Annotated in this window: 105 protein-coding genes and 1 other RNA gene; 18 read left to right on the top strand and 88 right to left on the bottom strand. The window is 34.4% G+C overall.

Annotation, left to right across the window (positions count from 1 at the left end):
• The first annotated feature begins 257 nt into the window (after window positions 1–257).
• Window positions 258–686 carry a GNAT family N-acetyltransferase gene (locus tag ACNDLV_RS06615; RefSeq protein WP_006586741.1) on the top strand — a complete coding sequence of 143 codons (429 nt, stop codon included), beginning with the start codon at window positions 258–260 and terminating at the stop codon, window positions 684–686.
• A gap of 46 nt (window positions 687–732) precedes the next feature.
• On the opposite strand, the gene rnhB is transcribed toward ACNDLV_RS06615, so the two are convergent.
• The 6 genes from rnhB to ACNDLV_RS06645 form a co-directional block, all read right to left on the bottom strand.
• On the bottom strand, window positions 733–1,491 hold the full coding sequence (gene rnhB, locus ACNDLV_RS06620) for a ribonuclease HII (protein ID WP_006586742.1): 759 nt from the start codon (window positions 1,489–1,491) through the stop codon (window positions 733–735).
• A complete protein-coding gene (gene ylqF / locus ACNDLV_RS06625; RefSeq protein ID WP_006587319.1) occupies window positions 1,488–2,330 on the bottom strand; it encodes a ribosome biogenesis GTPase YlqF in 843 nt (280 codons plus the stop codon). Before ylqF ends, rnhB begins: the two co-directional genes overlap by 4 nt.
• A gap of 119 nt (window positions 2,331–2,449) precedes the next feature.
• Window positions 2,450–3,340 (bottom strand): cation:proton antiporter domain-containing protein, encoded by an 891-nt coding sequence (locus tag ACNDLV_RS06630; protein ID WP_308444501.1) that lies wholly within the window; start codon window positions 3,338–3,340, stop codon window positions 2,450–2,452.
• A complete protein-coding gene (locus ACNDLV_RS06635) occupies window positions 3,295–4,044 on the bottom strand; it encodes a cation:proton antiporter domain-containing protein (RefSeq protein WP_034530257.1) in 750 nt (249 codons plus the stop codon). Before ACNDLV_RS06635 ends, ACNDLV_RS06630 begins: the two co-directional genes overlap by 46 nt.
• Window positions 4,045–4,090: 46 nt before the next feature.
• Window positions 4,091–4,315 carry a YozE family protein gene (locus tag ACNDLV_RS06640; RefSeq protein WP_006584767.1) on the bottom strand — a complete coding sequence of 75 codons (225 nt, stop codon included), beginning with the start codon at window positions 4,313–4,315 and terminating at the stop codon, window positions 4,091–4,093.
• A 107-nt stretch (window positions 4,316–4,422) separates the two neighbouring features.
• Entirely contained in the window at window positions 4,423–5,265 is an 843-nt protein-coding gene (locus tag ACNDLV_RS06645; RefSeq protein WP_006586746.1) for a DegV family protein, read from the bottom strand.
• 148 nt (window positions 5,266–5,413) lie between these two features.
• Here ACNDLV_RS06645 and trhA point away from each other — a divergent pair, with 148 nt between their 5' ends.
• A complete protein-coding gene (gene trhA / locus ACNDLV_RS06650; RefSeq protein WP_006586747.1) occupies window positions 5,414–6,079 on the top strand; it encodes a PAQR family membrane homeostasis protein TrhA in 666 nt (221 codons plus the stop codon).
• A 63-nt stretch (window positions 6,080–6,142) separates the two neighbouring features.
• Here trhA and ACNDLV_RS06655 read toward each other — a convergent pair whose 3' ends face one another.
• Window positions 6,143–6,625: a type III toxin-antitoxin system ToxN/AbiQ family toxin gene (locus ACNDLV_RS06655; RefSeq protein WP_006586748.1), complete on the bottom strand. Its 483-nt coding sequence runs from the start codon at window positions 6,623–6,625 to the stop codon at window positions 6,143–6,145.
• 223 nt (window positions 6,626–6,848) lie between these two features.
• Window positions 6,849–8,039, bottom strand: a complete 1,191-nt coding sequence (locus ACNDLV_RS06660) for a CCA tRNA nucleotidyltransferase (RefSeq protein ID WP_006586749.1) — start codon at window positions 8,037–8,039, stop codon at window positions 6,849–6,851.
• A gap of 85 nt (window positions 8,040–8,124) precedes the next feature.
• Between ACNDLV_RS06660 and ACNDLV_RS06665 the strand changes: the two genes are divergently transcribed.
• On the top strand, window positions 8,125–9,030 hold the full coding sequence (locus ACNDLV_RS06665; RefSeq protein ID WP_006586750.1) for a YitT family protein: 906 nt from the start codon (window positions 8,125–8,127) through the stop codon (window positions 9,028–9,030).
• A gap of 1,049 nt (window positions 9,031–10,079) precedes the next feature.
• Here the strand turns inward: ACNDLV_RS06665 and ACNDLV_RS06670 are convergent.
• The 4 genes from ACNDLV_RS06670 to ACNDLV_RS06685 all read right to left on the bottom strand — a co-directional run bounded on the left by ACNDLV_RS06670 (window position 10,080) and on the right by ACNDLV_RS06685 (window position 17,005).
• Entirely contained in the window at window positions 10,080–11,450 is a 1,371-nt protein-coding gene (locus tag ACNDLV_RS06670) for an FAD-dependent oxidoreductase (protein ID WP_006586751.1), read from the bottom strand.
• A gap of 232 nt (window positions 11,451–11,682) precedes the next feature.
• Complete coding sequence (locus ACNDLV_RS06675) at window positions 11,683–12,744, bottom strand: hypothetical protein (RefSeq protein WP_006586752.1); 1,062 nt, start codon at window positions 12,742–12,744, stop codon at window positions 11,683–11,685.
• A 37-nt stretch (window positions 12,745–12,781) separates the two neighbouring features.
• Window positions 12,782–16,369, bottom strand: coding sequence for an LPXTG cell wall anchor domain-containing protein (locus ACNDLV_RS06680; RefSeq protein WP_006587321.1), 3,588 nt, complete (start codon window positions 16,367–16,369; stop codon window positions 12,782–12,784).
• Window positions 16,370–16,567: 198 nt separating this feature from the next.
• Window positions 16,568–17,005: an SLAP domain-containing protein gene (locus ACNDLV_RS06685; protein ID WP_006587322.1), complete on the bottom strand. Its 438-nt coding sequence runs from the start codon at window positions 17,003–17,005 to the stop codon at window positions 16,568–16,570.
• A 13-nt stretch (window positions 17,006–17,018) separates the two neighbouring features.
• Here ACNDLV_RS06685 and ACNDLV_RS06690 point away from each other — a divergent pair, with 13 nt between their 5' ends.
• Window positions 17,019–17,198: a hypothetical protein gene (locus tag ACNDLV_RS06690; protein ID WP_034530260.1), complete on the top strand. Its 180-nt coding sequence runs from the start codon at window positions 17,019–17,021 to the stop codon at window positions 17,196–17,198.
• A gap of 28 nt (window positions 17,199–17,226) precedes the next feature.
• Here the strand turns inward: ACNDLV_RS06690 and ACNDLV_RS06695 are convergent, their stop codons facing one another.
• From ACNDLV_RS06695 to ACNDLV_RS06730, 8 genes are all read right to left on the bottom strand, one after another.
• Window positions 17,227–18,498: an SLAP domain-containing protein gene (locus tag ACNDLV_RS06695; RefSeq protein ID WP_006587323.1), complete on the bottom strand. Its 1,272-nt coding sequence runs from the start codon at window positions 18,496–18,498 to the stop codon at window positions 17,227–17,229.
• A gap of 48 nt (window positions 18,499–18,546) precedes the next feature.
• Window positions 18,547–19,248 carry a YSIRK-type signal peptide-containing protein gene (locus tag ACNDLV_RS06700; RefSeq protein WP_006587324.1) on the bottom strand — a complete coding sequence of 234 codons (702 nt, stop codon included), beginning with the start codon at window positions 19,246–19,248 and terminating at the stop codon, window positions 18,547–18,549.
• Window positions 19,249–19,573: 325 nt separating this feature from the next.
• Entirely contained in the window at window positions 19,574–20,764 is a 1,191-nt protein-coding gene (gene coaBC, locus ACNDLV_RS06705) for a bifunctional phosphopantothenoylcysteine decarboxylase/phosphopantothenate--cysteine ligase CoaBC (RefSeq protein ID WP_006587325.1), read from the bottom strand.
• On the bottom strand, window positions 20,752–21,996 hold the full coding sequence (locus ACNDLV_RS06710; RefSeq protein ID WP_006586756.1) for a metallophosphoesterase: 1,245 nt from the start codon (window positions 21,994–21,996) through the stop codon (window positions 20,752–20,754). Before ACNDLV_RS06710 ends, coaBC begins: the two co-directional genes overlap by 13 nt.
• Before the next feature lie 19 nt (window positions 21,997–22,015).
• Window positions 22,016–23,143: a THUMP domain-containing class I SAM-dependent RNA methyltransferase gene (locus ACNDLV_RS06715; protein WP_006586757.1), complete on the bottom strand. Its 1,128-nt coding sequence runs from the start codon at window positions 23,141–23,143 to the stop codon at window positions 22,016–22,018.
• Window positions 23,144–23,215: 72 nt separating this feature from the next.
• An RNA gene (gene rnpB / locus ACNDLV_RS06720) (RNase P RNA component class B) lies at window positions 23,216–23,587 on the bottom strand.
• A gap of 27 nt (window positions 23,588–23,614) precedes the next feature.
• Entirely contained in the window at window positions 23,615–24,040 is a 426-nt protein-coding gene (locus tag ACNDLV_RS06725; protein WP_006586758.1) for a cell division regulator GpsB, read from the bottom strand.
• Window positions 24,041–24,139: 99 nt separating this feature from the next.
• Window positions 24,140–24,706 (bottom strand): SLOG family protein, encoded by a 567-nt coding sequence (locus ACNDLV_RS06730; RefSeq protein ID WP_006586759.1) that lies wholly within the window; start codon window positions 24,704–24,706, stop codon window positions 24,140–24,142.
• Between the two features lie 163 nt (window positions 24,707–24,869).
• Here ACNDLV_RS06730 and recU point away from each other — a divergent pair, with 163 nt between their 5' ends.
• Window positions 24,870–25,490 (top strand): Holliday junction resolvase RecU, encoded by a 621-nt coding sequence (gene recU, locus ACNDLV_RS06735; protein ID WP_006586760.1) that lies wholly within the window; start codon window positions 24,870–24,872, stop codon window positions 25,488–25,490.
• The gene (locus tag ACNDLV_RS06740; protein ID WP_006586761.1) at window positions 25,491–27,827 is read left to right on the top strand and encodes a transglycosylase domain-containing protein; all 2,337 of its coding nucleotides are present in this window, start codon (window positions 25,491–25,493) and stop codon (window positions 27,825–27,827) included.
• 195 nt (window positions 27,828–28,022) lie between these two features.
• Here ACNDLV_RS06740 and ACNDLV_RS06745 read toward each other — a convergent pair whose 3' ends face one another.
• The 8 genes from ACNDLV_RS06745 to ACNDLV_RS06780 all read right to left on the bottom strand — a co-directional run bounded on the left by ACNDLV_RS06745 (window position 28,023) and on the right by ACNDLV_RS06780 (window position 41,954).
• A complete protein-coding gene (locus ACNDLV_RS06745) occupies window positions 28,023–28,832 on the bottom strand; it encodes an AAC(3) family N-acetyltransferase (protein WP_006586762.1) in 810 nt (269 codons plus the stop codon).
• Window positions 28,833–28,845: 13 nt separating this feature from the next.
• Window positions 28,846–29,499: an endonuclease III gene (gene nth / locus ACNDLV_RS06750; RefSeq protein ID WP_006587326.1), complete on the bottom strand. Its 654-nt coding sequence runs from the start codon at window positions 29,497–29,499 to the stop codon at window positions 28,846–28,848.
• Window positions 29,499–30,134: a DnaD domain protein gene (locus ACNDLV_RS06755; protein ID WP_006586764.1), complete on the bottom strand. Its 636-nt coding sequence runs from the start codon at window positions 30,132–30,134 to the stop codon at window positions 29,499–29,501. The genes nth and ACNDLV_RS06755 overlap by 1 nt, the downstream gene beginning before the upstream one ends.
• A 67-nt stretch (window positions 30,135–30,201) precedes the next feature.
• Complete coding sequence (asnS, locus tag ACNDLV_RS06760) at window positions 30,202–31,500, bottom strand: asparagine--tRNA ligase (protein WP_006586765.1); 1,299 nt, start codon at window positions 31,498–31,500, stop codon at window positions 30,202–30,204.
• Window positions 31,501–31,577: 77 nt separating this feature from the next.
• Window positions 31,578–32,069 (bottom strand): hypothetical protein, encoded by a 492-nt coding sequence (locus ACNDLV_RS06765; protein WP_006587327.1) that lies wholly within the window; start codon window positions 32,067–32,069, stop codon window positions 31,578–31,580.
• On the bottom strand, window positions 32,053–34,863 hold the full coding sequence (locus ACNDLV_RS06770; RefSeq protein ID WP_006586767.1) for a helicase C-terminal domain-containing protein: 2,811 nt from the start codon (window positions 34,861–34,863) through the stop codon (window positions 32,053–32,055). Before ACNDLV_RS06770 ends, ACNDLV_RS06765 begins: the two co-directional genes overlap by 17 nt.
• Window positions 34,864–34,945: 82 nt before the next feature.
• On the bottom strand, window positions 34,946–38,506 hold the full coding sequence (gene addA / locus ACNDLV_RS06775; protein WP_006586768.1) for a helicase-exonuclease AddAB subunit AddA: 3,561 nt from the start codon (window positions 38,504–38,506) through the stop codon (window positions 34,946–34,948).
• Window positions 38,499–41,954, bottom strand: coding sequence for a PD-(D/E)XK nuclease family protein (locus tag ACNDLV_RS06780; protein WP_006586769.1), 3,456 nt, complete (start codon window positions 41,952–41,954; stop codon window positions 38,499–38,501). The genes addA and ACNDLV_RS06780 overlap by 8 nt, the downstream gene beginning before the upstream one ends.
• 56 nt (window positions 41,955–42,010) lie before the next feature.
• On the opposite strand from ACNDLV_RS06780, the gene mvk reads away from it, so the two are divergent.
• From mvk to fni, 4 genes are read left to right on the top strand one after another with little or no spacing between them, the layout of a single operon-like run.
• A complete protein-coding gene (gene mvk, locus ACNDLV_RS06785) occupies window positions 42,011–42,925 on the top strand; it encodes a mevalonate kinase (RefSeq protein WP_006587328.1) in 915 nt (304 codons plus the stop codon).
• Entirely contained in the window at window positions 42,925–43,887 is a 963-nt protein-coding gene (gene mvaD / locus ACNDLV_RS06790; RefSeq protein ID WP_006586771.1) for a diphosphomevalonate decarboxylase, read from the top strand. Before mvk ends, mvaD begins: the two co-directional genes overlap by 1 nt.
• Before the next feature lie 38 nt (window positions 43,888–43,925).
• On the top strand, window positions 43,926–45,014 hold the full coding sequence (locus ACNDLV_RS06795) for a phosphomevalonate kinase (protein WP_006587329.1): 1,089 nt from the start codon (window positions 43,926–43,928) through the stop codon (window positions 45,012–45,014).
• Window positions 45,014–46,036 carry a type 2 isopentenyl-diphosphate Delta-isomerase gene (fni, locus tag ACNDLV_RS06800; RefSeq protein WP_006586773.1) on the top strand — a complete coding sequence of 341 codons (1,023 nt, stop codon included), beginning with the start codon at window positions 45,014–45,016 and terminating at the stop codon, window positions 46,034–46,036. Before ACNDLV_RS06795 ends, fni begins: the two co-directional genes overlap by 1 nt.
• Window positions 46,037–46,504: 468 nt before the next feature.
• On the opposite strand, the gene ACNDLV_RS06805 is transcribed toward fni, so the two are convergent.
• Together ACNDLV_RS06805 and ACNDLV_RS06810 are read right to left on the bottom strand one after the other, a co-directional pair.
• Window positions 46,505–47,890 carry an RsmB/NOP family class I SAM-dependent RNA methyltransferase gene (locus ACNDLV_RS06805; protein WP_006587330.1) on the bottom strand — a complete coding sequence of 462 codons (1,386 nt, stop codon included), beginning with the start codon at window positions 47,888–47,890 and terminating at the stop codon, window positions 46,505–46,507.
• A gap of 949 nt (window positions 47,891–48,839) precedes the next feature.
• A complete protein-coding gene (locus ACNDLV_RS06810; protein ID WP_006586775.1) occupies window positions 48,840–49,562 on the bottom strand; it encodes a hypothetical protein in 723 nt (240 codons plus the stop codon).
• A gap of 86 nt (window positions 49,563–49,648) precedes the next feature.
• On the opposite strand from ACNDLV_RS06810, the gene lepB reads away from it, so the two are divergent.
• Window positions 49,649–50,227 carry a signal peptidase I gene (gene lepB / locus ACNDLV_RS06815; protein ID WP_006586776.1) on the top strand — a complete coding sequence of 193 codons (579 nt, stop codon included), beginning with the start codon at window positions 49,649–49,651 and terminating at the stop codon, window positions 50,225–50,227.
• Between the two features lie 70 nt (window positions 50,228–50,297).
• Window positions 50,298–50,483 (top strand): LBP_cg2779 family protein, encoded by a 186-nt coding sequence (locus ACNDLV_RS06820; RefSeq protein WP_006586777.1) that lies wholly within the window; start codon window positions 50,298–50,300, stop codon window positions 50,481–50,483.
• 49 nt (window positions 50,484–50,532) lie between these two features.
• Here ACNDLV_RS06820 and ACNDLV_RS06825 read toward each other — a convergent pair whose 3' ends face one another.
• The 20 genes from ACNDLV_RS06825 to rpsU form a co-directional block, all read right to left on the bottom strand.
• Window positions 50,533–51,219, bottom strand: a complete 687-nt coding sequence (locus ACNDLV_RS06825) for a CPBP family intramembrane glutamic endopeptidase (protein ID WP_006586778.1) — start codon at window positions 51,217–51,219, stop codon at window positions 50,533–50,535.
• Window positions 51,220–51,279: 60 nt separating this feature from the next.
• On the bottom strand, window positions 51,280–52,038 hold the full coding sequence (locus tag ACNDLV_RS06830; protein ID WP_006586779.1) for a hypothetical protein: 759 nt from the start codon (window positions 52,036–52,038) through the stop codon (window positions 51,280–51,282).
• Window positions 52,039–52,052: 14 nt separating this feature from the next.
• A complete protein-coding gene (locus tag ACNDLV_RS06835; RefSeq protein ID WP_022091166.1) occupies window positions 52,053–52,850 on the bottom strand; it encodes a hypothetical protein in 798 nt (265 codons plus the stop codon).
• Window positions 52,851–52,864: 14 nt separating this feature from the next.
• Window positions 52,865–53,677: a hypothetical protein gene (locus ACNDLV_RS06840; protein ID WP_006586781.1), complete on the bottom strand. Its 813-nt coding sequence runs from the start codon at window positions 53,675–53,677 to the stop codon at window positions 52,865–52,867.
• Window positions 53,678–54,379, bottom strand: a complete 702-nt coding sequence (locus tag ACNDLV_RS06845; RefSeq protein WP_006586782.1) for an ABC transporter ATP-binding protein — start codon at window positions 54,377–54,379, stop codon at window positions 53,678–53,680. It lies immediately after the preceding gene.
• The gene (locus ACNDLV_RS06850; RefSeq protein ID WP_006586783.1) at window positions 54,379–54,747 is read right to left on the bottom strand and encodes a GntR family transcriptional regulator; all 369 of its coding nucleotides are present in this window, start codon (window positions 54,745–54,747) and stop codon (window positions 54,379–54,381) included. Before ACNDLV_RS06850 ends, ACNDLV_RS06845 begins: the two co-directional genes overlap by 1 nt.
• Window positions 54,748–55,040: 293 nt before the next feature.
• Window positions 55,041–56,279 (bottom strand): peptidase T, encoded by a 1,239-nt coding sequence (gene pepT / locus ACNDLV_RS06855; protein WP_006586784.1) that lies wholly within the window; start codon window positions 56,277–56,279, stop codon window positions 55,041–55,043.
• Window positions 56,280–56,295: 16 nt separating this feature from the next.
• The gene (locus ACNDLV_RS06860) at window positions 56,296–57,093 is read right to left on the bottom strand and encodes a Nif3-like dinuclear metal center hexameric protein (RefSeq protein ID WP_006586785.1); all 798 of its coding nucleotides are present in this window, start codon (window positions 57,091–57,093) and stop codon (window positions 56,296–56,298) included.
• Window positions 57,086–57,775: a tRNA (adenine(22)-N(1))-methyltransferase gene (locus ACNDLV_RS06865; protein ID WP_006586786.1), complete on the bottom strand. Its 690-nt coding sequence runs from the start codon at window positions 57,773–57,775 to the stop codon at window positions 57,086–57,088. Before ACNDLV_RS06865 ends, ACNDLV_RS06860 begins: the two co-directional genes overlap by 8 nt.
• Before the next feature lie 103 nt (window positions 57,776–57,878).
• The gene (gene rpoD / locus ACNDLV_RS06870; protein WP_006586787.1) at window positions 57,879–58,973 is read right to left on the bottom strand and encodes an RNA polymerase sigma factor RpoD; all 1,095 of its coding nucleotides are present in this window, start codon (window positions 58,971–58,973) and stop codon (window positions 57,879–57,881) included.
• Between the two features lie 12 nt (window positions 58,974–58,985).
• Window positions 58,986–60,773, bottom strand: a complete 1,788-nt coding sequence (gene dnaG / locus ACNDLV_RS06875; protein ID WP_022091167.1) for a DNA primase — start codon at window positions 60,771–60,773, stop codon at window positions 58,986–58,988.
• A 51-nt stretch (window positions 60,774–60,824) separates the two neighbouring features.
• The gene (glyS, locus tag ACNDLV_RS06880) at window positions 60,825–62,891 is read right to left on the bottom strand and encodes a glycine--tRNA ligase subunit beta (RefSeq protein ID WP_006586789.1); all 2,067 of its coding nucleotides are present in this window, start codon (window positions 62,889–62,891) and stop codon (window positions 60,825–60,827) included.
• Window positions 62,884–63,801 (bottom strand): glycine--tRNA ligase subunit alpha, encoded by a 918-nt coding sequence (gene glyQ / locus ACNDLV_RS06885; RefSeq protein WP_006584805.1) that lies wholly within the window; start codon window positions 63,799–63,801, stop codon window positions 62,884–62,886. The genes glyS and glyQ overlap by 8 nt, the downstream gene beginning before the upstream one ends.
• A 243-nt stretch (window positions 63,802–64,044) precedes the next feature.
• Window positions 64,045–64,800: a DNA repair protein RecO gene (recO, locus tag ACNDLV_RS06890; RefSeq protein ID WP_006586790.1), complete on the bottom strand. Its 756-nt coding sequence runs from the start codon at window positions 64,798–64,800 to the stop codon at window positions 64,045–64,047.
• Window positions 64,800–65,708, bottom strand: coding sequence for a GTPase Era (gene era / locus ACNDLV_RS06895; protein ID WP_006586791.1), 909 nt, complete (start codon window positions 65,706–65,708; stop codon window positions 64,800–64,802). Before era ends, recO begins: the two co-directional genes overlap by 1 nt.
• On the bottom strand, window positions 65,692–66,114 hold the full coding sequence (gene cdd / locus ACNDLV_RS06900; RefSeq protein ID WP_006586792.1) for a cytidine deaminase: 423 nt from the start codon (window positions 66,112–66,114) through the stop codon (window positions 65,692–65,694). The genes era and cdd overlap by 17 nt, the downstream gene beginning before the upstream one ends.
• Window positions 66,114–66,638 (bottom strand): rRNA maturation RNase YbeY, encoded by a 525-nt coding sequence (ybeY, locus tag ACNDLV_RS06905; RefSeq protein ID WP_006586793.1) that lies wholly within the window; start codon window positions 66,636–66,638, stop codon window positions 66,114–66,116. The genes cdd and ybeY overlap by 1 nt, the downstream gene beginning before the upstream one ends.
• Window positions 66,638–67,591 carry a PhoH family protein gene (locus tag ACNDLV_RS06910; RefSeq protein WP_006586794.1) on the bottom strand — a complete coding sequence of 318 codons (954 nt, stop codon included), beginning with the start codon at window positions 67,589–67,591 and terminating at the stop codon, window positions 66,638–66,640. Before ACNDLV_RS06910 ends, ybeY begins: the two co-directional genes overlap by 1 nt.
• A gap of 20 nt (window positions 67,592–67,611) precedes the next feature.
• Window positions 67,612–68,073: a GatB/YqeY domain-containing protein gene (locus ACNDLV_RS06915; protein WP_006586795.1), complete on the bottom strand. Its 462-nt coding sequence runs from the start codon at window positions 68,071–68,073 to the stop codon at window positions 67,612–67,614.
• 70 nt (window positions 68,074–68,143) lie between these two features.
• Window positions 68,144–68,320 carry a 30S ribosomal protein S21 gene (rpsU, locus tag ACNDLV_RS06920; protein ID WP_002880182.1) on the bottom strand — a complete coding sequence of 59 codons (177 nt, stop codon included), beginning with the start codon at window positions 68,318–68,320 and terminating at the stop codon, window positions 68,144–68,146.
• A gap of 145 nt (window positions 68,321–68,465) precedes the next feature.
• Between rpsU and ACNDLV_RS06925 the strand changes: the two genes are divergently transcribed.
• Window positions 68,466–69,290, top strand: a complete 825-nt coding sequence (locus ACNDLV_RS06925; RefSeq protein ID WP_006584812.1) for a pyruvate, water dikinase regulatory protein — start codon at window positions 68,466–68,468, stop codon at window positions 69,288–69,290.
• 50 nt (window positions 69,291–69,340) lie between these two features.
• On the opposite strand, the gene ACNDLV_RS06930 is transcribed toward ACNDLV_RS06925, so the two are convergent.
• From ACNDLV_RS06930 to prmA, 15 genes are all read right to left on the bottom strand, one after another.
• Window positions 69,341–70,219 carry a YitT family protein gene (locus tag ACNDLV_RS06930; protein ID WP_006586796.1) on the bottom strand — a complete coding sequence of 293 codons (879 nt, stop codon included), beginning with the start codon at window positions 70,217–70,219 and terminating at the stop codon, window positions 69,341–69,343.
• A 77-nt stretch (window positions 70,220–70,296) separates the two neighbouring features.
• A complete protein-coding gene (gene msrA, locus ACNDLV_RS06935) occupies window positions 70,297–70,827 on the bottom strand; it encodes a peptide-methionine (S)-S-oxide reductase MsrA (RefSeq protein ID WP_006586797.1) in 531 nt (176 codons plus the stop codon).
• The gene (gene msrB / locus ACNDLV_RS06940) at window positions 70,827–71,267 is read right to left on the bottom strand and encodes a peptide-methionine (R)-S-oxide reductase MsrB (RefSeq protein ID WP_006586798.1); all 441 of its coding nucleotides are present in this window, start codon (window positions 71,265–71,267) and stop codon (window positions 70,827–70,829) included. The genes msrA and msrB overlap by 1 nt, the downstream gene beginning before the upstream one ends.
• Window positions 71,268–71,586: 319 nt before the next feature.
• Entirely contained in the window at window positions 71,587–71,925 is a 339-nt protein-coding gene (locus ACNDLV_RS06945) for a type II toxin-antitoxin system PemK/MazF family toxin (protein WP_006586800.1), read from the bottom strand.
• Complete coding sequence (gene mazE / locus ACNDLV_RS06950) at window positions 71,919–72,167, bottom strand: type II toxin-antitoxin system PemI/MazE family antitoxin (RefSeq protein WP_006586801.1); 249 nt, start codon at window positions 72,165–72,167, stop codon at window positions 71,919–71,921. Before mazE ends, ACNDLV_RS06945 begins: the two co-directional genes overlap by 7 nt.
• Window positions 72,168–72,409: 242 nt before the next feature.
• Window positions 72,410–72,595 (bottom strand): hypothetical protein, encoded by a 186-nt coding sequence (locus ACNDLV_RS06955; protein ID WP_006586802.1) that lies wholly within the window; start codon window positions 72,593–72,595, stop codon window positions 72,410–72,412.
• A gap of 345 nt (window positions 72,596–72,940) precedes the next feature.
• On the bottom strand, window positions 72,941–74,527 hold the full coding sequence (locus tag ACNDLV_RS06960) for an ATP-binding cassette domain-containing protein (RefSeq protein ID WP_006586803.1): 1,587 nt from the start codon (window positions 74,525–74,527) through the stop codon (window positions 72,941–72,943).
• Window positions 74,528–74,676: 149 nt separating this feature from the next.
• Entirely contained in the window at window positions 74,677–75,009 is a 333-nt protein-coding gene (locus ACNDLV_RS06965) for a type II toxin-antitoxin system PemK/MazF family toxin (protein WP_006586804.1), read from the bottom strand.
• Window positions 75,009–75,275 (bottom strand): AbrB/MazE/SpoVT family DNA-binding domain-containing protein, encoded by a 267-nt coding sequence (locus ACNDLV_RS06970; protein WP_006587336.1) that lies wholly within the window; start codon window positions 75,273–75,275, stop codon window positions 75,009–75,011. Before ACNDLV_RS06970 ends, ACNDLV_RS06965 begins: the two co-directional genes overlap by 1 nt.
• A gap of 184 nt (window positions 75,276–75,459) precedes the next feature.
• Window positions 75,460–77,292: an aspartate--tRNA ligase gene (aspS, locus tag ACNDLV_RS06975; RefSeq protein WP_006586806.1), complete on the bottom strand. Its 1,833-nt coding sequence runs from the start codon at window positions 77,290–77,292 to the stop codon at window positions 75,460–75,462.
• Between the two features lie 17 nt (window positions 77,293–77,309).
• The gene (gene hisS, locus ACNDLV_RS06980) at window positions 77,310–78,590 is read right to left on the bottom strand and encodes a histidine--tRNA ligase (RefSeq protein WP_006586807.1); all 1,281 of its coding nucleotides are present in this window, start codon (window positions 78,588–78,590) and stop codon (window positions 77,310–77,312) included.
• Between the two features lie 266 nt (window positions 78,591–78,856).
• A complete protein-coding gene (gene dtd / locus ACNDLV_RS06985) occupies window positions 78,857–79,297 on the bottom strand; it encodes a D-aminoacyl-tRNA deacylase (RefSeq protein ID WP_006586808.1) in 441 nt (146 codons plus the stop codon).
• Window positions 79,297–81,531 (bottom strand): RelA/SpoT family protein, encoded by a 2,235-nt coding sequence (locus ACNDLV_RS06990; RefSeq protein WP_022091169.1) that lies wholly within the window; start codon window positions 81,529–81,531, stop codon window positions 79,297–79,299. The genes dtd and ACNDLV_RS06990 overlap by 1 nt, the downstream gene beginning before the upstream one ends.
• A gap of 21 nt (window positions 81,532–81,552) precedes the next feature.
• Window positions 81,553–81,927, bottom strand: a complete 375-nt coding sequence (locus ACNDLV_RS06995) for a hypothetical protein (protein ID WP_006586810.1) — start codon at window positions 81,925–81,927, stop codon at window positions 81,553–81,555.
• Window positions 81,928–81,971: 44 nt separating this feature from the next.
• A complete protein-coding gene (prmA, locus tag ACNDLV_RS07000; protein WP_006587338.1) occupies window positions 81,972–82,916 on the bottom strand; it encodes a 50S ribosomal protein L11 methyltransferase in 945 nt (314 codons plus the stop codon).
• 65 nt (window positions 82,917–82,981) lie between these two features.
• Between prmA and ybaK the strand changes: the two genes are divergently transcribed.
• A complete protein-coding gene (gene ybaK / locus ACNDLV_RS07005; RefSeq protein WP_006587339.1) occupies window positions 82,982–83,488 on the top strand; it encodes a Cys-tRNA(Pro) deacylase in 507 nt (168 codons plus the stop codon).
• A gap of 75 nt (window positions 83,489–83,563) precedes the next feature.
• Here ybaK and ACNDLV_RS07010 read toward each other — a convergent pair whose 3' ends face one another.
• From ACNDLV_RS07010 to citC, 6 genes are all read right to left on the bottom strand, one after another.
• The gene (locus ACNDLV_RS07010) at window positions 83,564–84,922 is read right to left on the bottom strand and encodes a threonine/serine exporter family protein (RefSeq protein WP_498883017.1); all 1,359 of its coding nucleotides are present in this window, start codon (window positions 84,920–84,922) and stop codon (window positions 83,564–83,566) included.
• Window positions 84,922–85,740 (bottom strand): triphosphoribosyl-dephospho-CoA synthase CitG, encoded by an 819-nt coding sequence (gene citG / locus ACNDLV_RS07015; protein ID WP_006587340.1) that lies wholly within the window; start codon window positions 85,738–85,740, stop codon window positions 84,922–84,924. The genes ACNDLV_RS07010 and citG overlap by 1 nt, the downstream gene beginning before the upstream one ends.
• 173 nt (window positions 85,741–85,913) lie before the next feature.
• Window positions 85,914–87,452: a citrate lyase subunit alpha gene (gene citF, locus ACNDLV_RS07020; RefSeq protein WP_006586815.1), complete on the bottom strand. Its 1,539-nt coding sequence runs from the start codon at window positions 87,450–87,452 to the stop codon at window positions 85,914–85,916.
• Entirely contained in the window at window positions 87,442–88,356 is a 915-nt protein-coding gene (gene citE, locus ACNDLV_RS07025; RefSeq protein WP_006586816.1) for a citrate (pro-3S)-lyase subunit beta, read from the bottom strand. Before citE ends, citF begins: the two co-directional genes overlap by 11 nt.
• The gene (gene citD, locus ACNDLV_RS07030) at window positions 88,357–88,650 is read right to left on the bottom strand and encodes a citrate lyase acyl carrier protein (protein ID WP_006586817.1); all 294 of its coding nucleotides are present in this window, start codon (window positions 88,648–88,650) and stop codon (window positions 88,357–88,359) included.
• Complete coding sequence (gene citC / locus ACNDLV_RS07035; protein ID WP_006586818.1) at window positions 88,640–89,695, bottom strand: [citrate (pro-3S)-lyase] ligase; 1,056 nt, start codon at window positions 89,693–89,695, stop codon at window positions 88,640–88,642. The genes citD and citC overlap by 11 nt, the downstream gene beginning before the upstream one ends.
• Window positions 89,696–89,888: 193 nt before the next feature.
• Here citC and ACNDLV_RS07040 point away from each other — a divergent pair, with 193 nt between their 5' ends.
• Complete coding sequence (locus ACNDLV_RS07040) at window positions 89,889–90,842, top strand: sugar-binding transcriptional regulator (protein WP_006586819.1); 954 nt, start codon at window positions 89,889–89,891, stop codon at window positions 90,840–90,842.
• On the opposite strand, the gene ACNDLV_RS07045 is transcribed toward ACNDLV_RS07040, so the two are convergent.
• The 12 genes from ACNDLV_RS07045 to ACNDLV_RS07100 form a co-directional block, all read right to left on the bottom strand.
• A complete protein-coding gene (locus ACNDLV_RS07045; protein WP_006586820.1) occupies window positions 90,843–91,634 on the bottom strand; it encodes an alpha/beta fold hydrolase in 792 nt (263 codons plus the stop codon).
• Window positions 91,635–91,680: 46 nt separating this feature from the next.
• The gene (locus ACNDLV_RS07050; RefSeq protein WP_006586821.1) at window positions 91,681–92,604 is read right to left on the bottom strand and encodes an L-lactate dehydrogenase; all 924 of its coding nucleotides are present in this window, start codon (window positions 92,602–92,604) and stop codon (window positions 91,681–91,683) included.
• A 28-nt stretch (window positions 92,605–92,632) separates the two neighbouring features.
• Window positions 92,633–93,769 carry an Ldh family oxidoreductase gene (locus ACNDLV_RS07055; protein ID WP_006586822.1) on the bottom strand — a complete coding sequence of 379 codons (1,137 nt, stop codon included), beginning with the start codon at window positions 93,767–93,769 and terminating at the stop codon, window positions 92,633–92,635.
• Between the two features lie 97 nt (window positions 93,770–93,866).
• Complete coding sequence (citX, locus tag ACNDLV_RS07060; protein ID WP_006586823.1) at window positions 93,867–94,406, bottom strand: citrate lyase holo-[acyl-carrier protein] synthase; 540 nt, start codon at window positions 94,404–94,406, stop codon at window positions 93,867–93,869.
• A 50-nt stretch (window positions 94,407–94,456) separates the two neighbouring features.
• Window positions 94,457–95,650: a D-alanyl-D-alanine carboxypeptidase family protein gene (locus ACNDLV_RS07065; protein WP_006586824.1), complete on the bottom strand. Its 1,194-nt coding sequence runs from the start codon at window positions 95,648–95,650 to the stop codon at window positions 94,457–94,459.
• A gap of 116 nt (window positions 95,651–95,766) precedes the next feature.
• A complete protein-coding gene (locus ACNDLV_RS07070; protein ID WP_006587342.1) occupies window positions 95,767–97,221 on the bottom strand; it encodes a DASS family sodium-coupled anion symporter in 1,455 nt (484 codons plus the stop codon).
• A gap of 274 nt (window positions 97,222–97,495) precedes the next feature.
• On the bottom strand, window positions 97,496–98,917 hold the full coding sequence (locus tag ACNDLV_RS07075) for a DASS family sodium-coupled anion symporter (RefSeq protein WP_022091174.1): 1,422 nt from the start codon (window positions 98,915–98,917) through the stop codon (window positions 97,496–97,498).
• 169 nt (window positions 98,918–99,086) lie between these two features.
• Window positions 99,087–100,478, bottom strand: a complete 1,392-nt coding sequence (locus ACNDLV_RS07080) for a flavocytochrome c (RefSeq protein ID WP_006586827.1) — start codon at window positions 100,476–100,478, stop codon at window positions 99,087–99,089.
• A 17-nt stretch (window positions 100,479–100,495) separates the two neighbouring features.
• On the bottom strand, window positions 100,496–101,899 hold the full coding sequence (locus ACNDLV_RS07085; protein ID WP_006586828.1) for a class II fumarate hydratase: 1,404 nt from the start codon (window positions 101,897–101,899) through the stop codon (window positions 100,496–100,498).
• A 171-nt stretch (window positions 101,900–102,070) separates the two neighbouring features.
• Complete coding sequence (locus tag ACNDLV_RS07090) at window positions 102,071–102,772, bottom strand: methionine ABC transporter permease (RefSeq protein WP_006586829.1); 702 nt, start codon at window positions 102,770–102,772, stop codon at window positions 102,071–102,073.
• Window positions 102,765–103,823, bottom strand: coding sequence for a methionine ABC transporter ATP-binding protein (locus tag ACNDLV_RS07095; protein WP_006587345.1), 1,059 nt, complete (start codon window positions 103,821–103,823; stop codon window positions 102,765–102,767). The genes ACNDLV_RS07090 and ACNDLV_RS07095 overlap by 8 nt, the downstream gene beginning before the upstream one ends.
• A gap of 9 nt (window positions 103,824–103,832) precedes the next feature.
• Window positions 103,833–104,684, bottom strand: coding sequence for a MetQ/NlpA family ABC transporter substrate-binding protein (locus tag ACNDLV_RS07100; RefSeq protein WP_006586831.1), 852 nt, complete (start codon window positions 104,682–104,684; stop codon window positions 103,833–103,835).
• Between the two features lie 392 nt (window positions 104,685–105,076).
• Between ACNDLV_RS07100 and mscL the strand changes: the two genes are divergently transcribed.
• The 3 genes from mscL to ACNDLV_RS07115 all read left to right on the top strand — a co-directional run bounded on the left by mscL (window position 105,077) and on the right by ACNDLV_RS07115 (window position 107,007).
• Window positions 105,077–105,442 carry a large-conductance mechanosensitive channel protein MscL gene (gene mscL / locus ACNDLV_RS07105; RefSeq protein ID WP_006586832.1) on the top strand — a complete coding sequence of 122 codons (366 nt, stop codon included), beginning with the start codon at window positions 105,077–105,079 and terminating at the stop codon, window positions 105,440–105,442.
• A 114-nt stretch (window positions 105,443–105,556) separates the two neighbouring features.
• Window positions 105,557–106,144 carry a sunset domain-containing protein gene (locus ACNDLV_RS07110; protein ID WP_006586833.1) on the top strand — a complete coding sequence of 196 codons (588 nt, stop codon included), beginning with the start codon at window positions 105,557–105,559 and terminating at the stop codon, window positions 106,142–106,144.
• Window positions 106,144–107,007, top strand: a complete 864-nt coding sequence (locus tag ACNDLV_RS07115) for a DNA/RNA non-specific endonuclease (protein ID WP_006586834.1) — start codon at window positions 106,144–106,146, stop codon at window positions 107,005–107,007. Before ACNDLV_RS07110 ends, ACNDLV_RS07115 begins: the two co-directional genes overlap by 1 nt.
• A 49-nt stretch (window positions 107,008–107,056) precedes the next feature.
• Here ACNDLV_RS07115 and ACNDLV_RS07120 read toward each other — a convergent pair whose 3' ends face one another.
• The 5 genes from ACNDLV_RS07120 to ACNDLV_RS07140 form a co-directional block, all read right to left on the bottom strand.
• On the bottom strand, window positions 107,057–107,203 hold the full coding sequence (locus ACNDLV_RS07120) for a hypothetical protein (protein ID WP_022091177.1): 147 nt from the start codon (window positions 107,201–107,203) through the stop codon (window positions 107,057–107,059).
• Between the two features lie 136 nt (window positions 107,204–107,339).
• The gene (locus ACNDLV_RS07125) at window positions 107,340–108,269 is read right to left on the bottom strand and encodes a glycosyltransferase family 2 protein (RefSeq protein WP_498883023.1); all 930 of its coding nucleotides are present in this window, start codon (window positions 108,267–108,269) and stop codon (window positions 107,340–107,342) included.
• A 109-nt stretch (window positions 108,270–108,378) separates the two neighbouring features.
• Window positions 108,379–108,795 carry a GtrA family protein gene (locus ACNDLV_RS07130; RefSeq protein ID WP_006586837.1) on the bottom strand — a complete coding sequence of 139 codons (417 nt, stop codon included), beginning with the start codon at window positions 108,793–108,795 and terminating at the stop codon, window positions 108,379–108,381.
• A gap of 8 nt (window positions 108,796–108,803) precedes the next feature.
• Entirely contained in the window at window positions 108,804–109,307 is a 504-nt protein-coding gene (locus ACNDLV_RS07135) for a dihydrofolate reductase (protein ID WP_006586838.1), read from the bottom strand.
• A 9-nt stretch (window positions 109,308–109,316) separates the two neighbouring features.
• A complete protein-coding gene (locus ACNDLV_RS07140) occupies window positions 109,317–110,273 on the bottom strand; it encodes a thymidylate synthase (RefSeq protein ID WP_498883025.1) in 957 nt (318 codons plus the stop codon).
• Window positions 110,274–110,506: the final 233 nt, after the last annotated feature.

Consider the following 110,506-nt stretch of genomic DNA (forward strand, 5'->3'; position numbering starts at 1 on the left):
AAAAATTTGACAGTTTCTAAAGGCGAATCGGTTAATTGCTTTCAAGCAATATTATATCATCTTTTATTAAAAATTATTATTATTCGCACTAAGAAATATTATAATTAATTTCACTTTAATCAAAATTGAAAGCTTTTACATCTTTGATATAATATTTATCTTGTTTTATAAAATAATCATACATAATGTTATTTGGTTGATTTATTAATTTTATTCCAATTAAAATAATATTATAATTAAAAATCATGAGGTAAACTATGAAAATTCAAACCACTAAAGATATTAGATCAACTCTTTATCAACAAATTTTAGACTTACGAAAAGAAGTTTTTATAAAAGAACAACATGTTCCTGCTAATTTAGAACTTAAAGATGAACAGGGACCTATTTATTATGGTGGCTTAATAAATAATAACCTTGTTTGTTGCGCTCGTGTTAAAGAAGAACACGATAAAACATGGCATATCCAAAGAGTAGCAACTAAAGCAACTTTTCGTGGCCAAGGACTTAATTCACAACTAATCAAAAGAATTGAAAATGATGCCCAGGCTAAAGGGATTTCTACTCTAATTTTAGGAGCCCAAGATCAAGCACAAGGTTTTTATCTAAAACTGGGCTTTAAAGTTGTTGGGGATGCTTTTATTGATGCAGGTATAAGTCATCATATGATGCAAAAGAAAATATAATTTAACATAATTTTTGAAATGTAAAAAGGAGCAAATCGCTCCTTTTTTATTTATTAAAATCATACTCACTAACAGGTGAAAAACTACGTCTATGAATTGGAGTTGCACCAAATTCTTTAAGTGCGGCAATATGTTTTGCTGTCCCATAACCAGCATTATGCTCAAAATCATATTGAGGATAGACCTTGGCGTAATCATTCATTAATTCATCCCTAAAAACCTTGGCAATAATTGATGCAGCCGCAATCGAATTAGATTTACTATCGCCTTTAATTAGTTCAATTTGTTTAATATCAACTGGTACATTCATTGCATCTACAAGCAATAAATCAGGCTTAATAGCTAAGTTATTTACTGCTTGAGCCATTGCCACACGATCAGCTTCGTAAATGTTGATTCTATCAATCAATTCAGGACTACCAACTCCAATTCCGACTGCAACTGCTTTATCCAAAATTTGGGGATAAAGTTCTAACCTCTTTTTGGGACTTAATTTTTTAGAGTCATTAACTTCAACTAAATCAAAGCTATCATCTAAAATAACAGCAGCTGTTACAACGGGGCCAGCAAGTGGCCCACGTCCTACTTCATCAACACCAGCAACAATTGAACCAGCTTTCCAAGCCTTTTGCTCATACTGGAAACGATTCATAAAAGCTGCCTTGGCTTTTGCAAGTTTTGCAAGTCGTTTATTGTAGCTTTCAAGGAGTTTTTGAACGCCTTTGCGCTCATCCTTTTGCAAAAGTGCCAGTGTTTCTGAATCAACCTCACCTTGTAATATTTCTTTTATTTCTTTAATACTCATGCTTCAACTTTTTCTAAATTAATTCTACCTAGTCGGCCTTTACGTAACTGATTAAGCAAGAATAAGCTCATCTTTTCATAATCATCTCGCATACCATATTTTTCTGTCATTGCGAGTAATAGCTCAGGCAATGGTAAATCATTTACACTTTGTTCAGATAAACGACTAAATTTTACCAAGCTCTTAAAATAATTTTCTTTCAAGTATTCCATTACAAATAATGCAACATCATCCGCATGAAACACACTTTCTTTAATTGAGCCAAGAGCAGCTAGCCTAAAGCCAACAGCTTGATCTTCAAATTTTGGCCAAAGAATACCAGGTGTATCAAGAATTTGTACACTTTCACTTGTTTTAAGCCAACTTTGCCCTTTGGTTACACCTGGACGATCACCAACAATAGCGACATTTCTACCAACTAAGCGATTAATGATTGTTGATTTACCACAGTTAGGAATTCCAACTAAGCAAATTCTAATGGTAGGATTGCTGGCCCCTTTAGCTTCCAGCTTATCAATCCGATCTTTAGCTGCTAACTTAATCAACTTAAATAAAGGAGCCATATTGGTATTGTGTTGAGCATCTAGCTTGAGGACGAACTTTCCGTCACTTTTTAACTTAGCTTCCCATTTATTAATTTCATTAGGGTCAGCTAAATCAGCTTTATTTAAGATAATAATATGGGGCTTATCCCCTACTATGTCACTAATTAAAGGATTTCTTGATGAAGCAGGAATTCTTGCATCAACTACTTCTACAATCACATCAAGTAAACTTAACTTATCTTCTAATTGAACCCGTGCCTTGTTCATGTGGCCAGGATACCATTGAATTGCCATGTAAAAAATCCTTTCATTTTTATAATTTTATACCTGAAAAAGGGCGTCAGTATTTATAATACCATGATTTGTTGTTGCAGCTAACACTTTCTTTTAACAAAAAAGCACCTAATGGTGCTTTAATCTTCCTTTGATCCCAAAAATAAAATTTCAGCCATCAAAGTCTCACGATATAATTTTAAAAAACCTTCACGATATTTTTGTTCACTCTGGGCAATCTGACCTAAATAATTGCGCTCTAGTCGAAAGGCATAGCGATAAACTTCATCTCGAAATTCTCGATCATGTGGCTTCAAATCTGGTCGACGCACGGTCGTATTCATTTCTTTCAAGAAATCCTTCATTGATACCTCATCTAATTGGGCCTTTAGGTCATATAACAACTGCCTACGCAAAGGTTCAGGTAAATAAATTTTGTCCAGTTCAAGCATAGCATACTCAACCATATTTTTTCTAACTTTGCGCATTTCCTTAATTTGGTCAAGATCCGCTACTTTTTTTGGCAATAAGAACCTAAAAACAAAGGTCGGAACAACCATACTTAAAATAATTAAAGTAGAACTTGCCAATAAAGCAAAATGAATATCAGATAACTTAATAGTTTCCTCAGTTAAAGTATAAGCGAGGGCAAAAGTAACAGCACCATGAATTCCTCCCAAACTAAAAGTCCAAGCTCGCTTTTGATTGTGCCTAAATTCTGTTAAAAAAGTATAGAAGTATCGAACCAAGACATTAATTACATATAAAAATGCCCCAACTAAAATTGCCATAATTGTTTGTGCATTAAAAATATCTTCTTCTAAGAGTCTAATCAATACTAGCCCTAAAATTACAAAGACAGAGCCATTCAAAACATCTGTAAAAATATTGCTTAATTGATTTCCAACAAAAACCATTTGCGGATTGGTCAACTTACTTCTCTGGTGTTCTGCATTATGGACTAACCCCGCAACAACAACTGTAATTACACCTGATACATGGATTTCTTCAGCAAAAAATACAACAAAAATGGTGTCATCAAATAAGCTATTTGAACAGGTGTATTCAGAGAGAAATTACTATTATCTAAACTACTAGATTGCATAGTTTTTTGTCTAATCATTGCTAATAGTAAAGAACTAATAATTCCTAAAACAATACCACCTACAACAGAAATGAATAATTGACCAACAGATTCAATAATTACCAAATTCTTATTAACATACCAACTGACCATCATGGCTAGTAAAATCAAACCAGATGCATCATTAAATAACGATTCATTTCTAAGATAATAGGCAACTTTTCTTGGAACCTTTAGACCATGTGTAACACTTTCACCAGCCGTGGCATCAGTAGGGGTAGCAATTGCAGCAAGTAAAAAACAAAAGGCCATACTCATGCCAGTTAAGTAATACAAACTAAAGCCAGCTACTAATTCAATTATTACAATCATGACTACTGTCAAGCCAACTATTGATTTCCAAAATCTCTTAACATAATAAAGCTGTGTATTTTGTCCTTCAAAAAACAGTAATGGTGCAACAATAAGCTCCATAAAAACTTCAGATTGAAAATCTTCCACTAAATTATTTAATAAAGGCACTAACCCTAGTATCATTCCAAAAAACAAAGCCACATAATTGACTGAGATTTTGTGGAAATATGCTTTTTGAAAAACCATCGCCAAATTAGTTGTAAACAAAATCACTAAGGTTGAAATTAAAATATCCACGTATCATCACCTTCTAAAATAAAAAAGCCAGGAGAATATCCTGGCCTTACATATTATCTTTATACAATTCATATGCTCGATCAAAAATTGTCATACTTGGTAAATATGAAGCATTTAATTCCAAATAATCAGACAATTTTTCATAATCCTGCTCTTGTTTTGGAAATTGTTGATCGTGTTGTGCATTATTAGCAAATTCAGCAATTTCATCATGTGAATCAGGATTTCTTTGTGTCATTAAGAATCGATAAAAACTTTCTCGATAAGCCATGTTAGCTCCTTTATTTAATTAAATAATATGTTGATTTAATATTACTATAAATATAATTGGTTATCAAAAAACTGCAAATTACCAAAGTAATTGCAGCTAAATTTAATTTATTCTGAATAAAACATTACTGCGTAAGCTCCATGCCCAGCGTGAGTTATAATAATCGGACTAGTTTCTTGAATTAAAATATCCATGTCTGGATTAATTTCTTTAAGCTCATTAGCTAATTCTTCCATATCATCTGGTGTATCAACGTAGGAAATACCAAGATGTTTAACATTAGGAGTATTTTTTACCAATTCAATCAAATCTTGATTAAATTTCTTAGTAAACTTCTTTCCTCTTCCCTTTGCTTTTATATTTAAGACATTAGTAGTCATTTCAAGGAAAAGCCTAATATTAAGCAAAGTAGCTACTCTTCCGGCTAAAGCACCAAGGCGCCCACCTTTAATAATATTAGTTAAATCAGGCACCATCATTTCAAGATGCATTTGATCTTGCATTTGTTTAAGACGTGCAATAATTTCATCGAGTCCTTTATCAGCTTGGGCCATTTTAGCAGCTTCTAAAACTTCAAAGCCCATTGCCCGGTCAGTATAACCTGAATCAAAAATTGTTACATCAAAATCTACTAATTCACTAGCTTGTCGAGCAGCATCAACTGTACCGCTCAAGCATTTAGCCATAAAAATCCCCAAAACTTGACTACCATCTGCAGCAAGCTTCTTAAATTCATCTACAAAGCGTCCAATTGCTGGTTGACTAGTTTTAGGTAATTCATTTGCACTATCCATTTTTTGGATAAAGTCTTTTCGAGTAATATCTTCGCCATCAACATATGTCTTATCATCAATCGTAATTGAAAGAGGTACGACAGTAATATCATATTTTTCAATTTCTTCTGGACTTAATTGTACTGATGAATCAGTAATAACTTTAATTTTTGGCAAAACCTTCGCCTTCCCATCCTTTTGGCTTTAACATATCTTGTATTTTTCTTTGGTATACTATAATGTAAGAAATACAGGTAAGCATATGTTTACTACAAGTAAATCAAAAATTCTTTAATATAGTAATAATGAATAAAAAGGACAAACAATGAATTTTAAAAAAATTTGGCAAAAACCGCAACATCAACCAAAAGTTATACCACTTTTGGATAATATATTTTCAGCAATAACTCATGGCATTGGATTTGGTTTAGCAGTTACTGCTCTTGTATTATTAATCATTCGAGCAGCATCAACACATTCACCTTTAAGAGTTGTTACCTTTAGTATTTATGGCGCTAGTTTGGTTTTTTTATATTTATTTTCAACGCTCTATCATTCCTTAATTTATACTAAGGCTAGAAAAGTATTTCAGATTTTTGATCATTCTTCAATATTTCTTTCAATTGCAGGCTGTTATACTCCATATTCTTTAGTTGCAATTGGTGGTATTAAGGGGTGGTTAATTTTTGGCATAATTTGGGGAATTACAGTTTTTGGAATTTTATATTACATACTAGCAAAAAACAAAAATAGCATCATTGAAGTTATTATGTATATTGCAATGGGCTGGCTGGTAATTTTTTCAGCTCCGCAGTTATACAGTTATCTTGGAACAACTGGTTTTTGGTTACTAGTTGCTGGCGGAATAAGTTACACAATTGGAGCACTCTTTTATTCAATGATCGGTGTACCAATGATGCACACAGTTTGGCATTTATTTGTTTTAGCTGGTTCTATTTTGATGTTCTTTTCAGTATTATTTTATGTTTAATAAGTTAATAGCTGGTAAACTTCATTCTTTGAATGATGATTACCAGCTTTTTTGATTTAGATATTAAAACCCTTTACAAAATTCTTCTAATCGTAAAAAGTCAGGACACAATTTTTGTAAATTTATATGTTTCTCTTTTTCCGTTGTAATTAATCTATATAAAATGTGTGAATTATGAATAATTTTATCTTCATATTTATTAATTATTCTCCATTGATTATAAAGTAAGTACCTGTATTTTTCATTTTCATCATCAAAAATAATTTCTTGATACAGTCCTTTTTTCACTGGAAGCATATTATTAATATTCAATACCCCTAAGAACTTATTATTGTGTTGTATTTTAAAAAAAGTTAAATTATTTTTCATGTATTTATGTTTAGGCTTAGGAGACCCCATAGGTATAAAATATTTTTGAGAATTTTCTTGAACTATGATTCCAACATATGGTCTCTGATTATTACCATGATTGATTTTTATATTTTTATCAATTTTTGATAATTGGCATAAATAGTCAGAATCAATTTTATAAAATTTTAGGCTCATAATTCTTCCCCCCCTTTTATAAAAATACGCATAAAAAAAGATTGCCTAATAGGCAACCCTTCTCTCTTTTAATTCTCACTTAGAGCTGAGATACACTCCTCTTTTAATTCTCACTTAGAGCTGAGATACACTCCTCTTTTAATTCTCACTTAGAGCTGAGATACACTCCTCTTTACATATTTATTCTACTAAATTTTAAAAATTATAGCAAATATATAACTTGTTATTCTGCAATAAAATTCTTAATTGCTTCTTCTTCATTAGCTACTTTGCCATCAACAACAGCTTCGGTAATTTTCGCTAACATCTCTCCTAAACTTGGACCCGGCTTAATTCCCCACTCAATTAAGGTAGATCCATCAATGACAAGCTCTTTATTATTTTTAATAGGTAGAGCAACATAACGGTCTATCATTGCTTCACTATTGACTGGCTGCCCCAAAATTCTAGCTACATCACAAGCAGACATAACTGTATCTTGTCCTGCAAGGAATAGTTCATAATCAGACGGACTGTGATCTGATAATAAGTCAAAGAAAAATACAATTTCTTCAACATTCCGAGCCATCTGATTGGAATTCTTCCAATCTCTCATAAATGCAGGAATTTGTTCATTTGGCAACTTCAATAAAATTGCAATAATTGCCCAAACACTCGCTTCAGTTGATGGCGAAAAAGTTAAACTTGGGAAAACTGATAGTTGCTCTTTTTTTCCGCGAAAATCTGGTACTTCTTCGCTTAGTTGTGTATCTAAAAAGACCTGAAATGCACTTCTAGCATGTGGTCCCACACACATCTTAACGAATTCTTCTCGAATACGTTCAACAGAAATCTTACTTAATAATTCATGATGGTCACAAATTGCTTGTCTAGTCTTTTCTTCTAGAGAGAACTTCAACTGACTCATGAATCGAACTGCCCGCATCATTCGTAAAGCATCTTCATTAAAACGCTTTTCTGGATCTCCTACAGCTTTAATCAGACCCTGATTTAAATCATCTAATCCATTAAACAAGTCATGAATATTGCCATATTCATCCATTGCCAAGGCATTAATGGTAAAATCACGTCGTTTCAAATCTTCTTCTAGATTTTGAACAAATTCGACATGATCAGGACGTCGATAATCCTGATAGCCTGATTCTGTTCTAAAAGTCGTAATTTCATAACTATCATCATTGTATAAAACAGTTACAGTGCCATGTTGTATACCAGTATCAATACTTCTCTCAAAAAGTTGCTTAACTTCTTCTGGATATGCACTAGTTGCAATATCAACATCGTGAATGTGACGATTCAGTAACAAATCTCGAACACTTCCACCAACAAAGTAAGCCTCATAGCCAGCTTGTGTTAAAGTTTGCACAACTGGCAAGGCTTTCATAAATATTTCAGGTAAAGAATTAATTTTCATATCTTAAAATCATCATTTCTCATTTTAATTTTGTTATCAAAGTTTGTTAAAATAAAAAGTGCAATACATTACGGAGGGTATCATAATGAAAGTAACTAATCTCAAATTTAAAATTACGCCTAGTTTTATCATTGAACTTATAATGATTGCACTTGGCTCCGCCATCTATGGACTAAGCATTAATATGATTAGTATTCCCAATCAGTTAACTGATGGAGGTTTAAGTGGTATTTCCTTATTACTATTCCATTGGTGGAAAGTAAACCTAGGATTCAGCACACTTATTTTAAACATCCCTTTAATTCTAATTGGTTTTCGCTTTTTAGGCAAAAAACTCATGATTGAAACTTTATGGGGGACAATTTGCTTATCCTTTTTCTTAAATTTTTGGCGTCTAATACCTATTATAAACCAATTGAATTTAGAGCACGACCTATTATTGGCAGCAATTTCCGCTGGACTACTTTCTGGTCTAGGATTAGGAATTGTCTTTCGGTATAATGGCACAACTGGTGGCTCTGATATAATCGCTCGTATTTTACAACAAGAAAAAGATATTAAAAGCGGAAAAACATTTTTCATAATTGACGTAATCGTGCTAGTTCTTTCACTTTCATATATTGATATTCGCCATATTATGTACACTTTAATTGCCAGTTATATTGCTACTACTTTGATAGATATCGTGCAACAAGGTGGTAACAAGGCAAAAGCGGTCTTTATTATATCTGATAAATATGAAGAAATTGCGAAGATGATTGATTTAGAGTTAGATCGTGGCTATAGCTTTTTAAATGGTGAAGGGGGCTATGATCGCAGTCAAAAACATATTATCTACTGCATTGTTGCCAATTATGAAATTCAAGCAGTTAAGGCAATTGTTTTAAGAGAAGATCCTAAAGCATTTATGACAATTTTTGATGCTAATGAAGCTTTAGGAGAAGGAATGAGCTATAACCGAAAGAAGCGAAACTTTTTTATCAGGCGATAGAATTAAATAAAGAGGATGTTGAAAAACACCCTCTTTTATTTTTGGAAACTAAATATTCCAAAATAAAAAGTATTTTGATATTATTATTCTAGATTTTGGTATAAAGCTAATACCAAGATTTAGTAACTTTAGCGGCTACACACCCCTCACACAACTTAAAAGTTACGGAGGTGAGAGCCATGCTAAATTGGATAGACTGGAGTTGTAAAGCTAATTGATTTTAGCTTATGCTATCGCAATAAGCCTTGTCTTAAATGCCTGTGGCATCTTTGCCATTCGTTTAGCAATCGCTTATGTGATAACAAAAAAAGCTAATCATAAAGATTAGCTAAACAACCTAGTCGTTCAAAGTTACGATTGAGGTCAATGAGGTAAGAGCTCATCGGCCTCTTTTCATTTACAGATTATACACTAAAAAGTTTGGTATTCCAAATATTTTTAAATCTTATGTATTCTTATTCACTGCTTGTTATATTTTTTCATAATTATAACTCAAGAGATACTAACTGTCTTTTTATACATTACAGTTAGATATTTTCTAAATACTTTAGATAATTATATTCTTGCATAAACATATGCTTAATACGATTTCTGACTAGGAAGATATTTATCTACTCTGCCAAAGATTGCCAAGCATTTTCCCTTATAGAAATGTATTCCAAAATAAAAAGTATTTTGATATTATTATTCTAGATTTTGGTATAAAGCTAATACCAAAATTTAGTAACTTTAGCGGCTACACACCCCTCACACAACTTAAAAGTTACGGAGGTGAGAGTCATGCTAAATTGGATAGACTGGAGTTGTAAAGCTAGTTGATTTTAGCTTATGCTATCGCAATAAGTCTTGTCTTAAATGCTTGTGGCATCTTTGCCATTCGTTTAGCAATCGCTTATGAGATAACAAAAAAAGCTAATCATAAAGATTAGCTAACAAAACCAGTCGTTCAAAGTTACGATTGAAGTGGGCGAGGTCGCATCTCGCTCACTTCTTTTCATTTACAGATTATACACTAAAAAGTTTGATATTCCAAACCTTTTCTTTTTGGATTATCTATCAAAGCGCTTATATTCCAAAGCATCTTTCGCAGCTAGGTTCAACAAATTCCATTGTCGGTCATAACTTGGTGAGAAGAAAAAGTCTTGTTCAACTAAGTCTTCAAGAGTTAACTTTTGTCTAATAGCCAAACTTAAAACATTTGTTAGTGGAACTTGCGCTGGCCCACCTAAAACACCACCACCTAAAATTTGATGACTTGCTTTATTATAAATTAAGTAAGTCAAAACTTTAGTATTATGATCTTCAGGAATATAAGCTGGTCTAATTCTATCCTTATAAATACTAATTTTGGCATCAATTTTCAAGAAATTCATTGCTCGTAAATTAAGCCCAGTAATTGCTGCATGAGCATCGAAAACTTCAAGCACTTGAGCACCTACTAAACCAGGAAATGGTCTGCTTGGCTTAGCTTCAAACAAATGATCAACTAAGTATTGAGCTTCATGCCGTGCAGCAACTGCAGATGGATTAGGTGCATATGTATTAGCCGGAATTGAAAATGGCCAGATTGCATCACCAATTGCATAAACATCAGCTGCACTAGTTCTAAAGTAATCATCTACTTGAATATAGCCCATCTTGTTTAATTCAATTGCACCATCTAAGTAGTCAGTCGCAGGTTTTATGCCAGCCGCAATAATAACCAAATCTGCCGCAACTTCACCTTTATCAGTTACCACTTTGCTTACCTGACCATTTTCACCAGTAAAACTTTCAACCTTAGTTTCCATCATTAAATTGACATGATGTTTTTCCATTTCAGAAGCAAAAACGTTAGTAAATTCCTCTGGAAGATAATTTTCAAGTGGGCGTTTCCCTGCATCAATCAAGGTAACATTCTTGCCATACTTTTCCATTACTTCAACAGCATTAATACCATTGCCTGCACCAATTACAACTACATTCTTAATATTAGGATTATTTTTAGCTGCATCAATTTTTTGAGCAGCTTCATAACCTCGCATCAAATAAATATTTGCTAGATCATTACCCGGAACTGGAAGATTGGCTGCATTTACACCAGACGAAATTATTAGCTTATCATAGTGGACCTGTTCTAATTCACCATTTTTTATATTTTTAACAGTAATTTGTTTAGATTGGGGATTTACTTCCACTACTTCATGACCTGAAACTACTTTTCCTCCCCTTGCTTCTAAATCTTCAGGAGCAAAATTTCGTACATCGTTGATTCCTGTTGTTTTCTGCTCTAAGAACAACTTCATCCCACATGACATAAATGAAACAAAGTCCCCTGCTTCATAAATAGTTACATCTAAGCCTTGATACTTATCTAATAGTTCAATTGCTGCTTCATGGCCACCATGAGATGCGCCAATAATTACAATTTTTTCTTGCATAAATACAACCTCCTAATTCAGTTGCTTAAAATCTACCCGTAATTCACTACTATTCGAATTACAATTCAAGTTTAGGACTTTGAAGTTTTTATACCAAAGAATCTGCTTATAAAATTGCAACAAATTATTTGGTTGTATTTTGCTGCTTATTATGCATTTATTAAGCTAGTTGATTAGCTCTTATGAAATAACAAAAAAGATTGGAAGTACGAACTTCCAATCTTTTCACTTATTAATACCAAGTAGTATTATCTACGATCTTCTTGGTGTTATCTGCAATATTTTTAGCACTATCCTTAAGTTGTGAAGTGTTTCTAGCAGTAACCATTGAAGCAATTGCATTAGCCATTTGAATCATGTTAGATTTCTTTTGTAATTGAACCATTTCTTGTTGTCTTTGAGCTAACAATTGTTGGTTTTGTAAGTTTTCTCTTTGAGCAGCTAATGAATCATCTAATTGTTGCTTCATAACCATTTGATCGTTCAAAACATTGTCGCGATATGCATCTTCCTTGAAGACTTTAACCATTTCTTTAATATTTTCAGCTTCGTGATTTTTCAAAATACTAATAAAGTGAGCAACAGAATCTAATGAATAATAATCAACTGGATACCAAGAAGCTGTCTTTTCTTGCATTTCATTCTTAATTGCAGTAATTTCTGTTGAAAGAATTGCACATTGTTGATCAATCTTAGCATTGCGAGCTCGAGCAGCTTGATTATGGTCTTCATCTTGTGCAGTCAACTTAGCATTTTCTGAGGCAACTTTACTATTGTAATTATTGCAATATAGATAAACAACAATAAGTCCAACAAAATGCCCCAAAATAGCTACTACCCAAATTAAAACATTGGGATAAGAAAAGAATAATGCAAATTCAAATAAAAAATCAAAAATCAAAAAGCCAATTTTAGTCTTTTTAAATTTGTTTTTATATTTATCTTGAAGTAGAACTAGTGGTATTCCAATTGATACAGCACCTATTACTATTCCCCAAAATACACCGCTCCAAGTAGTTTTCGGATTAACCATTGGATAAACAAATGAAGTAAAAACATAACCAAAAAAGAGACAAACCAAAAATACTTGCATCAACTTTCCCATGTCCGAAGTAATCTCTTCAGTTGTAATTTTTTTCTTTAAATTACTTTGTTGTAATTCAATCCGATCCTTTTCTAAGTTCATAACATTAGTAACTCGATCATTTATCTTATTTAAATAATCTTGAACTTGAAAAAGACCATTTAGCAAATCATTTCCTTCAGGTAAAACATTTCCTTTATTCATATCCATTGCATATATCTCCCTAATGATTGTTATTCCCCAAAAATTAATTCTTCTTGCGTTTAAATCCTACAAACATACCTAAACCAGCTAAGATTGAACCCATAGCAGCAAGAACATTTTCGTTATCGCCAGTTTGTGGTAATTGCTTACCATAGTGTTCTTCAACACGTGATTTAATTGGCATCTTAACAGTTCTTTGTGTTAAAGCAGCTGAAGTTAATTTATCAGTTGAAACAGCAACCTTCTTTTGACTGGTTATAACTTCTTGAGCAGGTGCAATTACGACTGGCTTAACTTCTGGAGCCTTAATATCTGCTGGTTCTTCTGTTGCTTTAACTTCTTCTGACTTCTTTGCATCTTCTGATGACTTAGTGTCGTCTGACTTCTTGCTATCTTCTGATGGCTTAGTGTCGTCTGACTTCTTTGCATCTTCTGAAGGCTTAGCTTCTTCTGACTTCTTGCTATCTTCTGATGGCTTAGCTTCTTCTGACTTCTTGCTATCTTCTGAAGGCTTAGCTTCTTCTGACTTCTTGCTGTCTTCTGATGGCTTAGTGTCGTCTGACTTCTTGCTGTCTTCTGATGACTTAGTGTCGTCTGACTTCTTGCTATCTTCTGATGGCTTAGCTTCTTCTGACTTCTTGCTATCTTCTGATGGCTTAGCTTCTTCAGCTTTCTTAGCTTCTTCTGACTTCTTTGCTTCAGTAAGTTTAGCTTGAGCTTCGGCTAAAACTTGTTTAGCAGCAGCTAAATCAGCTTGAGCTTTTTCTAAAGCCTTTTGAGCATCTTGATTGTTAACAGTTGCAATAGCATATGCATCGTGAACACTCTTATTGCTTTCAAGGCGAGCCTTAGCGTCACTAACAGCCTTATTAACCGCATTGATTTGAGCATTCATATTGTCAATTGTAGCTTGAGCTTTAGCAACAACTTTCTTATTAGCTGTCAAAGCTGTATCTGCCTGTTCAAAGAATTGTCTTGCTGCATTTAAAGCAAATCCCGTTATTGCTGAAGCTTGAATAGAAGCTTGATGTGCATCTTGTGCCTCTTTTAAAGCCACTTTGTCTTGTGCATGCTTTGCGTCGTAGTTAGCTAAGGCAGTCTTGGCATCATTTAGCGTGCGACTAGCATCAGCTAATTTAGCGTTAGCAGCGGTTAAAGCGGCGTTTGCAGTAGCCATTTCGTCATTTGCATGATCTAAAGTCTTTTGAGCAGTAGTTAAGGCAGTTTGTGCATCAGCTTGAGCTTTGCTTGCTTTTTGAGCTTGCGTTTGAGCTGACTTTGCATTAGTTTCACTTTCAGCAGCAGTCTTTTCAGCTTCTGACAAAGTGCGTGCAGCGTCATTGGCAGTTGTTACAGCGCCACTTAAACTTCTTTGAGCATTGTCTAAAACAGTTTGTGCAGCAGTTAAATGGTCGCCAGCTTCACTTTGACTAGCCTTAGCAGCATTTAAGTTATCATTAGCAGTCTCCATTGCAGATTTTGCAGCGTTTGTAGCTTGATCAGCATTAGCCTTATCATCGCTAGACTTTTGAGCAACGGCTTGAGCAGCGGTTAAGGCACTAGTTAAGGCTTTCATCTTATCGTTAGCAACTGTTAATTGAGCATTAAGATCAGTTACCTTGGCTGTTTCATTATTGATATCTTCATTAGCAGCGGCGGCGTCACGTTTAGCTTGAGCCTTATCAATTGGTGAAACAAGCTTAGCTTGGAACATTTCTGGATGTTCTAAGTAGCTGTTAGGAGCTGTAATAACGTGCGTAGAAACTTCAGCAGTACCAAGATTGTTAAAGCTTATACCGAAATATTCAGAATTAGCATGATCAGTTTGATAAAGAACACCAAGTAAATCAGACATATGATGCCATTCATCGGGTGTCATGACTAACTCTAAAATATTATAGTAGACATAAGATTTAAGTGAATCCATGCTTATATTATAATTACCTGTGAATACCCACTGTCCGTCTTCATACTTATTGTATTTCTCATATTCATCATCTGATAAAGGATAAAAATTACCTTGTTCATCAGACTTAGGTTGATCACCAAGATACCAATTAGTCATATCTTCATAATATTGGCCACCATCTTTAAATCCGTATTGCCCCATAACAGAAGTGATAACTGGAACATCATGACCTTTGTCGTCAGAAATAATACGGTGATCAGCGGTATAACCAGCTGCAATTTTATCAGCAGCTTCCATAAAGGTTTCACTGACAGTCACTGGCTTAGAGCCAACTTGAGCACGAACTTGGTTAAGTAAATCAGCTGCAAATTGTGCAAGTTCAAGTTTTTGTTCGTGAGTCAAGTTCATCACATTAACAATGCGCAACTTGTCATAGTCATTCGACTTGTAATCATTCATATTACGAGAAATATGAATAGCTGGTACCATGTCAGACTTGAATTGATCACTATTCACTGCCTTAACAGCATATGCCAGTGGGTCATCGCTAGCTTGGGCTAATTGAGTGTACTTCTTAATAACATTAACTTGTTCATCAGACAAAGTTAAGGTATTTTCAAAGTAGCGACTTGCTTCGTAGTAACGCATCTTAGCAGTTTCTAAGTCGGTTTTAGCTGCTTGAAGCTTAGATTGTAAATCGTTAACGGCAGCTTGGGCATTATCAAAATTTGTTTGAGCAGTGGCCACAGCATCATTTGCTTCAGCTAATTTCTTAGCAGCGTCACTAGCGCGATTTGTAGCTTCTTCAGCTGCTTTTTGAGCATCATCAAAAGCTTGTTGAGCAGCACTTACAGCGTCATCCTTAGCAGTCTTGTCAGACTTAGCTTGATCAAGTGCAGCTTGGGCAGTTTGAGTGCCAGCTTGAGCAGTTTTGACAGCAGCTTGCGCCTTGTCATTTTCTGCTTGAGCGGTGGCTACTGCAGCTTTAGCACTAGCAAGTTTAGCTTCAGCATCTTTTTGAGCTTGATTTGACTTTTCAAGTTCAGCATTTGCTTCGTTCACCTTAGTTTGAGCAGCATCCACACCTGCTTGAGCTTGGGAAACAGCTTGCTTTTTAGTGTTGACAACGCCAGTTGCCTCTTCAGCAGCTTTTTGAGCAGCATCAGCAGTTTCTTGAGCCTTGTCAGCTTTTTCTTGGTAACTCGTATCATAAGCTGCTTGCTTACTTCTCAAGTTAGCCCATGTTTTATCAAATTGAGCATTTGCTTTGTCGTCTTCTGCTTGAGCTTTATTAAGTCGTTCCTTGAGCTCATCAGCATTTTGAGTTAATTCAGGAGTTTTAGCAGATTCAGCTGCTTTTGTTTCTTCTGCCTTAGCTAATTCACTCTTAGCTGAAGTAATCTTATCAGGTGCTTCTTTAATAGTTGCATTATCTTCAGCGTCTTGCTTGTTAGCTTCATCATTAGCAGCTTTTGCTTTTTCAAGAGCTGCAGCAGTTTGGTTAGCCTTGTCGACGGCTGTATCTGCGCTTGCTTGAGCAAGTTTTTCATTAGCTTGTGCTAAGTTGACATTAGCAGTAGCTGTATCAACAGATGAGGTAGACTTAGTTTGAGTTTCATTATTATCAGTAGTTTTCACATCAGCTTTTACAGTAGTGGTTTTAGAAGCCATAAGTAGAGCTACTGCAATAGTTGCTGAAGTAATCAATTTATTTGTCTTCATAATATTTCCTCCAAAAGAATTGATAAACTATTTTCCCCTAATAGTTAAATTTAAATACTTTGCACTATGTGAGCCTTGTTGGCAAGAAAAGGCCTAGAACCAGAACTCCATTCCAGTTGAAGACCTTTTCTACGTTTAAAGAAAGAATAAGTATATAAGTTTTTGTAGTTTGAAAAATGTAAGATATTTGGGCATCAATTATTTAATAAGATTTAAATAACTAGCAGGTGCCCATTGTTGATCGGTACCTAAACGATAGTAAGTTCTACCGTTAATGGTCTTTCTGGCAAATACTTTCCAGTTACTATTAGTTGAAATGTATTTGCCAGTGTAATTGCCTTCACCATCAAGTAAGGCAATCATCCAGCCTGGATTGTTGTTAATTACTGGGGCGTGGGCAATTCCTGAAATAGCTTCTTCTGTACTTGAAGGAGTTTCACTCTTAGTTGGAGCTACTGTTTTGGCAGTTTCGCTTGCCTTGAATTGTAAGAATCTTTCTGGAACCCATTGCTTGTCAGTACCCAAACGGTAGTATGTTGTACCGTTAATAGTCTTCTTAGCATATACTTTCCAGTTACTGTTGGTTGGGATGTACTTACCAGTGTAGTTGCCTTCACCATCAAGTAATGCAATCATCCAACCAGGGTTATTGTTAATTACTGGGGCGTATGCAACACCTGATACTGCTTCTTCTTTAGCTGCAGTGGTTTGGGTTGCTGGTGTTTCTTTGCTTTCAGTCTTTGTAGGAGTTGTTGACTTAGCAGATTCAGTTAATTTAACTTCTAAGAACTTACCTGGAACCCATTGTTTATCTGTACCTAAACGGTAGTAATCTTCACCATTAACAGTCTTCTTAGCTAATACCTTCCAGTTACTGTGGTTGGGATGTATTTGCCAGTGTAATTGCCTTCGCCATCAAGTAACGCAATCATCCAGCCAGCGTTGTTGTTAATTACAGGAGCATATGCAACACCTGATACTGCTTCTTCTTTACTATCCTTAGTTTGAGTTGCAGTTTCCTTTGCTGGTGTTTCTTTAGTTTCTGTCTTTGCAGGAGTTTCAGTCTTAACTGGTTGAGCTGACTTTACAGTTACGAACTTAGCTGGAACCCATTGCTTATCTGTACCTAAGCGGTAGTAATCTTCACCATTCATTGTCTTCTTAGCGAAGATCTTCCAGTTGGAATCAGTTGAGATGAATTGACCAGTGTAGTTGCCTTCGCCATCTAATAAAGCAATCTTCCACCCACGATTGTTGTTAATTACTGGGGCGTATACTACACCAGTGTATGCGACTTCTTTGCTGTCCTTAGTTTGTGATGCAGCTTCTTTTGCAGGAGTTTCTTTAGTTTCTGTTTTGGCAGGAGTTTCAGTCTTGGCTTGATCAGCTGACTTTACTGTTACATAATCAGCTGAAATCCATTGTTTGTCTGTCCCTAGGCGGTAGTAGACTTCACCATCAATAGTCTTCTTTGCTAAAATCTTCCAATTAGAATTAGTAGCAATATTCTTACCAGTATAATTTCCTTCACCATCTACCAATGGAAGTTTCCAAAAAGGATTAAAGGCAAATTCCGGAACATATGCAATACCAGCAAAGGATTCTTCTTTAGAAATCTTTTTAGGTTTTTCAGGCTGATTTTCTTTAGCTTCTGTCTTTTTGTGGTCTTTTTTCTCTACTACCATTCCACCAGATTGGTGCAAAGTAACTACACCATCCGCACTGATTGCAGCCCCTTTTCCTCCAGTACGATTGGATTCATTTGAAATTGGCATATGAGTTGAAATAGGAATCTTTAGCCCCTCATCTTGAGCAGTAAGAAACATAGGTAAAAGATAATGTTCATTAATTACATCAACAACAGATCCTGAAATAGATTTTGCATCCTTATCAACGTAAATTTTTAGTGGCTTAGTGATAGGTGTTTTATCATTTTCATCAACAAACTTAACAGTTATAAGTTTTTTATTTTTAAGCTCATCACTCGACATTTTTGAAGCAGTTAATTCTGCAGAATCAGTTTTACCAAAAATTGACGTTTCTAAAACATGTTTGTTTTCTGGGCTGTCATCAAGATTATAACCTAGATAATTTAGATATGTTTTAAGGTAATTTATACCGTATATCATTCCTGGTTCTGTACCAAAATCTTTTAAAGCAATTTCTTCTTTTGTACTTCAATCTGACGAGTTACTATAAAAAACAAATTGCCCAGAATCCTTATCTTTAACAAAAACAGCCATAAAATGATAACCCTTAGGTAAATCATCGGGTCCTGGATATTCTTCAGATTCTGAAGACTTTTCGTCCTTAGCTTCAGTTGATGAGCTCTCCTTGCTCTTATCACTTGTAGCTTTGGCTGCGCTAGAACTAGTTGATTCACTTGCAGATGTCTTGCTTTCACTTGCACTAGTTGAAGTACTTGAGCTAGTAGAGGTTTCCTTGTCTGCTTTAGCTGTTGAAGTGTCTGCCTTAGTTGTTGTGGCTTTTGCCATTTCAGCTTTCACTACATCAACAGCTTTGTTCAATTCATCAAGCTTTGTGTTAACGACGTTAATGTCGCTCCCCTTAACAGCAGCTTCAGCATCTGTGATTGCCTTATCTAATCCTGCTTGCTTCTTTTGTTCATCTGTTACCTTCAAAGCTTTTGCTGAATCTAATGCAGCTTGCAACTTAGTCTTTGCGTCGCTAAGCTTGGCATCAGAACTTGCTTGCGTAGTAGCTGCTTCACTTGTTTCAGCAGCATGAACTTGACTACTTACCCCTGTGCTCATGAATGCAACCGTTGCTAGCAATACAGAAGCGGCCCCAATGCTTAACTTCCGAATACTGAAACGTTGGCATTCTTTTACACTTTGTTCAATATGTTTATGTGCCATAATTTATTCTCCTCCAAGAATAACAATTTCAATCTACCTAGTAGACAAGGCCTATTTTACCCCCCCGAAAATATTTCAAGTATATATATAAATTATTTTAAAATTATATACGCACATGCCCGCAATATATTTTCACAATATATATTAAAGATTATTTATATATCAGCAATTCTAATTGATTTCAATTTGTGATAATAATTATTTTTTGAATGAATGCGTTTTTTTGCAGCTATTAATATATTGTTATTTTTATTATATTTTTTTAAATAAAAACCCTGAAATTCATATCTGAATTTCAGGGTTCATATTATTTTTACTAATTACGTTATTTCATCTTTTCACTAATTAAGCTTACTAATCTTTTAGCAATTTCTTTTTTGGTCATTTCTGGCCAACTAACTGGTTCAAGGCCCTTTTGTAAGATATATACTTGATTTTTATCACTTCCAAAAACACCAGTACTTACATCATTAGCTACAATCATATCAACATGTTTACGCTCTAGCTTTGTTTGCGCATTAACTAATAAATTCTCTGTTTCAGCCGCAAAACCTACAACAATTTGTCGGTCTTTCTTCTTCCCCATTGTTTTTAAAATATCTGGAGTTTGCGTCAGCTCAAGTATTAAGTTTGTTTGACCTGGTTTTTTCTTAATTTTTTGATTGAAATTATTTTTAATCTTATAGTCAGCTGGAGCGGCTGCCATTACCAAACAATCACACGCATCAAATAGCTGCTCTACTTGATTCAGCATATCTTCAGTTGAACTTACTTGGTGGATTTTTATTAATTCATTATTGGGAACAGCTATATCAATATTTCCAACAACCAAGTCAACTTGTGCACCTGCTTTGGCAAATTCGTCTGCAATTGCAATGCCCATCTTACCACTAGAACGATTTCCCAAGTAGCGGACTGGATCAACAGCTTCTCTTGTTCCCCCTGCTGTGACGATTACTCGTTTACCTTGCAAGGTGTTTGGGGTAGACAAGCTATCACAAACAAACTTGGTAATTTCATCTGGTTCTGGCATTCTTCCTCTGCCCTGATAGCCTTCAGCGAGCATCCCCACCTTAGGCTCTAAAATTACCACACCATCAGCTTTAAGTTGCGTTAGATTACGCTTTACCGCCGGATTAGCCAACATATGACTATTCATAGCTGGGACCACAATTTTAGGACAGTTACTTGCTAAAATAGTCGTACTAGCTGCGTCATCAGCTAGCCCCCAAGCCATCTTAGCCAAAAAATCAGCTGTCGCAGGCACAACGAGTGCTAATTCACTCCAATCAGCCAATTCAATATGAGGTATTTTGGCTTCATTCTCTTTTCCCCACAAATCATCAAGCACTTCTTCTTTAGTTAAGGCTGCTAATGTTTGGCTACTTACAAATTTTTCTGCATTTTTTGTCATTACCACTCGAACTTGATGTCCAAGCTTTTGTAAATTTCTTACGACTGATACTGCTTTATATGTTGCAATACCACCTGTTAAGTAAACTGCTATTCTAGCCATTTATTCTTCCAATTTATCTTTAAATTCCAATTATCACTATCAACAATCAATGAATCAATATAGCCCTTTAATTTAGGTCTTACCTCGATAGAACGTCGGTATTCCTCAGAATTGATAATCTGTTCCTTACTCATTCCACCTTTACCGACAAAATAATCCCAGTGCATATCTCCTAAGAATCTAGCTATTTTTGCTTTTTCTTCATCAGCCAATTCCATATTATCCAAATACCGTAAATGGTAGCGATTGTTTTGCTCGAACAAATCCCATAGATATTGCCGATAATTATTTAAATGACCATGCTTTTCAGCTGGAGCCAAATAATCGTCCATATTAAAGCTGTATCTCTTATAACATAATTGCTTATCATTCAAGCTGATTTCTCCATAGCCTTGATCTGTTGAACTAAAGCAAGATGTAACTACTTCATAAGCTGAACAATCTGGAGCCTTTTTGATACTTTGCGCATGAATGTGGCCAGAAAAGACCGCCTGCACATTGTATTTATTAAATAGCCTTTTTACCTGACTAGCATTATCTAAAACAAAATTGTGATAAATAACTGCATTGTGCCGATATAAGTTATGGTGCATGAAAAACAACACATGTTGATGATTAGATTCTGCTTCAATGATTTGCCCTTCAATAAAGGCTAATTCTTCATCATCAATTCGACCATGCGTATGAGGATGGGTTAATGAATACTCCATCGGATAAATATTAGAATCTGCTAAAATCAATCGATAATTCGGACTCAAATTAACACTATATGCTAAAGAACTACCATCTTCCCTAGCCGCATAGCGATAACTACTATCATAAAAAATTTCCTTAAAATCCTGCGGACTAACTTGGTCTGTCCGATATTGAACATCATCTTTAAATTTACGTGCCCAACCATCATAAATATCATGATTTCCAGGCAAGACTAGCAATTTAATTCCATGCCGCCTTAAAGGCGCAAAGATTTCCGCAAAGCGCTGCATTGAAAGACGCTCACCATTAAATGTAATATCACCAGTTACGACCACGACATCTGGTTTTTCTTTTAGAACCTTTCTAGTAAAAGCAAGCAAGGCCTTTTGCTGATAATGTAAGTCTTTACCTACACTGGTATTTTGCATTTTTTGAAAAGCCCAGCCCTTATCATGAAGTTCATTAGCTATCAAATGTGTATCACTAATTACCCAGATTTTAGGATTTTCTTTTTGCGTCAGAAGATTCTTTAGCATTTCCCATCACACTTCATTCTTATCGTTTATTTGCCCAGAACTGGTAGAAATCTACTCGTAAGTTACCGTTAAACAACTTACGTTTTTTAGTAGCTTTTTGACCAAAATATTTTTCAAAATCAGGATCACTAGTTAAATAATACTGGCTAAAGTCTTTATAGCTTCCCAAGACTTGCCCCATTTCTTCATATAACTTGTGAGCTCCATCTCGATCTTTTAGTCTCTTACCATATGGAGGGTTCGAAATAATAATACCGTTTTCAAGGTCAGTCTTAAAGTCCTTGACTGCAACTTGTTTAAATTTAATATCTTGCAAAACCCCTGCATTATGAGCATTTAACTTAGCATACTCCAAAACACTTTGATCAATATCACTAGCCCAGATTGTACTTTCTAGCGGTTTAATTTGTGCTTGAGCTTGCTCTACGCCAGCTTGGTGCAACTTCTTATCAAACCAATCAAAGCCATCAAAACTAAACTCACGCTTCATTCCAGGGGCAATATTTTTGGCAAGCAAGGCTGCCTCAATTGGCAAAGTACCAGAACCACACATTGGATCAACTAAGGGGTGTGTACCATTAAATGGGGTTAATTCTAGTAATCCTGCTGCAAAAGTTTCTTTTAAAGGCGCTCCACCATGTTCAACACGGTAGCCCCTCTTAAATAAACTTGCCCCTGTTGTATCAAGCGACAAGCGGGCAACATCTTTATAAATATGAATATCAAGCGGGAAGGCATTTCCTGTTTCTGGTAAAAAGCCACGACGATGATACTGCTTCACCATCTTGTCAACGATAGCCTTTTTTACAATTGATTGAACATCAGGTTCTGAATGTAACTTACTTCTTACAGCCCGGCCTTGAACAGGAAAAGCTGCATCAACTGGCAAAAGAAGCGCCCAATCATAGTCATAAACTTCATCATAAAGCTGCTCAAAACTAACTGCTTTAAATTCTTTAAGTAAAATTTTTACACGGTCTGCACTTCTCAACCAAAGGTTAGTTTTAACAATATCCTCTTGTCCACCTTCAAAAAAGACCCGACCATTTTCATTGCGTGTCTGATAACCTAATTTTTGTAATTCTTTACTTACAGTGCTTTCAAAACCAGCACCCATTGTTGCATAGAGAGTATATTTTTCTGTCATAGTATCTTTCTAATTCTTAATTTTTCCAATAAAAAAAGTTGAGTCCCTAAAGACTCAACTAGCTTTGCAAACTTCTATAAGCCACGTTCTGTTCCAGTAATAGTTAGCCACACTATTACTTTCAGCAACCATCTATCTTCATGTCGCCATGATCTCGCCTTTAGTTCAATTTCTTAGACGAAGACGCCCCTACCAAATTTGGGTTGCCCGCTCGCAGGGTTTACCTCGTTCCACCAAGCTAGTTTCCCAGCTTGCTACGTCACTGTGGCACTTTCAAGGATATTCACACATAGCCAAAAGGCCTTAGCGTTTTTTCCGCCATAATAATATCTAACATATTATCCTCCAGCTTATTGGGCTGAATACGATCACTACAAGCATCGCAGCTTGTGCGGGCGTGGACTTTCCTCAGCTAACCAAAGTTAACCGCGATTGCTCAAAATTTGCATCGAATTTTATTATACCAAAAGCTTATTGATTTTGCATACCAAATACGCGTTGTTCTAAATTATATACTTTACGTTCTAATGTAGAAACACGTTGAATAAGCTCCATGTTGGTACTAATTTCATTAGTTGGGACTTGATTTTGGACTGGACTAGCCTTAAAGCCTGAAGGGGTATAAGTTTTAACATCATCAGCTGGAGCAGGTGCTACAGTTTGAGTTGCTACTTCAGCTCCCTCTTTAGCTGTCCGTTGACTTTCAAGCAATTCTCTTTGAAGCTTGCCAATCTTACCATACAAATCTTCAATAATACTATTGTAAGTTTCATAATCAGAAATAATTTGATCTAAGAATTTATCAACTTCTTCTTGATCGTAACCTTTCATCTTATGAGCAAACTGCTTTTTAAGAATATCTTGCGATGAAAGTTTAATATCTTTTAAATCTGCCATTTTCTGACAACTCCTTTATCTTGTTTTATTTTAGCAAAAAAAACAAAAATAGAAAAATTTATCCTGACTTGCTTAGCGTATTTTTAATATTTAGTTTTTTTAATTGAAATAATCAGGTCTATGGGCTTCGGCATATTCATTAGCTGCATCTTCTAATGAATAAAAATCAATTAAATCCAAGTCGTAATCTCGCTTTTGTTGGTATTTCTGAATTAATTCAAAATCATACTTCGACTTACCAGGATGCTCTGGATCATAAATCATGATGGCACTATCTGTATGTTGAACCATAAAATTTTGATAATTTCGCAATTGAACAGGACTTTGATAAGGAGAATTGGAGGTTGATCCAAAAAAATCGACCTGCTCTTTTAATGATAGAAAATGATTTTGATTATCTTCATTCCAGCGATTGGAAAATTCTTGATATGGAACCATCATTGAGACATTAACTGGATAATCTTTCTGCAATTCAATCGTTGCTTCCAAGGCCCATTGTTCAACACCAAGTTGTGCACCTGAAATAACCCAATCAAGTTCACCATTTTCAAGCAAAGACCGTAGATGATTTTTTAAACAATATTTAATAACTTTGATTTTGGGATCTTTTTGATTGAATACTCCAAGCTCATAACTTCGATAACCAGTTATCCAAACACGTTTCATATCAACTCACCTTTCTAAAAATAATATATCTCACTTTGATAATTTTGGGCTATTGAAAAGCGTTTATTTTATAGATAAATAGTTATTTAACTATATTAAATCCCACTTTATGCGTATCTTTTTACTATTTTTGCTATAATCATATTCAGGGAGTGAAGAAAAGTTGGTAAAATATCCTTCCGGCTCTTCTGCTCGACTTAATGGTCAGGACTTCCACCGACCGAAGCAGACAAAGAGAGCCAAAAAAGAAATCAGTTTCTCTGATCGAGGGATGACTTTAGAAGAACAAATCAATGAATCCAATAAATATTATCTTGAAAAGAATCTTTGTGTAGTTCATAAAAAGCCTACCCCTATCCAAATTGTTAAAGTAGATTATCCTAAACGCTCTAAAGCAGTAATCCGCGAAGCTTATTTTAGACAAGCTTCCACTACTGATTATAATGGAGTTTACAAGGGTTACTATTTAGATTTTGAAGCAAAAGAGACGAAAAATCATCGCTCTTTTCCTTTAAAGAATTTTCATGACCACCAAATAATTCATCTTTCACGTTGTCTTAAACAAAATGGTATTTGTTTTACAATTATCCGTTTTTCAAGTTTGGGACGGTATTTTATTGTTCCAGCTAGTTTTGTAATCAACGCATATAAAGATCCCGACAAAAGTAGTATCACTTTACAAGAGATAGAAACTGTTTCATACGAAATCCAATCAGGCTTTCGCCCTACTCTCCCTTATTTGGAAGCCGTAGATAAATTTATTGCAGATAGGAGCAAAAGCTAAATGGCAGAGAATAATCATCGTTCAGCAAACAATACTGCACCTAAGAATTCTCGAATGGCTAACTTACATCATGATAATAGCAAACCTAAGAGACGCCTCTGGCTACAAATTCTTAAGTGGTTTTCAATTGTTGTTTTGCTGATACTCGTTTCTGGCGTCGGTTTATTTGCCTATTACGCCAAAGACGCTCCATCAATTAGTCAAGATCAACTACAAAGCGGTGGTTCAAGTAGTTTCTATACTAGTGATGGTAAATTTCTTCTTTCATTAGGTTCAGAAAAAAGAACCTATGTTAAGAATTCTGATATTCCTCAAACTTTGAAAGATGCAGTAGTATCTGTAGAAGATAAAAGATTTTATCAAGAAAATTTAGGAATTGATCCAATCAGAATCTTGGGTTCAATCGTTTCCAACGCAAAATCAAGTGGTATCGCAGCTGGTGGTTCAAGTATTACTCAGCAATTAGTTAAGTTAACTGTTTTCTCCACTGCTGCTTCACAAAGAACTTTGAAACGAAAAGCACAAGAAGCTTGGCTAGCAATCAAGGTTGAACACGATTATACCAAGAATCAGATTTTGGAATACTACATTAATAAGGTATACATGAACTATGGTGTATATGGCATGGGAACAGCTGCTGATTATTACTATGGCAAGTCTTTAAAAGACCTCGACCTAGCACAAACAGCCTTAATTGCTGGTATGCCTAATGCCCCTGTTGCTTACGATCCTTATACCTATCCAAAAGCTGCTAAATATCGTCGTGATATTGTTTTAAATGCAATGTATGCTAATGGCAAAATCACCAAAGCACAACTAAAAGCTGCTAAGGCTGAATCAATTACCCAAGGCCTTAAAACGCAACAAACTAGTTCAGAATCATCGATTAGAAAAATTGATGATCCATATATTAAGGAAGCAATTACTGAAGTTAAATCCAAGGGCTACGATCCTTATAATGACAATTTGAAGATTACCTTAAATATTGATCAAGATGCTCAAAATAAACTTTATGAACTAGCTAATGGTTCAACAATTCCATTTTCATCAAGTAAAATGCAAGTAGGTGCAACCATTATTAATCCAAGCAATGGTCATGTAGTAGCCATAATTGGTGGACGCAATTTACCATCAGTTCAACTAGGGCTAGACCGGGCTGTTCAAACTGGTCGATCAACTGGTTCTTCAATTAAACCCGTTTTAGACTATGCTCCAGCAATTGAATACCTTAACTGGTCTACCGCCCACTACCTTGAAGATACTAAGTATGTATATCCTGGAACTAACATTCAACTTTATGACTGGGATAACAAATATATGGGTAAAATGACAATGCGGTATGCCCTAGAACAATCAAGAAATGTTCCAGCTGTTAAGACTTTAGCTAAGGTTGGTATGAAGAAAGCTTCATTATTTGCAAGAAAGATGAACATTTCTGTTGGGTCAAATCAAGGTCTTTCAGTAGCGATTGGGGCAAACGCATCATCACTACAAATGGCTGGTGCATATGCAGCCTTTGCTAATGAAGGAGTATATTACAAGCCACAATTTGTCTCTCAAATTGAAACAGCTGATGGCGTAGTTCATTCATACTCATCAACTGGAACTCGCGTTATGAAGAAGTCAACAGCCTACATGATTACTGATATGCTTAAAGGTGTATTAACTGAAGGCTCTGGGACAAATGCTAGAACTGGACTTTATGAAGCTGGTAAGACTGGTACTGTTAAGTACTCCGATGATGAACTGGTAAAATATCCTTCATATGCAAGCACCCCTAAAGATGCCTGGTTTGTTGGTTACACTAAGAAATACTCAATTGGGGTTTGGACTGGTTACGACAATTTGAGTGATGGTACTATTACCGGACAAGGACAATATGCTTCACAATATCTCTATAAGTATATGATGAAATACTTAATGAGTGATAAAGAAAACAGCAATTGGACTAAACCAAGTAATGTTGTTCGAAAGCGGATTGTTAAAGGTTCTGACCCACTTGAAGTTACTTCTTCAAAAAGTAATTCAACCTCTGAGTTATTCTTACGTGGTCATACTCCAGATGGCTCAAACGATGATTCAGATGAAAGTTCTTCGTCAACTTCATCATCTAGTTCTTCAAAAGATAATGAAGTAGTTACAAATAGAAGCAGTAGTAGTTCATCATCCAGTTCTTCATCTAGTCAAGGACGTGAAGATGGCTCAACTTCTAATTCAAGTAGTAGTCAAGCAAGTAGTGGTGGTAACCCTAATAATAATCAAGGTACAACTACTAATAATCAAACGAATAATAACAATACTGCTGGCCAAGGACAAAATAACGGTGGCAATAATTAAATATTGATATTATTCATACATAGTAAAATACACTAAGGATTAATTCCGATATTGAATCGGAGTTAATCCTTTTTGTTTTGTCTTGTCTTCATTCTTTCAACGTTATAGTTATAATAGATATTAATTTTATCCTGTTTTGATAATTTAGACATAAAAAAACCCGAAGTTCGTGTCAGAAATTCGAGGTTTATACTATTATTTATTTTGTAAATCTTTTTTTCGATAATAAATTTGTGCGCTGTCAACTAATTGGCGCATTTGAATAATTCGCACAAAACCTTTATAAATTTGGATTTTAACGATTGCTTCTGGATAATGTTCTTCAAAATAAGTGCCAAATTCATTGAAGTCATCATATTTATCAAGCTCATCTACATTTTTAAAAGTTATCCATTCACTCTCGCCTTTTTCGTTCTTAACAGGAGCAGTTTCTTCTAACAATGGACGATCAATCGTAGAATCTGCCAAATGCAAAGCAGTGCAACTTTCAAAATCTGTACCCAGCATGATTACTTTGGCATCTAGCTTGTACAAATCACCGAGCGGACTATCCCAATCAAATGGCATGTCGTATTTGCGATTGCGACAAATATGGTCTGCATCCCTGCCCCAAGCACACATCGAATATAAAGGATGATTAGTTCTCTTAACACCATCACTAGTTCTAAAGTACTCCGGTGTTTTGCCAATATAATGAATTGGCGTTTCCTTCTTATCAAATGGTAGCATATTTTCCTTAATTATCATTTGTGCTTGTTCTGTAGCTGGTGGTTCTCCCCATTCAGCAGGATCACTTAAATCTGCAGTTTGGGCAGCCATCACAATATTTCCTTCAGAAAATATATCCTTCAGTGCCTCAACAATTATTCGTTCACCACCTGGAATATATCCAAAAGCACTTAAAGATGTATGCACAATGCAGCTATCAGTTTTTGCTACGTGTGGTATAAGCAAATTTTTTATATCCTGCATACTGGTAACAGTATCAATAATTTTTTCAGTCATATCTTACCTTTTACTATTTCAAATAATTATAAGGATTAGGATCTTTCGCCCGTGCTGGCATTGTATATCTACCAAAGAAAATCATTGCATGATGAGTTTTTATCCATTGCTCTTTAGGCAAAATTTCTTCTAACCTTTTTTCAATTTCATGTGGCTTAGCATTTTCAGGGACGATCTTGAATTTTTTAGATATCCTTGCAACATGTGTATCCACTGCAATTGCAGGTACACCATACGCCTCTGCTAAAACAACATTAGCTGTTTTCTCTCCTACTCCTGGTAGAGTCATTAACAACTTCTTGTCCTTAGGGACTTCCCCATCAAAATTCTCAACCAAGATTTGCGCCATTTCTTTTAAATGCTTTGCTTTTGAACGAAAGAGGCCAATTTTGCTAATATCAGCTTCTAAGTCTTTAATATCCGCCTGGGCCATATCTGCAGGTGTGGGATAATCACTAAATAGTTTTGGAGTTACACGATTTACCATTTTGTCAGTTGTTTGCGCACTAATAGCCACCGCACAAACTAAATGGAAAACATTATCCCAATTTAATTCGCCCTTAGCATCTGGATACATTGCTAAAATTCGATTTAAAACTTTCAAAGCTTCTTCGTCATTTAATAGTTGTTCATCGTGACTAACTTGTTTATTTTTTGCAGTAGTCATCATCTATCTCCCAAATATGTAGTTACATCACTAGGGGTTTTTAATCCCATCTTTTGCCAATTTAATAATATTCGATCAACATATTTAAAATTATATACTTGACTTAAAATAGCTTCTCTAAGAGCTAATTTAATGACTTCCGGATCATAATGGTCAACAGTTAACCAAGCCGAGATTTCTTCACGTTCAATTGGACTCAACAATCTTCCAAATTCAATTTCAAATTGACGAGCCAATTCATTAACTGGATTAGTAGAAGTGTTAATTTCTTGTTTATTTATATTGGCTTTAGTTTCAACATAGTGATCTTGTAAATACTGGTCTAATTTTATATAAAGTGGTTCTAGGCTATATTCATTATTAATCAGACCTTGCTTGTCTCGATTTTGAACTAGTTCAAGATAACCATTTTCAAGCAAATTTTGCAAAATAGTCGAAACTGTTCCGGCAGTCATATTTGTACGAGCCGCAATTTCATTCTCATTAGGTAAATAATTTTTGGCTTGAGCAAAGCCCTCTAGCTGAACAATAACTAAAAAGGCACTATCTGATAAACCTAATTTTGAATATGATGCTAGCAAGGCATTAGTCAAAGTTGTAAAGCCAAAGGATCGATAATTAAAAAATGACTTCATTACATCCTACTTTCATAACTAGCTAAAAAAAGTTGAACTAAATAGTTCAACTTTTTTAGTGATAATATTAAGGTTCCATTCTGTTAATCATTCTTGGGAATGGAATTGCTTCACGTAAGTGATCCAAGTGACAAATCCAAGTAATTGCTCTTTCGAATCCTAAACCAAATCCTGAGTGTGGAACACTACCATATCTACGTAAGTCAAGGTACCATTCATAATTATCAAGGTTTAAACCTGCTTCTTCAATTTGAGCCTTGAGGACGTCAAAGTTTTCTTCACGTTCACTACCACCCACGATTTCACCATAACCTTCAGGAGCAAGCATATCAGCACATAAGTATTCCTTAGGATTTTCTGGGTCCTTCTTCATGTAGAATGGCTTAATTGAAGTTGGATAATTCATAATAAAGACTGGACGATCAAATTGTTCTGAAATGTAAGCTTCATCAGGTGCACCAAAGTCATCGCCCCACTTAAAGTCACGACCAGCATCTTGTAACATCTTTACTGCATCATCGTACTTAAGACGAGTGTAGTTACCTTCAGCTGCTGGACGAAGTTTTTCAACATCACGTCCCAAAATATTAAGTTCATATTCGCAATTTTCGATTACACGCTTAACAAGGTATGAAATGTATCTTTCTTGAACATCTAAGGATTCATCTTGGTGTGTCCAAGCCATTTCAGGTTCAATCATCCAGAATTCAGTCAAGTGACGACGAGTCTTAGACTTTTCAGCTCTAAATGTCGGACCAAAAGTAAATACTTTACCAAATGCTTCAGCACCTACTTCAGCATATAATTGTCCAGACTGTGAAAGATAAGCATCATTATCAAAGTATTCGATATGGAATAATTCAGTTGTTCCTTCTGGAGCTGAATTCATCAAAATAGGTGCATCAAACTTGATAAAGCCTTCTTTTTTGAAGAAGTCGTAGGTAGCGTTAATCATTTCGTTACGGATTTGCATAATAGCAAAAGGACGACGGCTTCTTAACCATAAATGACGGTGGTCAAGTAAGAAATCAATACCATGTTCCTTGTTACCAATTGGGTAATCTTCAGTATTTGATACTAATTCAAGGTCACTAATCTTGATTTCATAACCAAAGTGTGAACGTTCATCTTCATTAATCACACCAGTAATATAAAAACTTGCTTCCTGACGCAATGACTTAGCTAAATCAAATTTTTCTTCACTAACGTCCTTTTTTAAAAGAACACCTTGGAAAAAGGCTGTACCATCACGTAATTGCAAGAACATAATCTTACCGCTTGAACGTTTATCAGTAAGCCAAACATGCATCTTGACTTCCTTGCCAACATATTCAGGCGCTTGTTTAATTGAAATTAAATCTGTCATAAAATTAACCCCACCTTAGAATTGTACTAAATAAATCATACCAAAGCTTTAATGATTTATCTATATTATTAACAATATTATACGTTATCTATAAATGATAATTCTTTTCCTGTTCTAAATGAATAAATTGCATATCCATATTTACCATTATACTTGCGGTATGCAATTTCCCAAACAGCTTCATTATTATACCATCCCAAATTAAGACCATTAGCCTTGGTATCAGAATGCTGCTTACTAAATTTTTTAGTTACTTGACTTGCACTATAGCCTTTTTTAGCTAAGAGATAGTGGCCCTTTTTTTGTTTAGTTAGGTAAATATAATAAGCAGTCTTGCCTTTAGCAGTTTGTCCTTTAACAGCATAAGAATTAACACCCCGATTTAAATGATAATAAGCTGTTACCTTTTTTATTGCAGTATATTTTACTGCCCGGTTGGCAGCCTGAACTTTTCCTGCTGCTTGGCCATGTGCTGCTAATCCCAAAACAGTATAAAAAGCAATTATCAAAACTACTACTGCAGCTACTGCCGCAAAAACATATTTCCAAATTCTATTTCCCAGATACATTATCCTTATCGTATCCTTTTCTGATATTTTCTTCTAGTTCATCTAAATTTACTTGCACCAGTTGAACTGGCAAACTCTTTAAAAATTCCGGTCCATAATTACTGGTCCAGATTCTTTGATCAAGCAAGGCAAAAATGCCGCTATCTTTGGGACTTCTAATAAGCCGCCCCATCCCTTGTTTAAGTCGTAAAATAGCCCTTGGTAAACTATCTTCATTAAAAACATCTATTCCCTGTCTAGCCAAGTTAGTCTGTCTTAATTTCACTTCAATTTGATCTGGAGATTCAAATGGCAACTTAGTAGCAATTACTAAGTTGACTTTTGTCTGACCGAAATCAACACCTTCCCAAAAACTATTAGCTCCTAAAATAATGGCCCTTTTAGCTACATTAAATCGCTTGACAATCTTTTCGTTAGAACCAGTCACACCTTGAGCTAATAGCTCAAAATCTTTAAATTCTGGTCGTGTAACAATTGCTGAATACACATCAGAGATTGCTTCGAGATTAGTAAATAAGACTAATACTTTATCTTGCTTCCTAATAGAATTAAGTAAAAGCGGTGCCACAAAATCGCCATATGATTCATCTGATGGATATGATGGAGCAGCTGGATCAGTTAAAGATAAGGCTAATACTTGCTTTTCTAACTTAAAATTATAGTTACTATAAACTTCAGCACAATCTACTTTAGTTAAACTTAGATTTTTCTTACTAAATGAAAAGTCACCATTATTGGACAAGGTTGCTGAAATAAAGACTATTTTTTTGAAACCAGAATAAATTTTTTCAAGTTCAAACTTGGAATCTAGTAGCATCCAGTTTAAGTTAGTAGCTAGCGAATCTGCTGGATTAGTTACATCAAGTACCAATCCACAATTACTAAACTGCTCATGATCATTGAGCAAATCACTTAATAAATAAGCTTGTTCAGAATAATAATCAAGCAAATCAACCTGCTCCGATAATTCATTTAACCTTGCTTCTTCTCTTGGTAAAAAACTGTCACTAATTTGATATAAAACTCCTAACAATCGATTAACAATTGTCCGAATTTCCTCAATTTTATTTTGCAAATTAGTCAATAACTGAAGAAACTTATCTAAATCAGTAAATGCTTCTGACTCAACTGCTACTTGTAAATGTCCATTAGGAAGGATTTTCCTAGCAATAGCATTGTCTTTTTTGTCATATAAATAAACTTGCAAATCATTTATTGCATGAACAACATCCCCAATTACTCCATCTGCTTTAGTTGCAAGATCGGTAATAACCGGACTATTTTTGTAATCTTGAGCAATATTGTCTTCACCAAATAAGATAATATTCCTTAAATGGCTAAGCATCCCCCAAAAAGATTCAAATTGTAGACTGTTGTTACGAGAATTCATCACAATGTCACTAAAGCGATGAGCTTCATCAACAATCAAATAAGGATTTTGTCCCCAAATTGAATCTTGATAATGGTTCGCTAAATAGGCTTGATTTGTTATTAAAATATCAGCTTGTTCTTGACGATAGCGGGCTAGATTCCAAAAATCATATGGTGCAAAAACTGTTCCTACACGAGCATCACCTGGATGCTGAACTTGTGCAAAATATGGTGCAGCAAAGTTCGTTGTATGCAATTCATCTAAATCACCTGTCGAAGTTTCAGTTAACCAAATCAAGATTTTCATTTTCAAAATTAAAGTTTCTTGATTGTCAGTTTTCTGTTTTAGGCTTTGTTCAAACCCATCCAAATCAAGATAATGTCTAGAAGCCTTGACCACTTGACTACTTAAATCTAATCCAGAGACTTGCAAAGCAAGGGGCAAGTCTTTTTCAATTAGTTGGTTTTGCAAAATCATAGTTGGCGTAGCAATTACTAATTTTTGCCCGCGATATAGATTATAAAAACAGCTAAAGAGATAACTAAATGATTTCCCTGTCCCACTTGGTGCTTCAACCAAAATTGCCTTACGCTCGTTATTAAAGAATGCATGCAACTTATTAATTAAATTAACTTGAGCTGGCCGAAATTCTATTTTTCCCTTAAATAAACGCTTTTTTTCTTCATCAGTTTTAGGAAAAATCGCTTTTTTTGCTGTTTCAGAATGTAGTAAATGTTCTTGCTTTTTTAACACTAATGAGTGAATTTGTAAGTATTTTTTAGAAAGTGGCCTTTTTTCTTGCCTTGTAAATTCACTGATTTCTTTAAAAATAAACTGTGTATCGCGCAATAATCCCTTACTTAAACTAGTTAGAGTATTTAAGGTTGATTGTGGTAAGCTTTCTAACTTATCAAGAATTTTCAATAATAAACTAGCTGTTGCATAGGCATCAGAATCAGCTTGATGTGGATTGGTATGTTTTAAATTAAGAGAATGGGTTAAATCACTCAAACGATATGATGGCAAAGTTGGAAAGGCAATTTTGGATAATTCAACCGTGTCAATTGCCCGATTACGTAACTTGGGAAAACCATTAGCTGCTAATTCCGCATTTAAAAATGGTAAGTCAAAGTTGATATTATGCGCTACAAAAACTGTGTCTTGCAAAATATCTTCAATCTGAGTCGCAAAATTTTTAAACACTGGCTGATTAACAACATCAGCTGGTTTAATACCAGTTAGATTTTGGACTGCTTGTGGAATATCAGCTTTAGGGTTAATCAAGAAAGAATAAGTCTTAATTATTTGTCGGTTTTTGATAATCGCACAGCCAAATTGAATAATACGATCTTGGCCACGTCTTGTTCCTGTCGTTTCTAAATCAACAACAGCAAAAACCTGATCAGAAAGTGCCTGACTCACCCTGATCGACTCCTTTCATTAAATTTGATCAAAAATCTACTTATTTATATTACCATTTATCGCTTTTAATTCACCATTAAATCTAATCAACTTCTACAATCTCTTGTGCATCTAGCAAAATTAAATATTTACTTTTGACTTTTTCTTTTCCTAGTTGGTTAAGCGCCCGTTCATATAGTCTTAATTGCCCAGTATATTTATCTTTTATTTTGGCTATTGATTGAGCAAGCTGGTTTTTATTTACATAATCTGTTTTATAGTCAAATAATATAATTCCATCATCATCAAGATAATAACCGTCAATTGTCCCATGAACTAAAATTTTAGCGTTAGGATCCGAAAACGGCTTAAAAACATCCGCTGCTGGTAACAAACTTGAAAATGATACTTCACGTTTTAACTTAGTTGGATCATTCCAAAACTTCTTTGCAAAATTGCTATTTACGAACCAAGAAATTTCAGTAATTGGCAGATGTGGGACTATTTTAGGATTTAATTTCCCTGATTGAACAAGTTTTTCAATTTCTGCTTCCACGCTAGTCTTTCCTTGATAATCGAAAAATTGCAAGATTAAGTGCATGGCCGTTCCGATTTCTGCCCCAGTAAATCCATCTTCAAATAAAAAGCCCGGTCTAGTATCAATATCTTGCAAATAGCGGTTAGCAGACTTGATAAATCGTGAATTTGCTAATTCATCATCAATTGGATCATTAAAAGCTTTTTTCAATTCACTAACTGATTGGTATGCTGTGGTGGTGGTGGCATCTTGAAATGGATATGTAGCTTCAAAAAGTTTTTTTACATTTTTAACGATGAATTCACTTACTTTACCCTCTTCATTAACATCTTGTTTTTCAACAAGTTCGACAGCTTCCGCATCCCCTGTCACTACCAAAAAATCTTGTTTGCTTTCCACTTCTGGTCGCAAATCAGTAACCTGGTTAATAAATTGTCTGTTTAAAGCAAGCTGTGGTAAAAGTAAATCTGCTGGCTTTTGTGCTGCCAATTCACTGGTTAATGTTAATGAACCATCATTAGCTAAACTAGCCCCCATATTTTCTGTATCTTTAGAGAATTCTTTAAAATTGGTCACTAAAATTAGTTTCTGTCTTGCTCTAGTCACTGCAACATACATAATTCTAGCTTCTTCTTCAAGTAACTGCTTTTGTTTAGTTACATTGCCCATAGCTTTAACTAAAGAATCAATTCGCCAATCGGACCGGACAACGGTAATTCCGCAACTATCACCACTAATTATATAATTACCTGACAAGTCACTTTTTTGGAATTGATGTTCTAATCCCAAATAAAAAACAATTGGAAATTCTAGCCCTTTAGAAGCATGAATTGTCATTAATTGAACACTATTTTCTGCTTCTTTACTAAGCAAAGGTTGTGCTAAATCTTTTTGATTTTTGCGCATTCGATTAATAAAGTTAATAAACTGATAAAGTCCTTTGAAGCCAGCACTTTCATAAGAATTTGCTCTTTCATAAAGGTTTTCTAAGTTAATTCGCCTTTGCTTACCATTAGGTAAACTAGTTACTATTTCTAACAAACTTGTTCGAGCATAAATACTCCAAATAGTTTCACTAATTCGATGATTAAGGGCAAAATCACGCAAGTCAGCAAGTTGATTCAAGAAGTCCTTGATTCTTTTACTCAATTCATCATTTTCAGAAACATAATTAATCAAAGCAGAATAAAAACTCGTATTAGGGGATTTTATTCGAATTTTAGCAAGGTCTGTCTCTTTAAAGTTAAAAATAGGCGATCGAAGAACCGCAGCTAATGGAATATCTTGATCGGGATTATCTACAATTTTTAAGTAGTTCATAATGATAGTCAATTCAAAAGTTTGGAAATAATTGGCTACATCTGAAACAAACAAAGGAATATTATTTTGCGCAAATTGTTTTAGCAAATCTAAATTTTGGCTACGACTTCGAGTTAAGATTGCGATATCAGAAAACTCAATTGGCCGCTTTAAGCCAGTTTTGACATCAAACACCTCAAAACCTTCATCTATTAACTGCTTAATTCGGTTAATTACAAGTTGAATTTGATTACTTTCTTCACTACCTTCACTTTTATCATAAAAAAGCAATTCACTTGCAGTAGGCAAATCATCAGGATAATAACTTGCTCCAAATTTCAGTTGTCCCTCACTTTGATAATCTATTCCACCAAAATCTGGTGTCAATAGCGGATTGAAAAGCTTGTTGACTAGCTTAGTAACGGGCTTGGTCGAACGGAAATTATCCGCCAAAACAATTCGCTCAGCTGCTTCTTCTTTAGCAAAAGCTCGATACTTATTAAGAAATAAGCTTGGATCTGCTTGTCGAAATCCATAAATTGACTGCTTAACATCCCCGACCATAAATAAGTTATTATGCTCACATTTCATTAATTGAATAATGCGCTCTTGCAATTTATTAATATCTTGATACTCATCAACTAAAATTTCTGTAAATTTATTTTGATAAAATTGTCTAGCTAAATGACCAGCTGTTGTATCACTAGTCAAAATTTGATAAGCCAGCTGCTCCATATCACTATAATCAAGCAAGTTTTGCTTTCGCTTCAATGAATTAAAGCTAGCAATTAATTCTTTTTCAGCCAAACAAACTGCTTTAATAATTGAACTAGATTGTTTCATTACAGCAGTTTGTTCTTCATTATCCGCAACAAAAAAGGCTGCAAATAATGATTTAATCTGATCTTTTAGTTCAGCTCTGGTTTGGCTTAAACTTGCATATCGATCAAGTAGGTCTTCATCCCACTTAGAACTTTTTCGAGGATTTTCAGTAAATTGACAATTCTGTAAACTAGCCCTAATTTGATCAAAAGTATCACTTTCTAAACTAGCCTCAACTCGAGTCAATCTTTTACTAAAACCAGAAAAATCTTTTATGATTTTTTCTAATTCAGTTGCTTCATTGAATGGATCAGACAAAATCTTATCCACTTTATTTGACATTTCCAGCAAAATTTTAGACAAGTATGGCTTTATGGCCTTCACAAAAAAGGGGGCCTCACTTAAATCATCAGCAAATTCATAATCCTTAGCAAGTCCATCAAGCCATAAATCATAATCTGGGCGTGCCATTGCATAATTATACAAATCAAGCAGCAATTCTCTGGCCCCATTTGCATCCCGATCTCCAGCAAAATTATCATAAAAAACTCGATATGGATTATCTGGACTAGCAAAGGCCTTTTTTTCAAGCTCACGTAAAGCCTTTTCTTTTAATAAGGCGGCTTGAGTTTCATCAGTTAAAACTGAAAAACTAGGATCAAGGCCAATTACATAATAAAAGCGATGTACTACATCTAAACAAAAAGAGTCAATTGTTGAAATATTGGCAACTTCTGCTCGCAAAAGTTCCCGCTTTAGCTTACGACTATTATTTTTAGCAATTTCATCGTTTAAAACTCGCTTGATTCGCTCCTTCATTTCATTTGCGGCCGCTTTTGTAAAAGTAATAACTAATAAATTATCTAAACTAGTACCATTTTTTATTAGCTTGATTACTCTTTCAGCCAGAACCATTGTTTTACCTGAACCAGCTGATGCTGAAACCAGAATATCCTTTCCTCGTGTATTAATGGCGGCTTCTTGCTCTTTTGTATAATTAACCATTATCTTCTTCCTTTTCTAGTATTTCCTTAATGTATTGCATAAAACTCGCCTTATCTAAACTACTAATTTTGCGATAATTGTTTTCGGCAAGTTTTGCATCAAAAAAGAAAATATCTTGATAATTAGAATATTTTAGCCCATTTTCTTGTCCATATTGATATGGATTAAGAGCCAGATCACCTGTTAAAATCGCCTTACCAGCTTTTTTAATCAAATATTCGTTATAACGTAAAACTAACTTTAATTCATCTTCCGTAAAATGGCGATCCCTTGGTAAAGTTAGCCCGCCACGTGCCTTTGAGCGTACTGACTTATATAGTTTGGAACTAACTTTAGGCTCTTTTAGTTCAGGGTCAGCTGTCAAAATGTAATCTTCATTATTTACAAGTAATCCTGAATAAACTAATCGTTGCTTTGCCTGTGCTAACGCCTTTTTAGGTAATAAATTGGCATCAAGTTGATCTGGCTTATTCAATCTTTCAACTTGCTTGGTAATTGTTTGGTAAAAGGCCCCCAATAAGTCAAGTGAATCATTTCCGAAAAAGCTAGCATTTTTTGCTAAAACATCAAGATAGGAAACCATTTGTAAACTAATTCCACTTGCAAACAGCGCCAAATCAAAGTTTTTACTTGAAGACTTATAATCAATTACTTGGCCTAATAGCTCATTTTTGTATGGAGCTAAATCAACCCGGTCAATTTTTCCTCGTAAGTCTATTTCTCTTGTCTGATCTAACTTAAATTTTAATCCAGCCAACTTATTTCCACTACCAAAAGCTAATTCAGAATATGCTGGTCTAAATGGTGTTTGCGCCATGCGCTTTTTCCAATTAAAGGCTACTGTATTAACTGTCTTATCCAAACTAGTAAATAAATATTGATTAAATGGATCGGATAATAATTGTTCATAACTACCCTCTTGGTGAATTTGATTTCTAACTTCAGTTAAGGCTGCTAGAACTTGCTCATCAGACAAAGCAGCTAAATCATATTGATGAGCTTGCGCATATTTAACTAAATAATCAAAGGTTTGGTGGAAATAATTTCCTGCTTGAATTACATCAAGTTCATTTTCTGCTCTTGGCTTTAATCGCAAACCATAATTAAAGAAATATTCCAAGGAGTTTTGGTAGTAGGTTTCAAGTTGAGACACAGATGAGGTTAATTTCAATCCATATAATTCTTTTGCTAGCTTCTGCCCCAAATTAACAGGTTGATTATTGAAATTACGACCTTGAATTAGCTGCGTGTATTTTTGTGGAGCATAATTCTTAGCTAAATCTAAAAGTGTATTTTGATAAGATGGTAACAAACTAGTTAAGTACCCTAAACTAGCACTAGCATTAGTTGTAAAACTTAAAATATCGCTAGCATCTTCTTTAGGTAAATCTGCTTGTTCTAACTCTCTAGCTCCTAATTTTTGCAATTTTGTGTAATAAGTTGATGGCTCTATTGATTCATTAGCTGTGTTTAAAAATGGATATGAAATATATACCCAATTGCTTGCTAGTGTTAGGCAGGCTCCAAATTGATAATCTTGATCTAAATTAGCTAATTCTTGGCGATCTTCTAATGCATTATCACCATCAGCACTGCTAATCTGCGCTAAATTTTCACTTGTTAAAAAGCCAGGGGTATTGCTAATTTGAGGTAAATTATTGCTACTTGCACCAATAATAAAAACATTTTTATAATTTTTTGCTTGAACCATTCCCATTTCAGATAAAGAAACTGCATCAAGACTAGCAGGAATTTGTGCAAAGTTAGCTTCTTTAAACCCTGAAATCAAAATTCTTAAAAAGTCACTAGCTGAAAACTGATCCTCAGGCTTATTTATTAACAAAAAGTCATTTAACAAGTTAAGCAATAAATCCCATATCTGCTTTGGTTCTTGACTTGCCTGCAAATCATTCTTATCAACAGCCTGTTTACGCCATGATTCTAAGCGCTTAGTTAGCCCAATCTTTACTAAGAAGTCAAAAAAGAACTTAACTCCTGCCTTAACTTCTTCTGCCTTCTTAAATTGTTCTATAAAATTATTTAGCTCTTTAAATACTACTTGACGAAGTTTTTCCAATCGCTCTACTTCATTATTTCTTTTATCAAGAGCAATAATTGGTCGTTTTATCTTTACAAAACTAGTTAATGGTCGATTCCACAAATAATAATTAATTCCATGTGCTAATGCAAAATTTTCTAACTCATCAACATCACGCAAAAAAGCCGCTTCATCTTGATAAAAAGATGGAATAAATAATCTTGTCTTGAGTAAAGAAAATAAACTTGCCGATTCAAAACCTGTTTCAAGGAAAGTTTGCAAACTTTCAATAAAGATAACTAAGGGATGATATTTCATTTCTTTTTGTAAATCATTGAAAAATGGAATACCATTTTGACGCAAAATTGGGGTTAAATAAGTTTCATATTCGTGTAAATTAGGTGCTAAAACTAAAAAGTCCTGATACCTAAACTTATTCAAACTTACTTGCTGATATATTGTTCGAGCCACAAAATATGCTTCATCATAACGAGAATCAGCCTTAATTAGTTGGACATTGGGCTTATTTTGTTCATCATAGTCTAAATCACCTGTCCAATAATGATCTAGTCGCTGCTTGGCAGTTAAATCTTTCACTGGACTTGCATACTGCTCATAAGTAAAACTTAATCGTCTTTGTAATTTCTTGATAGTTTTTTGAACAACATAGTCATAATCCCCTGCTTCAGGACTGGCTTTAATGGTTCCATCTTCAGTAGCAAAAGCCAGAACAACTTGTTTAGCCTTTTGGGCAAAAAGTTCAATAGCTACTTGCTCCGTGCCATTAAACTGTGAAAAATCCACAAAATAAAAACTACAATCCTTTAGTCGATTACTGCCAGCAAGGAAAATATTCATTTCCGTCAAGAAATCTTGTTTGGTAATAAAACGATCAACAATTGCTTCATCAAAAGCCGTTTTGATAATTGCTAAATCATGTAATTTATTTTTAGTTTCTTCATCAGTGACATGGCTTTGTGCATCAAGCAAGTCAAAGTCACTACTACTTACTTCATTAATCGACTGGTAAATCTGCTTAATAAGCCCCGAATTTTGAGAAAATTGGTTAAATAAAACTAATTCATTCTTTTTTTCTGTTACTATTTTTTCCAAAAGCATGCTACTAGCAGCTTCATCAATAACAGGTTTTAACACTTCCGGACGATCTTGCAAAAAGAACCAAGCCAAACGAGAAAAAGACAGAATGTGTAAATTCTTAACAGAAGCTTCAGATTTACGACGTAAACCTGCTAATTTAGTTATTGCTTCAATTTCTGTGGTAAACTTAATATGATTAGGAACGATAATAAAAGTTTCCAATTCTGGATTTTGCTCGTAATTGTTTACAGCTTCAGCCAGAATTTTTTCATGTAGTGGGTCACTTTGACGCCCAGTTAAAATTTTTAACATTGTTCAAACTCCTTATGGTCTTAATTTTACCATAAGCATTTATTGGAGGAATTCTTTTGCAAACAAGTTATTTAGCCCATGGTAAAGTAATTTTGATTGGTGAGCATTCAGTAGTTTATGGTTATAATGCTTTAAGTATGCCTATTCAAAGTTTAAATATTAAAACTACTGTCAGTGAAAATAATGATAACTATCACTATATGGATACTGATCGTTATCATGGAGATTTTTTCAAGGCACCAGCTGAATATGCCGGACTTAAATATATTTTGCAATATTTTTTAAATCTTAAACCATCCAGCCCTTATTTAAAGATCAGTTATCGAGGCTTAATTCCAATTGAGCGTGGTTTAGGTTCTAGTGCTACTGTATCGCTTGGAACAACTAAGGCTTTAAATGAGTTTTTCAAGCTTAAGTTAAGTGATAAAGAAATTATGGCAATTACTAATCATGCCGAAACTATTAATCACGGAAAGGCATCAGGACTTGATAGTGCTACTGTTAACTCTGACTATTTAGTATTTTTCAATAAAAAAACCGGCGTTCAAATATTGAAGCAAAAATTAAATGCGACTTTGCTAATTATGGATACTGGAGATTTAGGTAATACTAAAGAGGCTGTAGAACTAGTAAAAAATGAAGTCACTAGCTCAAAAAAGCAAGCTAATAATTTAGAAAATTTAGGCAACTTAACTGACCAAGTTAAGCAAGCCTGGATAAGTCAAGATGCTAAACAAGTTGGCCAAGCATTTACAAAAGCTCAAAAATATCTAGCAGAACTCAAAGTTTCAACTCCTAAAATTGACCACTTGTGTCAACTAGCTATTGATACTGGAGCTTACGGTGCCAAACTATCTGGTGGAGGTTTAGGAGGAATAGTTATTGCTCTTTGCCCTAATCAAGAACTGGCTCAAACAATTGCCAATAAATGTCACAAGTTAATAAGTAATTACTGGATTGAGGAAATTTAATGAAGAATACCGCACGCGCACATACAAATATTGCTTTAATTAAATATTGGGGTAAAAAAGATGCTGATTTACGTTTACCATTAATGTCGAGCATCTCAATGACTTTAGATGCCTTTTATACAGATACTAGTCTATTGATTGACACAGAAGATAAAAAATTCATTTTAAATGGCCAAGAAGTAACTGGCCCTGCAGCTAATCGTGTTTTTGATTATGTTGAGCGTCTGCAAAAACTCTTCAATGTTGCTGGTAATTTTCATGTTATCAGTGACAATCACGTACCTACTGCCGCTGGACTAGCCTCTTCGAGTTCTGCTTTTGCTGCCTTAGCGGCTAGTTTTGTAAAAGCTTATAATTTATCAATCTCTCCAAAGGGGCTTTCAATTTTAGCACGTTTAGGCTCAGGAAGTGCAACCAGATCAATATATGGTGGATTTGTCAAATGGAATAAAGGGACTAACAGCGCAAATTCATTTGCTGAAGTAATTGATGAAAAACCACAAATGGATTTAAAATTGCTTGCTGTTGAAATCAGCGAAGCTGAAAAAAAGCTTTCATCAACTAAAGGCATGAAACTAGCCCAAACTTCCCCATTCTTTAAACCATGGATAGCACGCAATGATGAAGAAATTGCTCAAATGGAAGCTGCAATTAAAAGCAATGATTTTACCAAATTGGGCCAACTTGCTGAACTTAGTGCTAGTGAAATGCACGCCATAAACTTAGCCGCTCAACCTGGTTTTACATATTTTGCAAACGAAACTTTAGAAATTATTAAACTAATTCAAGAACTTCGTAACAAGGGGCTTGAATGCTACTACACAATTGATGCTGGGCCTAATGTTAAAATCCTTTGTCAGAAAAATTCTTGCTCTAATATAAAAAAATATGTTAAAAATATCTTACCTAATGTTAAAATAGTCGAAGCTGGTTTTGGACCAGGAATCACATATTTAGATTAAATTCAAAAATTAATTTATAAAGATTCGAGGAAGATAATTTGATTACAGAAAAAGCACCTGGCAAGCTTTATATTGCTGGTGAATATGCTGTTTTAGAACAAAATTGTCCAGCGATTATCGTCGCCCTTAATCAATTTGTACGTGTATCTATTTCAGCTGCAGTTGGGAATACTGGAATAATTCATTCTAAGCAATATTCACAAGATTCAATTCATTGGCGCCGTCAAGGTAATAAAATGGTAATTGATAATCGTGATAACCCCTTTGAATATATCTTGGCTGCAATTCGCTTTACTGAACAATACTTACTTGAAAATGGAATTTCACTTAAAGTATATGATTTGCATGTTAATTCAGATTTAGATAGCAAAGATGGTCGTAAATATGGGTTAGGATCTTCAGCTGCTGTTACTGTAGCAACTGTTAAAGCAATTTTGGCCTTTTATGGAATTGAACGTAAGCACGACTTAGTTTATAAGTTAGCCGCAATTAGTCACTACTCCGTTCAAGGAAATGGCTCAGCTGGCGATATTGCCGCAAGCGTTTATGGTGGATGGTTAGCTTATCAAACATTTGACAAAAAATGGCTTAAACGTGGACTAACAACTAAAAAACTCAGCGAAGTTCTAAGTGAGGCATGGCCTGGTTTACAAGTTCAATTATTAACTCCACCTGCTGGAATGGAATTAGTCATTGGTTGGAGCCAAAAACCAGCATCAACTTCTCGTCTAGTTGATGAAACGAATGCTCAAAAAGAGAATTTTCAAAGAGAATATGAAGCATTTTTAGCAAATTCACGTCAATGTGTTCTAAAAATGATTGCTGGTTTTAAAGAACAAAATATCAATCTTATCCAGGAACAAATTCGTGTGAACAGAAAATTGCTAGCTCATTTTGCAAAATTAAATCATATTGCAATTGAAATTCCGCGTTTAACAGAATTAATTGAAATTGCTGAGAAATTAGGCTTTGCTGCCAAAACTTCTGGTGCTGGAAACGGTGATTGTGGAATTGTTATTACCAATCATAGTGGGAAAATTTCCGATCTAAAAGCAGCTTGGCGAAAAGTTGGTATTTTGCCACTTGATTTTCGAGTTCATGTTTTAAAGCAAACTAAGGAAAAATAATGTCAAATCACTCAAAAAGAAAAGAAGAACATTTAGCTTTAGCTAAAAAATATTTCACCATAAAAGACAATGATTTTGATCGTATTGAATTGGTACGCCCTGCCCTTCCAGAAAGCCGGGTTTCATCAGCCGCAATTGCTTGTGAGATTTTAGGTAAAAAGGTCAAGGCGCCTTTTTATATCAACGCAATGACAGGCGGATCTGAAAAATCAAAAGAAATTAATCGAGCAATTGGTAAGGCAAGTAGAATTGGACAAATCCCCTTTGCTACTGGGTCAAGCAGCATCTTGGCAAAAGAGAAAGATCAACTTGCTAGTTTCTATGTTGCAAGAGAAGAAAATCCTGATGGGCTATTTTTTGCCAATGTTAATCCAAATACGCCCGCTAATACAGCTAAAAATATTGTACAAGAATTACAAGCTGACGCTCTTCAAATTCATATAAATACTGTTCAAGAATTAGCAATGCCTGAGGGAGATCGGGACTTTGTTTGGATTGATAAATTAAAAGCAATCAGAGATGTCGTCGATGTCCCTGTAATTATTAAAGAGGTTGGCTTTGGATTTGATAAAGCAAGCATTGAATTACTACAAAAGAATAATTTTAACCTTATAGATCTTGGTGGCGCTGGTGGAACTAACTTTGCTCAAATTGAAAATGCTCGCTCAAGTCATCCGCTCCCCTATTTAGATGAGCTAGGCCTGTCAACTGTTAAATCAGCACTTATCGCAGAAGAATGTGGCATTGACTTCTTTGCCTCGGGAGGTATAAGGAATGCTTTAGATATTTTGAAATGTCTTGTTTTGGGTGCCAAATCTGTTGGTATTGCCAACTTATTCTTGCAGGCCTATGAAAATAGTGGCGAAGACGGATTGGTTGAAACGGTATTACGTTTCGAAGATGAACTAGCTGGTCTATTTGCTCTCTTTGGAATTAATAATGTAAACGAAGCTAAAAAGATAAAATATGCTTTAACTAAGGGGTTATGGAAAGAATTGATTCAAATCATTGTTGATGATTAAATAGCGGCTGGAATATAAAAGAAAAGAGGTAAAAAATGATTACTTTATATTTTATGTCAGTTGATTTATTAGAAGATAATTCAACTGAATGGGTATATAAAATTACTACAGATTATCAAGAAGGACATTAACAAAAGTAATTTTGATGCAAAACTTACTTCTTTTGAAAAAACTAGCAAGGCTGTTAATGTTAAAAAAGAAACATTGGAATACGAAATTTACTATAGAATTGTTAAATTGATGAAAACTAAGCCGGGGATAAAAAAATACTATTGGCTGCATTCAACTAAGAAAATGGAACCGTTAGTATGATATTGCCCTAAGAACAAAATGTTTTATAAAAAAGAAAAAATGTTGATATATCAAGGTTTTATATAACCAAGATTATCAACATTTTTTGTATTACTGTATTTTTCTCTAGGAAGTTATATGTTTATTCTTACTACTTTACATAATTTAAAGTATGTCTTAAATTCTCAACCCTTTAGGATAAAAATTTTTAACTACTTGCCCTGTTACTTTACCAAAACTGAAAATTTTATCTTGATAACTAATTAATACAAAGCCTTTTAACTTCGCCTCTGTCCGTACTGTTTCTCCATGCAAATATTTCTCAAATTCAGCTTGATTCTGTAACTCAACAACTTTTTCTTGTCGCACTTGTCCTAAATATTGTGCCAATTGCTGACTAGGTTCAAAACGACCTTTTTTCAAAACTCCTAGTTCCAACCCATTGTTTAATACTTTTATTTGAGAAACATCCTCAACAGCTGGAATATATACATGATCCTTACTTTTAACTGCTTTACTAAAGTCAAAATTATTCGGTAAATTAAAATCGGCCAGTAATTCTTGTACTAATTCTTTTTCCGCCTTTGTAAAGACTTCTAATCTCTTATTAGCTTTTTTTCCTCTTTTTTTACTTTTCTGCTTAGAGTTAGTAACTGCTTCTTCATTATTAATCTCAGGCAAGATAAACTTGGCCAAAAATTGCCCTTCACCTATCTCATCTTCTGGCCAAAATCTTCTTGCATACTCAATTCCATCAAGATTTTCTCCCCAAGCAGGGACTCCTTGGCTAGCCACACTAACTTTAGTTTCAACCAATTTGAAGCCTAATTCATTAACCAAATAAGCACAAATTTCTTCATCTTCTTCTGGTGCATATGTACAAGTTGAATATAAAAGACTACCACCTGGTTTTAACATTTTAACTGCTTCATTTAAAATTTCCTTTTGCCGATTGCTACATTCAAGAACATATTCTTGACTCCAATAAGTTACTGCATCATGATTTTTTCTGAACATCCCTTCACCACTACATGGTGCATCAACTAAAATCGCATCAAAAAAGCGGGGGAATTTTTGGGCTAGATGACTGGTATCTTCATTAGTAACTAAGCAATTGTCAGCTCCCCAACGTTCGATATTTTCTCGTAAGTTCTTTGCTCGACTAGTTGAAATTTCATTGGCAACTAATAAGCCTTTATTTTTTAAAGCGGATAATAAAGCAGTTGATTTTCCACCTGGAGCTGCACAAAGATCTAAAACCTTCTGACCAGGCTTAACACCAAGTGCTTCAGCTGGATACATTGCCGAAGGATCTTGAGAATACACATAACCACTAACCCACTCAATATCTCGACCACTTATTTCCCCATAATAAGCATCTGCTACCCCATCAACAGGTTTAGATAAATCATAACTTACTTCTTGGTAATCAGCCTTTAATGGGTTCAAACGAAAGGCCTTCTTAGGTTCTGCTTCAAGTGCAGTAAAAAAGCTATCAGCTTTTTTAGCCAATAGTTTTTGATATTTATCTTTAAATTCTTTAGGTAAAACTAATTTATCCAATTTTTCCTTTCTGTTCAAGAAAAATACAACCAACATATATATCACAACATTTAATGTCATCATTAATACAAATAAAATTATCAAATAACTCAAACTAGTAAAATATAATCGCCAAGTTAAAAAGAAATATGCTGCCAAGCCCATAAGAATATTAATAAAAACAAATCTTCCCAACTTACTTGCAATAAAATACTTTTTCAATGGTCGTTCAATTTTATCCATTTGACTATGAATGTGATTAATAATCGCACAAGCACCCGCAACTAATCCTGCAAATAGCACTATGATTCCTAATAAAATCGAAAAAGCCATTGCTCGAATGAAGTGAGTCCTACGGTGAGTAGAAACTAATTCTGAAAAAGTTACTTGTCCATTCAGATATTTACTTACGCCCTGAACCACTCTGTTAGATGGAGTATCAATAATAATATCAAAATTATTAAGACGTGCTTTGGAATTGCCTTGATTAATTCCAGTGGTCAAATAATATTTGGTTTGAATATTATCACTAACTTCTTTTAAAGTCCCTACTACAGAAATATAACGGTTATTTAAGACAATATATTTATTATCCTGTGTATTCAAAAGTTGAATATTAGAAGTTGGCGATACAATACCAAAGCTTACTACCCCTTCGAATTCTTCTGGATTAAAATAACGTCCCTTAGCAACTGGTAATAATTCATTTTGATAGTTTGACCAAATTAATACTTGATCTTGATCATATTTATTATTCAGTTCTAAAGTTATCTTTTCATTAGGATACTTTTTAGTAAGGTATTTCAAAAGTGTCCTAATCTCAACTTTGCTATTAGTTTTTAAGTTTCTAGAATAGCTTGATAGCCCACTAGCAGTTAAAACTTGATCTGCACTTATACTTTGAATATTTGAAACTAACACTCCTGCTACTAAAAAACAAGCAAATAAAAAAATCCCTAAAAATATCTTCTTAATCTTCATCTATCTCAAAAAATCTTTCCTCAATAAAGTCAAAGCTTGAAAAACTAGCATTAACTGAAGCTAATTCTGGCTTTTTAATAAATGATACTGTTTGCCAAAATTCTTCTGAATTCGTTACCCCAAATTCTTCACCGACAAACAACAACTTGGGTCTATGCTCTAGCTTTTTCCATACTTTTATTAAATCAATATCAGCATGACCAAAATTAGGCGCCCAAGAGCAAATAATTAAATCACAATTTTGATATTTGATTATCGCTGAACTTGCGTCTAAGTTCTCGACTGGATAAAACAAATCTCCACCTGTTTTGGAAGTTTTAGACCATACCAAATTATCACTAGCATAGACTTTTACTCCTGCCATACTTAAAGCTTTAGACCACGCTGCATTGCCAGCCATAACTTCAACTGCACTAGTTATATTATACTTTTCTTTGATTATTCGTGCTGTCTGGACATTGGGCAAAGACCACAATCCATAATGTAAAGATAAATATTGCCGAAAGCTATTAAGTAAATTATTAGCTACTTGTATTTTTTTAGCTGCACTTTTTTGCGCGGTAATAGGACCTAAATTCATAATTTGGCAGTTAGGCACTTCTTTTTTATCTAATACTGAACAAACACGTTTAACTTCACAAACTTCTTGATGAAGCCTTGGAATATTCAATTCATTATCTATTTTAATTAATTTTGTTAAAAAATCAGTCATATTTCCTTATCCTTAATAGGATTTTACCATTCAATCAGGTTAAAATCAGTTATAATTGAAAATAGATTAATAAAGGAGACGTTTTAATGGGAAAAAATATATCGAATAAAGCGGCTGAAAACGAAAGCTTAGGTAAATGGCTACTTCAAGTTTTTGTTATGGCTGCAATTTTGTTGGGGATTTATTACTTAATCTTTAGTTTTGTATTATCAAATGAAACTGTATCAGGTCCATCAATGCAACCAACATTTGAAAATGGTGACCGAATTATTGCTTTGCGTCATACCAGTTTAAAACGTGGTGATATTGTCATTTTAAATGCTCCCGATGAACCAGGAGCATTATATATTAAGCGTATTGTGGGAATGCCTGGTGACAGTATTACTTACAAAAATGATCAACTATACTTAAATGGGAAGAAATATTCCGAACCATACTTAACTGAAGGTAAAAAGCTTTACTCAGGTGGGCAACTTTATACAGAAAACTTTAGTTTAAAGAGTAAATTTGGTGTTAATAAAGTTCCAAGTGGTGAATACTTCGTAATGGGTGATCACCGTAATGTTTCGAAAGACTCCCGATACTTCGGCTTTGTAAAACGAAGCGCAATTGTCGGCAAGGTGATTTTCCGGTATTGGCCATTAACCAAGTGGTCTACCTTTTAATAAGGCCTTATTTCAACTACAATAGATGTAGAGATAAATAGTGGATTTATTTTAAAGGAGCCAAGCTAATATGAACCAAGAAGAACTTTCAGATGTAATTATAACTTACCAAGTAAAACATCACGTTAATGATACTGAGTTAGCCTTTGCTAGCCATCTTTCAGTAGAAAAAATTCATGCTATGAAAACTGGTGATGGATCATTTACAGGTGAAGAAATTAATCAAATCTTGGAATATATTCAGAGTCAAGATTAATCAAATTAAAAGAGTAGCACTTAAATAAAAAAGTGCTACTCTTTTTTGTTTAATGCATCCCAAAGATTAATGGTAATGCAGCAATAGTATTATTAAGCATATGAGTTACAAATGAATATCTTAAATCTTTGGTATTTAAATATGTTGTCGCTAAAATTGCCCCCATTACCCAATAAGTAATGATATGAATTGAGAAATTTGGATCATGCAACCAAGCAAAGAATAGACCATTGATTACAATCCCTAACCAGTAATTCAACTTATTTTCTTTAGTAAAAGCAATATTGAAAAATTGACCACGTAAGATTATTTCTTCAAACATTGGTGCTAAGAAAATAATAAAGACAATAAAATGCCAATCCGTTCCCTTTGCTAATTGATCAATTGCTTTTTGATTAGCAGAATTGGATGAAGAGGATAAAAACATATTTATTAAAACTTGGGCAGCAATCATTACCACAAAAGCTAAACCACTATATCCTAATTTTGACCACTTAAAATGTGGCTTCTCATTGAAATGCCATTCATTCTCTTGCTCTAACTGTTTTTTATAGATATGATACACGAGCATCACTAACGCAATGGTTGCCACATAGAGTACAAAATGATATTTTCCAATCATTTCTTTGTTACTATTTAATGATTTGGGAATGACATATGAACTCATTAACAATTCATATAATAAAAATGAAACTATAAAAAGACCTATTTTTTTCAAATATGAAATAATCTTCACTAAATTTCCTCCTTTTCATGTGAATGTTTTTAGTATAATACATTTTTTTAGACTATACTTTTATTCTGCCTTACTTTCACCAATTCGATTGAATAATGGTTGAACAATTAACCACAGAATTACAGATGTAATTATCATAAAAATTGTTCCTGCTTCTTCTGTTGTACCAACATTAAAAAACATAAAGTTAAAACCGTTAATAGCAATTATTAACCCAATTATAACAAGAATTATTTCAATAATATTTTCAAAAATTTTGTTTCCAGAAAAAGGTAATAGAGAAATAATTCCATATTTACAGATTTCAACTAATGCAGTGAATAAAAGCCATGCTAAACAAAAGAATGTCAAAAATACTAAATCATTGAGAAATTCAAATTTTGCATCAAAAAGTAATCTTAAACCATTTAAGACCTGGTTACTTGCCCATAAATAAGATACAACATAAGAAATAAAAGTTAACAATAATTGCCCAATAAATAGATAGGCACAAGCTAGCAATGTACTCAACCACTGTGCAGTAAATATTTTGGTACTTGATAAAGGAACCAATTGCCAAGTTTGCTTTCTTAAATCTTTAGCAAAGTAATATATACACCATACAAAAAAGAGTAAATCAAATTTATAAAGTGTTGATGAAAAACTCATAACTAGTGGTAGACCTTTATCTTCAGGAACAAGTGAAAAATCTACGAAGCTCCAAGCTCTACCTGTAATTAAAAATACAGCTAAAATTAAGCTTATTAAAAAATACCCCAATAAGGTGATTTTGGCTTGATTTTTTTTAGTCTGAAAAAGAGAATCCGTTAAAGCTAACACCTTAGCTCCCTCCTTTATACAGCCTTGGCTTCAAAGAATTTTTGATAAATCCAAGTATCAACAATAGACCCTATTAATACAAAAATTCCAGTTTCTGCAACACTGAGCCACAATACCAATAAATTGACTTGTCGATCAATAATGCCCTTTTCGAAAACATTTGAAAAAGTATTAATAAAGTATGTAAGAATTGCGTAAAGCACTATTGCGAAAATAAAACGTAATAAGCCAACTAATTTCTTACTCTTAAAGCCCGGCAACAAATTAACAATTGTTTTTGAAGAAAAGCTCAAGAAATTAATCATCAAAGAAAAACTAATTAATCCTAAAGCTATTAATAAAGCTATGCCCAATCCATATAGAGCAATTTCACCAATAGGTAGCTGTCCTAGGGTTTTACCTACCGAAATATCTTTTAATTCTGGCTTACTTGCCGCAAATGCTACTGATATTAAAATTGCGCAAGTTCCTAAATCAAGTAATGCCATATAAAAAAGTGTTACATAAGTTGTCAAAATATTAGCTAAAAAGAATTTTTTAGAACTAATTGGCAAAAGTTGCCATGTTTGTGACTCATACATTTTTATTTCATCAATAAATAAAATGCACCAACTAATTAACAACGCAAAGAAACTTGTAGTTAAAGCAATAACTTCATAGCTAACAAAAATTGATTGAAATTCTTTTGCATTTACCAAATACAAATATGTTCCAATTGCCATAATCGCTGCTAATTGAATCAGGTAAATCATTAAAATCTTTTTAGCTTTTTTTGCTTGAAGTAGCTTAAATACTGTACTAAAACTCGTCATTTTATCCTCCATTTCTAATTAGCCTTGGCTTCAAAGAATCTCTTTAAAAGATATAAGTTGACTGCTGTAATGACTAAAATAAACAATAAAGAAATTCCATTACTTGTCCATAAAGCACTTAATCCAGAACTTGATAAAGCTGCCAAAGGATTATCCTTTATTTTTAAAAGTGATTCAAAGGCAAAACTAGAAACATTACCAATAATCAAATAACCAATTATTCCAATAATTATTCGAACTAAATTTACTAAGTTCTTACTCTTAAATCCTGGTAATAAATTGACAATCACTTGCGATACCATTACTAAAAAGATAATTATTACCATGAAACTAATTGCTGATAGTACAAATAAACATCCTAATGAAATCATGTAGACTGCCATTTGCCCTAATACAGAAGTTGATGTAGGGTTATTAAGAGCTTTCGATATTTCAGAAAAATTTATTGGATAAGAAACTGCAAATGCTCCCAAAATTAGCCCAAAATTTATAACTTGAAATACTAAAAATAATGCTATTGCTAAATAAGTAGTTAATTGATTTGTTAAATATAACTTAATTGACGAAACTGGCATTAGTTGCCAAGTTTGACTTTTATAGCTTTTTATTTCTTTATTGAGCAAATAAAAGTATAAAAACAAACCAGCTAAAACAAGTGTGATAGCTTCAGCTAAAAACGCACTTTCATAAGGTAGCCTAACACTATTAGAAAATTGAAAGTATAGTCCAATTGCAATCATTCCAACTAATTGCACTAAATATATCCAACTTGCAATTTTTAACTTAGGTAGCTGCATTACCTTAAATAACTTACTAAAAGAGGTCATTTATTCTTCCCCCTCATAAAAGGCTTGGTAGAAGGATTCAATACTGGTATTCTCACTTCTAATTTGATCAGCACTTTGATGAGTTAAAATTCTGTTATCTTTCAAAATAATAACTTCATCAAGCAAAGTTGCAATTTCATTAACAAAATGGTCAGAAATCAAAATAGTAGCATTGTCATCTTTCCACAAAATAATAGAATTAATAATCTTCTTTCTTGCCATTGGGTCAATTCCTGAAAATGGTTCATCTAAAAGATACAAATCTGCTTTTCTAGCAAATGTTAAAGCAATTACCAACTTTTCACGCATCCCCCGTGAAAGTTGACCTAAACGCATATCAGGTGATAACTTCATGAATTCACGTAATTTAGTAAATTCTTCTAAATCAAAATCAGAATAAATAGTTTCATAAAACTTAATTACATGTTTAATTTTGGTTGAATCTGAAAAACCAGTTAGTTTATCTGTAAATGCTAATTTAGCTTTTTTCTCTGCTTCACCACTTTTTCCTGCCACTTTAATACTACCGGACCAATTCTTGGCAACGCCAGCAATGCAACGCATTAAAGTAGTCTTACCTGCACCATTTTCTCCTAACAAGGCAACAATTTTTCCTTGGGCGAGATCTAAATTAATATTATCCAGAATTACTTTTTGATTTTTCTTGTAAGTTAAATTTTGAATTTCTAATGCTTTGTTCATTACTTTTCTCCTAAACTCTCTAAATATTCTGATAGTGTTGGAACAAGTTCGTCATTCTTGATGCCTAAACGATGCATGTTTTCGACAAAATCATCTAATTCTCGCGTTAATAACTCTTTTTTGGTCTTTTCTAAAAGAGCAGTATCTTCAGTAACAAAATTACCTTCTCCACGTTTGGTAAATAAAATCCCCTGATTATTCATCTCTTGCAATGCTCTTTGAACTGTATTGACGTTAACCGTTAAATCAACAGCTAGCTGTCTAACAGATGGAATTCTTTGACCAGCTGGTAATTCTCCTTGCACTATGAGCCGATATAAATATTGCTCAATTTGAATATAAATAGGCACATTGTCTTTAAATTCCATATTCTCACCTCATTTATTGTGTTAGTCGTGTAATACACTATTATGTTATCTTAACTTATACTTTTTTGCAAGTAGATAGTTTTTATGTTTCACAATTTTTCATTTATTGATATTTTCCAAAAAAATAAGCCAACAAATACCTATATATCAGTATTTATCAGCTATATTTTTTATTAATTAGTATTAGTGCATAACTTTTTCTTAATTTTTTATTATCAAAGAAGCTTTATATATCAATAATAAAAAATTATTCATTAAAGCAAAGTAAAAATATTTATATTAATTTTGTTTCACTACTTGCTTCTTTCTGCGTGTAATTCTGCCATTTTAACCATTACATCGACAGCTTTCCACATAGATTCAAGCACAGTATATTCAAAGCGACCATGCATGTTTTCTTCACCAGCAAATAAGTTTGGACAAGGAAGCCCCATGTAAGTTAATTGAGAACCATCAGTACCACCACGTACTGGATCTTCATTGATTGTCAAGCCTTCAGCCTTGTAAGCATCACGAGCCAAATCTACAACTTCCATGTGCTTCTTAAGTTCATCAGCCATGTTGTAGTATTGGTCCCACATCTTGAGCTTAAGACGTTCTTCGCCAAATTCATCGTTCATTTTCTTTACAATTGATTTAACCAAGTTCTTACGAGCTTCAAGGCCATCACGTTCAAAGTCACGAATAATGTAGTCAAGGTGAGCATTATCAACGGTACCTTGGAAGTTCATCAAGTGGTAGAATCCTTCTCTACCTTCAGTTTGTTCTGGGACTTCATTTTGTGGCAATGAGTTTTGGAAGTTAATACCAACTTGAATAGCATTAATCATTTGGCCTTTAGCAACAGCTGGGTGAACATTAACTCCTTGAATGTCGAGTCCAAATTGTGCAGCTGAAAAAGTACCCCAGTCAAGTTTACCAGGTGCTTCACCATCAACAGTGTAAGCAAAATCAGCTCCAAAATCTTCAACATCAAAGTGTCCAGCACCAGTACCGATTTCTTCATCTGGAGTAAAGCCTAAGCGAATACGACCGTGCTTAATTTCAGGATGAGCAAGCAGATATTCAGCAAATGTTACTAATTCACTAACACCACACTTGTCATCCCCACCAAGTAAGGTATCACCTGAGGCAGAAATAATAGTTTGACCTTTATATTTCTTCATATTAGGGAAAACTGCTGGATCTAAGTAAAATTCACTATCACCTAATTGAATCTTACTTTCTCCATCATAGTTTTCTGTGATTTGAGGTTTAATGTTTTCACTATTAAAATCAGCTGTATCACAGTGTGCTAAAAAGCCCATAACTGGCATATCGTAGTCAACATTTGATGGAATTTCAGCAATTAAAACACCAGCTTTTTCATTATAATGAATGTCTGATAGGCCTAGTTCTTCCAAATCTTTCTTGATAACCATTTGGAAATCAACTTCACGTTGAGTTGATGGGAAACGGTCAGCGTGTTCATCAGAACGAGAATTGATTTTTACATATTTCAAAAAACGTGGTAGTAAATTTGGATATTCCATAATTATTTCTTCTTTCTTACATTAAATCTTGGAATGGATCAGTTGATTCTTGGGAGATTACAATCTCAACTGGCCAATTTTCACTAGCCTTGAAATCATCAAGCACTTCAGCACATTTTGTCTTGAAAAGACTTTCGGTGTAGTGACCAGGGTCAACTACTGTTAAACCACTAGAAATCATATCATGACCAACGTGGTAGTAGACGTCCCCAGTGATATATGCATCTAAGTTATCTTTCAGAGCATCACGCCAGAACTTGCCACCATCACCACATACAAAACCAACTGTTGATATTATTTTATCATTATTAGCTGTGATTAGGCGAACAAAGTCAACATTCATTTGCTTTTTGGTGTAATAAGCAAAATCAATTGCTTTCATCGGTTTGGGTAGTTTCCCCTTTCGGCCAACTGCAATCCCATCATCATCAATTGCAAAAGGCTCAATATTAGTTAAACCTAATTCCTCTGCTTGCCAATCACTTGAACCATTTTCGGCCTTATCTGAATTAGTATGGATAGAATAAACGGTAATTCCGTGAGCAATAATTTTTCCATACATTGCATTTTGTGGATCACTGAAGTCTAAATTTCTAGCAGGTCTAAACATTACTGGGTGGTGAGAAATAATTAAATCGACACCTTTTTTTATTGCTTCGTCAACCACATTTGGGCGCACATCAAGTGTAGTCATAATTTTAGTAACTTCTGCATCAACTGAGCCAATTTGAAGTCCAACAGGATCTCCGCTGCTCGCAATATTTTCAGGAAAACGTTCATTTAATTTAGCAATTATATCTTTAACTTTAGTCATTTTCTAGCTCTCCTTCAATAAACTTAATTCTTTGTTCAACTTCAGAAATGCGGGCCATATCTTTATTTTTAGCCTTATTTAAATTGAGTAACAATTGCTTTTGATAAGCTAGTTGATTAGTCCATTTTTTTGTAAAAACAGCAGTTTTTTCCTTTAACAAAAATGGACCAAAGAGAAGTTCCTTATCAGTTAGTGAATGTTTGCTAGTAGTTAATGTAGCTTTAATCAATTCATAGATATGCCCAGCTGTATCAATTATCTCTTCTTGAATAATCTGGTAATTATTTTCCATTAACCATTTTCTAACACGTGGTTCACCAATATTTGGTTCCAAGATTAAAGTAGGATATAAGTTTCCATTTACTTTAGCTGTTTCAAGCAAATCAGACATTAACTTTCCACCCATTCCAGCGATAACAACTGTCTGGATATTGTCTTCTGGTCTTAACGTTTCTAAACCACTACCAAGTCTTGTTTCTATATTTTTACTTAAACCTGCTGCAAGAATGTCAGTTTTGGCATTATCTAGTGGCCCTTCAGCAACATCTGAAGCAATTGCAAAGTCAATTTTCCCTGATTTAACCAAATCAATTGGTAAGTATGCATGATCCGTTCCTATATCAGCTAAACGTGTATTTTCGTCTACCATTGCCGCCAAATGGGCAAGTCTTGTTTCAAGCATGCTATCCCTCCTATTAATTGATTGTATCAAAAAAGCTCTTGCTAATGGGGAAATAATATTAAGTAAAAAAAACAGATAGCAAATGCTATCTGTTATTTCTTTATTAATCTAAGAAATCCTTTAATTGGTTTGATCTACTTGGGTGACGTAATTTACGTAAAGCCTTTGCTTCAATCTGACGAATACGTTCACGAGTAACTCCAAACACCTTACCAACTTCTTCCAAGGTTCTAGTCCGGCCATCATCTAAACCGAAACGTAAGCGAAGAACGTTTTCTTCACGATCAGTTAATGTATCAAGTACTTCTTCAAGTTGTTCCTTAAGCATTTCATATGAAGCATGTTGTTCAGGACTAGTTGCATCCTTATCTTCAATAAAGTCACCTAAGTGTGAATCGTCTTCTTCACCAATTGGTGTTTCAAGAGAAACTGGTTCTTGGGCAATCTTTAAGATATCACGTACCTTATCTGTTCCCATGTCCATTTCTGCACCAATTTCTTCAGGCGTTGGTTCACGTCCTAAATCTTGTAAAAGTTGACGTTGAATTCTGATTAACTTGTTAATTGTTTCAACCATGTGAACTGGAATTCTAATTGTTCTAGCCTGGTCTGCAATTGCACGTGTAATTGCTTGACGAATCCACCAAGTAGCATAAGTTGAAAACTTGAAACCAAGCTTATAGTTAAACTTGTCAACAGCCTTCATTAACCCCATATTACCTTCTTGGATTAAGTCTAGGAATTGCATTCCACGACCAACATAACGTTTAGCAATTGAAACAACTAATCTCAAGTTAGCTTCTGCAAGTTCTTGCTTTGCTTCTTCATCACCATCTTGAATTCTCTTAGCAAGAGCAATTTCTTCATCAGCATTCAAAAGAGGAACCCGACCAATTTCCTTTAAGTACATTCTAACTGGGTCATTCATTCGCACACTTGCAGGTGCAGATAAATCTTTAAGTTCTTCTTTTTCAACATCTTTCTGCTTCTTTAAGGCTAAGTTTGATGGTTCACCGTTTGCATCAACGATACTGATTCCATTATCTTCGAATTCTTGAACCAGTTGGTCAACAGCCTTGCCCTCAAGCTTGTATGGCTTGATTAACTTTTCAGTAAAGTCGGTTTCAGTAATCTCTTTACTCTTTTTGACTTCTTTGACAAGTTCTTTAACTTTTTTGTCTAAAGTCATATCTGCCATTAATAAGCCTCCCTAATTGTTATTGCGTTTTGCATTAATAATCATTTCTAAAGTTTTAAGCACTTGATCTTCATCTTGTCTACGTTGAGCATCCTGCAATTGCATTTGCAAATTGCTAATTTTCCGTTGAGTGTCAAGCTTTTTGAGTGATGCCAACAATCCATCGACTTCTTCTTTAGAAAAGTCTTCAGGCATTGTCATCATTTCCATGTTATCTATTATACCCTTTAAATCATCAGGAATAAAATCATAGAAACTGTTAATTGTAGCATTATCATGTGTTTCTTCAAAATCAAGCCAAGATTCAGCCAATTTGGCATAGCTTTCATCTGGAAAGAGAAAATGTAAGTCCAGCAAATAATTTCTAACCTTTTCAGAGTGAACAAATAAATAAAACAGTCTAACAAGAGCTGGATTAGCATTATGCAGTGTTGCTACTTGAGTCTTACTTTGTTCTTCAGGTTCAAAATCATATTGTTTTTTTCTTCTTTCAGCTACTCGAAGTTTGCGTCCTTCTCTCAGCAAACTCACTTTCAATGAGTCTTCTGAAACACCTACCTTTTTGGCAAGCTTAGTAACATAAAGATCCCGTTCAACAGGATTATTGAGCGGTGCAATCAATTTAACTGCTTCATCTAAATAAGCTAATTTTTCACGATCATTTGAAAAATTATACTTTAATTCCAACCGTTTTAAGAAAAAGTCAGTTGGCGTAATCGCACCTTTAACTTCATCTTGGTAGCGCTCAGGGCCATATTTTTTTACATATTCGTCTGGATCAAGCCCTTCTGGCAAGGAAACTACGCCAACTTGAAAGCCACCAACTGTTTCAAACATATGACTTGCTCTCTCAATTGCGTGCTGTCCAGGCTCATCACCATCATAGTTAATAATGATATTGCGACTAATACGTTTAAGTAAATATACCTGATCATCAGTCAAGCTAGTTCCCATCGAAGCAATCCCTGTCTTAATCCCAGCCTTATAGGCTGCAATTACATCCATATATCCTTCATATAAAACAAGGTGCTTTTCAGTTCGCGCTGCCTTTTTAGCTTCTTTTAAGTGAAATAGGACCTTAGATTTATTAAAAATTTCAGTTTCCGGACTATTTAAGTATTTCGCTAATTCTTTATTATTAGAAATTCTTCGTCCAGAAAAACCGACTATATACCCTACTTCATCTGCTAAAGGAAACATCAATCGATCACGAAAACGATCAAATAATTGTCCATTTTCATTTTGAGAAAAGAGCCCGCTTTTAGCAAGCACTGTATCATCGTATCCTTTACCACGTAAAAAAGTTAATAATAGATGATCACTATTTGGTGCATATCCGATTTGGAAGTGTTCAAGTAAATCTTCAGATAATTCACGCTCTTTAGCATAATTTAGAGCTCGCTCACCTGCTTTACTAGTTAGTAATACTTGATGAAAAAAATCACAGGCATCTTGATGAACTTTTTTCAAAGGACTTAATGGCTTCATCTCAGATTGATAGCCACTTGGCATTGCTAAATTGGCCATTTTTGCTACTTCAGCCACTGCTTCTGGAAAGCTTAAGCCTTCCTTATACTGCATAAAACTAAAGACATTACCACCCTTACCACATCCAAAGCACTTAAAAAACTGCTTATCTTCACTAACAGTAAATGATGGGGTCTTTTCTTGATGAAAAGGACAAAGGCCTACGTAGTCTTTGCCCCTTTTTTCAAGTGATACATACTGACTTATTACGTCAACAATATTGATACTATTTCGTACCTCATTGATAAAATCTTCTGGGATGCGTCCTGCCAATTGTATCACCTCTTTCAATAGACACTTGTCTTTATTTTATAACAAAGCATTTTATTTAATAACTAACTTGCTTAATGCACCTAAACGAGTAGCTAATTCATTGATTTGGCTTAATTGTGCCAAGCGATTATTTTTAACTGCTTCATCTTTAGCCATAATCATATTTACTTCAAAGTATCTGTCAATTACTTTTTGCATTGAAACAAATGCTTCATACAATTCTGTAAAGTTATCAATTGCTTGCAAGTTTTGACTAGCTAAATATAATTCGTTTTCTGAATTATCTTCAAATAAATCGCTCTTAACTACACTATCGCCTTTATATTTAGCCTTCTTCAAAATATTTTCGATTCGAATTAAACTTTCAACTACAGGCTTAAATTCTGGTGAATCGTGATGTGCTTGCAATACTTTAGCTGCTGCTAAAATTCGACTTGGATCCTTTTGACTAGAATGAAGAACTGCATCAATTACATCATACTTGTAATTATTTGTTTGCAAAAATTGTTTAATTCTATCACGAATGAAGAGTGAAATTTCTTCATCTTCTTGGCCAGTCTTAGGCATCTTAGCCTTTGTCTTACCATCAAGCAATTCAACCATTTCTGGCAAAGCCTTATCAATTGCTAGTGACCAATTTTGGTTAAGTAAAATTCTAACGATTCCATATGCATATCTTCTAAGAGCATATGGATCATTTGATGATGTTGGAATCATACCAGCAGCGAAGAAAGTAATAATATTATCAAATTTATCTGCAACTGACAATAATGCACCAACTTCACTAGTTGGTAATTCGCCTTCTGCAGTAAGAGGCATATAGTGTTCCTTAATTGCAAGAGCAACATCTTTATTTTCACCAGCAAGCTCTGCATAGTGCATCCCCATTACCCCTTGAAGTTCAGCAAACTCACCAACCATTTGAGTAACTAAATCAAATTTATAAAGTTCACTAGCACGATCAAAGTTCTTAATAACTCCATCACTTAATCCAAATTTCTTGGCCAAGTATTCACCAATGATACGTACACGTACTAATTTCTCAGCCATTGAACCAATTTTATCGTGGAATGAAACTTTATCAAGTCTTGAAACAAAATGACTAAGTGGGTATTTCTTATCTTCATCATAGAAGAACTTAGCATCATCTAAACGAGCAACTAATACCTTTTCATTTCCGCTAATAACATTTTCAAGGAATTCTTTATTACCATTACGAACTGAAATGAAGTGGTTAATTAATTTGCCATCTTGATCATAAACTTCAAAGTATCTTTGATTATCTTTCATAGATGTAATCAAAACTTCATCTGGAATATTTAAGTAACTTTCATCAAAGCTACCTGCAAATACAGTTGGATATTCAACCAAGTTCGTTACTTCTTCCAATAAGCTGGCATCAAGCTTAACTTTCCAATTGTTTTCAGCAACTAATTGATCAATTTGGTTAACAATCATTGTCTTGCGTTCAGCAGCATCGGCAATTACGAATTGGCCTTTCAAAGCTTCTTCATAATCATCACTATTTGCTAAAATAACGCTATCACCTAAAAAGCGGTGGCCCATTGTTTTACGTCCAGCTGTGATGTCTAAAATTTTAACAGGTACTACTTCACTACCGAATAATGAAACTAACCAATGAATTGGACGTACAAATTCAAAGTCATTGCTGCCCCAGCGCATTTTAGTTGGGAAAGTCATCGCCTTAATAATGTCGCTCATGCCCAGTAAAATATCAGTGGCAAGTTTGCCTGCTTTTTGAACATGAACATAAGCATATTCAGTTCCCTTTAATTCCTCAAAGTAAATATCATCAGTCGTCATTCCTTGACCACGAACAAAACCTTGAGCAGCTTTAGTAAAATTACCCTCACTATCTAAAGCAATCTTCTTTGCAGGGCCTTTTTTTATTTCATCAATATCTGCTTGCTTTTCAGCTAAATCTTGCACCAAAATCGTTAAACGGCGAGGAGTTGAAAAAGTCTTAATTGCTTTAAATTCCAAGCCATTATCTTTCAAGAACTTACTAGTACGATCTGCTAATTGTTTTACACTTCTAGAAACAACATGAGCTGGCATTTCTTCAGTGCCAATTTCAAATAAATAATCTTTAGTCATTTTCACTCTCCGCCTTTTCTACTTCTGCGCTCTTAAGTAAAGGGAATCCTCTCTTTTCACGTTCTTCAACAAAGCATTGAGCAACTTCATGGGCCATATTTCTAATTCTTGCTAAGTAACCAGCTCTTTCAGTAACAGAAACAGCACCACGTGCATCAAGCAAGTTGAATGTGTGACTACACTTCAAGATATAGTCATATGCTGGGTGAACTAAGTTCTTGCCAAGCAATTCTTTAGCTGTTGCTTCATAAGTGTCAAAGAATTGTAACAATTCTTCTTGATTACTTTCTTCAAATGCATATTTAGAATGTTCATATTCTGGTTCTTTGAAGATATCACGGTATAAAATTCCATTACCCCATTCAAGATCAAAGACACTGTTAACATCTTGAATATATGAAGCCAATCTTTCAACACCATAAGTAATTTCACTCATAGTTGGCTTAACATCTAATTCACCAACAACTTGGAAGTAAGTGAATTGTGAAACTTCCATCCCATCAAGCCATACTTCCCAACCAACACCGGCACAACCCATTGATGGGTTTTCCCAGTTATCTTCAACAAAACGAATATCATGTTCTAAAGGTTCAATTCCCAAAACACGAAGACTATCTAAATAATATTGTTGAATATCAATTGGTGCAGGTTTAATAACAGCTTGGAATTGGTGGTGTTGGAATAACCGGTTAGGGTTGTCACCGTATCTACCGTCAGCTGGTCTTCTTGATGGCTCAACATAACATGCAGCCCAAGGTTCTGGACCTACTGCACGTAAAAAAGTATACGGACTCATAGTTCCTGCCCCTTTTTCAACATCGTAAGAAGGCATAATCATGCAACCTTTAGAAGCCCAAAATTGTTCTAATTTAAAAATCATATCTTGGACATTTAATTTCTTATTTGTCATCTAATTTCCTCCTGTGCAAAGGCATAAAAAAAGCCTATGCAAAATTTTGCATAGGGACGATTGAATCGCGGTTCCACCCTAATTCAGGAAGCTATCGTTTCCTGCTCTTAATTAAGTTGACTAGAGGTGCCTTTTCCTAGGTGCTCTCCCATCAAACAGCACTCGCTTAACTAGTACTTTTCTTATCCTCATCTTTGTCAGTATACTTTAACATTTTACCATATTTTTATTTAAATTGTGCAATTAAATCTCAAGTCTACGCATCTCATCTAAAAATTTCTTCGTCTTGAGATTCAAATCAACTGTTTGAAAATAAATTCGATCAATTGCTCTTCTAATTGCTTTTTTAGTATCAGGTTTCACATTTATTTGTCCTAAACGATTGATATTAACTAACCCCAACGTTCTAATCATGGCGACTTGCTTGGCATCCAAATGCATTCGAGCTACTTCATTAAAATGTTTTTGACAGATCACTCCACCTGCACTAATCGAATAATCAAAAGGGCCGTGTATTTCACCACAAATAGCACACTGCTTGAATTGTGGTCTTACTCCATATGCAGCTAGCATCTGAAGTTCAACTAATTGACAAATAATTTCAGGATCTTGTCCAGCATTTAACTTGGTCAAAGCCACTAATATCAAATTATAAAATTCACCTAAAGATTGGTATTCTACAAATGCATGATCCACCAAATCACAAAGATAACAAGCATAGCTATTTAAAGTTAAATCACTATATAAATTAGAAAATTGTTTAATATCTTTATAGGTTTTTAGGGGGCTCAAGCCCTTCTGGCTTGTCAAAACTTGATAATTTCCATAAGAAAATGCCAACACACTAGCACTTAATTTAGACTTAGGTCTAAGAGCTCCTCTCACCAGCATAGTAAAAATGCCCATGTCCTTACTAATTATCTTAGCTAAGACATCGGCTTCTTTATATCTTTGACGTTTAAATACAATCCCTGTTACTTCAACGACTTCTCTAGTCATTAAAACAAGTCCTTACTGTCATAACCAATTTGCTTTAAGAAGCTTGGATCAGTTCGCCAATTCTTTTGAACTTTTACCCATAAATGAAGATTAATTTTTTCACCTAATAAAGCTTCAACTTGCTTACGTGATTGAATTCCAATCTTTTTAAGCATACTACCACCCTTACCGATGATAATCTTCTTTTGGCCATCACGTTCCACATAAATTGTGGCTTCAACTTGCAATTTGCCATTAATTCTTTGATTCATTCTTTCAACTACAACTGCAGTAGCATGTGGAATTTCTTGTTGCGTTAAGCGCAAAATTTGTTCTCGAATTAATTCTGCAACAACAAAATATTCCGGACGATCAGTAACTTCATCACTACCATAAAATTGTGGTCCTTCTGGCAAATATTTGTATAAAGTAGCAACTAAATCTTCCATATTATTGCCGTTGGTTGCAGAAATTGGAACAATTTCTGCAAATTTTCCTAATTTTTGATATGACTCGATAACAGGAAGCAAGCTATCCGGATGAACCTGGTCAATTTTATTAATGATTAAGAAAATTGGAACTTTAACTTTGCTAAGTAAGTCAGCAATGTATTCATCACCTTTACCAACTTTTTCCGGTTCAACCATGAAAAAAACTAAATCAACATCATTTAATGATGAAAGACTAGCTTTATCCATATAATCATCTAATTTATTTTGTGGCTTATGAATGCCTGGAGTATCAACAAAAACAGCTTGTAAATTTTCAGTAGTGAAAATACCTGAAATTTTATTACGAGTTGTTTGAGATTTATTAGATGTAATAACAACTTTTTGTCCAATTAAATGGTTCATCAAAGTTGATTTACCTACATTTGGGCGCCCAATTAGCGCAACAAAACCAGATTTAAATTTACTTGTTTCTACCATCTGCTAAATCTCCATCTGTAAAGTAATAAGGTAAAATATCAGCTAAAGTTGTCATTTTATAGTCACCTTGAGCATTAGTTAAGATAATTTTACTATCAGCTTTCATAAATTCTGCCATAACTTGACGGCAAGAACCACATGGGGAAATTGGCCGACTAGTATTGCCAGTAATTAATAAGCATTTGATTGGATCATCCTTCAAACCTTGATTAACATAATTAAAAAGTGCTACTCGCTCTGCACAAATAGTTGAGCCATAAGCTGCATTTTCAATATTAACACCAGTAGTAATTTTTCCTGATTCTGTTAAAAGCGCTGCTGAAACATGAAATTTAGAATAAGGAGCATAAGCAGTATTCAAATGTGCAACTGCAAGTTCATATAACTTCTTTTCTTCAGTATTCATTACTTTCCACGTCCTTCATCTAATTGATCTGGATAAAGAGGAAGACCATATTCTTCTAGAACTTTCCCCTGAATGCCAAACATTTCCTTAGCTTCAGCAGGTTCAATATGATCATACCCATTCAAGTGTAAAAAGCCATGAACTAAAGTATAACCAAATTCTCTATCGAATCCTGTCCCATATTCTTCAGCATGCCGCTTAATCACACTGATGCACATGAACAAGTCACCTATATCTTCTGTGAAATCTGGATCTTCAATAAAGCTAGAAAGATCCACGCCTTCTTCTCCATCTTCAATTGCAAATGAAATTACATCTGTTGGGCGATCTTTACCTCGATAATCACGATTAATTTGGTGACTTTTATCTTCATCTACGAAGTTAATACTCATTTCTAAATTATTATCTTTACTAATTTCTTTCTTAGCCATGAGGAGTAAATCCATAATCCATTTGCGCCAATCACGACTTGTGTCAGCTAAGAAATTGGTTTCATCGTTATAAGTAATATCAATAGCGTCCATTAATGTCCTTCTTCTTCATAAGCTCTAATAATCTTGGCTACAACAGGGTGCCGCACAACGTCATTAAATGTAAAGTTAACAAACTTAACTTGATCTACATCTTTTAAAATATGCATTGCATCAAGTAAACCACTATGTTGTTTCCCTGGTAAGTCAACCTGGGTAACATCCCCGTTGACAATCATTTTAGAATTAAATCCAAGTCTCGTTAAAAACATTTTCATTTGGGCATCAGTTGTATTCTGAGCTTCATCCAAAATAACATATGCTTCATCTAAAGTACGACCTCTCATATATGCAAGAGGAGCTACTTCAATTACTCCTCGTTCCATCAACCTATTAGTCGTTTCAGTACCAAGGACGGCATACAATGAATCATAAATTGGGCGCAAATATGGATCAACTTTTTCTTTCAAATCACCTGGTAAAAATCCCAAACTTTCACCAGCTTCAACAGCTGGTCTAGTCAAAATAATTCGAGAAACTTCACCATTTTTAAAAGCACTAACTGCCATTACAACCGCTAGAAAAGTTTTACCAGTACCTGCTGGTCCAATTCCAAAAACAATATCACTTTTTTGAATAGCTGCAATATAAGCTTGTTGCCCAGCATTTTTCGGACGAATTGGACGCCCCTTGGCATCTCTAATCAAGATTTTATTATATAAATCACCAAAAAATTCAACTGTTCCTTTTTCAGCCATCTTCATAGCACTAACTACGTCTGGAGCTGCAATACTTACTCCAGAATTGACAACTTTTTCTAAGGCAGCTAATACTTTAATGACAAGTTTGACTTTCTTTTCGTCTGGCGAATCTATCAAGATGCCATCACCAGTATCGGCAACAGTTAAATCATAACCATCAGCCAATAATTTTAAATTAGAGTCATTAACTCCCACTAAACTCATAATATTTGCGGGATTTTGTGGCGTAAATGTAAATTGAGGCATTTCATCATCCTTTTAGTAAATTATTTAGAAAGTGCTGCTCCAACTAATTTAGAAACTTCTTTACCATCTGCTCGACCGGTAATCTTAGGTACAATTGCCTTCATTACTTTACCAAAATCAGCCTTGCTACTTGCACCAACTTCAGCAATTGTTTCATCTACTAGCTGACTTAATTCTGCTTCAGTAAATGGTTTTGGCATGTAACTTTCAACAATTTCAAGTTCTTTTTCAGTGGCAGCTACTAAGTCGTCACGACCTGCTTTTTTAAAGTCAGCAATTGATTCTTCACGTTGCTTCTTTTCCTTACCTAAAACGGCAAGTTCTTGTTCACGTGATAATTCATTATCTGAGAGCTTACCTTCATCCTTAATAGTGGCATACATTAAAGCTGACTTAAGCATTCTAATTGTTGCTAGTCTTTCCTTATCTTTAGCCTTCATAGCTTCTTTCATATCAGCCATGAGTTGATCCATTAATGACATTTGAAAAATCCTTCTTTCTTGGTGCAAAAAAGCTCCCGACAAAAACTATTCGTCGAGAGCTTTCTATTAATTAATAATGTCTACGCTTGCGAGCAGCTTCAGATTTCAACTTTCTGCGGACGCTTGGTTTTTCGTAGAATTCACGCTTGCGGTATTCTTGCAAAGTACCACTTCTAGAAACGGAACGCTTAAAACGACGAAGAGCATCATCAATTGACTCGTTTTCGTGAACAATAGTCTTGGCCATGTGAGATCCCTCCTTCCATTTCTTGGCAGTACTGCCATAACAATATAGTTAAATTATAGCCAAAAAGGTCCTTATACGTCAATAGTTCTTTTAGAAAAAATTTCAGAGTATAATAGAATTGAAAATATAAATGAGGTAAAAAGTTATGGAAAAAAGCAAAATTGTTAACATTATAATCATTTCCGACAGTGTTGGTGATACTGCCTTTAACTTAATGAAAGCTGCTGCAGCACAATATCCTGATGCTGAAGTAAACTACCGTCGTTATCCATTCATCACAACAATGGAAAAATTAGAAAAAGTTTTTGATGAACTTGATAGCTGTGAGCATATGTTAATTGGCTATACTCTTGTAAACAGTGATTTACAATTAGCGACTATTAAGTTTGCCCGTGAACATGGTGCAAAACCAGTCGATATTTTTTCAAGTGTCGTTGATGATATTCATGCAATGACAGGGCTTGAACCTTCAGGTCAAATTGGAGCTAGTCACCAATTAACCAAAAATTATTTTGATCGTATTTCAGCTATGGAATTTGCTGTCATGTATGATGATGGAAAAGACCCCAAGGGCTTTTTGGAAGCTGATGTTGTGTTACTTGGTGTTTCAAGAACAAGTAAGACTCCCCTTTCATTATTCTTGGCTAATAAAAATCTAAAAGTAGCCAATCTTCCACTAGTACCACAAACCCATATTCCAGATGAAATTTATCAAATTGATCCTAAAAAGATTATCGGTTTAACAAATGATCCGCAAGTTTTAAATGAAATTAGAGTTGCTCGGCTTAAGAGTTATGGACTTGATCCTGAAACTTCTTATTCAAATATGGACGCAATTAATAAGGAATTAGCTTCCGCACAAGCGCTCTTTACTAAGTTAGGTTGCTATGTTGTTAATGTTGCCCACCGTTCAATTGAAGAAACTGCAGCATTGATTTTACGTCATTTGGGAATTGAAGATGAAATGTAAAAATTAAAAAATCGCATCTCTTTTGAGGTGCGATTTTATTTTATATTTATTTAAACTAGTTCTTGTTCCTTAAAACGACCATAAACCTTTGCCACTTCACTTACACTAACAAAGGCATACGGATCGCAAGCAACAATAATATTATGAATATCATACATGTCATAGCGGTCAATAATGGTAAATAAAATTGTCTTTTCCGTATGACCATAAGCTCCTTCAACATCATGAATTATCGTAATCCCACGATGCATCTTTTCTTGAATACCATCAATAATTTTTTTAGGATGTTCAGTTACAATCATGACTTGCATCTTTTGATGCTGGGTATAAACAGTGTCAATTACCCGGCCGTTAATAAAAATGTTCAAAGCTGTATAAAGTGACCGGGTCCAGCCAAAGACAAAACCAGCCGCAATCACAATTAAAAGATTAATTGCAATATTAATTGATCCAAAACTTTGGCCCGTCTTTTTACGTAAAATGATACCTACAATATCTAACCCACCAGTTGAAATACCACTTTTCAAAGCTAATCCGGTACCAACACCATTGATTACGCCACCAAAAATAGCACAAATAAGCGGATCTAGCTTCCATTCTGGAGCAGGTAAACTATGCATCATAATCGAAGCAAGAAATACTGCAATAATCGTAAAAATAGTGAATTTCTTACCAATCTTAAACCAGCCTAAAATAAATAATGGCACATTTAAAGCAAAATAAAGCGTCGAAGTGGTCAAAGTGAATGGTAAGTATCTCTCTGATAAGGTATTAATCAGCTGAGCAAATCCTGTTACTCCTGAAGAATACATATGACCAGGTTGCCAGAAAAAATTCAAAGCCACAGCAACAGCAATTGCATATAAAAATGCTGCTGAAATTTTCGATAATAAATTATAACGTCGTGAGAGTCCTTCTAGTGATTCCATAAAAAAACCTTCTTAAATTAGTAACACAACTAGTTTACCAAATTTAGAAAGATTTTGTTTGTTATTTATATATTTTATTAATTATTTTTTGACCAGTGTTTTTCGATAAAAGCAGCACGTCCACCGGCTTCTTCCATCATGTACCGAAGTGGATTCTTTTGGTAGAAATATTGATGATAGTCTTCAGCTGGCCAGAACTTTTGCACCGGTTCAATTGCAACGACAATTTGCTTGTCAAATTTTCCAGAGTCAGCTAGTTCTTGCTTTGACTTTTCAGCTAAGGATTTTTCTTCTTCATCACTATAGTAAATTACTGGACGATACGTTTCACCACGATCTTGGAATTGTCCCATTTCATCAGTTGGGTCAACTACTTGCCAATAATATGACAAGAGCTTTTCATAAGACATTTTTTCTGGGTCATAAGTGATTTCAACAGCTTCTAAATGCCCTGTTGTATGATTACATACTTCTTCATAGGTTGGATTTTCTTTATGTCCTCCTGTATAACCAGAAATTACACTTTTAACTCCAGGTAAGGTATCAAATGGTGCTACCATGCACCAAAAACAACCACCAGCAAAAATCGCCTTTTTATATTCTGTCATTATTTTGCTCCTTCAAATAAAGCTAAATACTTTCCGTAACCCTCTTTTTCCAAATCTGCCTTAGGAATGAAACGCAAAGCAGCTGAATTAATGCAGTAACGCATTCCGCCTTGATCAACTGGACCATCATTAAATACATGGCCTAAGTGAGAATCGGCATCTTTACTTCTTACCTCAGTTCGCTCCATATTATGGCTACTATCACGTTTATAAACCACTTTTTCGATTGGTTTAGTAAATGCAGGCCAGCCACAACCTGAATTGTACTTATCTAAACTAGAAAAAAGTGGCTCACCGCTAACAACATCAACATAGATTCCCTCTTCAAAAAAGTCATCATACTTACCAGAGAATGGGTATTCTGTTGCAGCATGTTGTGTAACTTCATATTGCTCTTTACTTAGCTTTTTCAATGCAGCTTGTTTTTCACTTAAATCCATAAGAACACTTCCTTTTAATTAGTAGGATACTCAAAAATGACAAAAAAGACCAAGATTTTGCTCATCTTAGTCTTTGAAAAAATTATTCATTTTTAGAGTAAAATTTCTTTCTAAAAAATCCTATTATATAAACTAAAATAATAAGAAACTGCAAGCCTACAACAATGACTACTTCTGTCCAGAAAAACCAAATCAAACTTTCCTGAACAGAAGAACCTACTAAAATTGGGCCAATATTCATTGTAATATTCCAGATTGTTCCCAAACCGATAATGTGTTTTTTATAATCACACATAAAACAGCAAAAGTGAGAATTGCATCATATGACCAATCTTGCTTTTTTTCGTACTTCATCAAAGATATCCATTGGTAACATTTCTACAAATTGCCACTGACGATGGTTAAAATCAAATGCCTTAATCTGTTCCACATAGATAGTTCCATCAACTTGAGTCCTTGCATCCAGTTGAACGTGTAATGGATAGTCTTCTCCATTAAATGAATCATGTGATATTGGCACTACCCATGCAAAAGGTGATGTTTTTGCTAAAATATCGTTACTAATGACCACTGCTGGTCTACGCTTTTGAATTTCAGCTCCAATTGAAGGATCAAAATTAATATAGATAATACTACCACTCTGGGGATACTCTACCATAATTCTTCTCCTTCTGGCTTTACATTCTGCCATTCCTTTAAGTCATCAGGCACTTGGTATTCACCATGCCAATCTTTAAATAGTTCTTCAATCGAAGATGGCACTCTCTTAGCCGGTGTTAATGTAAGAACTCCACCTTTGCCTTTAGTAAATCGGTACTCAGTGCCGGGCTTTACATTAAAAGATTTGGGAATTGTTACTACTGTTGCATTACCTTGTATTCTTGCTTTTACAGTATCCATAAAATGCACCGCCTTTATTTAACTTAATGATAAACATATAATATCATAAGTAATTACAAAAGTAATCACATTTACTTATTTTTCGGTAAAAAATAATAGTGCTCTCAGAAGCCAGAAATAAAAAAGTTAAGATTACTTCACCAGTTGGTTGTCTAATATGGTATTCAATTTCAATATTTCTTTTTATCATTTTAATTCTCCAAAAAAAGACACTATAATGTCTTTCTAGTGTCTGCTATCATCTATCGTTCAAAACCTCTGCTCATAGCTAATTTTTTTGCTCTGAGTTTTGCTTTTGATTCAAACTTCTTTCTCATATTTTCTCTAATGCTTGCATTCTGCCATGATTCTCTCAAATTCTGTATTGCAGATGTTTTTAGCTTTAATTGCTTGTCATAAACTTTTTCTTGAGCAATTTCTTTTTTCATTTGCTTCAATATTAATGTTTAAAAACAGAATATAAGAATGACGAGAAAGTAGTTATAAATAGCACAATTGCTAGCAAAAAAAGAGGCCATAGTCCCTCTACTTACAATAAAATTCAACACGACTCAAATTTTAATAGATTGAGCGTACTGCTTATGGTTATTCAAATTACATTAATTTACTAACAAGAATTAGGTTAGAAGAAAAAAACAAGCAACTTCTTCATTGCTTGATTCTTTAAATCATTCTTCATCAACAGGATTTGACAAAGAGCTCTTTTAAATTAGTAGGATACTCAAAAATAGCAAAAAAGACCAAGATTTTGCTCATCTTAGTCTTTGAAAAAATTATTTACTAAACTTAACAATCTTCGTAAACATTGCGCGCTCTTCATCAGTAACCTTATGCGCAACTTCAATTACAGCAGCTTGGTTTTGCTCTAAAATCGTCTTGTGAATTGCTAAAGATAATTTTGGATCAAGTGAACTTGTAGCCTCATCAGCTAAAATGATTGGTCTTTCAGCTAATAAATCTCTCGCAATTTCAATTCTCTGAATTTGTCCGCCTGATAACTTATTACCTTTTTCACCCACTTGATAATTTAAACCTTTTTCTTCAACCAAGTCTTTTAAGCCAGCTTGATTAATGGCATAGTTTAATTTTTCTGAGCTAACCTTTCTCCCCAACGTAACGTTGTATTCTAAACTATCATCAAAAATAAATGGTTTTTGGTTAATATATGAAAAGTACGAATGTAGCTTTTTCCAGTTTCCAGTCTCATCTACTTGATTAATTTCAACTTTACCCGAACTTGGGGCAATTCTTCCTAACAGAATACCCAGTAAAGTTGTCTTACCCCAACCACTCGGAGCCATTAACAAAACTTTATCTTTAGGTTTAACGTCAAAATTAACATTATCAAACAATTGTTTATTTGGCACTTCATAAGAAAGGTTTGATACTTTTAATGAATTGAAATCTGATATTACTTCATTGACACTGTCATCGATCTTAAAGTTAAGTGCATCACTGACTTTACCCCAAATAGAATCAGTTGATTTAATAGCATTATATCTTTGGAAAATATCAACTACAGGATTGATAAAATCATTTGAAAGTTGAATTATCATTACCAATGTACCGGCGCCAATTTGATTATTAAACATTAAAATAGCCCCAATCAAAAATGGAATAATAAAGCTGAAAACATTAGCAATAGCTAGAATAAGTTCACCCACTGCTCCTTGTGTATAATTAAATTTCTTAAGAGCAACTTCCATATTCGTAGCACTATTGATAATTTTCTTAATTAAAACTGGTTGTACATCATAAAGAGCAACAGTTTTCGCGCCATTTAAACCATCGTTTACCTTTTGCGTATAAATAGCATTATTATCTTCCCAGATTTTTGATTTTTCTTGAATATTCTTAGTAAAGAACTTCTGAATGAAGCCTGGAATTAAGGTGGTAACCATGAAAATTAAAGTCAACAGCCAAGAATTGATTAAACCAACAGAAACAGCAATGACAAAAGTTATCCCCTGATAAATAACTAACAATTCATTTTGAATCTTTGCAGTTTCCACTTGCTTCATGTCATTCGTCAGCAAGCTCATACCATCTTTTTGAGAATCTTTTTGATTGTAAATTAAATATGTCACGATACGCTTCTTCAAACTCAAATTAATATCTTGGACAATATCATTTCGTAAATACCGGAATCCAAAATTAATAAACATAATAGCAATTAATGTAAGCGAGCCAATAGTGGCCGTTACAACAATCAATTGCACTGATCCTTGATGATTTTGAGCGGAATTTAACATAATTTTTGTTACGTAAGCTATAACAACATTACCAAGCGAACTAATAATTGCTAACAGCGAATATAGAACTAACTTCCACTTTGGTGCATATTTCAATGAAGTATTCATACTACCCCCCCTTTTTTATTACATGCATCCCTACTTAAATTTTACTATCTCAAACCATATTCATACAAAGAATGTATCTCGCAAATTTAAGTTAATTATTTCAATCAAAAAACAAGCAAAATTACTTGCTTGTTTTTCTATTATTCAAATTACTTTTGTTTTCTTTTAATAAAGTTGAAGAGTCCTAATTTATCATTATCTGTCAATTTTCCAATTGGTTGTTGCCTAAAAATCCATTTTTGGGGAAGCTTATACAATTTGTGAATATCTACATATGATTGTTTCTTTAGACCTGCTTGGTTCCACTCTTCAATTGGGTAATATAAATTTTTAATCTGAATTGATTTATTTTTAAACTGACTAGTTATTTTAAAAACCATAACACTATCTTGACTAATTTCAATTACGAGAGCTGGCCGAACTTTGCTTCTATTATTCTCGTCAAATGGGACATTGGCAATATAAATATCCATTGGTTCCATCAACCATTAACCATCCAATCATGGAATTCTGGAGATTTCTTAGGATTATAATGCCCTTCTTTATCAATTTCTACATTTTCAACAGGAATTTGTTTTACTAGATTAGCCCAATCTAATGCTGTTGGTAATTTTTTTATTGTAATTTCGTCGCCTTCTACCTTAAAAGATAATTCTGTTCCTTTGGTTAAGCCTAAAGCTTTACGAATTGATGCCGGAATAACAATTTGGCCTTTTTGTGACATTCTTCCTGTCATTACATTATCCATAATTTGCCTCCATTTCTTACATCTTACGTCTTACTAATTTTATCACATATTTATTTTGCAAAAAAGAAAAACACTTCGTACTAAAGAAATAAGATTTAGTTAAATTATTGAACTCATTTTAAAACTTTCCCCAAAAAAATACAAAAATAGCCTAGTTCCATTTCGAACTAGACTATTTTCTTAATTATTCATGATCCTTAATATCAGCTTCAGCTTCTTTTTCAAGTTCTTTTTGGTTGTCATCACGTACACTTCTTGCAGAAGCAGTAACTTCGATTCCAAGTTCAGCCATTTGTTCATCTGAAACAGGAGATGGAGCCTTCATCATTGGTTCACTTGCACTTGCAGTCTTAGGGAAGGCAATAACGTCACGAATGTTATCCTTACCAGTTAAGAGCATTGCAAATCTATCAAGACCAATTGCTAAACCTGCATGTGGTGGGAATCCCATGTCTAAAGCATCAAGTAAGAAGCCAAATTGTTCGTAAGCCTTTTCCTTAGTAAAGCCAAGAGCCTTAAGCATCTTAAGTTGGATGTCCTTCTTATGGATACGGATTGAACCACCACCAAGTTCGTAACCGTTCAAGATGATATCGTAACTTCTTGCGTGAGCTTTGTGTGGTTCAGTTTCAAGAAGCTTGATACCTTCATCATCTGGCATAGTGAATGGGTGGTGAGCTGCAATCCATTGATCATCGCCTTCATCATATTCAAACAATGGCCAATCAACAACCCATTCAAAGTGGTAATCATCCTTAGATACCATGTTAAGTTCAATGGCAATTGAACGTCTTAAGTAACCTAAAGCATCACAACATACCTTCCACTTGTCAGCAACAAAGAGTAACAATTCGCCACCCTTTAAGTTGTAGATCTTCTTAAGTTGTTCAGCTTCATTATCAGTAATAAAGCGACTAACTGGACCTGAGAATTCACCATCTTCAAACTTAGCCCAAGCCAAGCCCTTAGCGTGGAAGCGCTTGATGTATTCTTGCTTTTCTTCAATCTTCTTACGGCTATATGCCTTTGCCCCGCCTTCAACAGCAATAGCCTTAACAAAACCACCATCAGCAATAGCACCTGAGAAGACTTTAAAGTCAGAATCCTTGAAGACTTCATTTAAGTCTTGAATCTTCATATCAAAACGCATATCTGGTTTGTCACTACCGTAGTAGTTCATAGCATCGTTCCAAGTAATTCTTGGAAGTGGTAACTTAATATCTACTCCTTTAACATCATGCATTACCTTTTGCAAAAGACGTTCAGTGATGTCTTGAACACCCTTTTCATCAAGGAATGAAGTTTCCATATCAATTTGAGTAAATTCTGGTTGACGGTCACCACGTAAGTCTTCATCACGGAAACAACGTGCAATTTGATAATATTTGTCAAAACCAGCACCCATTAATAATTGCTTAAACAATTGAGGTGATTGTGGTAATGCATAGAAACTACCTGGGTAAACACGTGAAGGTACTAAGTAGTCACGTGCACCTTCTGGTGTTGACTTACCTAAATCAGGAGTTTCAATATCAATGAAGCCTTCACTATCAAAGAATTCGTGAACAGCTGTAGTAATCTTTGAACGAGTGATTAAAGCTCTTTGTAAAGTTGAACGACGTAAGTCAAGGTAACGGCACTTAAGCTTAGTTTGTTCATTTGCACTTAAGTCATCCTTGATTTCAAATGGTGGGTTCTTAGCTTCGTTTAGGATGGTAATTGTAGTAGCATCAACTTCAACTTCACCAGTTTTCATTTCTGGATTAACGCTACTTCTCTTAACTACCTTACCCTTAACTTCAATAACATATTCGTTACCTAAGCTGTCAGCTTTATCCATTAAATCCTTACCAGAATCATGGTTAACCACAACTTGAACGATACCTTCACGGTCACGTAAATCAATAAAAATTAAGTTACCCAAGTTACGGACTCTTTGTACCCAGCCGTACAAAGTTACTTCTTGATCTAAATATTGGCTGGTAATGTTACCACAATAATCAGTTCTCTTGTCCATTGTTAGTTTTTATCTCCCTAAAAGTTTTTCATAGCTTCGCTAATGTTATTCATTTCATCCCAGCTAAACTTGATTTGCTTGCCGTCGGCTAAACGTTTAATTGAAACATTTCCTTCGGCAAGTTCTTTTTCACCCAAAGTAATTACAAATTCGGCATGAACACGGTCAGCTTTCTTGAATTGGTTTTTAAGCTTCTTTTGATCTACATCATATTGAACTTTTTTACCTTGCTTACGTAAAGTTCTGGCAAGTTCAACGCTCTTCATCGCAGTTCCTTCACCAATGTTAGCAATGAAGAAGTCAATTCCAGTATCAGCAAACAATTCTGGGTTTTGCTTTTCAAGTACAAGCATCAAACGCTCTTCACCAATACCAAAACCAACAGCTGGTGTTTCAGGTCCACCAAATTCTTCAACTAAGTGATTATATCTTCCCCCACCTAATACAGTAGTTGGAGAAGCCCACAAATCAGTATCAGCAACCATAAATTCAAAAATCACACCAGTATAGTAATCAAGCCCACGAACTAAGTCATCATCTAAAACATATTTAATGCCTAACTTATCCAAAGCGTCAGTTATATATTTGAAATTAGCTTTTGATTCATCATCTAAATAATCCACAATTCTTGGCGCATTTGGTAAAAATTGCTTATCTTGTTCTTCTTTAGAATCAAGAATTCTTAGTGGGTTTTTACCCAAGCGTCTTTGAGAATCTTCTGATAATTGATCTTTTACTGGAGTAAAGTAATCAACTAAAGCATCATGATACTTTTGGCGAACATCTTCATTACCAAGTGAATTGATATGAAGTTCAAAATTCTTAACACCTAACTTATTAAGTAAGTCGTTCCCCATCATAATTGTTTCAATATCAGCTAATGGATTATTTGAGCCAAAGCTTTCACAACCAATTTGGTGAAATTCACGTTGACGGCCTGCTTGTGGTCTTTCATATCGGAACATAGATTCAATGTAATAAACATTAAATGGTTTTACGACATCTGGACCATACATCTTATTTTCAACAAATGATCTAACTACCCCAGCAGTTCCTTCTGGACGCAAGGCAATATGACGACCACCTTTATCGTTAAAGTCATACATTTCCTTTTCAACGACATCACTAGTTTCACCGGATGAACGAGAAAAGACTTCATAACTTTCAAAGCTAGGAGTTCTAATTTCACGGTAATTTGCTTGTTTGAAAAAGTCACGTGCAATTTGTTCAACTTTTTCCCAATTTCCTGAAACTTCAGGCAAAATATCAACTGTACCTTTTGGCTTTTGTACCTTCATTAACTACACCCTTTTTATGTTTAAATTTTGCAACTAAAAAGAGCGCCCGGGAATATATCCAAGGGCGCTCAAATAGCACGGTACCACCTTTTGCTTGCTACGATTAACGCTCGCCACACGAACCATTATCTGCTAAAGGGGTCACAGATTGCTACTCTATGTCCTTTCACCCAAACGGACACTCTCTGAAAATAAGTTTCAATCTTCAATTCTTCGTCATTGATAATTCTTTTATAGCTTACTTTTTTCTTTCATTAAAGTCAATACTAATCAAGATCTAAAACGATTGTGAAAGGGCCATCATTTTCAAGTTCAACTTTCATATCTGCCCCAAAGTGACCTGTTTCCACGTGGAAGCCAAGTTGCTTTAACTCTTGATTGAAATCTTGCCATAATTCATCAGCCTTGGGTGGTCGCATAGCATTGACAAAGCTAGGCCGATTTCCCCTTTTAGTATCTGCCAATAAGGTAAACTGACTAACACTTAAGATTTGGCCTTTTACATCAGCCAAACTTAAGTTTGTTTTTCCTTCTTCATCCTCAAAAATGCGCATTTTAGCTATTTTTTGAGCTGCCTTGGCAATTACTTTCTCATTATCATCTTGTCCAATACCAACTAATAACAAAAAGCCACGCTTAATCTTACCTACAACTTCATCATCGATTTTCACTTGTGCGTGATTAACTCTTTGAATAACAACTCTCATTAATTATCAGACCTCTTTGTTGAATATACATCTGGTATATCGCGCAAGCGACTCAAAGCTTCATTTAGCTGCTGAGAGTCCTTAACAGTAATCGTAACGTAAATATGGGCAATATTTTCTTCATTTACTTTACCAGAAATATTTTTAATATTTTTAGTTAAACTATTTAACTTATTAATTACATCACTAAGTAAGCTAGAACGATTGTAACCAAAAATTTCAATGTTGGCATTGAATGTTTCTGAGCGTTCTCCGACATTTTCCCAATCAACATCAATCAAACGCCCCTCTTTAGCTGCTTCATCAGTCACATTGCGGCAATCTGTCCGGTGAATAGTTACACCACGGCCTTTTGTAACATAGCCAATAATTTCATCACCAGGAACTGGATTGCAACATTTAGCTAAGTGCAACATTAAGTCACTTACGCCTTGAATAACGACACCATTATTATGTTTTACATGCATAACTGCACGATTTGGAGTAATATTTTTAGTTTCTTCAGTTGCCGTTTGCCCAGCATTCAGAATTTTTTCTTCTAATTCTTTTTGCTTTTTATTTTCTTCTTTACGTAAATCTTCAGTTAAACGATTAACAATTCCAATTGCAGAAACTTCACCGTAACCAACTTGTGAGAACATCTCATCTTCAGAATGATAATTTAATTGGTCAAGTAATTTTTGAATGTGCTCTTTATCAAGATATTCCTTTGCATTCAAGCCACGTTCTCTAAGTAAATTAGCAACGTCACTACGGCCTTTCTCAATGTTTTCATCCTTGCGTTGCTCTTTTAGAAAACGTCTAATTTTGTTACGAGCCCGTGATGTTTTGACCATATTCATCCAATCTGGTGATGGTTCGGCATTAGACTGTGTCAAAATTGAGACAACATCACCATTTTTAAGACGATAATCAAGTGGGACTAACTTGTCATTAACTTTTGCACCAACAGCATGACTTCCAACTTGAGTGTGGATTGCATAGGCAAAATCCAGTGGGACAGAACCCTTTGCTAATTCATAAACATCCCCTTTTGGAGTAAAGACATAAACTGAATCTGAAAAGATATCAGATTTCACACTCTTCATAAACTCATCAGCATTACTAGTTTCATCTTTTAATTCCAAAATTTCTCGAAACATATCTAATTTGCGACCAGCACTAGTTGCTTCAACAGCTTGAGTGTCACCTTTTTTATATGCCCAGTGTGCGGCAACCCCATATTCAGCCACTTCATGCATTTGTTGAGTTCTAATTTGAATTTCAAGAGTTTTCCCACCTGGTCCAATAATCGTAGTATGCAATGATTGATAGCCATTAGCCTTTGGAACAGCAATATAATCTTTAAACCTTCCAGGCATTGGCTTCCACTTAGTATGAACAGCACCAAGCACGGCATAACAATCGCGCACATTTTGAACTATCACACGAACAGCAAGTAAATCAAAGATTTCACTAAAATCTTTATGCTTATTCACCATCTTTTTGTAAATAGAGTAAATATGCTTAGGTCGACCATAAATATCATATTTAATATGCAAACTATCTAAGGTATCTTTTAAATAAGCAATTGCCGTTTCAATATAGCCTTCGCGCTCACTACGCTTAGAGTTCATCTGGTTGACAATATTGTAGTAGGCTTCAGGGTTTAGATAATGCAAGCTCATATCTTCAAGCTCCCATTTAATTGTCCCAATACCTAAACGATCTGCCAGCGGCGCATAAATATCTAAAGTTTCTGATGCAATTCGGCGTTGCTTATCGGGGCGTAAATGGTCAAGGGTATGCATATTATGCAAACGGTCTGCCAATTTAACCATAATTACCCGCAAATCTTTTGCCATAGCAATCAGCATTTTTCGGTGATTTTCAGCTAAAAATTCTTCATGTGACTTATATTCATACTTGTTTAGCTTTGTTACCCCATCAACAATAAAAGCTACATCTTCACCAAATTCACGCTTTATATCATCATTAGTAACTGAAGTATCTTCAACTGTGTCATGTAAAAATCCCGCAGCAACAGTATCTGGATCTAGTCCTAAATTTGCTAAAGTCCCAGCAACTTGAGTTGGGTGAATAATATATGGCTGTCCGCTTGCTCTTTTTTGACCTGAATGTGCTTTATCTGCATATTCATAAGCTCTTTCTACAAAAGCAAGTTGTTCTTTATTCATATATTTTTTACATGCAGAGATAACCTCTTCATGGGTCATTTCAATGTATTTAGACATCTTACTCACCTACTCCAAAATTTAGTTTTTATAAATATTGCCCTTCAATGAGCCAAAAAATTCCATAATTAAATAAATAATAATTAAAACTAAATTATACTTAGCATATCGTGATAATACAACTAATAAAAACACAATTGGCAAAAATAACAGCCAATACTTCTTAAGATTCCTATCATTTATTACTTTTCCTACCTGATAACTAATCAAACTATTTAAAATAATAAAAATAAATCCTACTCGCCAAGTTAATTTTATTTGTAATAAACTTGAGCCATATGCTAAAAGAACCAATAATAGTGTCCACCAAATTACTGGCATAAAGGAATAACTATTTAATTTTTTAATCCAGCTTGCTTCTAATATTTTCTTTTTGGCTAGCTGTAATTTTGCCATATTATCCAACTCTTTCTGTTTTAATTTCTTTTAATTCTAGCACTTTATTCTGGTTTACGTTCAATTAATAGGCAAACCCAACGTCCTTCTTGCATAGTGGTTTTTACAGAAAAACCATTTTCTGCTAAACTTTGTTTAACTTTTTCTGCTTGTAAATAATCAATCCCAGAAAAAATAATTTTACCATTAGGAGCAAGGTGATCATTCAGTTCAGGAATTAGATCAAATAAGATTTCAGCTAAAATATTAGCTAAAATTAAGTCAAATTTACCATTTATATTTTTTAACAAGTTAGCTTTAATAACTTTAATATTGTTAAGTTTATTAAGTGCAATATTCTCGTTAGCTGCTGTAACTGCCTCATCGGAAATATCCGTAGCAAGAACACTTTCTGCTCCTAATTTGCTAGCCGCAATCGCTAAAATCCCCGAACCAGTTCCAACATCTAAAACCTTAGCAGGTTTTGTCATACTACGTTCAAGTGCCATCATTACCAACTGAGTAGTAGTATGTCCCCCGGTCCCAAAAGCTAGTCCTGGATCTAGAGTAATAACTTTTTGGTCTGGGAACTCAGGTTGATAATCTTCCCATTCAGGAACGATTGCCAAGTGACGAGAGAAATTAAGAACGTGATAATATTTCTGCCAAACTTTATTCCAATCTTTATCTTGAACATAGTCATAACTAATTTCTTTTTTGCCAGTATCAAGACCATAAGATTCTAATTCTGTTAATTTATCCTTATATTGTTCAATTAGTTCCTGAGGGTCACGTTCTTGATCAAAATAAGCGATAAATTCCATATCATCAGGCAAGTTTTCTATATCATCGAAATCAACTACCGTAGAATCATTAGCCCAGCCTGCTTGTTCAAAATCACTGCGCTTTCTTGCTTCAACTCCTAAAGCCTTAACTTGTTCTTGACTAAAATAAGTTAGCGCATCTTCAATTTCATGGCTAGTTTGCAATTTTATCAATAATAATTTCATTAATCAGACTCCAATCTATTTTTGACACTACGTTTGACCATGATATGATGGTAAAGGTGATAAAAATGTCAAAGAAACGTAAAAAAGATAAACTCGAAAAAACATTAGTAGAAAAGATTCTCGATCGAGAAAAAATTCCTTACGAGCAAAAAGAATTTGAAACCCATGAAGAACATGGTGTTTTTCAAATGGATACTTCTATTTTAGAACAAGACCAACGTCTGGTCTACAAGACGCTTGCTTGTGAAGGAAATAAAACAGGTCCACTTGTTGCTGTTTTACCTATTACTGAACATTTAGATTTAAAAAAATTAGCTAAAGTTTCTGGTAATAAAAAATGTGAAATGTTGCCACTAAAGAAGTTGGAAAAAACAACTGGCTATGTTCATGGTGCTAATACTCCGATTGGTATTCATTTTAATGACCATTATCCGATTTATCTTGACAACAGTATGAAAAATGAAGAAAAAATCATTGTTTCCTCTGGGAAAGTCGGGCGAAGTGTCCAATTGGCCCCTCTAGACTTACAAAAAGTGGTTGAAGGGACTTTTGGTGATTTGTTAGAAAAATAACCACTAATATTTAATTATAAAAAAACAAGAGTTATCGTGAAGATGAACTCTTGTTTTTTTGAATAGTCTTTAACTTTATGAAGCATGGCGCCATTTACTATCTGTCAAAATTCTAGCTGCAATCAAACCAAGTGGTAATGCAATAACAATCATAATTGCTTCAGTAGCCCAATAAGCCCCTAGGCTTATTCGAGTCAAACCTAAATTGAAAACAGCTCGATACATATAAAGTCCCGGCACCATGATAACTACTGACGGAACTGTAATAGCTATTCTTGGGTAACCAACTTTTTCACGTATAAATGAAGCAAGTAATCCGGAAAGAAGCACACCTATAAAAGCAGCCAATGCTGGTGGCATATGACCATAATCTACTAAACTTAAACGTAAAGTATTGGAAATTGCTCCAATAACAGCAGTTAAGGCCGCATAATTAACTTTAGAGTTAAACATTAAACTGAAGCCAAAAACTCCACAAAAACTGACAATTAACCTAAAAATCGTTAAGTTAACAGGATTTAAGCCTAATTTGGTCATATCTCCAGGGTGAATCCCAATTAACAAGGCAGTTGCCCAACCTACAGTCGTAGCTACAATAATAATTAATAATGCATATGCCATTCTTTCAAGGCCGGATCTCATATCTAACTTCGATAAGTCAAGGCCTGCAGTAATAAATGGGAAGCCAGGAATTACGAACAGCATCGAACCAATATAACCAAAAATATGACTAGACCGAATATTAAAAATAAAATGTAATAATTGGAAAGCTAAAAAATACGTTACACAAGCCACAAAAACAGCGGTAGCAACTTTAGCAACCATTGTTATATGCCTTTGTCCCATTTTCATTCGAGTGTAATTACCACATCCCGCCCCAAAGAATGCACATACAATTTCAGGTATACCGCCACCAAGCAAAAAGATAAAACCTGCACAAGCAATTGCCGCAGCTAAGCCCGCAATTACTGGTGTATAACGGCTTTTTAAATGTTCAATTTCCCCTAATCGACGGTGAATTTGACCAATATTCCAGTTGCCATCTCCTGCTTCAAATTGTCTAACAAAACGCTCTAATTCATTAAGTTTAGTCATATTAATACCGGTTGAAGGTAAAGTTAAAGTTTGACTATATGACTGGTTATTTACATCAAAACATGTGCAATCAATTGTTAATAAGCCAATATCTGCTGAACATGTAATATCTAATGCACGAGCAATTGTATTCATCGAATCGCGCACTCTCCATGATCCAGTACCACAGCTCAAAATCATTAATCCAACACGTCCAACAATACTTGCTTTTTCGACAAGTGTTGCCTTCTTAGCCGGAGTTTCATCTTTACTTTTAAAAAATTCCTCCCATTGTATTTTCATGTGGTGAGAATTTGATAAATGATGTCCCATATCTATTTTGTCTATTTCCTTTACCATTAAATTGTTCCCTCTTCCAAGGCCAGAAAAATTGTTATAATCAACAAATCTGCACAGCCACCAAGACTGTAGTTTTTTTCAGAAAAAAGGTTATCAAGCCTTGATAAATAAGCTAATGCTTCAGCTTCTTTGGCTCCTCCCAAATCAAGAAAATGCTTGCTCCATTTTTTTAGCTCATCTAATTTCTCTATACTACCGGCGCGCTTAATAAAATTTGAATCTTCTGTTACACTTGCTATTTTCATCAATGTATCTAGCAGCTTTTCATTAAGAGTTCCTGTAGCTTGTCTTAAAAATGGGAGTGAAATTTGATTTACTATTGGGTATCCGACTTCAGCCTGGCCACGAATACCGGCTTTGCCATATTTTTGATATTCAATTTCACCTGCAGTTTTTGGATTTTTAATGTTTGCTAAATCACGTTCAACTAGTCCCTGTGTCATTGATTGAACAATTTTAAAAACATCACAATTATTACTTTTTGCATAACTACAAGCGCAAACAAAAATACCAAGCGAAAAAATTGCCCCTTTATGAGTATTTATACCTTTAGTGCTAGCAAACATCCTTTGCTCAGCCTTTATTCCATGCTTTCGAAGTTTTTCAAACATATCTGACAATTTTCCATCATAATTACGTCCCAATTCTTCGGCTTTTTCAAAATAAGTACGTAAACTCAGGGTACTATCAATAAAAGTATAAATATCCATATCAGGATGAGAGCCGTGAGTTGCAGGATCAACCAATCCTGGCTTAGGCAAAGTTACTACCTCATAAAGCAACGCCTTAATAGCTAAATCAGCATGTAGATATTTCACTTGTATCCCTTCTTTTAATTAAATAACTTTATCATTTTACCATATTTTACTAGCTATACATTTTAAAATTTAACTAGAACAAAAAAATAGGCTTCAAAGAAGCCTATTTTGTACGGATATTTAATTATTTTCAATATTAAGCATTTTAAAATATTTTTTTCTTTAATGCAAGCTTAATCTCTAACTTCTTTGATAGTGTCAATTACAGTACCATCACGGTATTCAATAACTGCAACTGTTCTATCAGTATATTTAAGTTTATTAGGAACACCAACTTGCTTTTCAGCTAATTTTTGTAATTCATCCATTGTAACTAGATGAATACTTGGAACCTTCTTGAAGCAATCAATTAAATCTTGCCGCTTAGGGTTGACAGCAACACCTCGTTCGGTAACAACAACATCAATTGAGTCACCTGGAGTAACTACGGTTTCAACATTCTTAACAACAGTAGCATTTCTACCTCTAACAAGTGGGGCAGTAATAATTGTCATCTTGGCATTTGCAGCATCTTGGTGACCACCAATCGCACCACGAATAACACCGTCTGAACCAGTCATAACGTTGACGTGGAAGTTAGTGTCAATTTGAAGGGCTGATAAAATTGCTACATCAAGGTTGTTAACTACAGCTCCCTTATTATGTGGATCAGCATACCATGAAGCATCAATTTCTTGTTGATTACGGTTCTTAGCCATTGAAGCAGCAGCACCCTTATCAAAGTCTTGAACGTCCATAACTTTCTTGACTAAACCTTCTTCAAGCAAGTCACAAGTTGGCTTGGTAATACCACCCAAAGCAAATGAAGCGGTAATTCCCTTGTCAAGCATTGATTGACGCAAGTATCTAGTAACTGCAAGAGCAGCACCACCAGAACCAGTTTGGAATGAAAATCCTTCCTTGAAGTATGGTGAGTTAACGATTACATCATTAACCATTTGAGCAATCATTAATTCTTTAGGGTCTTTAGTGAAACGAGTAGCACCTGAACCAATCTTATTAGGGTCCCCAATTTCATCTACTTTAACAACATAATCAACTTGAGTTTGCTTAATTGATGCAGGAGTGTTTGGATATGGTACCACGTTATCAGTCAATAACACAACCTTATCAGCATATTGAGCATCCATTAGGGCATAACCTAGTGAACCGAAAACTGCCTTGCCATCTTGTCCATTTGCATTACCTGCTGGATCAGAAACAGGAACTCCCAAAAAGGCAACGTCAATCTTGATTTCGCCGTCTTCAATTGAACGAGCACGGTTACCATGTGAACGGAAAATTACTGGGTTTTTTAAACCACCATGAGAAACAAAGTCACCAAGTGAACCACGCATTCCAGATGAAGTAATATTAGTTATAACACCCTTTTTAATAGCTTCAATTACCTTGTCATTCATGACACCAGTTAATGATGAAGGTGCTAAAGTTAAATCTTTATAACCTAGTTTAATAATGACATCCATTACTTTATTAAAAGCATAATCACCATTTCTAAAATGGTGGTGGAAAGAAATAGTCATTCCATCTTTCAAGGTTTCTTTAACTACATCTTCAATTGAGTCTACCACCTTGTTTTCACCAGCAGTAACGTGAACCTTAGGTGCAACTCTTTGAATATCAGGATGACCAATTTCAACTGATTCAAAAGGTTTTAAGTTTAATTTTTCTAACACATCTGCAGGCATTTCGCGATTAATACTATTCTCCAATGTAGTTGCCCTCCTCATCAATTAAGTTAGAAGCTTTAGCAGTTTCTAATACTCTATTTGCCTTGTCCACGATAGGCTTATCAACCATTTTACCATTCATTGAAATAACACCACTACCCTTGGCACGGGCTTCACGAATGGCATTTTGAACATTCTTAGCATTTTCAATTTCTTCTTTACTTGGGTTAAATACCTTATTAACCATTTGGATTTGTCTAGGGTTAACCAAACTCTTACCATCAAATCCGAGTTGGTGAATGTAGTTGGTTTCGCGATAAAAGCCTTCAGTATCCTTCATGTTTGAGAAGACTGAATCAAAGGCATAGATACCAGCAGCACGACATGAATGTAAAACCATGTTACGAGCAAATTCCATTTCGCGTCCATCTGGATAACGGTGCGTATGCATATCTGAAGTGTAGTCTTCGCCAGATAAAGCCATACCCATCATCAAGTCAGTTGAAGTAGCAATACTTGGTGCATTTAAAACACCTTGGGCACTTTCAATCGCAGCCATAACACCAATTGAACCCTTTTCAATGCCATATTCTTCTTCAGCTTTTTCCATATCAGCAATTAATTTCTTAATCATATCTGCAGATTCAGTCTTAGGCAAACGAATAACATCAACGCCAGCCTTAACCATTGCCTTAACGTCTTCTTCATAAAATGGAGTATCTTGGCCATTAATTCTAACAACCACTTCACTGCCGCCAAAGTCTACAGTCTTGATTGCCTCATAAACAAGTAAACGAGCAGCATCCTTTTCTGTTAAAGAAACTGAGTCTTCCAGGTCAAGCATGATTGAATCAGCACCATAAATACCTGCATCCTTAATCATAGCTGGGTTATTACCAGGGACGAACATCATAGTCCGACGCAAACGATTTTTGATATAAGTCATTTATAGCACCTCCAATGCAGGTTTATCAGTAGTTTGAGTAGCTCTTTGAGCAGCTGCTAAGGTCCGGGCCTTAATTACACAGTCAAGTGCCCCTTTGTCGACTGCCTTAACTTTTGCATTTGTCAAACCAAATGATTTCAAAGTATCAGTAATAACGCTCTTAATTTGATCACCATATGCTTTAGCAACATCTGATTCAAGGGTAATCTCAATACCATTGTTACCATTCATAATCATAATTTGAATGTCAGATGATTCTAAAGTGCCAGCTACTGCTGTTGTCTTAATTTCCATCTATTTTCATTCCTTCCCGGATACGTCTTTGTAATTCTTTTTTATTTGCTTTGATAAATTCCGCTGTGGATGCCGGAACCAAGTCTTCGATAGCGGCAAGGTCGTCTGCTTTAATTAATTGTCTTACCTTGGTTGCTGTTACAGTTGTTTTACCTTTTTCAAGACGCGGAATTAAATGTACTTCAATGTCAGGCTCTAATTCACGCTGCAAGCTGTCATTATAAATACTCGTTGCATGAGAAAAAGGTTCTGTTCCAACATAGCGCCGCTTAATTGATAACGCAGGGGCAATTACGTTTTTAAAAACTCTTGCATCAATCGTCGTCTGATTTTCAATTAAGCTATCTGCGCTCTTCAAAAAATAGGCAGGAAATGTAGCTGCTGATACCATATAACTATCTCCACTAACCACGACTACATTTTTAAACTCGCTACAGCCTTTTCTAACTAGTTCAAAACGCTCTTGAGAGTTAAATAATGACAAGTCAGTTGCAACCACAAAAACATAAACTAAATCATTTTCTTGGCTTGCCTTTTCAACTAAGTAGCGATGCCCCAAAGTAAAGGGATTGGCATTCATAACAATGCCAGCAACTTTCTTATCTATTTGCCCATCAATTCGCGGTAAACTGCTCAAATAGTCATTTACATCAGGACTACCGTTTTCTAAAAAAGCAGCCTCATCTGTTCTAGCCAATTCACTAAAACCTAAATGCTTAAAACTATCGGCATATTTAACCTTGGTAAAAACAAACATATGAAAAATTTGCTGAGTAAAGAGATATTGGCTTAACGCCGTAACAATCTTGTTAAATCGTTGTCCAGGTTCACTATCTTTGTTGCAAACGGCAATATACTTCAGCACATTGCCGGCCACACTACCTGTTCCAACTAATTTTCCCTCTTCATCAACCAAACCTAAAGTATGGTCAATCACAGCAACTTCTCTTTCAGAAAAATTATGCAAATCTAGCTTTTCCAAGAAGCTCATCCAGCGTTTTTTAGTTGTGGGGTCATTTAAATAAAGATCAACAACTTTATCCAAAATTCTGCCTCCTTTCTTTGTGTAACAATTAACTAAGTTACCTTTTTAGTATAATTCTTTATTTTAAATATTTCAAATTAAACCGTTAAATTTCAAAAATTGTAAATAGTCTGATACAATAAAATAAATTAAAAGAGCTAATTTTCTGTAATTAGAGATATAATAAAATTAGTAAATAATTGTGAGGTTCTTTATGGTAGAAAGCTATGACAATTCCCAACTTGCAGAAATTGCACGCGATTATTACTTAAGCAAGTTGCCGATTACACAAATATCAAAGAAATATAACTTATCGCGTTACCTAATTGCAAAGGCTTTTGAAGAAGCTGAAGCTAGTGGGGTTGTTCATATTAGTATCAAGTCAAATGTTAAGAGAAATAATAGTCTTGAAACAAAATTGCGTAATTTGTTCGGTCTAAAAGAAGCTTTTGTTTTAAAAGATCAAGACACTACTAGCCATGACAATGAACAAATTGTCGACTTTGCAGCTCATCAAATTCAAAATTATTCAAAAGCTGCTAAAGAAATCGGCTTAACTTGGGGGACCACGGTCTTAGATACGATCGTTCATTTTGATGAAATTAAACGACCTGATTTATCCTTTGTGCAAATTGCTGGGATGAGCCTACGAACAGATACTCCACATGCCAACTACTCTTTAATACAAAGAGCCGCTGAGAAGTTTGATGCTAAGTCATATATTTTACCAGCTCCGTTGTATATTCTTAATCAAACTGCCCACGATTTAATGGAACAAGAACCAGCAATTGCTGAAGTACAAAAGAAATACCAACACCTTGATTTAATCTTCACTGGTGTTGGTACCCTCGCAAGCATGGAATCCAATCGCGTCTGGGGTAAGTTGCAAGATCAAATATTTGATGGTATTGACCAAAATAAAGTAGCGGGGATGATTTTTGGTCGAGCCTATGATATCAATGGTAAAATTTTTGAAAGTGTTGAAAATAAATTTACTGGAATTCAACGCGAAGATATTATGAAGACACCCATTCGTTTTGCTATTGTAAAAAATAAGTTCAAAACCCACTCATTATTAGGTGGACTCCGAACTCATTTAATTACTCATTTAGTTGTTAATGAAGCAATCGCCAATAAACTTTTACAAGAAGTTGAAAAATATCACTAATTACAGGCCATGTCTTTCTAAAAACGAAAGAATGGCTTTTGTTGTTTCTTCAGGTCTTTCGGCTTGCAAAATATGACCACATTCGGCAAGCACTTGACTTTCAATTTTTTCATTAATATATTGCATTGCTTGTGCAAATTCACAGTTAAAGTATGGTGACTTTTCACCTGCTAAAACAAGTAGTGGCACCGGTAAATCCATCACCACATCGCGCCAATCTTGAAAGGCGTGGTCGCACAAGAAGTTGTAGTTAGAACTTTCATCATAGGGATGTTCTTGTCGCTCCAATTTAACTGGGACTGCAATTTCAGGATCAACACGTACATAATTGGCATGAACTGTATCATGATACTTTAAAGAAATGGGGAAATTATCCCAAGTCAAATCTTTATAGCCAAAATTCCAACTATCATCATTAATCATCTTAGGAGGCTGATCAAGGTCAATCATTGCTGCGAAACGTCCTTTTCCAAATAATGAAGCATATGCAAACAAAGTACTTGCTCCCATTGAATTTCCAATTACGATGACATTAGTTAATTTTAATTCTGCTAAAAACTCTTCCAAATCAAGTGCATGACGACTCATTCGTTGTCCCTTATAAGTACGTTGACTTAAGCCTTGATTTCTAGGATCTAATACTAAAACGCGATATTTATCTTTTAAAAGGTCAACCATTTTATTAAATAATTTCCCACTAGCTCCGATTCCAGGTAAGCAAATAATTGCTGGTAAATCCGTTTGAGTATCAGTATAGTGCAAAAGAACATGATCACTTGTTTTAAATTCCATAATTACCTCACAAAAAAATGACTAGGATTACTAGTCATTTTATCATTTATTCTTCAACGCCAGCTAAAACTTCTTGCATTTTATCAGCTGAATTTTGCATCTTAGCTAATTCTTTGCTTGATAGTTCTGCTTCAATTACGTGGCTAATACCATTAGCATTAATTACAGCTGGAGTACCTAAGTATAAATCATGCTTAATTCCATATTGACCAGTAATTGGAGCTGAAAGTGGCAAGCAGATTTCCTTATTTTCAAGTACTGCCTTAACGATTTGCGCAAGCATCATTGCTACACCATAGAAGGTTGCACCCTTTTTAGCGATGATTTCGCCACCCTTTTTACGAACATCACTTTCAATTGCAGTTAAAACATCAGCTGACATAGCAGAGTATGAAGTCAAAGTTTTACCTGCAACAGTCGCTTCATCAAAGTTTTCAAAAGAAGTGTCGCCGTGTTCACCTAAAACATAAGCATTAACATCTTCAACCTTTACATTGAGCTTCTTAGCCAATTCAACTCTTAAACGAGCTGAATCAAGTGAGGTACCAGTACCGATTACCTTATTCTTAGGGAAGCCTGAAAGCTTTTGCGTTAAAGTAGTTAAAATATCTACCGGATTGGCACTAACTACGAAAATACCATTAAAGCCAGAATCAACAACTGGTTTAACAATACTCTTTAGAATTTTAACGTTCTTATTAACTAGGTCTAGTCTGGTTTCACCAGGCTTACGAGGAATACCTGCAGTAATAACAACCACATCAGCATCTTTTGCATCACTATATTCACCGGCATGAACATTAGTGCTACCAGTAAATGGAGTAATATCTTCTAAGTCCATTGAATCGCCAAGTGGTCGCTCTTTAACAACATCGCAAATCACTAATTCATCAAGCTTAGTATTTTGTAATAAGTCGTTAGCAAAAGTAGAACCTACTGCACCGTCACCAACTAATAAAACTTTACTCATTTTCAAAAACCTCTTTTAATTTGAATTTCTAATAGTTACCTGTAAACATTCCATCTGCCTTAGGTGGAACATAATCACCAAAGTACTTACTAAAGTCTAAATCTAAGTATTGACACAAATCGTAAACTTCAGTCATAGTCTTATCAATGACTGGAATGCCATTAGCTTCACGATCTTTAATTGCAGCCATTTCTTTTTCACCATGAGTATAAATTCGCTCCTGACCTACAGCCTTTGGAGCATCTCGTAATGCTTGTAAGTAGTCCGAAAAATGCTGCTTAATTGCTTCAGGATTGCCAAAACTTGATAAGTTAATAGCCATGAAGCCATGACAGGTGCCAGCCTTACCATCCTTCATAACTAAGTCACTAGTTAAACCTTGTGACAAAATAGATGAAAAGATTTCAGCAACCATTCCATTGCCATAGCCTTTATGAGAACCCAATTCTTCAGTATTACCACCAAGTGGCATAATACCGCCACCAACGTGACCAACAATATTTGAAAGAACTTCACCAGCATTATTAGTAGGTTGCCCATTTTTATCTAAAGCCCAGCCATCAGGTAACTTTTTACCCAACTTGTTGTACATTTCAAGTTTACCTCTAGTAACAACAGTAGTTGAGGCATCAAATAAAAAGTCATATGGATTTGCTGGAACGCACCAAGCTTGTGGGTTTGAACCAATCATGGCCTTGGAAGCATAGGTTGGCACCATAATGGCTTCGCTATTAGTACATGAAAAACCAAGCATGTTTTCTTTAGCAGCCATTTTAGCGTAATAACCGGCAATACCATAGTGGTTAGAGTTACGGACAGAAACAATTCCAACCCCAACTTCTTTAGCCTTTTTAATTGCTAATTCCATGGCAAAGTGACCATTAAGTTGTCCCATACCACTGTGACCATCAATCACGGCTGAAATTGGTGTTTCAAAAACCACTTCGGGTTCTGCATTCACTTTCATAGTCCCTTTTTGAATACCTTTATAATAGCGAACCATTCGTTGCATACCATGGCTTTGAATTCCATATAAGTCAGCTGTTAATAACACATCAGTAATAATGCGAGCTTTTTCTTCGCTAAAGCCAAACTTTTGAAAAGCGTCCATACAAAGCATGTTTAATTTATCGTAGGAAAATTTTACTTTCTTTCCTTCAGCCATAATAAAGCCTCTTTCTTTTACTTACAATTTCTCTCACATGCTAAATACTAGCACTTATTTTTAAAATTTACAAATAAGTGCTGAATTTTTAAAATATTTAAAAATCGATATCTTGATTAATTAATTTAGAAACTTCTTCTTGCAATTGCTCTACGGAATGTTTTCTTGCACGTGCACATTCCTTAGCTGGACTTCCACAAATAAAACAGCTTCTACCAGATATTCCTAATTGATTGCGGCTTAAGTCTTTCACTTGCCCTTTTTCGAAATAATGAACATCTAAGTCAAATAGCCTTGTTGCTTGGTTAGTTTGCTCAAATTTAATGCAATACTTTTTTACATTAATTGGCTTATCCATTGCTAAATAAAAATATTCAGGTCCTGTCTTTTTTTCTAACCAATCTTCTTTAAGCGTTAGCAAAAAAGGGGCGTTCTTTTCAAAGTTGATTAATTCCCGTTTGAAAAATTTTTCTATGACTAAGTTATTCTTTATTGGCCCTGGAATATTTAGTTTAGCACCAATTATTGTCCATGTTTTATTTTCAAGCACTAATCTATTTTGCAATTCAACTCGCCGATCTTTATCTATAAGTACGTCTAAAATTGTTACAGGTTCACCTATTTTAAAAATATTCATTTTACTAACTTTCTATCTATTCATAATAAAAAAGGATTCAGCGAATCCTTTTATTTTTTCTGTAAGTTTATCTTTACTGAACTATGATTATCAAGTTTATAAATCAAGCTTGCAACTATACTGCCTTTTTTGAGCTTATTTTGCTTTTTAACTTCTAATTTAGGAGATAAATTTGCAAGTTTTTGGTCCTTAGCAAGCCAAAGGGCAGAATCTGTTTCAGGTACAACTGAAATTTTCTTTTTTTGTTTTTTGCTAGTAATTGTTATCTTTTGATACTTTTTTGGCAAGTTATTTTTATTAATCTTAACTAACTGATATTTGTCAAATACTGTATCAATCATGTTATTAGTTTGAATAAATTGATTACTATATTCTCCTGGCACATCTAAAACTACTGTGATTACCCTACGATTATCAAAAGTTCCTGTTCCTACATAACAATAGCCAGCTGCATCCGTTTTCCCAGTCTTTAGTCCATCCATAGTACCTTTTTTAGGACCATAACCCATTCCTTCTAGCATATAAATGATATTTTCCATCTTGATTTCATTATCTTGACTAATTTTGAAGTTGGCATACTTAGTTTTAGTAATATTTAGAACTTCAGGATACTTATCTATCAAATATTTGGAAATCAAGGCCATATCTTTAGCTGAAAATTGATTTTCTTGATTATCATCAATCTTGGGTAGCTTTAAGTTACCTAATTCCCCATTTGATAAACCAATCATGTTATAAATTTCAGGATTTTTGACACCTGCTCTTTTTGCGACAACTTTCATTTTGTAATTAAAAGCAGCTACACTACCAGCGTCTGCTAGTGCCAATGCCTCAGTACTACCATCAGCTGAAACAATCATCATAGATTCAATAAGTGAGCGAACAGTATAACGTTCATTATAAATTAACGGAACATTTGAAAAACGCCAATCATCTGCTACTTTTGCTACATCTTTACTTATTTGAATTTCTTGATCCCAGTCAAGCTTATGCTTATGAATATCTTCCATGATTACTGCCAATGTTAAAATTTTTGTCAATGAAGCTACGGCATATTTCCTAGTTGCATTTTTTTGATAAAGAATCTGTCCTGTCTTTTCATCCATCATAAAAGCCGCTTTGACATTAACAGGCTTCTCGTCAGCTTTTACTACATTGAAAAAAGTTAAATTAATTATTCCAATAATGCAAAGGGCTACTAGCCAAGCAATTTTCAATTTATCCCTAAATCTTCTCATTATCATTCTCTTTCTTTGCAATACATATCATAGTAACTAATTTTACTATATTTTTACTTATTTGAACAAAAAAAGTAAGCCATACCCAAGTATGTCTTACTTAAAAATCAATTAATCACTAACTACCATAAGCCAATAATCTTCATCCAGCCTAAACCAAAGACGATAAAGAAAACGATGTAGAACAAACCGAGAATGAAGTTCATCTTCCACCATTCTCCTTGTTCAACATAACCACTACCTGCTAAAACTGAGGCTGGTCCATTTGCATAGTGGGTAGTTGAAGCCATAATAGCTGAAAAGATTGCTAAAAACATTGCTGCTGCCATCTTTGGGGCACCTGCACTTAAGGCAACTGCTAAAAATGGGCCATACATTGCAGTGTTGTGAGCAGTAGCACTAGCAAATAAGTAATGTGTATAGAATAGTAATACACCTAAAATAATTAAAACAATTATCCAGTTATCATGACCAACTGATTTAGAAATAGTTTCAGATAACCACTTAATAAAGCCAAATTTAGTTAAACGATTGGCCATATAAACTAGAATTGATAGCCATACTAAAACATTCCAGCCACCCTTTTCTGAAAGGAAGTCATCATTTGATAAAACACCAGTAAGTAAAAGAAGTGACATAGAAATGAAAGCAATTAAAGTTGCATCAAGTGAAATTGAACTTGATAACATCCAAAGAACCAAAGTTAATAAGAAAATACCAGCCATCCACATTTCAGGTACAGATAATTTTCCCATCTTCTTTAATTCAGCACTTGCCCATTCTTTTGCATTAGGAGTTTCCTTAATATCTGGGCCATACATTTTATAAATAATAAATGGCACAATAAGTAATGCTAATAAAGCAGGAACGCAAGTTGCTTCAAACCAACCAATCCAAGTAATATTTACTCCAAGTGACTTAGCCAATTCTACAGCAACTAAATTAGGAGCCATAGCAGTCAAAAAGAGCATTGATGTAATTAAATTGGCATGAAATTCAACAAAGGTCAAAAATGAACCCATTTTTTTACGACTTGGATCATTGGGCTTTGAATCAAAGTTTTCGGCTAAAGATTCTACCAATGGGAAAACAATACCACCAGCGCGTGCCGTATTTGATGGTGTTGCTGGACTAACTACTAAATCGATTGCTGCTACAGAATAACCTAAACCTAATGACTTGTGTCCAAACCATTCAATAAAATAAAAAGCAATTCTTCTTCCAAGGCCTGTCTTAATAATTCCTCTAGACAACATAAATGCCATTGCAATTAGCCAAGCAGCCGAATTGGAGAAAGCTGACAAAGCAGATAAATCAACTGTATGCCCTTTAACTACAACGTCCTTAATTGGAGCTAAACCAAGAAAAATAGTCAAAGTATATCCAATTAAAGTTGTAGCAGCAATTGGCAAGGGCTTAAAAATACACCCCATAATTGTCGCTAAAAAAATCGCCAACATATGCCATGCTTGTACAGTAACTCCTGCTGGTCTAACAGGTGTCGTGAACCAGAAAATCAATCCAACAATAATTGGAATGATGAAGCCTTTATAGTTCACCTTTTCCAAATGTTTCATAAAAAATCCTCCTGGGATTACTTCCCGCTAACAAACTCGCAAAGTAGTAAGTGATTCTGCGCTTGCTAAGCATTGCACAATAATTATACACTATTTTTCGGCGATATTTTATAAAATTTCAAAAAATATGCTGTTTTTTCAATAAGTTAAACGCTTCCAGTAAAAAGACATGTCTGCGCTTTCTTAAAGTTAACTAATTCACATTGTTAAAATAAATAAAAGCAATCCAACTTATAAAAAGTGAATTGCTCTTATTTTAAATATTCAAATAAACTTAAAGGCCAATAATTTTCATCCAAATGCCACCAATTACACCATAAAGGACAAGATAAAACAATCCCAAAACAAAACTCATTTTCCACCAATCTGTTTGTTTAACATAACCAGATGCAAACAAAGCTGTAGCAGGACCACAAGAATAATGCGTTGTTGATTGGTAAATGGCACCAGTAATTCCAAGCATGATAGCTGCAAACATTACTGGAACACCCTCACCTTGTGCAATAAGTAAAAATGGAGCATACATTGCAACAACATGAGCTGTTCCACTAGCAAAAAAGTAATGTGTATAGAAATATACTAATACCAAGATAGCCATTACTAGCATGGGATTCATCCCTTTAATGGAATGCTTAATAAACAATTGTAACCAATGAATAACCCCACCATGGACACTCAATTGACTAGCCATAAAAATTAAAATCGAGAACCAAACAACAACATTCCAAGCACCTGTTTCATGCAACAAATCATCTGTTGTTAAAATTCCAGAAAGTAGTAGCAAGGCGACTGCCAAGAAAGCAACTAAAGTTGCATCTAATCCAATAAAACTTGATACCATCCATAAAACTAAAGCAAGCACAAAAATTGTCAGCATCAGCTTTTCAGCTATTGTCATCTTACCCATTTTTTCAAGCTCATGATCCGCCCACTGCTTAGCATTAGAGGTTTCTTTAATTTCTGGTGGATACATCTTATAAATAATGAATGGAACAACTAAAAATGCTATCAACCCAGGAACAAGTGCTGCAAATAACCATTCAAACCATGAAATATGAACGCCATTTGCTTCTGCAAGTCCGACTGCTGCAACATTTGGAGCCGAAGCTGTCATAAAAAGAGAGGATGAAATTGTATTGGCATGAAATTCATTATAAACCAGATATGAACCAATTTTCTTTTCTGTACCATCCCCAACCTTTGAGCCAAAAGTTTCAGATAACGATTGAATAATTGGTAATACAATACCACCTGACCGAGCTGTATTGCTAGGAGTTGCGGGAGCAACTAATAAATCAATTAATGAAAGTGAATAGCCTAATCCCAATGTTTTTTTACCAAAATTACGTACAAAAATTAAGGCAATTCTTCTTCCCAAACCAGTCTTTACAAAACCACGTGCAATCATGTATGCCATGGCAATCATCCACGGAGTTGAATCTGCAAACGCAGTAAGTGCAAATTTCATCTTGACTAAGCCAGTTAGCAAAATTAAGACATAACTAATAATAGCGACTCCGACAATGGGGAGAGGTTTAGTGATACATGCAATAATTGTTGCTAAAAATATTGCAAACAAATGCCAACCAGAAACACTAATTCCAGTTGGTCTAACTGCTGTTAGAAGCCAAAGTAAGACTCCAACAACAACTGGCACGATAAACCCACGGTAGTTTACCTTAGCCAAATTTTTCATAAAAATTCCCTCCTGATAGGCAAATGCCTATTTTCAAGTACGAGCCTTATTCGGGTTCGCCAGTATTGATTATCCTCTTTATTTTACTTTTTTCAAATTTATCTTTATTTTTTAACTTTTATAAAAATAAGAGGCGTCTAAAATAGACTCCTCTTATAAAATATGATTTTTAATTTTCACGTGCAAATTTAGCCATTTGCATACCAGCTTGACGACCGAAAATAACTGTTTCAGCGATTGAGTTACCACCAATTCGGTTATTGCCGTGAAGTCCGCCTGATACTTCACCAGCAGCGTAAAGGCCTTTAATCACATTACCATTGGTATCAAGAACTTTAGTTTCTGGAGTGATGTGAATCCCCCCCATCGTGTAGTGAATAGCTGGGTGAATGTGAATTGCAAAGAATGGACCTTTTTCAATGCCACGATCCATACCTGTACTTCTACCAAATTCAGTATCATTTGAAGCTTTAACAGCTTCATTCCAAGTTTTAACTGTTGCTTCTAAGTTAGCTGCATCAACACCAATTTCATTAGCCAATTCAGCAAGACCTGCGCCATGCTTAACCAAGCCAATAGCATCATAAAATTCAACAGCCTTAACGTGATCACGAATTCCTTGGTCAAAGATTAGGTAAGCTCCATCTTCATTTAAACCAGTAATTGCATTTGAAACAATCTTTCGAGTATTAAGTTCATTAACAAATCTCTTACCCGCACGGTTAACTAAGATTGCACCTTCACCGCGAACAGCTTCACCGATTAAGAAAGTACGAGCCCCATCAGTTTGAGCAGTTGGGTGAACTTGAACATATTCCATTTGCATAAGTTGAGCATCAACTGCTTCAGCTAACTTCAAGCCATCACCTGTTGCACCAGCTTGGTTAGTAGTCTTGTAATCTACTAAGTCTGGACGATATTTTTTCATCATTTCCTTTGAAGCACCAAATCCACCAGAAGCAAGTAAAACTGCCTTAGCTGAAACTTTCTTAAGACCGGATTCAGTTTCTACTTCAATTCCAGTAACGCTCTTATCTGCTTCAACAAGTTTAGTAACTTTTGCCTTGTTAAAGACTGGAATATCTTCTTCTTGAATCTTTTTAAGTAAGCCGGTAATCAAGTAACCACCAACTGGAGCCATTGAAGCTGGGCGGTGGGCCCGCTTTTTGCTCATACCACCAGTAATGGTTAAATCAGTTAAATCAATACCATGTTCTTCAAGCCATGAAATAGCAATTGCAGAGTGATCAACAAAATATCTCAACATGTCACGGTCGTTTAACAAACCGCCACCTTTTAAAGTTTCTTTGTAAAAATCTTCTTTATTGTCAATAATACCTTGAGCATATTGAACATTTGATTCAGAAGCATTCATCCCACTAGAAGCTTTATTAGTGTTACCACCTAAACCTTCATTTTTTTCAAAAACAGCAACTTTAAGTCCCAATTCGTGTGCTTGCATTGCAGCAGTTAGGCCAGTACCACCAGCACCAACAATCACTGCATCATAACTTGCAGCAATTTCAGAACTTTCTTTTGGTGTGAAAACGAATTTCGCCATCAAGAACTCTCCTTTAATTAGTCTTCTGGCTTACTACGATCAATATTGGTCATTTTAAGTAAGTCCATCCATTCATTATATTGTTCTTCTGTAACTTTTCCAGACTTAAGTGCAGCTTCACGCAAAGTTGTGCCTTCTTTGTCAGCTGTTTGAGCGATTGTTGCAGCTTCGTGGTAACCAATATGTGGTGACAAAGCTGTAACAGTCATCAAGGAATTTTCAAGTAAATCATCCATACGATCAGCATTTACAGTTAAGCCATGAATCATCTTATCAGCAAAGCCGGTAATAGTACCAGTTAAGATATCACAAGAGTCAAGGAAGGCTGCAATCATAACTGTCTTGTAAACATTCATTTCAAAGTTACCTTGTGAAGCAGTGAAAGTAATAGTAGTGTCGTTACCAAACACCTTAGCTGCAGCCATCGTTACAGCTTCTGCTTGAGTTGGGTTAACCTTACCAGGCATAATAGATGAACCTGGTTCATTTGCTGGAATATTTAATTCATTGTAACCAGCTCTAGGACCTGATGCTAAGAAACGAATGTCTTGAGCAATCTTGAACATATCAGCTGCTAAAGTCTTAAGTGCACCATGCATTACGTCAATACCAGAGTGGTGAGCTAAGCCCCAGAACTTGTTAGTATCAACCTTAAATTCATGACCATAAACTTCTGAAAGTTTACCTGCAATCTTTTCAGTCATACCAGGTGCAGCATTCAAACCAGTACCTACTGCAGTACCACCAATAGCCAATTCATATAAAGTTGGCTTCAATTGGCGAATGTATTCTAAGTCATGCTTAAGTGCTGAAATGTAACCTGAAACTTCTTGACCAAATGTCAAAGGAGTTGCATCTTGAAGGTGGGTACGTCCAACTTTAACAGTCTTCCAATATTTATTTTGTTTTTCCTTTAATTCACTAATCAAGTGTTCAATTGCTGGTTCAAGCTTATCAATTGCTTCAACTGCAACAATGTTCATAGCAGTTGGATATGTGTCGTTTGATGATTGACCACGGTTAACATCATCGTTTGGCAAAATGTTAAGGCCTGGGTGTAACTTATTAGCAAGGTTGGCAACAACTTCATTAACGTTCATGTTACTTTGAGTACCTGAACCAGTCTGTAAAACGTGAAGTGGAAAGTCTTTACGTAAGTCTTCATCGCTTAATGCAAGTAAGTGTTCAATTGCATCTTCAATTGCCTTACCCTTTTCTTCTGGTTCATCTCCAACTTCAACATTAGATTGAGCAGCAGCCTTCTTTAAGTGAAGGAATGCACGAATAATTTGGAGTGGCATTAATTCACCACTTGGAAAGTTATTACGACTTCTTTCAGTTTGAGGACCCCATAATGCATCCTTAGGAATCTTTACAGGACCAATAGTATCGCTTTCAATTCTGTATTCTTGTTCAGCCATTTTAAATAATCTCCTTACTGAAATTTAGCATTTGATAGCGCTAACAGCTTTATTATACACCTATCTTATTTAAATATTCAAAAAAACTAGATAAATTTTCAAATATTTGAACTTAGCTATATATCTATTAAAAAAGTCCTTGTATAAAAATACAAGGACTTTGAGAAAAAATTAACGAACTTGATGATTAAATTTATTTGCTAAAAAGTCACCAACAACTTGAGTAATAAAAATTAAAATAATGACTAATATTGTTGCTACCAAAGTAACATCATTATTGAAGCGGTTATAACCATATGAAATTGCTGTATTACCTAATCCTCCAGCGCCTACAGCTCCAGCCATTGCAGTTAATCCAATAAGCGAAATAACAGTTACAGTAGAAACACGAATTAATTCACTTCTGGCTTCTTTTAAGTAAATTTCAAAAATAATATCTTTAGTTGTAGCACCCAGTGATAAAGCAGCTTCAATCTTACCTGGATCAATCCCTTTTAAAGCCACTTGAACTTGTCGTGCATAAAATGGGAAAACTCCCAAAGTCAATGGAACAAGAGCGGCTTTTATACCAATCTGTGTACCAACAATTTTTTGAGTCACTGGTGCAATAAATGCCAGCAATATTACAAATGGGATTGCTCTAAAGATTGAAACAATTTTATCAGCCAAATTATACCAAAATTTATTTGCTAAAATTCCACCTTCTTCAGTTAAAACCAAAATCACACCAAAAATAAGTCCTAAAAAACCACCAAAAATAGCTGACCAAAATGTCATAAAGAGTGTTTGAAAGATTGCAGTTCCCCAACCTGCATCCCCACTCCAACCTAAAGAAAAGACATTTGGTAAATATTGTTGTAATAATTTAAGCATTTATTTGTCCCCTTTCATCAAGCTCTGTTACTAAAACATTTTCTTTTGCTAGAAATTCTCGAGCAGCTTTTTGCTTTTCGAAATCACCTTTTAATAAGACAACTAACGTACCAATTGGTTCTTCATTTAAAAGCTCTACATTTCCATAAAGCATACTTACCTCAACACCAAGTTTTGAATACAATTCAATAATAATTGACTTGGTTACGTTACTTAAAGAATATGTAAGCTGATAAATTGCTTCATTTTCAGATAATTTATCCAAATTAAGCTTATTAAGAGTTGAAATAGCAGCAGAAGAACCACCTACAAAGTTTCTAGTTAATTCTTTCTTAGGTTCTAAGAAGATTTGTTTTAAACTACCTTCTTCAATTAAATGTCCATGTTCCATAACCGCCACACGATTGGCAATTTTCTTTACGGCTTCCATTTGGTGCGTAATTAAAACAATAGTTAAGCCAAGTTCCTTGTTTAACTTTTTCAATAGATCTAAAATTTGGTTAGTATTTTGTGGATCAAGAGCACTTGTAGCTTCATCAGATAATAAAATTTCTGGATCGTTAGCTAAAGCACGAGCAATAGCCACACGTTGTTTTTGCCCACCAGATAATTGGCTGGGATAAAAGTCAGCCTTTTCTTTTAAATCAACTAGTTCAAGTAAACGTAAACTTTTTTCTTCGATTTCTTCATCAGATAAGTTACTGTGTCGCAGTGCAAAAGCAACATTTTCTAGCACACTAGTTTCATTTAAAAGATTAAAACTTTGGAAAATCATACCAATTTTTCGACGATGCTTTTGTAATTCTTTCCCAGAAATAGCAACTTGGCCATTCTTAACAAATGTTGTGCCTTGAACTACAACATCACCTGCACTTGGTTTTTGTAGCAAGTTTATTGTTCTAACTAAAGTTGACTTCCCTACTCCAGAGAAACCCAAAATTCCAAAAATATCACCTTTTTGAATTTTTAAAGTTACACCATCAACAGCTTTAACAACTTCTTTCTTTTGCTTAAAGGTAACTGAGATATTATTTAATTCGATAATGCTCATATTTGCCTCCTACTTAATTTTGATATCCCAACCGGTTAATTCAGTATTTCCATAATATTTTTTAACTAATTCTTTTGTTTTCTTTGTTTGGTAAGCTTTAACAACATCAAGATAAATTTGCTTGTTTTTATCATTCTTTCTTGCTGCAATCAAGTTAATCCATTGCTCACTATCTTTATTAACTGGTTCAACATAAATTGTTTGCTTATCGCCTAAACCAGCTGGAGCAGCATATGAGTTATTAACTACTGCAGCGTCAACAGATTTTATTATTCTTCCTGCTTGATCTGCCGCAACTTCTTTAATTTGCAAGTTCTTTGGATTGGAAGTAATATCTGCTACACTAACAATCTTCTTCCCACTTTTGAGTTTAATTAACCCTGCATTTTTGAGAACATAAAGCGCACGTGATTCGTTTGAAGCATCATTAGGTACTGCAATAGTTGCACCATCAGGTAAGGAGTTAATTGATTTATATTTCAATGAGTATAATCTAATCGGAGCAATGATAGTTTTACCAATTGAAACGATATCAGCTTTATTTGCTTTATTCCAAGCATCTAAAAATGCAAAATGCTGAAAAGCATTTAAATCAATATCGCCATTTAACAAGGCTTTATTTGGTTGATTGTAATCAGTAAAATTCTTAATCTGAATGGTAATTCCATATTTTGCTTTTGCAGTTTTGGCTACACTATCCCAAATTTTGGCATCTTCTTTAGTTTGGCCCACAACTCCAATAGTGACTGTTTTACTACTTTCTTTTGGAGCCTGATATACAAAACTAAAATATCCTGCAACTAGTAAAAATATTGCAAATACACTAGCAATAATTCGATTCTTTCTCCGCTTTTTTCTCATTTACAAAACCTCTTTCTTCAAACAAAAAAGCACTCATCCTAAAAGGACGAGTGCTCGTGTTACCACCTTTAATTTGTTTATTACTTGCATAATAAACCTCACTAAGTATCTCTAGAAATACCTTGCTTTGTTAACGAGAGCAACCCCGCTAATGACTAAATATCGCCATTAGTGATCATTCCTAGCCCATGTTCATCAAAGATTCAAGTCTCCCTTTCACCTAACGGAGCTCTCTAAATCATGAATTACTTCAACTACTCTGCTATTCAAGATCAAGATTAATTAATTAAATTTGTTGATACTAGATTATAATGTTTCTCTCATTGTGTCAAGCGAAATTTGTTTGAAATATAAATTTATTTTGACTATCATATTTAAAGTAGGAGGTATATATGATTAAAGAATTTAAAGATTTTATTTCAAGAGGAAATGTTTTAGACTTAGCTGTTGGTGTTATTATTGGATCTGCTTTTACTTCAATTGTTAATTCCTTAGTAACTAACTTATTAAACCCATTTTTAGGATTATTTTTAGGTAAAATTGATTTATCTAACCTTATTCTGAAAGTTGGCGGAGCTAGTTTTAAATTTGGTAGCTTTATCAATTCTATAATTAATTTCTTAATTATTGCATTTGTAGTATTCTTAATTGTAAAGAGTGTTAACAAGCTAATGCCCAAACCAGAACAAAAGCCAGCTGGTCCCACTCCAGAGCAAGAATACTTACGAGAAATTCGCGATTTATTAAAAAATAAATAATCAAATATTTAAAGGCCCTTGAGGCCTTTTTATTTTGCCAAAAAATATTGCAATAATTTCTAAAATTCGGGAAAATTATTTTTGTGCTTAATTTAGAAAAAAGGGAGTTTAATTATGGGAAATTTTTTCTTATGGATATTTTTGTCCATTATTGGCTATTTCATAGCCAAAAAGTGGTTGTTTAAAGCTCAACCACATTCTATTAGAATTTATGCGGTGGTTTTTAGTATTTCAGCATTAGGGTTGGCTGTTACTACCCACCCTACCACTAAACCGGCAACACATTATCTTGTGAAAAAGGTTAAAGCAGATAATTTTTCCAGCAATAAGGCTACTAATGAAAGTTTAAACGCTGAAAAGTCTAGCTTACAAAAACAAGCAGATCAACTAAAAGAACAAGTTTCTAGCGCTGAAGAAGAATCTGAAGCAATCGCAAGTTCAAAAGAAACTCAATCTAGTAAAGCTGCAGCAGAAAGTAGCTCAATTGCTCAGGCTAAGGCTCAAGAACAAAGACAAAGCACAACAAAGATCAATCAAGGCGATTTTAATACTGCAACTACTGGAAGAATAGTTGGTAATGCACGCTCTAAAATTTATCATGTTCCTGGTCAAGCTGGTTACAACATGAATAGCGCAAATGCAGTATTTTTTAATTCTGAACAAGAAGCTATTGCAGCTGGATATAGAAGGGCTAAAAGATAATGAAAAATAAAAAATTATTAATTTCTATCTTACTCACCATTTTATTTTTTGGAGCTGGAATTAATGGCAACCTTAGTTCTGTACAAGAAAGTCAAAAGCCAAAAGTTATTACTAAAGTTAAATATGATAAAAGTGAAGTAAAAAAATCAGAACAACTGTCTGATGAAAATGCTGAACTATCTGATGAAATTCAAGAGTTAAAAACTCAAATCAAGGATTATAAAAAGGCCCTCAAAAAGTTAGGGAAAGCATCCCCAACTGATTTACCTCAATCAGAAAAAAACAATGCTAACTTGGCAAGCTTAAATTATAATGGTGAAGATGTAATTACCGTAAACAATAACAATCCTTCATTTACTAAATCGGATTTATCAACAGCTAATGGGGCTTGGCAAAGCTATGGAGATTTAGATAATTTGAATCGAGCTACATCTGCAAATGCTTTGCTCAATATAAGTTTAATGCCAAAAGCCAAGCGTGAACCGCTACACGTTAATCCAACTGGCTGGCACAATAAGAGAATTAGTGGTGGATGGTTATATAATCGTTGCCATTTAATCGGCTATCAACTTACCGGTCAAAATAACAATTGGAAAAACTTAATTACTGGCACTCGCCAACTAAATGATCCAGATATGCTGAAATATGAAAATGAAGTTGCTGGCTATATAAAAGAGTCTAGCAACCACTTTGTTCGATATCGTGTAACACCAATTTTTAGAGGAAATGAACTACTTGCACGTGGAGTTCAGATGGAAGCACAATCTACTGGGGAAAATACGATACGGTTCAATGTATATATTTTCAATGTACAACCCGGCTATAATTTAAATTATAATGATGGTACGAGTAGTGCCGCATAAAAAAGGTATTTAGTATGAGATTTATATACTCAACTAAATACCTTTTTCTTTACTTAGCAAAAGACGAAAACAGTCCTGCAACTGATATTCCAACAAATACTGTAAAAGTAATTGCTAACCAAATATTACTTCTAAAAATAAAAAGTAGAGCTGCAGAAATGACCAAACTAATTAAAAAAGCAGTTATTTTTTTCATAATACTACTCCTTTACTACAAAATGATATTATGGCTCTACAGTTATTGTAACCGCTTTTATTTTTTTACAAACGATATGCATTTTATACTTTGTTAAATAAAAAGATTTCTCACTTTAAAGTAAGAAATCTTTTGGTTATTTTTTCTCTTTAACAATATAAATTGGACGATGTTTTACTTGTAAATAAATTCTGCCAATATACTTGCCAACAATCCCAATGCATAGCAATTGAATTCCACCTAAGAATAAAATGATTGAAACCATTGATGCCCAACCAAAAATACTACTCATAGGTGATATAATCTTTCTAATAATAACAAAAATTATACTAATTACAGAAATCGCTGAAGTAACTGAACCAGTCCAAACAGCTAAACTCAAAGGTGCTTGTGAAAAATCACTAATTCCATCCATAGCATATTTAAATAATTGCCAAGTAGACCAATCGCTTTCTCCTGCGACTCTTTCTACATTATGGTAATCAAGATATTTGGTCTTAAATCCTACCCAAGAGAAAATTCCTTTAGAAAATCTACTATATTCTCTCATTGAAAGAACTGCATCTACCATTTGGCGAGTCATCATTCTAAAATCACGTGCACCTGGAACAATTTCTGTATTGGAAATTTTATTAATACATTTATAGAACATATCACTTAAAAATGATTTGATCTTTGCTTCACCTGTTCGGTCAACTCGGCGTGTTCCGATACAGTCATACTCACCACTCTGTAACTCCTTATACATTTCTGGTAGAAATTCCGGAGGATCTTGCAAATCAACATCCATCACAACTACATAATCACCTGTTGCAGCATCTAAACCTGCAAGCAAGCCAGCTTCTTTACCAAAATTTCTAGAAAAAGAAATATAGTGGACATGCTTTTCATCTTTTTCATGCAAAGCTCTCATTTCCGCAAGCGAATTATCATGAGAACCATCGTTTACAAACCAATATTCTGGTTCAATGTCCATTTTAGTTACGACTTTTTGAACTGCCTCATAAAATAAAGGAATTGATTCTTCCTCATTGTAACAAGGAACAATAATTGAAAGTTTATCCATTTTTATCCTTCTTTAAGTAAATTTCACTATTCAATTATACCAATAAAATGAGCATAATATCCATAGCCATCTCCGTCAATAATCAAAAAAAGAAGCTCATCACAGCTTCTTATAATTCATTCTTTTTAAAAGTAAATACCTTATTAACTACAAATTGTAACATCGTTGCTAAAAACGTTGAAATTACCTTAACAATCATTTCATTTTGATGCATTAAAGTAACAAAAATAAACAAGCAAGTAGTTGTAATCAAAGTAGTGATTTGACCAATAATATAATATTTAATAAATCGGCTTAATAAATGATCACGCACATGGAAATTTAGATATGTATTCATATAAAAGTTATTAACCAATGCACAACTTGAACTAATAAAATTAGCAATTTCTACTGGTAAAGATGTAAATTTGGTTAACAACCAAAATAAGCCAAAATCAATAAAAAGGCCAAAAACACCGATAAAACCATAAATCACAAATTCGCGAAAATCATCAGACTTGATTAAGCTAGTAATTTTTTCTTTCATATTGCTTCCTACTTTCTAAGATAAGTTAAAAAGCTGTAATCATATGGATTCTTTTTATCAGCAGTAAAACTTTCTTTTTTTATTAATTTAAAAGCTGAATAGTCAATTTTGGGCATAATAGTATCTGCTTTAAATTCTCCATCAATTTCTGTCTTTTCAAGACAATCTACGATATCCTTTAACCCCTCAAAAACACTTACTCCACCAATAACCGCAACTTCATCTTCTTTATGACTTAATAAATACTTCCTTAACTGTTCCATAGAAGTGACAAAATTTACTTGATTATTAGTTTTATATTTTTGAATTAGTGCTTCATCATGAGTTAATACTAAGTGCTTTCGTTTGGGCAAAACAAATGGCAAACTAAGAAAAGTCTTTTTTCCCATTACCATCGTTTTTCCCATAGTTTTTTCTTTAAAATGTGCTAAATCAGCTGGTAAATGCCATGGGAGATGTCCTTTATAACCAATTTGATGTTTATTATCTTCTGCCCATACAAAACTTAACATTATTATCTCCTATACAGCTACTGGTGCCTTAATAACACCATGATGTTTATAGTCTACTACCTTAATATCTTCCATTTCAAAATCAGAAATATCTTTTTTAGCTGGATTAAGCCAAAGCTTTGGACTATCAAAAGGATCACGCGATAATTGCTTTTCAACTTGGTCAAAGTGATTTTTATAAATATGTGCATCCCCAAGTGTATGAACAAATTCGCCAACTTCTAGTCCTGTTTGTCTTGCAACTAAGCTTAGGAGTAAAGAATAAGATGCAATATTAAACGGAACACCTAAAAACATATCCCCACTTCGTTGATATAGCTGCAAACTCAACTTATTATCAGCAACATAAAATTGGAATAATGTATGACATGGTGGCAAAGCACTAGTTGGCACATCTTCTGGATTCCAAGCTGAAACAATCATTCTTCGAGAATCAGGATGGATAGTTAATTGATTTAATACTTCTTGAATTTGATCAATACTACCACCAGACCTTTTTTTCCAATGACGCCATTGTGCCCCATAAACATCACCCAAGTTACCAAATTTTTTAGCAAAATCTGCATCTTCTAAAATACGCTTGGTAAATATTTGCATTTGTTCATCATATTGCTTTTTAAATTCACTATCAGCCTGACTTCTAAGTCCAAAGTCTGTCATATCTGGACCATGATAATCATCAGAATTAACCCACTTTTTAAAGGCCCATTCATCCCAAATATGATTATTGTGTTCTAATAAGAACTTAATATTGGTATCTCCTCTTAAAAACCAAACAAGTTCGCTTTTAATTAACCCAAATGGCACTTTTTTTGTTGTTAACAGAGGAAATCCTTCTGATAAATCGAAACGCATTTGAGCGCCAAATCTTGAACGTGTTCCTGTTCCTGTTCGATCAGTTTTATCATGACCAGTTTCCATGATGTTTTTTAATAAGTCTAGGTATGTTTGCTCTAAAACTGCCATAAAATCGCTCCTTATATTTACAATGTTTCTAGCTTATCATATTTCAGACTATTTGATATCTAAATTAAAGCAAATATAATAAAATACTCATAAGGAGGAATAAAAAATGCTATTTTCAATCTCAACCCTATTAATTACAATTATAATTGTCGCATTAATTATCTTTTCTTGTTCAATTGTGCCACAAAATTATGAAGGTTTAGTGGAGACTTTGGGGAAAACATTATCGACAA

It is taken from the genome of Lactobacillus fornicalis (assembly GCF_055362665.1).

Coding starts and splice junctions, on each gene's coding strand:
- ACNDLV_RS06615 (WP_006586741.1), top strand. CDS start 258: ATGAAAATTCAAACCACTAAAGATATTAGATCAACTCTTTATCAACAA.
- rnhB (WP_006586742.1), bottom strand. CDS start 1,491: ATGAGTATTAAAGAAATAAAAGAAATATTACAAGGTGAGGTTGATTCA.
- ylqF (WP_006587319.1), bottom strand. CDS start 2,330: ATGGCAATTCAATGGTATCCTGGCCACATGAACAAGGCACGGGTTCAA.
- ACNDLV_RS06640 (WP_006584767.1), bottom strand. CDS start 4,315: ATGGCTTATCGAGAAAGTTTTTATCGATTCTTAATGACACAAAGAAAT.
- trhA (WP_006586747.1), top strand. CDS start 5,414: ATGAATTTTAAAAAAATTTGGCAAAAACCGCAACATCAACCAAAAGTT.
- ACNDLV_RS06655 (WP_006586748.1), bottom strand. CDS start 6,625: ATGAGCCTAAAATTTTATAAAATTGATTCTGACTATTTATGCCAATTA.
- ACNDLV_RS06660 (WP_006586749.1), bottom strand. CDS start 8,039: ATGAAAATTAATTCTTTACCTGAAATATTTATGAAAGCCTTGCCAGTT.
- ACNDLV_RS06665 (WP_006586750.1), top strand. CDS start 8,125: ATGAAAGTAACTAATCTCAAATTTAAAATTACGCCTAGTTTTATCATT.
- ACNDLV_RS06670 (WP_006586751.1), bottom strand. CDS start 11,450: ATGCAAGAAAAAATTGTAATTATTGGCGCATCTCATGGTGGCCATGAA.
- ACNDLV_RS06675 (WP_006586752.1), bottom strand. CDS start 12,744: ATGGATATGAATAAAGGAAATGTTTTACCTGAAGGAAATGATTTGCTA.
- ACNDLV_RS06680 (WP_006587321.1), bottom strand. CDS start 16,369: ATGAAGACAAATAAATTGATTACTTCAGCAACTATTGCAGTAGCTCTA.
- ACNDLV_RS06685 (WP_006587322.1), bottom strand. CDS start 17,005: ATGATTGCATTACTTGATGGTGAAGGCAACTACACTGGTAAGTACATC.
- ACNDLV_RS06695 (WP_006587323.1), bottom strand. CDS start 18,498: ATGATATACGGTATAAATTACCTTAAAACATATCTAAATTATCTAGGT.
- ACNDLV_RS06700 (WP_006587324.1), bottom strand. CDS start 19,248: ATGGCACATAAACATATTGAACAAAGTGTAAAAGAATGCCAACGTTTC.
- coaBC (WP_006587325.1), bottom strand. CDS start 20,764: ATGGCTAGAATAGCAGTTTACTTAACAGGTGGTATTGCAACATATAAA.
- ACNDLV_RS06710 (WP_006586756.1), bottom strand. CDS start 21,996: ATGCTAAAGAATCTTCTGACGCAAAAAGAAAATCCTAAAATCTGGGTA.
- ACNDLV_RS06715 (WP_006586757.1), bottom strand. CDS start 23,143: ATGACAGAAAAATATACTCTCTATGCAACAATGGGTGCTGGTTTTGAA.
- ACNDLV_RS06725 (WP_006586758.1), bottom strand. CDS start 24,040: ATGGCAGATTTAAAAGATATTAAACTTTCATCGCAAGATATTCTTAAA.
- ACNDLV_RS06730 (WP_006586759.1), bottom strand. CDS start 24,706: ATGAAACGTGTTTGGATAACTGGTTATCGAAGTTATGAGCTTGGAGTA.
- ACNDLV_RS06740 (WP_006586761.1), top strand. CDS start 25,491: ATGGCAGAGAATAATCATCGTTCAGCAAACAATACTGCACCTAAGAAT.
- ACNDLV_RS06745 (WP_006586762.1), bottom strand. CDS start 28,832: ATGACTGAAAAAATTATTGATACTGTTACCAGTATGCAGGATATAAAA.
- nth (WP_006587326.1), bottom strand. CDS start 29,499: ATGACTACTGCAAAAAATAAACAAGTTAGTCACGATGAACAACTATTA.
- ACNDLV_RS06755 (WP_006586764.1), bottom strand. CDS start 30,134: ATGAAGTCATTTTTTAATTATCGATCCTTTGGCTTTACAACTTTGACT.
- asnS (WP_006586765.1), bottom strand. CDS start 31,500: ATGACAGATTTAATTTCAATTAAACAAGCGCCTGAATATGTTGGCAAG.
- ACNDLV_RS06765 (WP_006587327.1), bottom strand. CDS start 32,069: ATGTATCTGGGAAATAGAATTTGGAAATATGTTTTTGCGGCAGTAGCT.
- addA (WP_006586768.1), bottom strand. CDS start 38,506: ATGGTTAATTATACAAAAGAGCAAGAAGCCGCCATTAATACACGAGGA.
- ACNDLV_RS06780 (WP_006586769.1), bottom strand. CDS start 41,954: ATGTTAAAAATTTTAACTGGGCGTCAAAGTGACCCACTACATGAAAAA.
- mvaD (WP_006586771.1), top strand. CDS start 42,925: ATGAAGAATACCGCACGCGCACATACAAATATTGCTTTAATTAAATAT.
- fni (WP_006586773.1), top strand. CDS start 45,014: ATGTCAAATCACTCAAAAAGAAAAGAAGAACATTTAGCTTTAGCTAAA.
- ACNDLV_RS06810 (WP_006586775.1), bottom strand. CDS start 49,562: ATGACTGATTTTTTAACAAAATTAATTAAAATAGATAATGAATTGAAT.
- lepB (WP_006586776.1), top strand. CDS start 49,649: ATGGGAAAAAATATATCGAATAAAGCGGCTGAAAACGAAAGCTTAGGT.
- ACNDLV_RS06820 (WP_006586777.1), top strand. CDS start 50,298: ATGAACCAAGAAGAACTTTCAGATGTAATTATAACTTACCAAGTAAAA.
- ACNDLV_RS06835 (WP_022091166.1), bottom strand. CDS start 52,850: ATGACGAGTTTTAGTACAGTATTTAAGCTACTTCAAGCAAAAAAAGCT.
- ACNDLV_RS06840 (WP_006586781.1), bottom strand. CDS start 53,677: ATGACCTCTTTTAGTAAGTTATTTAAGGTAATGCAGCTACCTAAGTTA.
- ACNDLV_RS06845 (WP_006586782.1), bottom strand. CDS start 54,379: ATGAACAAAGCATTAGAAATTCAAAATTTAACTTACAAGAAAAATCAA.
- ACNDLV_RS06850 (WP_006586783.1), bottom strand. CDS start 54,747: ATGGAATTTAAAGACAATGTGCCTATTTATATTCAAATTGAGCAATAT.
- pepT (WP_006586784.1), bottom strand. CDS start 56,279: ATGGAATATCCAAATTTACTACCACGTTTTTTGAAATATGTAAAAATC.
- ACNDLV_RS06860 (WP_006586785.1), bottom strand. CDS start 57,093: ATGACTAAAGTTAAAGATATAATTGCTAAATTAAATGAACGTTTTCCT.
- ACNDLV_RS06865 (WP_006586786.1), bottom strand. CDS start 57,775: ATGCTTGAAACAAGACTTGCCCATTTGGCGGCAATGGTAGACGAAAAT.
- rpoD (WP_006586787.1), bottom strand. CDS start 58,973: ATGGCAGATATGACTTTAGACAAAAAAGTTAAAGAACTTGTCAAAGAA.
- glyS (WP_006586789.1), bottom strand. CDS start 62,891: ATGACTAAAGATTATTTATTTGAAATTGGCACTGAAGAAATGCCAGCT.
- glyQ (WP_006584805.1), bottom strand. CDS start 63,801: ATGACAAATAAGAAATTAAATGTCCAAGATATGATTTTTAAATTAGAA.
- recO (WP_006586790.1), bottom strand. CDS start 64,800: ATGACTAGAGAAGTCGTTGAAGTAACAGGGATTGTATTTAAACGTCAA.
- era (WP_006586791.1), bottom strand. CDS start 65,708: ATGGTAGAAACAAGTAAATTTAAATCTGGTTTTGTTGCGCTAATTGGG.
- cdd (WP_006586792.1), bottom strand. CDS start 66,114: ATGAATACTGAAGAAAAGAAGTTATATGAACTTGCAGTTGCACATTTG.
- ybeY (WP_006586793.1), bottom strand. CDS start 66,638: ATGGACGCTATTGATATTACTTATAACGATGAAACCAATTTCTTAGCT.
- ACNDLV_RS06910 (WP_006586794.1), bottom strand. CDS start 67,591: ATGCCTCAATTTACATTTACGCCACAAAATCCCGCAAATATTATGAGT.
- ACNDLV_RS06915 (WP_006586795.1), bottom strand. CDS start 68,073: ATGTCATTAATGGATCAACTCATGGCTGATATGAAAGAAGCTATGAAG.
- rpsU (WP_002880182.1), bottom strand. CDS start 68,320: ATGGCCAAGACTATTGTTCACGAAAACGAGTCAATTGATGATGCTCTT.
- ACNDLV_RS06925 (WP_006584812.1), top strand. CDS start 68,466: ATGGAAAAAAGCAAAATTGTTAACATTATAATCATTTCCGACAGTGTT.
- ACNDLV_RS06930 (WP_006586796.1), bottom strand. CDS start 70,219: ATGGAATCACTAGAAGGACTCTCACGACGTTATAATTTATTATCGAAA.
- msrA (WP_006586797.1), bottom strand. CDS start 70,827: ATGACAGAATATAAAAAGGCGATTTTTGCTGGTGGTTGTTTTTGGTGC.
- msrB (WP_006586798.1), bottom strand. CDS start 71,267: ATGGATTTAAGTGAAAAACAAGCTGCATTGAAAAAGCTAAGTAAAGAG.
- ACNDLV_RS06945 (WP_006586800.1), bottom strand. CDS start 71,925: ATGGTAGAGTATCCCCAGAGTGGTAGTATTATCTATATTAATTTTGAT.
- mazE (WP_006586801.1), bottom strand. CDS start 72,167: ATGGATACTGTAAAAGCAAGAATACAAGGTAATGCAACAGTAGTAACA.
- ACNDLV_RS06955 (WP_006586802.1), bottom strand. CDS start 72,595: ATGAAAAAAGAAATTGCTCAAGAAAAAGTTTATGACAAGCAATTAAAG.
- ACNDLV_RS06960 (WP_006586803.1), bottom strand. CDS start 74,527: ATGAATACTTCATTGAAATATGCACCAAAGTGGAAGTTAGTTCTATAT.
- ACNDLV_RS06965 (WP_006586804.1), bottom strand. CDS start 75,009: ATGGAACCAATGGATATTTATATTGCCAATGTCCCATTTGACGAGAAT.
- ACNDLV_RS06970 (WP_006587336.1), bottom strand. CDS start 75,275: ATGGATAATGTAATGACAGGAAGAATGTCACAAAAAGGCCAAATTGTT.
- aspS (WP_006586806.1), bottom strand. CDS start 77,292: ATGGACAAGAGAACTGATTATTGTGGTAACATTACCAGCCAATATTTA.
- hisS (WP_006586807.1), bottom strand. CDS start 78,590: ATGAAGGTACAAAAGCCAAAAGGTACAGTTGATATTTTGCCTGAAGTT.
- dtd (WP_006586808.1), bottom strand. CDS start 79,297: ATGAGAGTTGTTATTCAAAGAGTTAATCACGCACAAGTGAAAATCGAT.
- ACNDLV_RS06990 (WP_022091169.1), bottom strand. CDS start 81,531: ATGTCTAAATACATTGAAATGACCCATGAAGAGGTTATCTCTGCATGT.
- ACNDLV_RS06995 (WP_006586810.1), bottom strand. CDS start 81,927: ATGGCAAAATTACAGCTAGCCAAAAAGAAAATATTAGAAGCAAGCTGG.
- prmA (WP_006587338.1), bottom strand. CDS start 82,916: ATGAAATTATTATTGATAAAATTGCAAACTAGCCATGAAATTGAAGAT.
- ybaK (WP_006587339.1), top strand. CDS start 82,982: ATGTCAAAGAAACGTAAAAAAGATAAACTCGAAAAAACATTAGTAGAA.
- ACNDLV_RS07010 (WP_498883017.1), bottom strand. CDS start 84,922: ATGGTAAAGGAAATAGACAAAATAGATATGGGACATCATTTATCAAAT.
- citE (WP_006586816.1), bottom strand. CDS start 88,356: ATGACTTATATCAAAAATCGTTTGCGTCGGACTATGATGTTCGTCCCT.
- citD (WP_006586817.1), bottom strand. CDS start 88,650: ATGGAAATTAAGACAACAGCAGTAGCTGGCACTTTAGAATCATCTGAC.
- ACNDLV_RS07040 (WP_006586819.1), top strand. CDS start 89,889: ATGGTAGAAAGCTATGACAATTCCCAACTTGCAGAAATTGCACGCGAT.
- ACNDLV_RS07045 (WP_006586820.1), bottom strand. CDS start 91,634: ATGGAATTTAAAACAAGTGATCATGTTCTTTTGCACTATACTGATACT.
- ACNDLV_RS07050 (WP_006586821.1), bottom strand. CDS start 92,604: ATGAGTAAAGTTTTATTAGTTGGTGACGGTGCAGTAGGTTCTACTTTT.
- ACNDLV_RS07055 (WP_006586822.1), bottom strand. CDS start 93,769: ATGGCTGAAGGAAAGAAAGTAAAATTTTCCTACGATAAATTAAACATG.
- citX (WP_006586823.1), bottom strand. CDS start 94,406: ATGAATATTTTTAAAATAGGTGAACCTGTAACAATTTTAGACGTACTT.
- ACNDLV_RS07065 (WP_006586824.1), bottom strand. CDS start 95,650: ATGATAATGAGAAGATTTAGGGATAAATTGAAAATTGCTTGGCTAGTA.
- ACNDLV_RS07070 (WP_006587342.1), bottom strand. CDS start 97,221: ATGAAACATTTGGAAAAGGTGAACTATAAAGGCTTCATCATTCCAATT.
- ACNDLV_RS07075 (WP_022091174.1), bottom strand. CDS start 98,917: ATGAAAAATTTGGCTAAGGTAAACTACCGTGGGTTTATCGTGCCAGTT.
- ACNDLV_RS07080 (WP_006586827.1), bottom strand. CDS start 100,478: ATGGCGAAATTCGTTTTCACACCAAAAGAAAGTTCTGAAATTGCTGCA.
- ACNDLV_RS07085 (WP_006586828.1), bottom strand. CDS start 101,899: ATGGCTGAACAAGAATACAGAATTGAAAGCGATACTATTGGTCCTGTA.
- ACNDLV_RS07090 (WP_006586829.1), bottom strand. CDS start 102,772: ATGCTTAAATTATTACAACAATATTTACCAAATGTCTTTTCTTTAGGT.
- ACNDLV_RS07095 (WP_006587345.1), bottom strand. CDS start 103,823: ATGAGCATTATCGAATTAAATAATATCTCAGTTACCTTTAAGCAAAAG.
- ACNDLV_RS07100 (WP_006586831.1), bottom strand. CDS start 104,684: ATGAGAAAAAAGCGGAGAAAGAATCGAATTATTGCTAGTGTATTTGCA.
- mscL (WP_006586832.1), top strand. CDS start 105,077: ATGATTAAAGAATTTAAAGATTTTATTTCAAGAGGAAATGTTTTAGAC.
- ACNDLV_RS07110 (WP_006586833.1), top strand. CDS start 105,557: ATGGGAAATTTTTTCTTATGGATATTTTTGTCCATTATTGGCTATTTC.
- ACNDLV_RS07115 (WP_006586834.1), top strand. CDS start 106,144: ATGAAAAATAAAAAATTATTAATTTCTATCTTACTCACCATTTTATTT.
- ACNDLV_RS07120 (WP_022091177.1), bottom strand. CDS start 107,203: ATGAAAAAAATAACTGCTTTTTTAATTAGTTTGGTCATTTCTGCAGCT.
- ACNDLV_RS07125 (WP_498883023.1), bottom strand. CDS start 108,269: ATGGATAAACTTTCAATTATTGTTCCTTGTTACAATGAGGAAGAATCA.
- ACNDLV_RS07130 (WP_006586837.1), bottom strand. CDS start 108,795: ATGAAAGAAAAAATTACTAGCTTAATCAAGTCTGATGATTTTCGCGAA.
- ACNDLV_RS07135 (WP_006586838.1), bottom strand. CDS start 109,307: ATGTTAAGTTTTGTATGGGCAGAAGATAATAAACATCAAATTGGTTAT.
- ACNDLV_RS07140 (WP_498883025.1), bottom strand. CDS start 110,273: ATGGCAGTTTTAGAGCAAACATACCTAGACTTATTAAAAAACATCATG.